Origin of the sequence: Lentzea sp. (genome assembly GCF_035525475.1) — a bacterium.
In the GTDB taxonomy this organism is placed as follows: domain Bacteria; phylum Actinomycetota; class Actinomycetes; order Mycobacteriales; family Pseudonocardiaceae; genus Lentzea.
In genome coordinates this window covers 1-115,343 of the sequence record NZ_DATLEC010000265.1, presented here as the reverse complement: position 1 = coordinate 115,343, position 115,343 = coordinate 1, and the positions used below count along the sequence as shown (strand labels likewise).

Here is a 115,343-nt window from a genome sequence, read left to right as displayed (position 1 = left end):
CAGGCGGCGGTGATCGACTGCCCCAGCGGCCCGAGCACGATCCACAGCGTCGGCACGGTGGACGCGGCCCCAGGGCCGTGCCGCACGAGCCGCTGCCAGATCTGCGGGACGATCACCAGCGTCGCGAAGAGGCTGACGCCGAACAACGCGTAGCACCCCAGCACCATCGCCTGCCGCGCCGATCCGTCCAGGTGCTGGGCGAGCAACGCCCCGGACGCGGCGGAGACCATCGGCGGCACCACGGGCATCAGCCAGCCGCCGAACGCGCGTTCACCGCTGCCGATCATCCGCAGCGGCACCAGAACCGACGTCGCCAGGCCGAGCAGCGTGCCGAGCGTCCACAGTGTCCAGTCGACGGCGAGCGCGGCGTGCGGGCCGATCCAGTCGGAGCCGAGCAGCAACGTCCCGGTGCCGACCGTCATCAACGCCATCGGTGGCGCGCCCCAGAACTGGGCCATCACGGGGTCCGCGACCTGAGCGCGCACCGTCGCCCACGTCCAGCTCCGGAGCGCCGCGACCACGAGGACGACCAGCAGCGCGGCGGCGAACACCCAGACGACTGTCGCGACCGCGTGCAGGCCGGGCATCGAGGCCCCGGCGGTGGCGACGATCCCGGTGCCCATCACGGACGCGAAGAGGTTCGGGCCGAAAGGCGCCGCTCGTCGCACCTCGGGGGCACGGTGTGGGTGAGGTGCGAGAGCGGTCACGACATGACAATCCTCGCTCCCCGCGTGGTCCGGTAGGCGTCGATCACCGATGAACGCATAGGCTGCCCCTATGCCTCTGCCGTCCAGGGTCACCGACCTGACCAGCTTCGACCTGCTGCTGAGCGTGGCGGAGCTGGGCAGCATCGGCCGCGCGGCGAAGGCCCACGGCATGTCCCAGCCCAGCGCCAGCGAACGGCTGCGCACCCTCGAAGCCCGCGTCGGCGTGGCGTTGCTCGACCGCACCCCGCGCGGCGCCCGCCTCACCACGGCGGGTCAGCTGGTGGCCGGGTGGGCGGCCCCGGTGCTCGCGCGGGCCGCCGACCTCGACGCGGGCATCACCAGCCTGCGCGCCGACCGGCAGGGCCAGCTCACGATCGCCGCGAGCCTCACCGTCGCCGAGTACCTGCTGCCGACGTGGCTCATCGCGATGCGCTCGGTCAGCCCGGACACCGCGACCGTGCTGACGGCGGGCAACTCCGTGCACGTCGCCGAGCAGGTCCTCGCCGGGAAGGCCGACCTGGGGTTCATCGAGAACACCGACGTGCCGGTGGGCCTGACCGGTCGGGTCGTGGCGCACGACGAGCTGGTGCTCGTGGTCGCGCCCGGCCACCCCTGGGCACGACGGCGCCGCGTCACCGCCGCCCAGGCCGCCGCCACCCCACTGGTCAGCAGGGAGCCCGGCTCGGGCACCCGACAGGCCTGGGAGCACGCGCTCCGCATCGCGGGGGTGGCGGAGTCCGCCGGCCCGTTGCTGGAGATGTCCTCGACGACGGCCATCAGGGCGGCCGCGACCGGGGGCATCGGCCCGGCCGTGCTCAGCGTGCACGCGGTGGCCGCCGACCTCGCGACCCGAGCGCTCGTGCGGGTCGAGGTGAGCGACCTGGACCTGCACCGGGCGTTGCGCGCGGTGTGGCCCGCCGGCCGGACACCCCGGGGCCCCGCCTCCGACCTGCTGACCATCGCGACGCGTAGTCTCACCACCCGTGCCGACCGGCGGTAGTAAACAGGTTCGCGCCGCGCGCAAGCGCAAGAAGCGCATGGCCGGCGTCGCCCACGACCTCACCGACGCGCAGTGGGAGGCGCTCAAGACGTCGTGGGGCGGTTGCGCCTACTGCGGTGCGGCCGCCGGTTCGCTGCAGAAGGACTGCGTGCAGGCCCTCTCCCGCGGCGGCAGGTACACGCTCGGCAACGTCGTGCCCGCGTGCGGGTCGTGCAACGCCAGCAAGTGCAACGCCGAGGTGACGGGCTGGCTGCGGCGCAAGAAGCTGGACGAACGCTCGTTCCTGGTGCGGCACTACGAGATCTCGGCCGAGCTGACGACCCGGTTCGCGCCCTAAGCGGCGTTGCGGACCGCGTTGTAGCTCTGGAAGAGCCCCTTCCACGCCTTCCCGCACCGGGCGTCGAGCTGCCCATCGCTGCTCACCCCACCCGCCGCGAACCACGGCTCGCACGGCGTGATCTCGGCCAGTTGGCGGCGGACGTCGGCGATGGCGGCCTGACCGGCGGGCGCGAGCTTCGAGGACTGCTTCTCGGCCTCGTCGATCACGCCCGTCACGTCCGGCAGCACGTGGACGCAGTTGTCGGCCGGGGCGACGGGTTCACCGCGCAGACGGGCCATGCAGTCGGTGAGCAGCACACCGATGGCGTCGAGCCTGGGTTGCAGATCCGGCAGACCCGCGGCCGACGGCGAGGGTGCGGCCGGGGTGATGGTGGGCAGCGATGTCGTCGACGTGCCGCATCCGGCCAGCAGCAAAGCCAGCGCGATGGCGGAGTAGCGCATGCCCGGCAGCCTAGCGAGACGCGAAGGCCGCCAGAGCCCAGGTGCTCTGGCGGCCTTGGCTTTCACCCGATCAGGTCAGGCGTTGATGTAGGAGCGCACGCCTTCCGGGAACCCGAGCACGGCCGTGTCGCGGACGTCCTCGTCGACGATCGCGGACTTGCCCTTGCAGCCCGGCTCGGACCAGATCTTCACGGCGCCGTCCGGGGACAGCGACTGGAATCCGCCGCGCAGGTCGGCGCACTGGGCGGAGGGCCTGACACTGGTGGCGAAGTTGTCACCGCTGAAGTCGTCGAAGTTCTTGCCGCTGAAGAAGGTCACGGAGGTCGCGGGCTTCGCACCGGTCGCGGGCGGGGCGGGCCGGGGAGCCGGCGCCTCGGCGGGCGCGACGGCGCGCTTGCCCTCGGGGTTGATCACGAACCACTTGTTGCCGACGTTCTGGCCCTTGATGTCGCCCGCCTTCTCGTCCTTGGAGAAGAGGTAGATCGGGCGGCCGCCGATGGTCACCTGGGTCTGGCCGTCCTGGCGCTTGACGAAGCCGATGTTCTCGCGCTTGATGCCGGGGAAGAACAGCTTGGTGCCCTTGGTGACCGTGATGGCGGGCCACGTCTTGGCGCAGTCACCGTTGCAGTTGGACACACCGCCGTTCACCGGGTCGTCGCTGAACCAGTAGACGCTGCGACCGTTTCCGTTCACCACGGCGGGTTCCAGGCCACCGGCGTTCGCGACGCGGAGCTCAACCCACTTCTGCTTCACCTCGACCGGCGCGGTCGCCGGTGCGCGGTCACCACTGTTCTTGTCGGCCTTGTTGGAGCTGGCCGATCCGCGCAGGAAGTCCACTTCGGACTCGCCAGTGGGAGCCTGCGCCTGCTTTTCCTGGGCCGGACCCGAAACCGGTGAGGCCGAACCGGACTGCGCGGCACCCTGGCCGCAGGCCGTCAATGCGACGACACCGACCGCGAAAAGGGCAGCAACGATCCCGACTTGCTTGCGACGCATGGGGTTTCTCACTCCTGATTGGACTTTCGTCAACCTGTTCACCCCTGTCACGTACGCCCTCTCGAAACGGTTCACCCGAGTTCGATCTGAGAGCGCGATCACATCGCGCCGAGGCGTCGCGCGGTACCGTGGAAGGCGTGAGCATCAGCCTGAGCAGCGACTTCGCCACCGCCGTCCCGGAGATGGCGGTCCCGTGGGAGGCCGTCCCGGTCGCGGAACCGGAACTCCTCGTCCTCAACGAGCCGCTCGCGCACGAGCTCGGCCTCGACCCGGCCTGGCTGAAAGCCGACGGGCTGCCCCTCCTCGTGGGCAACGCCGCACCCGGCGTGGCGCAGGCCTACGCGGGCCACCAGTTCGGCGGCTACTCCCCCAGGCTCGGCGACGGCCGCGCCCTGCTGCTGGGCGAGCTGACCGACGCCGGGGGCCGGCTGCGCGACCTGCACCTCAAGGGGTCGGGCCGCACCCCGTTCGCCCGCGGCGGCGACGGCCTGGCGGCGATCGGCCCGATGCTGCGCGAGTACGTCGTCAGCGAGGCCATGCACGCCCTCGGCGTCCCGACGACCCGGGCGCTGTCCGTCGTGGCCACCGGCGCCGTCGTCCAGCGCGACGAGCCGCTGGCCGGAGCGGTGCTGGCGCGCGTCGCCGCGTCGCACCTGCGAGTCGGCAGCTTCCAGTACGCCCGCAACACCGGCGATCTCGACCTGCTGCGCCGCCTCGCCGACCACGCCATCGCCCGCCACCACCCCGGCAGCACCTACCTGGAGCTGTTCGAGCACGTGGTGGCGGCCCAGGCGTCCCTGGTCGCGCGGTGGATGCTCGTCGGGTTCATCCACGGCGTGATGAACACGGACAACATGACGATCTCCGGCGAGACGATCGACTACGGCCCGTGCGCGTTCATGGAGGCCTACGACCCGACGACGAAGTACAGCTCCATCGACCACCGCGGCCGGTACGCCTACGGCAACCAGCCGATCGTCGCCGAGTGGAACCTCGCCCGCCTCGCCGAGGCCCTGCTGCCGTTGTTCGACGAGGACGAGGACAAGGCGGTCGCGCAGGCCACGGAGACGCTCGGCACGTTCCCCGAGCGGTTCGAACGGGCCTGGATCGGCGGCATGGGCGTCAAGCTGGGCATCTCCGGCGACGTGAAGCCGCTGCTCAAGGACCTGCTCGCGCTCATGCAGGAGAACCACGTCGACTTCACGTCGTTCTTCCACCTCCTCTCCGCCGCGGCCCGCGGCGACGCCGAACCCGCCCGCTCGCTGTTCCTCGACCTCGCCGGCATCGACGCCTGGATCGCACGCTGGCGGGAGCAAGACCCGGACGCCGACGCGATGGACCGCGTCAACCCGGTCTACATCCCCCGCAACCATCTGGTCGAAGAGGCTCTGGCAGCCGGAGCCGACGGCGACCTCGGCCCGCTGCACCTCCTGCTGGAAGCGGTTACCCGGCCGTACGGCGTGCGTCCGGGTCTGGAACACTTCTCGGCTCCTGCGCCGCAGGACTTCAGCGCCACCTACCGGACCTTCTGCGGGACTTGATGAAACTGCAGCCCATCGGGCACGTCGAATCTTCTTTGCTGGACCGCGCCTCCGCCCCCGAGCAGGGCGACGAGGGCGCGCCGGACGCCTGGCTCGTCTTCGCCCCCGAGTACGCGCGGGCGATGCGCGAACTGGCCGCGGGCAACGACGTCCTCGTGCTCACCTGGCTCGACCGCGCGGACCGCTCCGTGCTGGCCGTGCACCCGCGCGGCGACCAGGACAAGGCGGAGACAGGGGTGTTCTCGACCCGCTCACCGGACCGGCCGAACCCCGTCGGGCTGCACCGCGTCACGATCCTCGGCGTGGACGGGCTGAAGGTGCGGGTCGCGCACCTCGAGGCCCTCGACGGGACGCCGATCATCGACGTGAAGCCGGTGCTGGGCACGGAACGCTGACCCTGTCGGCCGAGGCCGCCTCCGACGCCACGCCACCCGCCGACCCCAGGCCGGCGTCGGCCTACCGCGGGTCCCGCGGACACCCGCCGTCCACGTCCAGCCCGGCCACCAGGTCGGCGCGGAACGGCAGCTCCCCGCACAACAGCCGCGGCGTCGAGGTCGTGTCGGTGTTCCCCTGCAGCACCAGCACGGCCTTGTTCGACGGCAGCCGGGTGCTCGCGCTGAACCCGATCGTCCCGGTGGCGCCCTGGATCGCGTTGTCCGGCCGGATGCTGCCGATGCCGGCGAGCAGCCCCTCCCGCACCCGCGCGCCGGGGTCGGTGCGGCGCACCTGCCGCACTCCCTCGGCCAGCACCTGCATCGCGTCGTAGGCGGCGGCCGAGCGGCCGTCGCCCAGCGTCTGGCAGGTCTTGCGGAACACGTCGAGGTACACCTTGTAGAACGGCACCTTCGCGCAGTCGGTCCACGCGGCGGGGCTCGCGAACGACAGGTAGTCCAGGCGCACGTTGGGGAACTGCGCCATCGTGCCCTCGAGGATGAACCGCGTCGACGAGTCGCTCGCGAGCACCGGCGGTGTGTTGCCCTGGCACCTGCTGTTCATGCCGCGCAGGAACTCCGCCAGGTACTGCGCGCGGCCCGCGTAGAACACCGCGTATCCCGGCCTTGACGAAGTAGGGCACGCACCCTGGCCCAGCGAGGCTGGCGCCAGGCCCTCGTCGTCGCTCGCGACACGGTACGACTTGTACTGGCTGACCGTGATCCCGCGCTCGGTGAACGAGAGGCGCGCGTCCTCGGCCAGGTTCTGGCTGTAGCGGTCGGACGGGTCCCCGGAGTGGAAGATCGCCACGTCGGACACGCCGAGCCTGCTCTGCGCGTAGTAGGCGGCCACCCGCGCCTCGCGCAGGTTGTTGGGGCCCACCTGGTAGTAGTACTCGTTGACGCCCGCCATGTCGTCGGCGGACGTCAGCGTGCCGATCACCGGCAAAGCGTTGCTGCCCAGCCGTTTCACCACCGACTTGGCCGTGTCGGTGCTGATCGACAGGCCGGTCACCGCGACCACGCTCCGGTCGCGCGCGGCCAGTTCGATGATCTTCTCGGCGGCGATGTCACCGGACGCCAGCCCGCGTCCACCCGGTCCCTCGCCGCCGTTGGCCAGCAGCATCCTGATGGGCACGTCGGACGTCTTCTGCGCCACCCACACCCCGCGCAGCTCCTCGACCAACGCGTAGAAGCTGTTGGCGGTGCTGGGGGTCAGCACGCTCAGGAACACGATCGTGATCGCGTCCGGGCGCGCCGCGGCCTTGCGGTTCTCCTCCACGATCCGGCCGTAGACGTCCTCCAGCGCCGGACGGATGTCCGACGGCACCGAGTCGGGCACGAAGTGGCGCACCGGATCCGCCGACACACCGATGCACTCCGCACCGACGCGTTCCAGCGGCGAACGCACCGACACCGACCACCACTCGTCGCACCTGGCGTGGTTCAGGAACGGCACGGCCACAAGGGAAGCAGCGGCCAGCGTCAGCACGAGCGGCGCGGCGAGAGCACGGCGCAGGCGCAACGGCGGCAGCTCGGAGAGGCCGCCGATCACGCCACGAGCGGACTCGGACGCGTCGGTGTCCAGTGCGAGCACCCAGTTCTCGGACCGCGACAGCTGCCGGAGCCAGTCGTGGTACCCGGCCAGCGCGTCCGCGACGTGCGTGCTCGGCACCTCGTCCGACTCCTGCGCGGCGATCACGAGCAACGGATCCGGGCGGCTCAACGGGTTCGCGCGCCACGACTGTCCACTCCGGACCCCGCTGCGCGCCCGGCCGATCGCGTCGAGCAGCCACGACCCGTCTTCCAGCAACAGCCACGGGTTTCCGGTCCGCCGACGGCCCGTCCCCCACAGCGTCCAGCGCCGGTGCGAACGACGCAGGTCCTCCAGCAGCGCCCGCACGAGCAGGTCGCCGACCTCGTCCTCGTGCCGCTCGGCGAGGCGTTCCTTCACGACGGCGCGAGCGAGCCGGTAGAGCCCGTGCCGCGACCGTCCGCCCAGCGGCTGCTCGCCCACCCACGTCGCCGGACGCCACAGCAACGCCATCAGCGCGAGGCCGATCCGCGGCATGAGCCCGATGACCAGCCGGATCCACCACGGGAAGTCGTGCGCGAGGTCCTGCGCGCCGTCGGTGGTCATCCGCACGCGCCGGCGCAGGTGCTGCCGGAACTCCCGCGCGATCTCGCGCTCCTCCTCGTCGGCCTCGACACCGGCGGGCAGCGTCAGGTCGAGCAACCACCCGACGAGCGCGTAGTGCGGGAACCGCAGCCGTGCCGCGCCCCGCACGTCCCCCGCGAGCTGGCCGACCACGTCGTCGAGCAACCGCCGCTGCGACTCGTCGCACTGGACGTGGGCGAACGCGACCCGTCGACCTCGCGCGGTCGCAGGCCGGTTCGCCAGCGCCTCGAGCGGGCTTTCCACGCCCGGCGGGCGGCGCAGCACGACGATCGGCAACGGCACGTCGCGAGCGGGCCAGCGAGGACGGGTGGCCAGGCGGTCCAGCAACCGGACGAGCTCCAGCGCGCCGCTGAACTGCAGCCCGCGCGTCTGCTCCGAGCCGAGGAACCACCCGTGTGACGTCATCCTGGACAGCGCCATGTTCCCCGCCCGTTCTGCCGGTCCCAAACAGGATCCCGACGGATTGTCGGGCAGGACGCTCGGCCCGTTGGCGGAAACCGCTGTATTCGACGTGGACGAGAATGCGGTGCGGCGAGCGTGCCGGCGGGGTACCCGGCGGTCATGAGCCAGCCGATACCGCCCCCAGGACCCGGTCCGACCACGCCGGGGCCGGACCAGCCGCGTCCGCCCGGCCCGGACACCGACCCGATGAGCCCGCCGGGACCGGCCCCGGACCCGTTGCGGCCTCCCGGCCCGGACCCCGATCCCGTCCCTCCCTCGCCTGAACCTCTCTGAAGCGACTTGAGGAGCTCGCGCGCCGCGTCCACGACGACTTCCGCGTCGATGTGCGCGGCGTGCGGCGGGCCCTGACGTCCTCGGTGTCCGGCAACGTCCGGCTCGCCGTGACGGACCCGGCGACACACCACACCCCTGTGGTTTGAAACGCTGTCGCGCGGGGTAGGCGTGCAACGGCCGACCGACCTGGGGAGCACGCCATGCTCAGTCAGCAGGAACAGCAGCAGCTCATCGACATCGAGCAGTACTTCCGCGCCACCGACCCCGACCTCGCCCGCGTGCTGAGCGCAGGCCCTCACGCCCAGTGGATTCGCCGCCAGCTCGCCGCGGCCCTCGTCGCGGTGATCGCGAGTGCGGTGCTCATCGGACTGAGCGTGCTGATCCTGAGCTGACCACTCAGATCGACCACGAACACGAGTGCGCCGCCGGAGAACTCCGGCGGCGCACCCACTTCGTCCCGGATCAGGAAGACGCGGCCTTCTCCAGCTCGCGCTTCAGCTGCTCCTTGCTCATGCTCGCCGCTCCGGACAGCCCGAGGTTCTTGGCCTGCGTCAGCAGTTCCTCGCGGGTGGCCTGGCCGGGCATCTCACCGAGGTGCTCCGCGCGGCTGCGCGCGAACGACTCGCCCAGCTCGTAGCGGCGCTCGGCGCTCAGCCGCTGGCGCATGCCGGGGAGGACGGTCTTCTCCTCCTCCTCGACGTGGTGCGTGATGGCGTCGACGACGTCCTGCAACGCCTTCTCGTACTGCGGCGAGTCGAACTCGCAGTCGAGGAGCTTGACGAGCAACTGCTCGGCCTCGGCGTGCTCCTCCTGGCTGTGCTCGACCTCGTCGTCGCCGCCCGCGTCCTTGGCGGCCGGGTAGACCTCGGACTCCTCGGCCCGGCTGTGGGCGACGAGCAGGCCGCAGAGCACCGGCGTGACCAGCGGTCGCTTCTCCGGGTGGTTCTTCAGCTCGCCGAACAGGCGCTCCACCTCGCGGTGGTCCTGCATGATGAGGTCGACGACGTCGTACTGCATGGTGGTGGTTCTCCTTCAGTTCGGGTTGTTCCGCGAGTAGCGCGTGGTGAGGGGTGCGAAACCGCTCCGGCGACGACACCGGCGACGAGTCCGTCGACGAGGTTCACCAGGCCGGGCACGCCCAGCGTGTCGTCGTGCATCCGGCGGACGGTTCGAGGTCGGCGTGGACGTGTCTGATGCGGTTGGTCCCCAGGCCCGATCGGCCGGTCGCGCCGGTGATCGTCGCCGTGCGGATCATCTGCAGCGTGTCGTGCTCCATCGGGAGGATCGTCGGCGCCGATGTCCTGTCCACTTCGGACATGTCGTCCGGCACGTCAGCGTCCCAGCGCGCTCGCCGTCTCGGCCTCACCGGCCTGGGCGCGGTTCTTGTTCACCGTCCGCGCGGCGATCTCCTTCGCCCGCTTCGGCGATGCGCCGCGGTCCTGGGCGGAGTCCTTGACGTGCTCGTACTGGCGTTCACGTTCGGCGTTCGATCCCGCGGGCACCACGACCTCCTCCTGGTTCGAGCTGTCCCGCGAATACCCCCGGTCAGGGTGGTTCACACACGGGTCATCGGGTAGTCATTCCCATGGCGATCTCATCTCGGCTCGACACCGCCCGCGTGCTCTCGACCGTGCTGCTGCCGACCCTGGCCAAGGGCGTCATCGTCCGCAGGCCGGGCGTGATGTCCCTCGCCGGGAAACTCCAGTCCGACGCGAAGGCCGTCGACACGATGCGCACGCTGCGCGACCGCTACGGGCCGGAACCCGTCCGGCTGCGGATCACCGGGCGCAGCGTCGCCGTCCTCGTCGACCCGACGGACGTCGGCCGGTTGCTCGACGGGTCGCCGGAACCGTTCGCGCTGGCCACCAAGGAGAAGAAGGCCGCGCTCAGCCACTTCCAGCCGCACGGCCTGCTCATCTCCGAGGGTGCGGAGCGCGAACGGCTGCGCGAGGTCAACGAACGCGCGCTGCGGCCGGAGAGCGTGCCCGTCGAGGCGATCGTGCGGGACGAGGCCGATCTGCTCACCAGGCACGTGATGAGCACGGGTGAGCTGACCTGGGACTCCTTCGCCCAGGCGTGGTGGCGGATCGTGCGCAGGATCGTCCTCGGTGACGGCGCCCGCGGCGACGACCAGCTGACCGACGACCTGAGGGCGTTGCGCGGAAACGCGAACTGGGCCTTCCTGCACCCGAAGCAGCGCGACCTGCGTGAACGGTTCCAGCGCAGGCTCGACGAGCACCTCGCGCGGGCGGAGAAGGGCAGCCTCGCGGCACAACCGGGTGACCTGTCCGGTCAGATCCCCCACTGGCTGTTCGCCTTCGACGCCGCCGGAATCGTCACGATGCACGCGCTGGCCATCGGCGCCCGCGGCACGCACGGCATCCTCGAATCGGCGCGGTTGTGGCCCACGACGCCGATGATCCTGCGCGAGAGCACGATCGCCACCCGCTGGCACGGCACGTGGCTGCCGGAGGACACCCTGTTCGTGGTCTTCACGCCGTTCTTCCACCGCGACCCGGACCGGCTGCCGTACGCCGACCGCTACGCCCCCGAGATCTGGGACAGGCCGCTCGATCCGGCGATCGTGCCGTTCAGCGGTGGTCCCGGCGTGTGCCCCGGCCGTGACCTGGTGCTGGTGACCGGCAGCGCGATGCTGGACGCGTTGAGCGAGCACCTCTCGTTCCCCACGCTCGACGCCCCGCTGCCCGCCACGCTGAACCACTTCGCGCTCCGCTTGCAAGCGACGCCGATGGGTACACGCGTCTCATGAACGCTCCCCTGAACGCCGTCGTAACCGGGGCCGACTCCGGTATCGGCAAGGCGATCGCCGTCGCGCTGGCGGGCGGCGGTGTCGACGTCGGCATCACCTACCACCAGGACGCCGACGGAGCCGCGAGAACAGCCGACGAGGTGCGCCAGGCCGGTGCCCGGTGCGCCGTGCGCCAGCTGGACCTCACCGACCTGCCCACCGCGGCCGCCGCCGTGGACGAGCTCGCCGGCGAACTGGGCGGCATCGACGTCCTCGTGAACTGCGCGGGCACCGGCAGCAGCCAGAAGGTCATGGACATGCCGTTCGACACCTGGCGCGAGGTGCTCTCGGTCGACCTGGACGGCGCGTTCCTGTGCTGCCAGCGCGCGGCCAAGCACATGATCGCCGCCGGTCGGGGCGGCCGGATCATCAACATCACCTCGGTCCACGAGCACCTGCCGCGGGTGGGCGCCGCGCCGTACTGCGCCGCCAAGGCCGGGCTCGGCGCGCTGACCGAGGTGCTCGCGCTCGAGCTGTCCGAACACGGCGTCACCGTCAACTCCGTGGCACCCGGCGAGATCTCGACGCCGATGACGGGCCAGGAGGACGTGGACCCGCACACCCAGTCCCGTCCCGGTGTGCCGCTCGGCCGTCCTGGTGCCGCGCACGAGGTCGCGGCGGTGGTGGCGTTCCTCGCCACGCCCGCCGCCTCGTACGTCACGGGTGCCTCGCTCGTCGTGGACGGCGGGATGTCCCTGATGGGCCCGCAAGCGAGCGGAATGCTCGCCGACGAGAAGTGGAGGCAGCCCTGATGCGTGCCGTGGTCCTCAACTGCACCCTCAAGAAATCCCCCGACCCGTCCAACACCGACCTGCTGGCCCAGGTCGTGATCGACGGGCTGACCAAGAAGGACGTCGAGGTCACCTCGTTCCGGCTGGCCGACCACGAGATCCCGCCCGGTGTCGTGACCGACCTCGGCGGCGGCGACGAGTGGCCGAACGTCCACCAGCTGCTGCTCGACGCGGAGATCCTGGTGTTCGCGACCCCGACGTGGGTCGGCCGCCCCTCCTCGATCGCGCAGCGGGCGCTGGAGCGCATGGACGCGATGATCTCCGAGACCGACGACCAGGGCCGCCCGGTGGCCTACAACAAGGTCGCGGGCGTCGTGGTGACGGGCAACGAGGACGGCGCGCACCACGTGATCAGCGAGATCGCCGGCGGCCTCGGCGACATCGGCTACACGATCCCCGGCCAGGCCTGGACGTACTGGAACCGCGGTCCGGGGCCTGGTCCCAGCTACTCGGAGACCAGCGAGGGTCACGAGTGGTCGGAGAAGACCGGCCGCACGATGGCGGCCAACCTCCACGCCGTCGCCCTGGCCCTGGCGGAACGTCCGATCCCCGCCTGAGCGAGCGCCACCAGCGCGCCGATCGCCAGGCCGCCCAGCACGTCCGTGGGCCAGTGCACACGGGTCCTGAGGCGGCTGTAGGCGACCAGCAACGCCAGCGGCGTCACGAACACCGCCGCTCCGGGGTCCACCAGCGCGGTGGCTGTGCCGAACGCGGCAGCCGTCACCGCGTGCTTCGACGGGAACGACGACGAGTCGGGGTGCTCGGGCAGCGCCTCGCGCGCCGGCATCGCGGCGGCCTGCGGTCTGCGCCGGTGGACCACCAGACTGATCAGGTGGCCCAGCGGCATCGCGACGACCGCGGCGGTGAGAGCGCGTTTCGCGGTGGTCTTCCTGCCGGCCAGCGCCAGCAGGCCCGCGACGGGCAACCAGAGCAGCCCGCCGCGCGCGGTGAGGCTGGCGGCGATGATCACGGGGTGTGGTCTTCGCGTCGGCAGCAGCTCGCTGTCGTGCATCGAATCGTCGTCAAGCTCTTCGAGCTCTTCCTCGGCACCGGTCATCCCGCTCAACTACCCAGAACGGCCCAACCGGAACCCCTCTACGGCCAGGAGGGCTCCTCGGCGTGGGCCACCACGAGTTCCCGCACCTCGCAGTTCTCCGGCTGGCTGAGCGCGAACACGATCGCCGCAGCCACCCGGTCCGGCGGGTTCAGCTTCTCCAGGTCCTTGGGCCGGTACTGCTCGGTCCTGTCGTCGAAGAAGCTCGTTCGCATCCCGCCGGGAACGACGAGCGTGACCCCGACACGTCCCGCGGTCTCGGCGGCCAGGGCACGCGTGAACCCGACGACACCGAACTTCGAGGCGCAGTAGGCGGTCGCGTCGCTGACAGCGCGCAGGCCGAGGGTGGACGCGACGGTCACCACACGCCCGTTCTCCAGGTGCGGCAGGGCCGCGCGGATCACCGCCGCCGTACCGAACAGGTTGACCTTGACGACCTGCTCCCACTCCTCCGCGGGCACCTCCGCCAGCGTGCCGCACCGGTCGATGCCGGCCGCGGTCACCACGGCGCTGAACTTGCCGTGCCGTTCGGCGAGTGCGCGGACCGCGGCTTCGGCCGCGCGGCCGTCCGCCAGGTCGACCAGCTCGAAGTCGTCCTTGGCGGGCGCGGACTTGTCGAGCACCAGGGGCGTCGCCCCTGCCTCGCGCACCGCGTCGGCCACGGCCGCCCCCAGTCCGCCCGCGCCTCCGGTCACCAGCACGTTCCCCTGCATCAAGCCCTCCTCGACAAGATCTCGGTCGTCGAATGTCCCCGGTGGTACGGCACGACGACGGTCCGTCCGCCCCAGCGCCGCACGACCTCGGTCTCCGGCAGCAGTTCGGCGGTGTAGTCGCCGCCCTTCACCCACACGTCCGGGCGCAACCGGCCCAGGACGTTCGACGGGGTGTCCTCTCCGAACACGATCACGTCGTCCACGGACTCGAGCGCGCGCAGCACCTCGATCCGCTCCTCCTGGCTGTTGACCGGCCGTCCCTCGCCCTTCAGCCGCCGCACCGACTGGTCGGAGTTGAGGCACACCACCAGGCAGTCGCCCAGAGCACGCGCCGCGGCCAGCATCCGGACGTGGCCGGGGTGCAGGACGTCGAAGCACCCGCCGGTCGCCACCACGGTCCCGCCGCGCCGGCGCACGTCGTCCACCGTGGACGGAAGCGGCGCGCGCATCCCCGAGATGCCGCCGCGGTTCAGGAAGTCGGCCGCGGACGCCACCGCGCCGGCGATCGCCTCGTCGTAGGCGGCACCGAGAGCGAGGTGGACGGCCGCGGACACGGCGAACCGGTCCCCCGCCCCGCACGGATCCGCCACCGGCACCGGCGGCGCGGGCACGGCGACAGGCGTCCCTCCGCAGTGCAGCACCGCACCGCCACTGCCCAACGTCACCACGACAGCCCGCGCACGCCACCGTTCCAGCAGCACGGCGGCGGCCTCGTCCGCGTCACCGGTGCCGCTGAAAGCCTTGGCCTCCGGCAGGTTCGGGGTCGCGAGCCGCACCCCCGGCACCGGCGCCGGTCCGCGCGGGTGCGGGTCCCAGACCACCGGGACGCGGGTGAGCACCGACCGCAGCCGTTCGTCGCGCAACAGCCCGCGCCCGTAGTCGGACGCCAGCACGAAGTCCGCGGACAGCACCACGTCCAGCATGTCGTCGGTCACCTGCGGTGAACCGGAACCACCCCGGTCCACGCGCGCCAGCGACGTCCCGCCGCTGCGCAACCGCGTCTTCACCGGAACGGAGTCCACGTGCCCGAACATCCCGGGCACCTCGAGCAGCGACCGCAGCCGCTCCCCCGCCTCGTCGCCGGACAGCGCGCTGACCAGCGTCACGTCCACACCGTCACGCGCGGCCATCGTCGCCGCGAGCGCCGCGCCACCGGGACGCGGGTGCTCGGCGACCACGTCGAGCACGGGAGCCGGGGCGTCCGGGCACAGCCGGTCGACGGTGCCCTCGACGTCGACGTCGAGCAGGGAGTCACCCACCACGACCAGCTTCACGACGCCCTCCTCGAAGCCCGCCGCGAACCGGCCGCGCTCGACGCGAGCACCGCATCACTCCGCCGACATACGGCTGCCGCGGCTTCCCCACCGCGCCACCACGTCCCGGCTCCCGCCGAACCGCTCGCCACCAGCTTCACGACGCCCTCCGGTGAGCCACCGGCAGCGCCGCCTCGAACGCCTCGCACAACGCGTGCACGGCCACCAGCTGCCCCTCCTGCACGTTGCACGGCTCACCGGGCAGCGCGAGGACGTCGTCGGCCAACGCCGCCAACGGGTTCGGCAACGGTCCGGTGAACGCCCACACGGTCGCTTCGGCGAGCCGGGCCGCACGGGCGGCCTCCAGAAGGTTCGGGCTGGAGCCGCTGGTGGACAGCAGGACCACCACGTCACCCGGCCGGGCGTGCGCCGTCACCTGGCGGGCGAAGACCTGGTCGTAGCCGTAGTCGTTCGCGATCGCGGTGACGCTGGACGTCTCGGAGCACAGCGCCAGGGCGGAGAACGGCGCGCGGTCGTGCCGGTAGCGGCCGACGAGCTCGGCGGTCAGGTGCTGGGCCTCGGCGGCGGATCCGCCGTTGCCCGCCGCGAGCAGCTTGCCGCCGTCCAGCAGCAGACGCGCGAGCATCGTTCCCCACCGGTTGACGCGTGAGGCTTGGGCGCGCAGGCCCGACAACGTGTCGGTCAGTCCGTCGAGGTGGCTTTCGACCGTCACCGTGCCACCGCCAGACCGTCGTTCGCGCAGACCTTCTGGTAGACCATCTCCGTGCGCGTCGCCACCTCGTCCCACGTGTACCGCGCCTCGACGCGGTCACGGCCGGCGATGCCGTAGGCCATGCCGCGCGACCGGTCCGCGAGGACCTTGCGCAGCGCACGTCCGAGCGCACGCGGATCACGTGGCGGGGTCAGCACACCCGTGACTCCGTGCGCCACGGTGTCCTTCAGGCCACCGACCGCTGATGCCACCACCGGCACACCGCAGGCCATGGCTTCCAACGGCACGATGCCGAACGGTTCGTACCAGGGCACGCACGCCACGACGTCCGCCGACCGCAGCAGGGCGGGCATGTCCGCGCGGTCCACCTGCCCGACCAGGCTCACGCGGTCCGCGACACCGTGGGTCTCGGCGCGGGAGAGGAGCCGTTGCGCCTCCGGGTCGTTCGTCAGGTCGCGCGAGCCGCCCGCGATGACCAGCTCGGTGCCGGGCACTCCCGGCAGTGCGGCGATCAGGTCGTCGAACCCCTTGCGCGGCACCAGCCTTCCGACCGACACGATCCGGCGGAGGGCCGTGCGCTCCGCCACCGGGCCGGTCGTGGTGAACACCTTCGGGTCCACACCGCACGGCACCACCGAGATCTTCGACCGCCACAGGCCCATGCCGGTCAGCTCCTGGACCTCGTCCTCGCACGTGGCGGCCACGGCGGCGGCCTCGCGCCCCACCAGGCGTTCCACGGAGATCCGTTCGGGCGGGCTGGTGTCCCGCGCGCCCTGGTGACGGCGCTTCACCGTGCCCAGCGCGTGGTAGGTGTGCACGACCGGGATGCCGGAGTCCCGCGCGGCGACGACCGAGGCCAGGCCGGACATCCAGAAGTGGCTGTGCACCACGTCCGGTGACCAGTCCTGCCGCAGGAAGCGGGCGAACTCGGCCATGTGCGGCAGGAGCCCGTCCTTGGGAACCTGCACGGCCGGTCCCGCCGGGACGTGCACGACCTCGTAGCCGTCCTCGGTGGGAACCCGTCGTGGCAACTCTTCGGCGTCGCGCCGCGTGTAGACCACCACCTCGTGACCTCGCCGCACCATCGCCGCAGCCAGAGCGGCGACGTGCACGTTCTGCCCTCCCGCGTCGGCACCTCCCAAAGCCGCGAGAGGGCTGGCGTGCTCCGACACCATCGCGATCCTCATCCGACCACCTCCTTGAGCAGCACGTCCCAGTTGCGCAGGAACGCGTCGAGTCCGTAGTGGGCCAACGCGAACTCGCGCGCCCGTCGTCCCCTCTCCCTGGCCAGCGCCGGGTCGGCGACCAGCTCCCGCGCCGCGCGGACCAGCTCGTCGACGTCGGTCGAGATCGCGCCGGCCTCCGGTGGCACGGCTCTGATCGCCTCCGTGCTCGCCAGCGCGACCACCGGCATGCCGATGTGCATGGCCTCCAGCAACGAAAGCCCTAGCGAGGTCCACCGCGGCGTGTGCACGTACACGCGGCGGCGGGCCAGTTCCCGGTGCAGCGACGGGAGGTCGTGGTCCCCCATGCCGCCGATCTCCTCGGTCCTCATGCCGAACACGTCGATCGGGTCGAACCGCGGCAGCAGGTCCGTGCCGACGATCCGCCCGCGCCGCACCGGGTCGTTGATCACCGCGGCGGCACGCGGGAGCTCGCCGGTGTAGAGCGGTCCCGGGTCGACGACGCCGTGCTCGATCACGACCGTCCTGGTGTTGCCGCAGTCCCACATCAGGTCGTTGAAGTGCGTGACGTGGACCAGGATCCCGTCCCAGTCCGCCAGCGGGTGCTGCTGGGCGGGGGCTCTGGGAGTGTTGTGCTCCAGGTACACCACGGGCGCGCCCTGCGGGACCTGGGACAGTTCTTCCAGCCGCTGCACCACGACCACGTCGGCGTCCACATCGGACGAAGGGACCTCGGTCGCCCTCCAGGGGCGGCCGGCGAGCCCGATGCCGTGCGGCGGACCGGGTACCAGGTACTCGTGCCCGCCCTGGACGAACGAGTGCGTCCACGAGCCGTGCACGTGCCACAACAGGATCTTCACGTCGTCACCTCCGCGACCGCCGCCACGACGTCGGCCGGATCGACCAGGTCGAGGCACGGATGGCCTGGCACAGGACATTCGCGCGCCCTGGTTCCCCGACAGGGCGCGTTCTGGTCTCCCAGCACCACGTGCCGGCCGTGCGGCGCCCACCTCGCAGCCGGCACGACCGGCGCGAACAGCGAGACGACGGGCGTGCCGACGGCGGCGGCGAGGTGAGCGGGACCGGTGTTGCCGACGACCACCGCGTCGGCTTTCGCCAGCACCCCGCTCAGCTCGCGAAAACTGGTGCGCCCGGCCAGGTCGAGTCCGCACGCACCGGCGACGTGCTCGGTCAGCCCGGCCTCGGCCGGACCTCCGGTCACGACGACGCGGTGCCCCGCCGCGGTCAGTGCGACCACGGCTTTCGCCCACCGGTCGGGCGACCAGGTGCGGGCGGGCGCCGACGCACCGGGGTGCACGACCACGTACGGACGGCTCAGCTCTGTCTCGGGAGGCTCGACGACGGCGAGGCGGCCGTCGTCCCCCTCCGGCAGCTCGAACCCCGCGGCGCGCGCGACCTCCAGCGCCCGCAACGCCTCCTGGATGTCCGGGTCGTCCTTCAACCGCACGTCCAGCAGCGATCCCGGGTAGTCGACCGACCGCGCCACGATCCTCGGCACGCCCGCGAGCCGCAGCATCAGCGCCAGCGGCAACGGGCTCTGGTGGAACGAGGTCAGGATCAACGCCACGTCGGCGCGGATGCCGTGCACCAGCGCGATGACGGCCTCGACGTCGACGGGACGGACGTCCGGCGCGGGGTGGACGATCCACGGGCATTCCCACTCGACGATCCGGCTCACGCCCGGCAGCAGTTCCGCCGCGTGGACGCCGTTCGGCCCGCACAGGACGACGACCTCACCGGACGCCGCCGCCGCGCGCACCGCCGGTCCCGCCAGCAGCACGTCACCGTCGCTGTCCAGCCGTGCGACCAGCGTCCTCACCGGATCATCTCGATCAGGCTCAGGAGGTCCCGCGCGGTGCGCGGCGCTCGTTCCACCTCTTCCGCCCTGGTCACCGGCGTGGGCACCAGGACGGGCACGGCGCCTGCCGCCTGCGCCGCTTCGACGTCCGCGCCGATGTCGCCCACGAACATCGTGCGCGCGGGACTGACGTCCAGGGCCTCGCACGCCGCGAGCACCATGCCGGGCGCCGGTTTGCGGTACGGGCAGGCGTCATCGGGGTGGTGCGGGCAGATCTGCCAGGTTCCGAAAGGTCCGAGCAGCTCCTCGACCCGTGCGTTCACCGACGCGACCTGCGCCTCGGTGACGAACCCGCGTCCGATGCCCGACTGGTTGCTCACCACGCCCGTGCGCAGTCCGCGGGCTCGCAGGGTGCGCAGCACCTCCTGCGCGCCGGGCATCGGGGTGACACGGGATGGATCGCCGTTGTACGGCACGTCCTCGATCAGGGTGCCGTCGCGATCGAACAGCACCGCGTCGAAAAGCTCGTCCATAGAGGAGAGTTAGCCTAGAAAAACGGCTTGAAACGCTACTCAGAGAAGCGCTTCTACAGAGCCGGACTGCCCGGCACGTGATCACCTCGCCCAATTCCCCGCACGAGCGCCTGAAGTGCCTGCTCCGCGTCGTAACGGGGCTCCCAGCCGAGCTCCGTCCGGGCGCGCGTCGCGTCCAGCAGCGGCGATTTCAGGGCCAGGTCGACCCATCCCGGGGGTGTCGGCTGCAGCCGCAGCCGCCAGCTGAGGCTCGCCGCCGCGCGCAACAGGGCCCCCGGAACGGCCACGTGCCGTCCTCCCAACGCCCCTGCCAGTGCACGCGGAGTGACGACGGGTTCGGCCACCAGGTTGACCCCGCCGTGCGGTCGTCGCCGCAGGATCCGGACCAGCGCGTCGGCCACGTCGTCGGCGTGGACGAACTGCAGGACCAGGTCCCGCGGCAGGGGCAGGACCGGAATCCTGTGCCGGAACAGGGCTTTCGGGACCAGGTTGCCGAGGAAGTAGTCGTGGATCTCGGACCCGGCGTCGGACTGCAGGATCAGGCCGGGCCGCGGCCGTGAGATGAGCAGGCGCGACTCGAACTGGGTGAGCAGGTGCTCCACAGCGGCCTTGTGCCTGCTGTAGAACGACGACGTCACTCCCCTGGTCGGCCAGGACTCGTCCACGCGGCGGTCCTTCGAGCCCGGCGAGTACGCGCCGATGGAGGACATGTGCACGAGGTGCGGCACACCCGCGTCCGCCGCGGCGCCGAAGACGCGCCCCGATCCGGCCACGTTGACCCGGTAGGTCAGGCGTTCGTCGCGGGCGGGCTGGATGAGCCAGGCCAGGTGGACCACGGCGTCGGCGTTCTCGAACGCGACGGCCAGCGGTTCCTCCGCGCCGGGCTTGCCGATGTCGATCGGCGTCCACGTCACGCCGCGGTACGGCGGCGCGTCGCCCGGTGGTCTGCGGGAGATGCCGTGCACCTCGATGTCGGGTTCCCCGGCGAGCCTGCGCAGGAGTGCGGTGCCGACGTTGCCGGTCGCGCCGGTGATGACGACCTTCACGAGCGCGCCCTCGCGGTCTCGCGGTCGTTCGCCTTCTGGATGGCGTCGACGAGCTCGTCCTTGCTCATCCGCGAGCGGCCCTCGACCTCCAAGCGCTTCGCGACGTCGTAGAGGTGCTCCTTGCTCGCGTTCGCGTCGACGCCGCCGGCCGTCTCGCCCCGTGCCGGTGTGCCACGTTCCGCCCGCGGGTCCGACGGACCCTTCTCCTCCTTGGGTTCCCAGTGGTCGCCGACCTTCTCGAAACCGTGCTTCAGCGCGGAGAAGGCGGTGCGGTGCGCACGTTCGCCCTCCCCGTAGGTCTCGACAGCGGAGTCGTGCGCCTTGATCCACGTCCGCTGCGCCTTCTCCGGTGAGCGCGCCACCGTGCTGGGCAGCTCCTCACGTCCGGGCATGGCTCTCCTCCAGGGTTTCGACCAGCACCGACGGGTACCCGCCAGCCATGACCGCCATGCACGCCATCGACGTCCACAGCCCGCGCGACTCGCAGCTGGTCGGCTGGCTCCCCACCGCCACCCCGTCGGAGGTGACCGCTGCCCTGACCACAGCCCGTTCCGCTCACCCGTCGTGGGCGGCCACGCCCGCCGCCGAGCGCGGTGCCGCACTGCGGGAGGCGGCGGTCGCCTTGCGATCACGGGTGAACGACATGGCGACGGTCGTGGAGACCGAGACGGGAAAGCCGTTCGCGTCGGCTCGCGAGGGCGTGATGGCGGGCGTCTCGACGCTCGAGCAGTACGCCGAGCTCGGTCCGGTCCACCGTGGACGGTCGTTGCTCGGCACGGCGGTCGACTTCATGGTGCCCGAGCCGCGCGGGGTGGTCGTGGCGCTCACGCCGTGGAACGACCCGGTAGCGGTGGCCTGCGGGCTGCTGGGAGCGGCTCTCGTCACCGGCAACGTCGTGGTGCACAAGCCGAGTGAACGCTGCCCGCACACCGGTCTGCTGCTGGCGACGGTCATCGCCGGCTGCTTCCCCGCCGGCGTGCTGCAGACCCTCGTCGGCGACGGGCAGATCGGTGAAGCGCTGGTGCGCTCGCCCGAGGTCGACGTGGTCGCGCACGTCGGCAGCACCGCGACCGGCCGGGCGATCGCGCAGGTCTCGTCCGCGAAGCTGTTGCTGGAGAACGGCGGCAACGACCCGCTGCTCGTCGACGACGACGTGGACCCGGAGTGGGCGGCGGCGCAGGCGGCGCTGGGGGCGTTCGCCAACGCCGGTCAGATCTGCACCTCGGTCGAACGGATCTACCTGCACAAGGCAGTCGCCACCCCGTTCCTGGATGCGTTGTGCGAGCAGGCCCGCTCGTGGAACGAGAACCAGCAGCCGCTGGTCGACACCCGCCACCGCGAGTTCGTGCACGACCAGGTGGCCGGCGCCATCGCGGCAGGAGCCACCGCACTGGTGGGCGGCGCGATCCCGGACGGCCCCGGCGCGTACTACCCGGCCACGGTGCTGTCGGGGTGCTCCAGCGCGATGAGGGTGATGTGCGAGGAGACGTTCGGCCCGGTAGCGCCGGTGCAGCTGGTGTCGTCGTTCGACGAGGCCCTGACCGAGGCGTGCTCCGGTGACTACGGCCTGGCCGCCACCGTCCTGACCGGCTCCATGGAGCACGCGCAACGGGCGTGGCGCGCGCTGCCGGTCGGCACGGTGAAGGTCAACGCCGTGTTCGGGGGCGCACCCGGTGGTGCCGCCCAGCCCCGCGGCGCGTCCGGCACCGGCTTCGGGTACGGCCCCGAGCTGCTCGACGAGATGACCACGACCAAGGTGGTGCACCTCGGCGTGCCCACCATCCGGTCGTGAGTGTCGGCCGATCGTGATCTACCGGCCGGTCGTGCCCAGCGGCCGTTCGTGACCAGCCGCCGTTCGTGCTCAGCGGCCGGTCGTGACCAGCCGGAACCCCGCCTCGGTGACCTTGTCCCGAGGCAGGACGTTCCGGGTGTCGAAGATCAGCGGCGTCCTGGTGCGCCCGGCCAGCTCCGGCCAGTCGAGCTCGGCGAACTCCGGCCACTCGGTAAGCACGAGCAACGCGTCCACGTCGTCCGCCGCCTCCGCCGCGGTGCCCATGACGGTGATGCCGGGCCTGTCCTGCGTGACGCACGGGTCGTAGGCGCGCACGTCCGCCCCGTCCTCCGCCAGGATCCGGGCGACCGCCAGCGCGGGCGAGTCGCGCAGGTCGTTCGTCCCCGCCTTGAAGGTCAGGCCCAGCAACCCGATCCGGGCGCCGGCGAGGTCGCCGACCTCGGCGCGGAGCCGGTCCACGACGCGGTGCGGCTGGCGGTGGTTGGTGCTGATCGCGGCTTCCAGGGTGGCGAAGTCGACGTCCGCCGAGCGTGCCGTCGCGAGCAGCGCGAGGGTGTCCTTGGGCAGGCACGATCCGCCCCAGCCCGGTCCGGGGGCCAGGCACGACGCGCCGATCCTGTCGTCCAGCCGCATGCCCTCGGCGACGCCGTCGATGTCGGCGCCGAGGTTCTCGCACAGCTCGGCGATCGTGTTGACGTAGGAGAGCTTCAACGCCAGGAAGCAGTTGCTGGCGTACTTCACGAGCTCGGCGCTCGTGTTGTCGGTGAGGACGACCGGCGCGCGGGTGTCCGCGTACAGCTCGGCCACCTCGTGGGCCAGGCGTTCGTCCTGGGCGCCGACCACGATCCGTTGCGGGCGCAGGAAGTCCTCGACGGCGTGGCCCTCGCGCAGGAACTCCGGGTTCGAGACGGCGCCGGGATAGCGGGCGGCGGTGCCGACCGGGACCGTCGACTTCAGCACCACCGGTGTCGTGGCCAGGGAAAGCACGTCCTCGACGGCGGACAGGTCGGCCTCGCCGCCGGCACCGGCCGGTGTCGGCACGCAGACGAACGTGTAGTCCACATCGGACAGAGCGCTGCCCGTCACGAACCTCAGCCTGCCGTTGCCGAGTCCCTCGGCGACGAGCTCGGTCAGTCCCGGTTCGTGCAGCGGCACCTCGCCCGCCGTCAAGGCGGCGATCTTAGACTCGTCGACGTCCGCGCAGGTCACGTGGTGTCCGAGGTGGGCGAAGCACGCGGCCGTGGTCAAACCGACGTAGCCCGCGCCGATGACTCCGATCCGCACAGGGCACCTCCTACCGCGTCGAGGACCTCTTCCGGCGTGATCTCCAGCAGGCCGGGATCGGGTTCTTCGGCGAACGTGTCACCGGTGGTGCCGTGCCACAGCACCTGGTGCGGACCTCGCAGCGGCCCCCACAGCCGCGGGGACACCGGGCCGAACAGCAGGACCGACGGCGTCCGGTACGCGGTGGCGACGTGCGCTACGCCGGTGTCACCGCAGATGACGAGACGCGCGGTCGCGACCAGGTCCAGGAGCTCGGAAAGGCTGCCGCTGAACGGGTTCGGCGTGATCTTCCTGGCGAGGCCGAGCTCGCCGGGACCGGCGGTGACCACCACGTCCGGTCCCAGGGCCTCCGCGACGGCCGCGTACCTCTCCGCCGGCCACCTGCGGGCGCCGGTGCTCGCGCCGGGGTGGATCACGATCGGGCCGGTCCTCTCCCCGGCCGGACGCAGGCGGAAGTCGCAGGGGTCGCAGCAGATGCCGTGCCGTTGCAGCAGATCGCACCACCGCGGCACCTCGTGCCGGTCCTCCGGCCACTCGAGCGCCGACACGCGCTCGTCGTGCCCGGCGCCGTCCGCGTAGGTGATCAACCGGCGCGGCCGGGTGGCCAGCAGCCTCTCCACGCTCTGCGGTCCCCTGCCGTGCAGGTTGACCGCCAAGTCCGGCTCCTCGAAACCGATCGGCGCCAACTCCCCGGTCGGCAGCAACCGGTCCACCGCGTCGATCCGGTCCACCACGTCGGTCAGCCACTCCGGTGCCGCGAGCGTGATCTCCGCTTCGGGGAACGCCGACCGCAACCCGCGCAACGCGGGCACCGCGGTCAGCAGGTCGCCCAGCCCGAGCGCCCTGAGCACCAGGATCCTCACGGCCGCACCCGCCGGTGACGCACCTCGCCACGCAACCGGTGCCAGCACGCGGCCGGCGGGATCAGGGCGCTCGTCACGGTCATGCGCACGATCTCGTCCCACGTCCGCGGTCCCGGCGCGATCCGCACCACCGCGAACCACGCGGTGCGCCCCGCCCACACCGCGGCGAGAGCACCCCCGAGGCGCCGTCGACCCATCACTCCACAAAGGACGGCCAGCAAGCCGGCCGCCGTGGTGATCGCGTGTGACTGCAGACGTCCTTGCGCCCCACCGATGCGCGACCGCCACCGCGACCCCTCCAGCCGGCGCATCAGGGCGTCGTCGGCGTTCCCCCGCTGGTCGCGCACGCTGGTCAGGAACGTCGCGGGTTTCACCGGGTGCGTCGTGACCCTGTCGCCGCGCACGATCCGGTACCCGGCGTCCTGCACGCGCAACGCCAGCTCGGCGTCCTCGCGGTAGGCGCGCGGGAACCGTTCGTCGAACCCGCCCGCCCGTGCCAGGGCTTCCCGCCGGTACGCCATGTCCGCGGTGATCCAGTGCGCCGTGGCGAGCCCGGCCGTGCCGCGTTCGGCGTCGGTCGGCTTGCGGTCCTCCGGCAACGGCACGACGATCCGCGCCTGGCTCGCGCCCACGTCCGGCGGCAGGTTCTGGAGGTCGGCGCACAGCCGCGCCTTCCAGTCCGGGGCGAGCACGACGTCGTCGTCGAGGAACGCCACCCACTCGCCCTGGGCCTCCCGCCAGCCGGTGTTGCGCGCCGCCGCGGGGCCGAGCCGCGTCTCGCTGTCGTCCACCACGAGGATCTCGCACGGGTCCGGGCCTGTGCCCTCGGCCAGTGCCTCGAGCAGGACGTCCAGGTTCGGACGGCCCACGGTGGGGATCACGACCGAATACTTCATCGGCGCACCACGTAGGGGCCGATGGCGAGCAGGTCGACCGGGGACGAGCCGAAGCACTCCAGGGCGTCGCGCGGCGTGTCGACCATCGGGCGTCCGGCGGTGTTGAGGCTCGTGTTCACGACGACCGGGACACCGCTGCGGGCCTCGAACTCGCGCAACATGCGTTCCAGCAACGGGTCGCCCTCGACGGTCTGGGCCCGCGCGGTGCCGTCCACGTGCACCACGGCGGGGATCTTGTCCTTCCACTCGGGACGGACGTCGTGCACGAAGAGCATGTACGGGCTGGGGATCGGGCCGCGCGTGAACACGTCGGCGGCCCGGTCGGCGAGCACCATGGGCGCCACCGGGCGGAACTGCTCACGCCCCTTCACGTCGTTCAGCCGCGTCAGGTTCTCGGCGTGGCACGGATTCGCGAGCAACGAGCGCCGGCCGAGGGCGCGCGGGCCGTACTCGCTGCGGCCCTGGAACCACGCGACGATCTTGTTCGCGGCCAGCGCCTGTGCGACCTCCACCGCGACGTCGGCGGGCTTCTCGAACGGCACGGCGGCGACGCGCAGCACCGACTCGATCTCCTCGTCGGAGAAGCCGCGGCCGAGATCGGCTCCCGGCATGGCCGAGACGGTGTCCGAGGTCGTGGCCAGCGCCGCTCCCAGCGCGGTTCCCGCGTCCCCCGCCGCCGGCTGGACCCAGACCTCGTCGAACGGTCCCTCCGCGAAGATCCGGGTGTTCGCCACGCAGTTCAGCGCGACACCCCCGGCCATGGTGAGCCGCTTCTCGCCGGTGCGCTCGTGCAGCCACGTCGCCAGCTCCAGCAGCACCTCCTCGAGCCGCACCTGCACGCTCGCGGCGAGCTCGGCGTGCTCCTGGCCCAGTTCCCCGTCCTTCGTGCGCTGCTTCGCCAGCGTGCTCCAGTCCAGCGGCCGGATCTCGAACCCGCCGTCGCGCACCAGCACGTGCTCGCGCATCAGGTCCAGGTGCACCGGCTTCGCGTGGGAGGCCAGCGCCATCACCTTGTACTCGTCGCTCGACCGCAGGAAGCCCAGGTGCTCGGTCAGATCCTCGTACATCAGGCCGAGCGAGTGCGGCAGCCGTTGCGAGGCGAACGTCGTCAGCTCCTGGTCGACGTACCGGCCGGCGAGGTGCGAGCCGCACTCACCGCGTCCGTCGGCCACCAGCACGGCGCAGTTGCCGCCGAACGGCGCGGCGAGGCCGGTCGACGCGGCGTGGGCGACGTGGTGCGGCACGAACCGCACGATCGCGGGGTCGAGACCGGGCAGCGCGGTCGACAGGAACTCCGGCGCACGCCGTGCGTAGGTCGTGCGCAGCTCTTCCCACGGCGCGTACTCGGCGTCGACCAGGCTCGGGTCGTAGGAGTACGCGACGGCGTCGAGGTCGCCGGGGCTGATACCGGCGTACTCCAGGCACCAGCGTGCGGACAGCTCCGGCAGTTCCCACGTGGAGAACGGCACGGGCCTCTTGCCGTGCTTGCGACGGGAGAACCGTTCCTCCTCGGCCGCCGCGACGACCTCGCCATCGATCACCAGCGCCGCCGCCGGGTCGTGGAACACCGCGTTGATCCCGAGAACTCGCATGACGAGCGGCTACCCTGCGAGTTCCCGGGCAAACGAGCGCAGGCCCTCGTCGAGCGGAACGGTCGGCTGCCAGCCCAGGAACTCCCGCGCCAGGCCGATGTCCGGCCGTCGGCGCCGAGGGTCGTCCTGCATCGGTTCGACGTGGCGGACGACGGATTCGCTGCCGGTGACCTCGATCGTCTTGTGCGCGACGTCGAGCACCGTCACCTCGGCCGGGTTGCCGAGGTCGATGGGGCCGGGTGATCACTGCGCGCCACCGCCAGCAGCCCGTGGATCAGGTCGTCCACGTAGCAGAGAGATCTTGTCTGCAACCCGTCCCCGTGGACGGTCAGCGGTTCGCCCGCCAGCGCCTGCCGCAGGAAAGTCGGGACCATCCGGCCGTCGTGCGCGCGCATCCGCGGGCCATAGGTGTTGAAGATCCGCACGATCCCGGCGTCGACGCCGTGCTCCGCCCGGAACGCCACGGTCATCGCCACTCCGGCGCCGGGCGGCACGGTGTCGCGCGAGCCGGTGCGGAACGAGTCCACGCACACCACCCGCGCGCCCTCGTTCAGCAGCGCCTCGCAGACGTGCGACCCGAGGAAACCCGCACCCCCGGTGACGACGACGCGCTCAGGCGACATCGAGGACCGTCTTCAGCCAGCCGTCCTCACGGAGGTCGAACGACTTGTACGCCTCGATCGCGGACGACGGCTTCTCGTGCCGGGTGATGAACTCCAGCGGGTCGACCGCTCCCGTCAGCACGAGGTCCAGCAGCCGCGGCACGTACCGGCGGTGGTTGCAGTTGCCCATGCGCAGAGTGAGGTTCTTGTTCATGGCGTCGCCGATCGGGAACTGGTCGAACCCCGCCGGGTAGACGCCGATGATCCCGATCGACCCGGCCTTCGCCACGAGCTCGACCGCCCAGTCGAGCGCCTGCCGCGGCGCGTCGCCGGGCTTCCACTGCTCGCCGGTCCGCTCACCGGGCTGCTCGGCGTCCACGCCGACCGCCTCGATCACGCGGTCGGGGCCGATTCCCCCGGTCAGGTCCTTGACGACCTCGACGGGGTCCTCCTCGTTGAAGTTCACGACTTCGGCGTTCTGGGCACGGGCTTTGTCGAGCCTGGACGCGATGCCGTCGACGACGATCACGCGCCCTGCGCCCTGCCGCTTGGCCGAGGCGATCGCGAACTGACCGACCACGCCCGCGCCCAGCACGAGCACGGTGTCGCCGGAGCCGACCTCGGCGAGCCGCGAGCCGAACCACGCGGTCGGGAAGATGTCGGACACCAGGATCGCCTGGTCGTCGGTGATGCCGTCCGGCACGCGCACCAGCGTCGTCATGGCGTACGGGATCCGCGCGCGTTCGGCCTGCAACCCGTTGACGGGACCCGTGGCCTTCGGGCCGCCGAAGAAGCAGGTGCCGGCGGACGGCCCGTTCGGGTTGGCGGTGTCGCACTGGGCGTAGTACCCGGCGCGGCAGTAGGAGCACGTGCCGCAGCCGACTGTCGACGTGACGACCACGCGGTCGCCGGGCGTGAACCCGCGCACCGCCGGTCCGACCTCCTCGACGACGCCGACGGCCTCGTGGCCGAGCACGGTGCCCTCGACCATGTCCGGCATCGTGCCGCGCACCATGTGCAGGTCTGTGCCGCAGATGGCGCTGCGGGTGATCCGGATGACCGCGTCGGTCGGTTCCTGGATCTTCGGGTCCTCGACGTCGTCGAGCCGGATGTCGCCCGTGCCGTGCCACACAACTGCCTTCACGTTCTTCTCCTCCCGTTTCGTTGGCTGTTCCCTGGGAGTTCCGGCGCAAACACGTGCCCCGAATTGACGAATTTTCTGGACGTTCTTCACCAGAACGGACAAAGCGCCGCAGCCGTGGTTTTGTCCTGAAGTCATCGGGTACCGCCGTTCCGTGGATCGCATCGCCGACGTATGGGGACCACGCACTCCGCACGGACGCGGGACGACCTGGCCGGTCCGGGTCGACCGGCAGCTCGCGGACGGCGTCGGGGAGTCCGATGTGGACCGCTGGGTCCAGTCGGCCTGCGTGCTGTGCAGCAACGGGTGCGGCTGCGACATCGCGGTCAAGGACGGCAGGATCGTCGGTGTCCGCGGACGTGCGAGCGACATCGTCAACCGCGGCAGGCTCGGCCCGAAAGGCCTTTACGGCTCGTGGCAGGCGCACGGGAAAGAGCGCCTGACCGAACCGTTGATCCGCAGGAACGGCGAGCTGGTGGAAACCGACTGGGACACGGCGATGAGCGCCGTCGTCCACCGGTCGCAGCAGTCGCTGAACGAGATCGGGCCGCTCTCGCACGGTTTCTACACGAGCGGGCAACTGTTCCTGGAGGAGTACTACACCCTCGGCGTGATCGGCAAAGCCGGTATCGGCACGCCGCACATGGACGGCAACACCAGGCTCTGCACCGCGACGGCCGCCGCCGCGCTGAAGGAGACCTTCGGCTCGGACGGCCAGCCCGCCTGTCACGCCGACATCGACCTGTGCGACGCGCTGTTCCTGTTCGGGCACAACATGGCCTCCACGCAGACCGTGATGTGGACCCGCGTGCTCGACCGGATCGCAGGCCCCGACCGGCCCAGAGTGGTCGTCGTGGACCCCCGCGGCACCCCGACCGCCGAAGCCGCGGACGTGCACCTGGCGCCGTTGCCCGGCACGAACCAGGCGTTGCTGAACGGCCTGCTGCGCGCCGTGATCGAGAACGACTGGGTCGACCACGACTACGTTTCCCAGCACACGCTGGGGTTCGACGAGCTCAAGGCGACCGTCGAGCCGTACACGCCGGAGCGCGTCGCCGAGATCTGCCGCGTCTCCCCCGCCGACCTCCTGCGCGCAGCCGAGATCTTCGGGACGTCGCAGCGCGTGCTCTCGACCGTGCTGCAGGGCTTCTACCAGTCGCACCAGGCGACCGCCGCGTCGTGCCAGGTGAACAACCTGCACCTGCTGCGCGGCCTGCTCGGCGAGCCGGGCAGCGGCGTGCTGCAGATGAACGGCCAGCCGACCGCGCAGAACACCCGCGAGGCCGGCGCGAACGGCGACCTGCCGGGCTTCCGCAACTGGGACAACCCCGAGCACGTCGAGCAGCTCGCGAAGTTGTGGAACGTCGACCCGCTGACCATCCCGCATTGGGCGCCACCGACGCACGCGATGCAGATCTGGCGTTACGCCGAGCAGGGGTCGATCAAGTTCCTGTGGATCTCCGCGACGAACCCGGCCGTGTCGTTGCCGGAGCTGTCGCGCATCAGGAAGATCCTGAGGCGCGAGGACCTGTTCGTGGTCGTGCAGGACGCGTTCCGCACCGAGACGACCGAACTGGCCGACGTGGTGCTGCCGGCCGCGATCTGGGGCGAGAAGCAGGGCACGTTCACGAACCTGTCCCGTGTCGTGCACCTGTCCGAGCAGGCCGTCGCACCGCCGGGCGAGGCGCGCAGCGATCTCGACATCTTCCTGGACTACGCGTCCCGCATGGGTCTCCGCGACCGCGACGGCGATCCGTTGATCAAGTGGAAGGACGCCGAGGGCGCGTTCGACGCGTGGCGCGAGTGCAGCCGCGGCCGTCCCTGCGACTACACGCACCTGTCCTACGAGAAGCTGCGCGGCGGTAGCGGAATCCATTGGGGCACTGAACGTCTCTATGCCGATGGCGTCTTCCCGACCGACGCGGACCACTGCGAGGACTACGGCCACGACCTGCTCACGGGCGCGTCGACCACGCCGACCGACTACAAGGCCCGGCGTCCCGACGGCCGGGCGTTCCTGAAGGCGGCCGAGCACACGCCGCCACCGGAACAGCCGAGCGACGAGTACCCGTTCCTGTGCACGACCGGACGCACGGTTCACCACTTCCACACGCGCACCAAGACCATGCGCGCCCCGGAACTGCAGAAGGCCGCTCCCGAACCGTGGGTGGAGCTCTCCCCCGCTGACGCGGGCCGGCTCGCCGTGGCGAACGGTGACGTGGTCCGGGTCGAGTCCGAACGCGGCGGCGTCGAGGTCCCGGTCCGCATCGGGCGGTGCCGCGACGGCGTGGTGTTCCTGCCGTTCCACTACGGCTTCCAGGCCGCCAACGAGGTGACGCCCACCGAGTGGGACCCGGTGTCCAAGCAACCGCTGTTCAAGATCAGCGCCGTGCGGATCAGGAAGGTGTGACATGCACCTGGCCACCTACCTGGGGCTCCTGCACACGTCGCTGCGGACGCTGGCCGACGCGTTCCGCGAGGTCGCGAAGGGCCACGGCGACGAGCCGGACGTGCAGCACACCTGCACCGTGCTCGCGTCGCGGATCGACGAGCAGGTCTCCGCGCTCGGCCCGATCGTCGAGCGCTACGGCGAGCACAGCGAGCCCGAGCCGGAACGCCTGCACGCGGCCGAGCTGAAGGAGACCCGCAGCGGCGGCGTGGGGCTGCTGCGCGACCTGCAGGACCTGTACGCGCTGGCGTCGTTCACCGACATCACCTGGACCGTCGTCGGCCAGGCCGCGCAGGCGTTGCGCGACGAGGAACTCATCGACGTCGTCAGCACGTGCGAGCAGGACACCGCACGTCAGCTCGCGTGGCTGAAGACGCGGATCAAGCAGAGCGCCCCTCAGGCGCTCATCGCGGCGAGGGGTTGAGACATGGCAGAAGCTGGTGTGCGCACGCTGGTCCCCGCGAGAATCGACAGGCTGCCCTGGTCGCCGTTCCACACGCGGATGGTCGTGGCGCTGGGCGTCGCGTGGATCCTCGACGGCCTGGAGATCACGGTCGCGAGCGCGATCGCCGACACGCTGACCAAACCGGAGACGCTCGGCCTCTCCTCCACCGCGGTCGGCCTGCTGGCCACCGTCTACCTCCTCGGCGAGGTCGTCGGCGCCCTCTACTTCGGCCACCTCTCCGACAAGCTCGGGCGCCGCAAGCTCTTCATGCTGACGCTGGGCGTCTACCTGGTCGGGTCGGGCCTCACGGCGTTCACCCTCGGCAACGGTCCTGGCTGGCTGGTCTTCCTGTACCTGACGAGGTTCGTCGCCGGCATGGGCATCGGCGGCGAGTACGCGGCGATCAACTCCGCGATCGACGAGCTCATCCCCGCCCGCTACCGGGGCCGCGTCGACATCGCCGTGAACGGCACCTACTGGGCGGGCGCGGTGCTCGGCACGCTCGGCTCGTTCATCCTGCTCAACCACGTCGAGCTGTCGCTGGGCTGGCGGCTCGGGTTCCTCATCGGCCCGGTGCTGGGCATCGTGATCCTCTTCGTCCGCCGCCACCTGCCGGAGAGCCCGCGCTGGCAGATCATGCACGGCCGCAACGAGGAGGCCGAGCGGACGCTCGCCGGCATCGAGGAGGAGGTCGAGAAGGAGTCCGGCTCCAAGCTCCCCGCGGTCGACGAGAAGAAGGCCATCGAGGTCAAGCCCGCCGAGGAGATCGGTTACTTCGCACTGGCCCGCGTGCTGTTCCGCGAGTACCCGAGCCGCGCGGTCCTGGGCGCCACGCTGATGATCACCCAGTCGTTCCTCTACAACGCGATCTTCTTCACCTACACGCTGGTGCTGGGCAAGTTCTACGGCGTCCCGTCCGAGGTGACGCCGCTCTACCTGATCGCGTTCGCGGTCGGCAACCTCGTGGGTCCGTTCACCATCGGGCACCTCTTCGACACCGTCGGCCGCCGCCGGATGCTGTTCCTCACCTACTCGGTCTCCGGCGCCCTGCTCGCCGTCACCGCCGTGCTGTTCTACGCCGGAGCGCTGAACGCGATCACGCAGACCGTCGCGTGGTGCGTGATCTTCTTCTTCGCCTCGGCCGGTGCCAGCGCCGCGTACCTGACGGTCAGCGAGATCTTCCCGCTGGAGGTGCGGGCGAAGGCGATCGGCGTGTTCTTCGCGATCGCCCAGTGCTTCGGCGCTCTCGGCCCGGTCATCTACGGCGCGCTGATCGGGTCCGGAGACCAGCCGGTGCGGTTGTTCATCGGCTACCTGGTCGGCGCGGTGATCATGATCGCGGGCGGGCTGGTCGCGCGGTTCCTCGCGGTGGACGCGGAGAACAAGTCGCTGGAGGACATCGCCATGCCGCTGTCCGCGACCGCGCGGCGCAGCCACACCCGTGCCGAGGGGGCCGGCTCACCCTTCAAGACGTGAGACCAGCACCCCTCCGCGCTCGACGAAGGACTCCGGCAACCACGGCTGTCGCACCTCGCGGCCGTTCCACCGCGTCTCCCGCACGTGGACGCCCGGAGTGCCGGTGGCCAGGATTGTGATGTTCTTCTTCGTGATCCTGGCCTTGGGGAACATCGGGCTCGACACGTGCAGCTCGGCACTGCTGGGCGTCCGCGGGTACAGGCCGAGCGCGGCGAAGACGTACCAGGCGGACATCGTGCCGAGGTCGTCGTTGCCGGGCAGGCCGGACGGTCCGGTGCGGTAGACCAGCTTCACCATCGCCCGCACGGTCTCCTGGGTCTTGCGCGGCTGGCCGAGCTCGTTGTAGATCCACGGCGCGTGGATGCCGGGCTCGTTCGTCGGGTCGTACCGGAGTGCGTCACCGCCGGTCGCCCACGAGCCGTCCTGGCGGTGGAAGAACGCGTCGAGCCTGGCCGCCGCCGCTTCCTTGCCGCCCATGACCTCGGCGAGGCCTTGGACGTCGTGCGGCACCATCCACGTGTAGGTGGCGCTGCTGCCCTGCGCGAAGCCCTGGTCGGACGCGGGGTTGAACGGCGTCACCCACGTGCCGTCGGCCTTGCGGGCCTGCTGGTACCCGGTCTCCGGGTTGAACGTGTTGCGCCACCAGCCCGCGCGCTTCTCCAGCTCCTCGCTCGGACGGCCGAGCTCGCGACCGAGATCCGCGAGCGCCTGATCCGCCACGGAGTCCTCCAGCGTCTCGGCGGCGCCGCCCCAGCAGTGGCAGGTGTCGTGCGGCGCGTAGCCGAGGCGCAGGTACTCGGCGAGGTTCGGGCGCTGGCCCTCGCACTGGCCGGGGCAGCCCTTGTCGGACAGGCCGTCCGGGTGCGGCACGGTGGCCTGGCGCAGCAGTGAGTCGTAGGCCGCGTGCACGTCGAAGTCCTTGGCGCCCATGGCGTACATGCCGGCGATGGCCGGTGCCGACGGGTCGCCGGTCATGACGTGCGTCGGGCCGGTGATGTGGACCCACCGGTCCCACACCCCGCCGTTCCTGCGCGAGATCTCCAGCAACGACTGGGCGTAGTCGCTCGCGACGTCCGGTGCCAGCAGGGCCAGCAGCTGGGTGTGGGCGCGGTACTGGTCCCAGCCGGAGAAGTTGCCGTACCGCGTCGGGACGCCGGCGTCGGTGATCACGTTGGGCTGCAGGAAGGCGTGGTAGAGCGCGGTGTAGAAGATCGTGCGCTCGTCCGCGGTCCCGCCGTCGACCTCGACCGCGCGGAGCTGCTTCGCCCAGGCCTTCCTCGCCTCCTTCGCGACGTCGGCGACGGTGGCGCGCTTCGGGATCTCGGTCGCGAGGTTGCGCTTGGCCGCGTCGAGGCTCGTGTAGGAGATGCCGACGCGCATCCGCACCGCACTGTCCGCAAAGGACACGTACCCGCCGGATCCCCTGCCCGCACGGCCGCTTCCGGTCAGGTAACCTTCGCCACCACTCGCCTGAGTCGTGCCCGGCCTGAGCTCACTGTTGACCCACGTGCCGTACGCGGAGATCGGGCGGTCGAACGACGCCGTGAAATGCAGGCGGTAGTAGGTCTTCTGGTTGTTCGTGCCGCCGTTCGCGCGCCGGCCGCAGAACGCGCCGGTCAGCACCGAGCCCGAGACGGAGTTCGTCGCCGGGTCGATGGTGATGTCGGCGTCCTCGCTGCCGTTGAGCGAGTTCGAGGTGCGGAACAGCAGCGATCCGGTGACGGGGAACGTGAACTCGCCGACGCCCGCGCGGGTCGACACGGACAGGTCCGCCGTGGCACCGGACTTGAGGCCCATCCGGTACCGGCCGGGCTCGGCGATCTCGTCGTCGTGCGAGAAGTCGCTCGCGAAGATCTGGTCCTTGGTGTCCGCGGTCGGGGACGAGGTGATCTCGCCGACGTGCGGCATGATCGGCACGTCACCCGCCGCGCCGGGGTGGCAGCCCGCGCCGTTGACGTGCGTCAGGCTGAACCCGCGCACCTTCGTGGCGTCGTGGGCGTACCCGTTGGCGGCTCCCGTGTTCGTCTGGTCGCCCCGCGTCGACGTGGGGCTCCACGAGATCATCCCGAACGGCCGCACCGCGCCGGGGTAGGTGTTGCCACCGCCCGCCGAGCCGATCAGCGGGTCGACGTACCGGGTGTCGTCTCTCACCGCCGCACTCGCGGGCGTCGCCAGCGCGGCGGTGAGGACCAGGACCAGGGTGACCGGGAGCGCTCTCACGTCCCGGGACCCTAACCGGTTTTCAGTGAACGCAGGGTGGCCGATATCCGTCGATCTTCAGACCGCGGAACTCCAGGTCGTTGGGCGTCTTCCCGACGAACACCAGGCCACGGGCGTCGTCCAACGCCTCCGTAAGCGGGTAGTTCGGCGCGCCCAGCTCCGGCGAAGTCGTCCAGTCGTCAGCCCGGAAGCTGAAGAACCTCGTGACGAGCCTGCCGTGCGTGGACGGGATCTTCGTGAGCCACTTGGCGCCACCGCTCCAGTCCGATGCCGGCCGCAGCTGGACGTAGAGGTCGTCGGAGGCGCGGTAGGTCATGAAGAACCCGTGCGAACGGCTCAGGTCCGCCTGGGCCTCGAACTGGTTGCCCAGCCACAGGACCATGACGTGCCAGTCGTTCGAGAGAAACTTGATCTTCGCGGAGTAGTCGTGCCGGCCCCGCGGCACGAGGATGCTGCCGGTCGCGGGCTCGGTGGCGCCTTCACCGCTGGCGAGCCACTGCTGGAACCGGTCGATGGACGGGGTGTCGCACTCGCGGCCGTGCGAGGCGTTCGCCACGGCCGTGGAGCCGACCGTGACCATGAGCGCGCACGCGATCACCGCGACGCGGCCGAGCGTCGATTTCAAGCGCATCTGGCGTACCGTAGCGGAAATTGGTATGGACCATTTCGTTCACAGATGACTGCACTCGCCGACGGCGCACCCACCAGCTCCCACGAGCCGTCTAAAGGGTGATCAACGCCTGGATCGGCAGGTGGTCCGACGGGAACTGGCCGTCCCGCTGGTAGGTGTTGATCGCGGCGGCCTCGACGGACGCACCGCGCGTGAGGATCCAGTCGATGCGCGGGCCGTCCGGGATCAGCGGGCCGAAGCCGTGGAACGTCCCGTAGGCCGGCGTGGTGCGCGGGCCGGTGACCCACGTGTCGGCGAGCACGCTCGTCAGGATCTCGTAGGCGGGCGAGCCGGGCACGTCGTTGAAGTCGCCGGTCAGCACGACGGGCAGCGTGAAGGTGCTGAGCCGGTCGCGCACGAGCTCGGCGCCGCGCACGCGGGCGTTGGCCGACTCGTGGTCGAAGTGCGTGTTGACGGCGACGAACTGCTTGCCCGTGAGCCGGTCCAGGAACCGGACCCAGGTGACCATCCTGACGACGTTGTTGCCCCACGACCGCGAGCCCACGACGTTCGGCGTCGCGGACAGCCAGTGGTGGTCGAACTCGAGCGGTTCCAGCCGGTGCGCGTCGAAGAAGATCGCCATGAACTCGTCGTGGCTGCCGCCCAGCCGACCCTGCCCGACCCACTCGTAGTGGTCGGGCAGGTCGTGGTCGATGTCCTTGATCTGCTGGTAGAGGCCTTCCTGAGTGCCGATCACCGCCGGGCGCTCGCCGAGCAGGAGCTGGGCCACCGCCGGTCGCCTGGCCGCCCACGAGTTGGGCTCGGCGTCCGAGGCGTACCGCAGGTTGAACGACATGACGTTCAAGGTCGACATTGGACCGATCATGGCACAAGCCCGCCCTGTTCTCAGGACGGGCTTGTGGTCTACGCCGCGGCGTAGCCGATCGGACGGCTCGTGAACGTGCCACGGCCCTGCGTCCGGCTGCGCAACCTCGTCACGTACCCGAACATCTCGGCCAGCGGCACGCTCGCCGTCACGACCGTCGTACCGGCTCTCACCTCGGAACCGACGATCCGGCCCCGGCGCGAGGCCAGGTCACCGAGCACACCGCCGACGTACTCCTCCGGCACCGTGACGGTGACCTCGGCGATCGGTTCGAGCAGCGTCATCGTCCCGGCCCTGAGCGCCTCGCGGAGCCCGAGCCGGCCCGCCGTGCGGAACGCCATCTCCGAGGAGTCCTTGACGTGCGTGGACCCGTCGGTGAGCGTCACCCGCAGCCCGGTGACCGGGTGGCCGAGCGGCCCCTCGGCCAGCGCGTCCCGGCAGCCCTGCTCGACCGCGCGGACGAACTCCTGCGGCACCCGCCCGCCGGTGACCGCCGAGCGGAACTCGAAGCCCGTCTCCAGCGGCTCGGTGTCGATGACGACGTGGGCGAACTGTCCTTGACCTCCGTCCTGCTTGACGTGCCGGTACACGAATCCGGTGACGCCGGTGGCGAGCGTCTCGCGGTAGGCGACCTTCGGCCGTCCCATGACGATCTCGACGCGGTGGTCCGTGCTCGCCTTCTTCACCGCGACCTGCAGGTGCAGCTCGCCCAGCCCGGAGAGCACCGTCTGGCCGGTCTCCGGATCCGTCCTGACCCGCAGGGACGGGTCCTCGTCGGCCAGGTGCCCGAGCGCCTCGGCCAGCTTGGCGTGGTCCGCACTCCGCCGTGCCTCGACGGCCACCGACACGACTGGCTCGGCGGACACGGGAGGTTCGAGCGACAGCGGAGCCGCCGGGTCGCACAGGGTCGCCCCGGTGCGAGCCGACTTCAGCCCGATGACCGCCACGATGTCCCCCGCGACCGCCTGGTCGACCGGCGTGTGCCGATCGGCCTGCACCCGCAGGATCCGCCCGACGCGCTCGTTCCTGCCCGCCACCAGGACCGTCTCTCCCTTGTGGACCGTGCCGGAGTAGACGCGGACGTAGATGAGCCTCCCGGTGGCGGTGGCGTTCACCTTGAACACCAATGCCGAGAAAGGCGCGTCCGGGTCGGCCTCCCGTTCCTGGCCGTCGACGCCCCGCACCGCCGGAACGTCCACAGGGGACGGAAGGTAGACGATCACGGCGTCCAGCAACGGTTCGATGCCCCGGTTCCGGTACGCGGAGCCGCACAGCACCACGGTTCCCCGTCCATTCCTGGTCAACTCCCTCAACGCGTTCGTGAGCGTCCGCTCGGACAAGCCGGTCTCGAAGAACTCCTCCACCACTTCCGGGAGCAGCTCCGCCACCGCCTCCTCCAGGAGCCGCCGACGCCGTTGCGCCTCGGGGAGAAGCGCTTGTGGCACAGGGCCTTCCAGCCGTTCGTCGTTCCAGGTCGACGCACGCATGCGCACCAGGTCGACAACGCCTTCGAAGGCTTCCTCGGCCCCGATCGGCAGCTGCACGACGAGCGGAACGGTGTGCAGGCGCGTGCGAATCGACTCGACGGCCCTGTCGAGGTCCGCGCCCGGCCGGTCGAGCTTGTTGACGAACGCGATCCGCGGCACCCCGTGCCGATCGGCCTGCCGCCAGACGGACTCGCTCTGCGGCTCGACACCGGCGACCCCGTCGAACACCGCGACAGCCCCGTCCAGCACCCGGAGCGACCGTTCGACCTCGTCGGAGAAGTCGACGTGCCCAGGCGTGTCGATGAGGTTGACGCGATGCCCGTCCCACGTGCAGCTGACGGCCGCGGCGAAGATCGTGATGCCGCGGGCGCGCTCCTGCGGGTCGAAGTCCGTGACGGTCGTCCCGTCGTGCACCTCGCCCCGCTTGTAGGTGGCGCCGGTGGCGAACAGGACGCGTTCGGTGAGCGTGGTCTTGCCGGCGTCGACGTGGGCGAGGATGCCCAGGTTGCGGACGGCGTCCAACGTGGTCGTGCGCATGGCTCAGTGCCTTTTCGGTGTGAAAGGACTACAGGTCAGCGCGATGAGCCGACGACCGTCTCGGGGTCGTCAGACACTCCGGTGCCCGGCGCGCAGCGGGCAGCCGGGGTGCGAGGACACGAGGATCACGTCGAAACGGGACGAGAAGATGACGGCGGCGGTACGCACGGCCGGTCCCCTCTCGTCGCTCGGTGATGATGTTCGTGGAGCGTAACCACGAGGGCCGCTCGCACGACAGCGGATTTACCGGCTCAGGAGCGTCCGGATCTTCTCGGCGAGAGTTCCCGCGGCCGGCCACAGCTCGTTGTCCCGCCGACCGGCGGCCTCGATGGTGCCGAGGAGCTCGCGCAGCTCGCGGACCGCGTCCACCTCCTCCTGGTCGCGGAACAGGTCACCGAACTCGAACGAGAGCCTCGGGTTCACGACGTCCCGCACGGCCCATTGCTGGAGGACGTGCCCCGGCAGCACCTGGGCGAGCCGGTGGTAGAAGTCGACCCGCTCCAGCGGCCGGCGCACTCCCGAATGGACGGCCGCCTCCCCTGCCCACCACTCGACGACCCTCTCCGCTTCCTCCCGCGACTCCCACTGCCTGGGCACGGTCCGCTGGCGCTGCTTGATGAGCTCGCGGCGCACGGACGGCTCGTAGATCCCGCGTACCTGGAAGTTCGTCAGGTGCACCCGTGGCACGACCATCTGGGACAACGGCCCCGGGCTGCGGCGGTGCCGGCCGGCCACCACGACGTCCTGCCCGTCGTCGCCCCGCTGCGGCGGCAGCACCCACAGCTCCGTGCCGGGCGAGAGGTTCTCCAGGTCGGTCGCGGCCACGTTGGCGACCACGCACCACCCGAGCAGTCCGTCCATCGTCACAGTCTGCCGAGGAACACCGCCTCGACGCCCACCGTTTTACGGGACATGCGTTTGTGTTTGCTCGGCGACTCCATCGCCGCCGGCGTCGGCAGCACGCGTCGCGAGGACACCCTCGGCCCCCTGCTCGCCGACCGCCTCCGCAAGGCAGGACACCAGGTCGACCTGAAGGTGCACGCCGTCTCGGGCGCCCGTTCCGCCGACCTGCGCGCCCAGGTGCGGTCGGCGGTCGCGAGCGGCGTGGACATCGCCGTGGTCGTGATCGGCGCCAACGACCTGACCAGGTTCGTTCCCGCGCACATCGGCGCGCAGCAGCTGCACGACGCCGTGGCGGACCTCAGGCGGGCGGGCGCCGAGGTCGTCGTCGCCACCGCCCCCGACCTGAGCATCGTCACACACGTGCCGCCCGCGTTGCGCGAGGTCGTGTCGGCGGTGAGCCGGGAGTACGCACAGGTGCAGCAGCAGGCCGTGATCAAGGCGGGCGGCGTGGTCGCCCACGTCGAGCGCGCCGTCACGCCGCGGTTCGCCGCCGATCCCTCGCTCTTCGCCGCCGACCGCTTCCACCCGTCCGCCGCCGGCTACCGCGAGATCGCCGCCGCGCTCGGCCCGGCGGTCGAGGCGGCCGCGGTGCGCTGAGAGAGTGCGATCCGAGAGATTGCGGTCTGTGAGATTGCGATCAAGGCCGTGGCGTCGTACTGTCCGCACTAAGTTCAAGCATTGAACGAATGAGGTGGATGATGGCAACGCCCACTCCGGCGGACAAGTTCTCCTTCGGCCTGTGGACCGTGGGCTGGCAGGGTCGCGACCCCTTCGGCGACGCCACGCGGCCCGAGCTCGACGTGGTCGAGGCGGTGCACCGGCTCGCCGAGCTGGGCGCGTGGGGACTGACGTTCCACGACGACGACCTGTTCGGCTTCGCGGCGACGCACCGCGACGAGCAGATCAGCAGGCTGCAGGGCGCGCTGAAGGACACCGGGATGGTCATCCCGATGGTCACGACGAACCTGTTCGCCCACCCCGTCTTCAAGGACGGCGGCTTCACCAGCAACGACCGCTCGGTGCGCCGGTTCGCGCTGAAGAAGGTGCTGCGCAACATCGAGCTGGCGGCCGAGCTCGGCGCCGAGACGTTCGTGCTGTGGGGCGGTCGTGAGGGCTCCGAGTACGACGTCGCCAAGGACGTGCGTGCGGCGCTCGACCGGTACCGCGAGTCGATGAACCTGCTCACGCAGTTCGTCACGGACCGCGGCTACAACCTGCGGTTCGCGCTCGAGCCCAAGCCCAACGAGCCGCGCGGCGACATCCTGCTGCCCACCCTCGGGCACGCGCTGGCGTTCATCTCGTCGCTCGACAAGCCCGAGATGGTCGGCCTCAACCCCGAGGTCGGTCACGAGCAGATGGCCGGGCTGAACTTCGTGCACGGCATCGCGCAGGCGCTGTGGCACGACAAGCTCTTCCACATCGACCTCAACGGTCAGCGCAGCATCAAGTACGACCAGGACCTGGTCTTCGGCCACGGCGACCTGATGAACGCGTTCGCGCTGGTCGACCTGCTGGAGAGCGCCGGCTACGAGGGGCCGCGGCACTTCGACTACAAGCCGTCGCGCACCGAGGACATCAAGGGCGTCTGGGACTCGGCCAAGGCGAACATGGCTACCTACCTGCTGCTCAAGGAGCGCGCTCTCGCCTTCCGGGCCGACCCGGAGGTGCAGGAGGCTCTCGAGACGGCCGGTGTCGCCGAGCTGGGCAAGCCGACGCTGAACGACGGCGAGTCGTACGACGACCTGCTCAAGGCCGACGACGGGTTCGACCCCGACCAGGCGGCCGAGCGCGGCTTCGGCTTCGTGCGCCTCAACCAGCTCGCCCTCGAGCACCTCACGGGAGCGCGCTGACATGACGCTCGTCGCGGGCGTCGACTCCTCGACGCAGTCGTGCAAGGTCGTCGTCCGCGATGCGGAGAGCGGCGAGCTCGTCCGGGAGGGCCGCGCCACCCACCCGGACGGCACCGAGGTGCACCCGTCGCACTGGTGGGACGCGCTGCAGACCGCGCTGGCCGACGCCGGCGGGCTCGACGGCGTCGAGGCGCTGAGCGTCGCGGGCCAGCAGCACGGCATGGTGTGCCTCGACGAGAACGGCGAGGTCGTGCGCGAGGCGCTGCTGTGGAACGACACCCGTTCCGCGGCGGCGGCCTCCGCCCTGACGGAAGAGCTGGGCGCGGAGCAGTGGGCGTCGCGAATGGGCGTGGTGCCGGTCGCGTCGTTCACGATCACCAAGCTGCGCTGGCTCGCCCAGCACGAGCCGGACAACGCCAAGCGCACCGCCGCCGTCTGCCTCCCGCACGACTGGCTGACGTGGCGGCTGCGCGGCACCGGCGACCTCGCCGACCTGGTCACGGACAGGTCGGACGCCTCGGGCACCGGCTACTTCGACTCGGTCGCGAACGCCTACGTGCCCGACCTGCTGTCACTGGCACTCGGCCGTTCCGACGTGCTGCTCCCCCGCGTGCTCGGCCCGTCCGAGTCCGTGGAGGGCCCGGTGCGCCTGGGCCCGGGCGCCGGCGACAACGCGGCAGCGATGCTCGGCGTAGGCGGCGGCGTGGTCATCTCGCTGGGCACGTCCGGCGTCGTCACCGCGACCGCCGACGTGCGCGCACAGGACGCCTCGGGCATCGTGGCGGGCTTCGCCGACGCGACGGGCCGCTACCTGCCGCTGGCGTGCACGCTGAACGCGGCCCGAGTGCTGGACTCGACCGCCCGCATGCTGGGCGTAGACCTCACCAGGCTGAGCGAACTGGCCCTCTCCGCACCCGCCGGCGCGGAGGGCGTGGTGATGGTGCCGTACCTGGAAGGCGAACGGACCCCGAACCTGCCCGACGCGACAGGCGCACTGCACGGCCTGACGCTGACCAACGCCACACCGGCGAACATCGCCCGTGCCGCCATCGAAGGCATGCTGTGCGGTCAGGCCGTAGGCCTGGACGCACTGACCGCCCAAGGCGCAGACGTGAGCGGCATCCGCCTCGTGGGCGGCGCAGCCGTGTCTCCAGCCGTACGCGAGATCGCGCCGACGGTGTTCGGTGTCCCCGTGACGGTGCCCGCACCGGGCGAGTACGTGGCCGACGGCGCGGCACGCCAGGCGGCATGGACGCTCACGGGCGGCGCGACGCCTCCGGAGTGGAGCAGTGCCGACAGCAAGCGGTACGAGGCGGACGCGGTGCCGGAGATCCGGGCGCGGTACGCCGAGGCGGCGCAGAAGTACCTGAACCGATGACCAGGCCGAGGGGTGGCGGAGCGCTCGCCTGCGGTCGTCCGGCTTTCAGCCGGTTTGCCCGCGGGCGGGCGCACCGCCCACCTCTCGCCGAGGTCCGGCTCTCGGTCCGCGCGCCGCTCGCTGTCACACCACGCGCGCTCACCCCGGACGACGCCACACAGCAGGACTTCGCACCGCACGGCGCTCGCGGTGGGCAGGTCGCAGCCGCACCACACGCCGTCACGCCGAGCGCACCCCTCCCCGCATGGCTGGCCATGACGCCGAGCGCACCCCTCACCACACGGCCGACCATCACATCCCTCCAAGCGCAGCACCTCACCACGCCACGCACGCCACACCGCGCGCCGCTCGCCGTGGCACCACACGCCACCACGTCGAGCGCACCCCTCGCCACACGGCTGGCCATTGCGCCCAGCGCACCCCTCGCTACACGGCCAACCCCAACAGCGAGCGCGCCCCTCCGCGCACCGCTCACCGCCACACCGAGCGCGCCCCCTCGCACGCAACTCCCCATCACATCGCCCGCCCCACGCCGTGCACCGCTCGCCATCTTCCCGAGCGCACCCCTCGCCACGCGGCCGACCGCCACTCCGAGCGCGCCCCTCCCCACGCTGCGCGCCGCCGCACCACCCGCCCCACGCACCATCCCTGCGAGCGCACCCCTCACCACCCGAAGCACGCCACACCGCGCGCAACCCCCCGCGGCCCCGAAGCGATACTGGGCGCGATGACCACCGTCGACCACCTGCGCCAGGTTCGCCTGAACAACCTGCGAACGGTCTTGCTCGCCCTGGTCGACCGCCCCGGCTCGCGAGCGGACCTGGCGTCGAGGACCGGCCTGACGAAAGCCACCCTCTCCAACCTCACCGAACCGCTGCTGGCCAACGGGATCCTCGTCGAGGACCCCGCCACCCTCGCAGGCATGGGCAGGCCGTCCAAGCCACTGCGCTTCAACCCGGACGGACCCGTCGCGGTCGGCGCGGAGATCAACGTCAGCCACCTCGCCGTCGAGACCCTGGGCCTCGACGGCGAGACCCTCAGCCGGCATCTGGTGCCGGCCGACATGCGCCGGTCGTCTGCGGACGAGGTGCTCGACCGGGTCGCCGAACTGATCCGCGAGCACACCGCCGGGCGCACGCTGCTCGGGGCTGGGCTCGCGGTGCCCGGTGTCGTGCACGACGGCGTGGTGGTCAGGGCTCCCAACCTGCCGAAGCTCGTCGGTGTTCCCCTCGCCGAAGGTCTCGGCCGGCGGCTGGGGCTCGAGGTCGAGCTCGACAACGAGGCCAACCTCGCCGCGCTCGCCCACCTCTGGCCCCGGCACCTCGCCGGGGAGGACTTCGTGCACGTGTCGGCCGACGTCGGCATCGGCGCGGGCGTCGTGCTCCACGGCGAGGTGTACCGGGGGGCCAGCGGGTTCGCCGGTGAGCTCGGGCACGTCGTGATCGAACGTGACGGCGTGCGGTGCACGTGTGGCAGCCGTGGGTGTGTGGAGCAGTATGCGGGTTTGGACGTCATCCTGCGTGAGGCGGGGCGGCGGAGGCTCGACTCGTTACACAAGGCGCTCGAGGCCGGAGATGCCCGAGCCGTCAGGGCGGTGACGCAGGCCGGGCAGGCGCTCGGTGTCGGGCTGGCCACGTTGATGAACCTCTTCGACGTGCCCACTGTCGTGCTCGGCGGCAGCTACGCCGTGCTGCACGAGCACCTCAGCGTCGCCATCCAGTCCGAAATGGACACCAGGGTGCTCGCGGGCGGTGAACGGCACACGCGGCTCGTCGCCTCACCGCTCGGCGAGTTCGCCGTGGTGCGGGGTGCGGCCGGGCTCGTCACCCGGCGCGCCGTGCAGCAGCCCGAGCGCCTCTTCGCATAGCCGCGACGCCCACGCCTGCCGCGGCCACGCCGAGCACCAGCGAGAAGTACCCGCCGACGATGCCGTAGCCGGTGCCGGGACCACCCTTCGCCATCAGCACGACCATCCCGCCGAGCACGATCCCGATCACGCCGGAGGCCGGCGCCACCACGCCGCTCCGGCCCCGCCGCAAAGCCAGCACGCCCCAGACCAGACCGAACAGGCCGAACGCCATTCCGGCCAGCGACCACATGCGTCCGGCGGTCATCTCATAAGCAGCAGCAAGTGTCATGGCGCAAAGCCTCGTCGGCGAACGCGCAAGAGTCGTCGTGCGAGCGCAGACACCGGCTACTGCGGGCGCAGTACTGCGAAAGTCGTCCCAGCGCAGGATCTACCAGCGCGAACAGCGGTTTACAGTGCACGGGTGAACGCGCGCCGGCTGGACTGGGCGATCGCCGCCGGGGTGGCGGCGAGCCTCGTCGTGGCCGGACACCCCGCCACGCCACCGGGCTACGTCTTCCTCGCCGCGAGCGGGCTCGTGCTCGCGAGGCGCAGAACAGCGCCGATCGCGACGCTGGTCGCCACCGGTCTGCTCGCGCTGGCCTACCAGGCCACCGGATCCGACGTGCCGGTGATCGCGTTCCTGTTCGCCGTGTACTCGACGATGAGGGCGGGCCACCGCGTCGTCACCCTCGCCGGATCCGTCCTGATGCTGTCCACGCTCCCCCTCGCCGCGCTCGTCTCGCCGCGCGACCTCACGACGTACGAGGCGTTCGCGCAGACCCGTGACGTGCTGCAGATCGCCTGGCTCGTCGCCGCGGCGGCCGCCGGGGAAGCGCTCCGGCAGGCCGAGGAACGAGCCGACGAAGCCGAGCGCACCAAGGAGGAGGCGGCACGGCGACGTGCCGACGAGGAACGCCTGCACATCGCGCGCGAGCTGCACGACTCGCTCACCCACCAGATCTCCGTGATCAAGCTGCAGGCCGAGGTCGCGGTCCACCTGGCCCGCAAACGCGGTGAGGAGGTGCCGGAGGCCCTCCTGGCCATCCGCGACGCCGGGCGTGAGGCCTCCAAGGAGCTGCGCGCGACGCTGGAAGCCCTGCGGGACGACGACAAGAACCCGCCGCACGGCATCGACGACGTCGAACAGCTCGTCCAACGCGCCAGGGCCACCGGCCTCGACGCGCGGCTCACCATCGAAGGCCGCAACGACGACGTCCCGGCCGCCGTCGAACGCACGGCGTACCGGATCGTCCAGGAGTCGTTGACCAACATCGCCCGCCACGCCGCCGCCGCGACCGCGCGGATCCACATCGACTACCGGCCCGACGCCCTGCTCGTCCGGGTCGACGACGACGGCACGGCCTCGCCCGAGGCCGGGACCTCCGGCGTCGGGTTGCTCGGCATGCGCGAACGGGTCACCGCGCTCGGCGGCAGCCTCCAGGCCGCGCCGCGCAGCGAGGGCGGGTTCACCGTGCGGGCCGAGCTTCCGGTGGTGCAGCCGTGATCCGCGTCCTGCTGGTCGACGACCAGCCGTTGATCCGCAGCGGTTTCCGGGCCCTGCTCGACGCCGAGGACGACATCGAGGTCGTGGCCGAGGCGACGAACGGCGAGGAAGCCCTGACACAGGCCCGAAAACATCTCCCGGACATCGTCCTGCTGGACATCCAGATGCCTGGAGTCGACGGCATCGAGGCCACGCGACGCATCGCCGCCGACCCCGCGCTCGCGAGCACGCACGTCGTGATCCTCACCAACTACGGCCTCGACGAGTACGTCTTCCACGCCCTCAAAGCCGGTGCCGCCGGGTTCCTGGTCAAGGACGTCCAGCCGGAGGACTTCCTGCACGCCGTGCGGGTGGCGGCACGCGGCGACGCCCTGCTCGCGCCGTCGATCACGCGGAAGCTCATCGACCGGTACGTGAGCCAGCCGCAGCGGCGCACCGTCAGCCTCACGCACCTCACCAACCGCGAACAGGAAGCCGTCGTCCTGGTCGCGCGCGGCCTGTCGAACGACGAGATCGCCGCGAGCATGGTGATCAGCCCGCTCACCGCGAAGACGCACGTCAACCGGGCGATGACCAAGCTGCACGCCCGCGACCGCGCCCAGCTCGTGGTGATCGCCTACGAGTCGGGCCTGGTCGTGCCGCAGTCGTCGGAACGCGGGTAGGCCTCCGCGCAGACCCGCGCCTCGGCGTCCGTTGTGGACAGCGACCAGCGGATGATCCGCGCGTCGTCGGCGCCCGACACCAGCTCGTCGTCCCGCGTGAACGCCACGGCCTGCACCGGACCGGTGTGGCCCGTCAGGGTCGTGCCCGCGCGGGTCGCGAGGTTCCACACGACGACGGCGTGGTCCTCTCCCCCGGACGCCAGCGCGTCGCCGGACGGGCTGAACGCGAGCGACACGACCGGCGCGGAATGGCCGGTCAACGTCATCAGCTCCGCACCCGTCGCCACGTCCCAGATCTTGACCGTGCGGTTCGCGCCCGCCGTGGCGAACCGCGTGCCGTCCGGGCTGACCGCCACGGTGCGCACGTCGCCCTGACCGGTGCTCACCCGCCGTTCGAGCTTGTCGGCGGCCACGTCCCACAACAGCGCGCCACCAGCCGGGTCCGTGGAGATCAGCAGGCGGCCGTCGGGCGTGAACTCGACGGCGCTCGCGATGTACTGGTCGCCGGAGAACGCTTCCCGCTCCAGGCCCGGAAGACTCCAGCGGAACCGGCCGAGCGAGGCCGTGACGATCGCGCGCCCGTCGGGCTGGAACGCGATGTCGGTCGACGCGCCCGAACCGGTGTAGGAGAACGAGGTCAGCCGCTCGCGCCGCGCGACGTCCCAGATCGTGACGGTGTGGTCGCGGGTCAGGGCGGCGAGCCTGGTGCCGTCCGGGCTGAACGACACCGACTCCACCCGGTCCGCGTGACCGTCCAAAGTGGCCAGATCAGCGCCGTCGAGGTTCCACAACCGCACGGTTCCGTCGTCGGCGGCGGACGCCACCACGTTCTGGTGTACGGCGATGTCGTTGACACCGCTGGCATGTCCGGTGAACGCGGGCACGGCCTCCTCGTGCACCGCGACCGTCCTGCCGAAGCCTCCGGACACCAGCAGCGTGCCGCTACGGCCCAACGCAAGCGCTTTCGACTCGGTGCGGCTGCGGTAGGACGTGATCGGGCGGCCTGTGCCGACGTCCCAGATCGTGATGAGGCCGTCCTCGTCCGCCACCGCCACCCTGCCGCCGGCCTGGGCGGAGGCCTCCCACGCGTGCGGGCCCTGTCTCGGCAGCTCGGACAGCAGCTTCCCGCTGACATCCCAGAACTGGACGCCGTCATCCCGCATCGCGGTGACGACCCCGCCCGGACCGTCGAAGTGGACCGCGGTGACGCCGGGCGACGGGATCTCGCGGGCCTTCGCGCCGGACGCGACGTCCCAGATCAGCGGGTGGCCCTGGCCGTCGGCGGTGACGAGCGCCGAACCGTCGTCGTTGAACGCGAGCGAGCTCACCTCGTGCGTGTGGCCGGTGAACACCCGTTTCGTCTTCGTGGCGACGTTCCACACCTCGACGCCGCCACCGGCGACACCGACCGCGACCGCGGTTCCGGCGGGGTGGAAGGCAAGTCCGGTCGTGAGGACGTCGAAGCGTCGCGAGAAGACGGGTTCGCCGGTCCGCAGGTCCCAGACCACGACGTCGCCGCGGCCACCCGCAGGCGCGGTGGCGCTGGAGGCGAGGAACCTGTCGTCCGCGCTGAACTCCACCTGCCTGGCGTGGCCGCCCCCGGTGAGCGCGTTGTGCTCGGACAGCAGGAGCTTGCGGGCGCGGGTGCGCAGGTCCCACAGCGTCACGTTGCCGTCCCGGTCGGCCGTGGCGATCACGTCGCCCTGGTGCGACACGGTCACGTCCAGCACGGGCGGTCCGTCGATGTTGAGCTCGACGCGCCGCCCGGGCGCGGAGGCGGTGCTCAGCAGCGCGCCGCGGGTGTCGTCGTCCGCGTGCATCCGGAACGCGGTGAGCGCCAATAGTCCGGCCTGGTCGGGAGCGGTGTCGACGAGGTTGCGCGCGGACAGCGCGAGCTGGTGCGCCTGCTCGACCCGTTGGCCCAGCTGGGCCGCGCGCCACTGCCACCACGCGACACCGCCACCACCGCCCGCCAGCAGGAGCAGCACGCCCATGATGCTCACCAACCGGCTCAGCAACCGGTTGCGGCGGCGCACGCTCACCTGCTCGGCCTCGTCGTGCTCGCGGCTCGCGGTGAGGAACGCCTCCTCGGCCGCGTTCAGCTCGCCGGGGTGGTCCTGGGCCCAGGCGGACGCGGTGACGAGCTGCGCGCCGCGGTAGAGCGCGCCGTCGTCGCAACCCAGCTCGGCCCACGTGTGCGCCGCCGCGGTGAGCCTGCGGTGCACCAGCAACGTCGAGCGGTCGTCGGACAGCCAGCGCTGCAACCGCGGCCAGGCCCGGATCAGGGCTTCGTGGGCGATCTCGGCCGTGTCCTGGTCGAGCACGACCAGCCGCTCGGTGACCAGGCGCGCGAGCACGCCGTCGATCACCCGCGTCCCGGCGATGCCGTCGAGCTCGGCGCGGTGAATCGGCCTGCGCGTGTCCTCGGTGCCGTCGCCGAACGCGGTGAGCCGCACGAGGATCCGGCGCATCGCCTGCCGTTCGGCGTCTTCCAGCTCCTCGTAGGCGCGTTCGGCGGTCTGGGCTATCGCGCCGCGCACGCCTCCGCCCGCCCTGTACGCGGCCAGGGTCAGCTCGGTACCCGACCGCCGCCACGTCTCGACCAGCGCGTGCGACAGCAACGGCAGCGCGCCCGGTTCTGTGTCCACGTCGGCGAGGACCGTGGCGAGGAGGTCCGCGGCGACGGACAGCCCGCTCGTCGCGGCGGGCCGCAGCACGATGTCGCGGAGGTCCGCGGCGGACGGCGGGCCGACGAGCACGGTCGCCTCGTCGGCCAGTGCCTCGACCAGGCCGGGGTGCTGGGTGACGTGGGCGAGGAAGTCGGCACGAACGCCGAGCACGATCCGCGTGCGCCTCTGTGGTCCTTGGGCCGCGTCAAGCAGCACGGCGAGGAATTGTGAGCGTTCACCATCGTTGTCGCACAAGGTGAACAGCTCTTCGAGCTGATCGACCACGAGCAGCACGCGGACGTCGTCTGGGCCGGTCGCCAGCTCGTTGCGCGCTTCGACGTCGAACGCCTCGGGGCTCGCGCCGAGATCGGGTCGCTTGCCGGTGAGCGACGCCAGGGCGTTGGTCAGCGCTTCGAGAGGACGCTCGGTCGGCGTGATGACGACAGGGCGCCAGGTCTCGTCGAGCCCGCCGACGACCCCGGCCCTGAGCAGCGACGACTTGCCGCTGCCCGACGCGCCGAACACCCCGACGACCGGGTGGCGGTCGATCCTGCGCGTGACCAGCTCGACGAGGTGGTCACGGCCGAAGTACCACGGGTGGTGCTCCGGCTGGTACGCCATCAGGCCGCGGTACGGGCAGTCGGCTTTCGCGGACCTGACGGGCGTGGGGGCGTCCGGCACCTGACCGCGCAGCATCGTCTCGTGCAGTCCGCGCAGCTCCGGGCCGGGTTCGATGCCGAGGTCGCCGACGAGCCGTTGCCTGGCGGTGCGGAACACCTCCAGCGCCTCGGCCTGGCGGTGCGCGCCGTAGAGCGCGGTCATCAGCTTGGCGTGCAGCGGTTCCCGGTACGGGTGCGCTTTCGCCAGCTCGGCCAGCTCCCCGACCACCTCGGCGTGCCGGCCCAGTGCGAGGTCGGCGGTGACCCGTACCTCGACGGCCCGCAGCCGTGCCTCGTCGAGCCGCGCACCGAAATGGCCGGGCAGGTCCGGGTAGGCCGGTCCGCGCCACAGTCCGAGCGCTTCGGTGAGCAGTCCGGCCGCCTTGGCGGCATCGCCGTCCGCGAGGGCGCGTTCACCCTCATCCGCCATTCGGGTGAACCTGTCCGCGTCGAGTTCGCCGTCGTCGACCTTGATCCGGTAACCACTCGGTTCGCGACCTATGCGCGCGCCCAGGTCGAGCGTGCGCTTGAGCTGGTAGACGTGGAGCCTGACGTTGTCCTGGGCGGAGGCCGGCGGAACCTCCCACAGGACCTCGATCAACCGCTGCGGCGAGACGGGGGTGTTCGCGTGACGCAGCAGCATCGCCAGCACGATCCGCTGCTTGACCGACCGCGACGGCAGCTCCTCGCCGCCTGCCACCACGGCGAGCGGGCCGAGCACCCGGAACTCCACGCATCCTCCCCAGGATCGGCGGAACGGTAACAACGACCAGGCGTTATACGCAGCCGATACGGGGAAATACGGTCCGTTCGCCAGCGTTGGCCCGTGCGCCAAATCCACGTCGTGCTGTCCCTGCGGAGCACGTTGCTGACCGAGAAGGTCGCGACGCGCCTGACCGCTGTCCCGTGGGCGCGTCCCGGTGCTCCGGCTGACGTGTCCGTCGTCGACGAGACCGGAGCGGCCGGCCCTCGGACCGTCGCCGTGCTGTCGTCGCCCGACGCGGTGGAAGGCCTGGTGCGGATCGGCGTGACCGGGCTCGTGCTCGCCGACGACCCCGTGGAGGACGTCGTGCGCGCGATCCACGACGTGCACCGGTTCGGCGGCTGGATCTCGCCGCGGCTGGTGCCGTCGCTGCTGCCCGGTCCCCCACCGGCGTCGCTCACCTCGCGCGAGCGCGAGACGTTGCGGATGCTGGCCGAGGGCTGGGAGAACGCCGAGATCGCCGCGGCCATGTTCATCACCGTGAGCGCCGTCAAGTACCACGTGTCGAACCTGCTGCGGAAGTTCGGCTGCCGCGACCGCACACAACTGGTCTCGCGACTAGGGCGGCCGCTGCTGGTGCGTTCCTAGCGTGCAGGGCATGAGAATCCTCGTTGCCGCCGTGATCTCGTTCTTCGTCCTGATAGGACTGGTCAGTCCCGCGCAGGCGGCCCTGCCCTCGTGGCCGAACGTCAAGTCCGGCGCCACCGGTGACACCGTCCGCAGCGCCCAGCACCTGCTGCGCCACCGCGGCTACGACATCAGCGCCGACGGCGAGTTCGGCCCGGCCACCGAGACCGCGGTCAAGCAGTTCCAGAGCGCCAACGGCCTGTCGTCCGACGGTCAGATCGGGCCGAACACCTGGCCGAAGCTGATCGTCAGCGTCAAGCAGGGCAACAACAGCGAGGCCGTCAAGGCCGCTCAGGTCCAGCTCAACCGCTACGGCCACAACCTGTCGGTCGACGGCGACTTCGGCGGCGGCACCCACAGCGCCGCCGTCGCGTTCCAGAAGTCGAAGGGCCTGTCCGCCGACGGCGTCGTGGGCCCGGACACCTGGCAGAGCCTGGTCGGCGGCTCGGGTTCCGGCGGCGGAGGAGGCACCTACACCCTCCCGCTCGCCAAGAGCGCCCTGCCGCGCAGCGAGTACGACGACCCGCACCACGACTACCCGGCCATCGACCTGCCGGTGAACAACGTCCCGGCCTACGCCATGGTCACCGGCACCGCCTACCGCATCAACGAGCCCAGCGGCTGCGGCAACGGCCTGCGGATCGTGAAGAGCGGCGTCGACTACATCTACTGCCACTTCTCCAGCTGGTCGGTCGCCAACGGCACCGCAGTCAAGGCGGGCGACCGCGTCGGCACCACGGGCAACACCGGCAACTCGACCGGCCCGCACCTGCACATCGCCATCAAGATCAGCGGCACGTCGTACTGCCCGCAGAACTTCCTGCTGGCGATCTACGACGGCCGGACGCCGCCCGCGCCGTCGTCGCTGCCGAGGACCGGCTGCTTCTACTGATAGCCGGACCGGTGGGCGTGGTGAGCGACCACACAGATCATCTGCGAAACACTCGAGGACCGGATCCCGTTGTAGAGAGAGGTCGGTGCGGTCCGTGTCCCCCGGGCCTCACCTCAAAGCCTTCGCGGAACACCGTCCGGCTGGTACCGCGTCGAGCCACTCGCCGAGAGGCGACCGCCGCACCGACCTCTCCACACTCGCCCTCAGACCGCCACTTCCCCCCGACGGGCGGTCTGAGGGCGTCCTGAGGAACATCGTCGAGCCGCGATCCCCCGGTTGACTCGACGATGTTCGCCGGATGCCCCCAGGCTGCCGTTCCCCCAGGCGGCGTGGGGGCATCCACCCCGGATCCATTGGCAGACAAAGGGTTTGCGCTGGTTCCGGTGACCGACCACACAGGTTTTGTGGAAACACAACGGATCCCCGCGCCGTTGTACAGGATGGTCGGTGCGGCTCGTGTCCCCCGGGCCTCACCTCAAAGCCTTCACGGAACACCGTTCGGCTGGTACCGCGTCGAGCCACTCGCCGAGAGGCGACCGCCGCACCGACCACCCCAAGCCAAGCCCTCGAACCGTTCACCCCAGACAGCTTGAGGGCCTTCCCACCGCCTGCGGAAACGCGAACCGTTACGCCGAAAGGGTTTTTGCTTCCACAGCGGTGACCGACCACACAGGCTTCGCGGAACACAACAGGTTCCCGCGCCGTTGTACAGGATGGTCGGTGCGGTCCGTGTCCCCCGGGCCTCACCTCAAAGCCTTCGCGGAAGACCGTTCGGCTGGTACCGCGTCGAGCCACTCGCCGAGAGGCGACCGCCGCACCGACCATCCCCAAGCCAAGCCCTCGAACCGTTCACCCCCAGGCGGTTCGAGGGCCTTCCCGCCACCGGCAAACGCACAACCTGTTATGCCAAAAGGGTTTCCGCCCCGGCGGCGGTGACGGACCACACAGATCAGCAGGAAACACAACGGATCCCCGCGCCGTTGTACGGGGTGGTCGGTGCGGAACGAGTCCCCGGGCCTCACCAGAACCGCCTTCGCGGAAGACCGTTCGGCTGGTACCGCGTCGTGCCCACCGCCGAGAGGCGACCGCCGCACCGACCACCCCTCAAGCCCGCCCCCAGGCTGCCGCTCTCCCCCGTGCAGCGTGGGGGCTTCCTGCTTTTCTCAGGCGACTCCGGCGGCGATCAGCTTCGTCCAGATCTCGCCCTGGTCGACCACCTCGACGCCGAGCTTCTCCGCCTTCGTCAGCTTGCTCGCGCCGACGCCCTCGCCCGTGATCAGCAGGTCCGTCGTCGCCGACACCGAGGACGCGGCCGTGGCTCCCGCTCGTTCACACATCTTCTGGAACGTCGGGCGTGTCACCTTCTCGCCCGAACGCGGGTCGCTGATCGAGCCCGTGATCACGACCGACTTGCCTTCCAGGGGCGCGCCGGCCACGACCACCGGCGGCAGATCCTCCTGGCGGACCTCCAGCGACACGCCTCGCTCGCGCAGGCGTTCGATCTCCGGGCGCAGGCGGGCCAGGTGGGCGTTCAGCGACTCGGCGACCTTCTGGCCGATGTCCTCGACGGCGACGAGCTTCTCGACGCCCGCGTCGGCCACCTCCTCCAGGGAACCGAAACCCGCGCGGCACAGGCGGGCGGCCGTGCCTTCGGACGCCATCGGGATCGACAGGCCGATCAACGCCCTGCGCAGGCCCACGGAGCGGCTGCGGTCGATCGACTCGATCATTCGGGTCGCGGAGACCTCGCCCACGCGGTCGAACTCCAGCAGGCGTTCCTTGGTGAGCGTGTAGAAGTCGGACGGGTTCACCAGGTCGCCGGTCTCGGCGAGGCGTTCGATCCACACCTGGCCGATGGCGTCGATGTCGGCGGCCGCGCGCGAGGACCAGTGGATCAGGCGGCGCACGGTCTGGGCGGGGCAGACGGAGTTCGTGCAGAACAGCTCGCGGCTGTTGCCCTGTTCGGTCAACGGTTGCGCGCACGACGGGCACTCGGACGGCGGAACGATCTCGCGTTCGTCGCCCGTGCGCTTCGACTCGTCCAGCACGCCCGCCACGAACGGGATCACGTCGCCCGCGCGGCGCACGAGCACGGTGTCGCCGATCTTGATGCCGCGCGAGCGGATGACCTCCTGGTTGGCCAGGGTCGCTCGGGTGACGGTGGTGCCGCCGACGAACACCGGTTCCAGCCAGGCGACCGGGGCGATCTTGCCGGTCTTGCCCACGTCCCACCGGACGTCCAGCAGGACCGTCGTCTTCTCCTCGGCGGCGAACTTGTAGGCGATGGCGCCGCGCGGCGACGACGAACGGGTGCCTGCTGCGGCGAACGCGTCGCGGTTCGCCAGGCGCAGCACGGCTCCGTCGAGGTCGTAGTCCAGCGCGTTGCGGGCCGTCTCGATCGCGCCGATCAGCTCCTGGGCCTCGGCGGCGGTGGAGCAGTGCTTCATCTCGGCCACGCTGAAGCCGAGCTTGCGCAGGCCCGCGTCCAGGTCGGAGTCGGCGCTCTCCGGCTCGGTCGTCAGGTCGAACGCGAAGAACTGCATGCGCCGGCCCTCGACGGCCTTCGGGTCCTTGGCGCGCAACGTGCCCGCGGCGGCGTTGCGCGGGTTGATCAACGGCTTGTCCGGGTGGGCCTTGTTGTACGTGTCGAACGTCGAGCGCAGCATCACGCACTCGCCGCGCACCTCGACGCGGCCCGGCGCCTCCACCCTGTCCGGCACGCCGTCGCACAACGCGCGCGTCAGGAACGTGACGTCGTCGCCCGTCGTGCCGTCGCCACGGGTCACGGCGCGCGCCAGGCGGCCGTTCTCGTACACCAGCGCCAGCGACAGGCCGTCCAGCTTCGGCATGACGACCACGGGCTGACCGGGGAACCGGGAGAAGAACGACTCGACCTGCTCGGGCTTGTTCGCCTTCTCCAGCGACAGCATCGGGCGTGAGTGCCGCACCGGCGCGTGCAGCACCGACGGCGCACCCACGTGGTCCAGAGGGTTGTCCTCCGGCGCCAGCTCCGGGTGTTCCGCCACCAACGTGCGGAACTCGTCCTCGATCGCGTCGTACTCGGCGTCCGCCACGAGCGGCTCGCCCTGGTAGTACGCGTCGCGCAGCTCCACGATCCGCGCGGCGAGCTCCTGAATCCGGTCCCCAGCAGCACTCATGGAGGGGACGTTACCTGCCACCCCTGACAATTTTCGTGCAACCGCGATCGAGCGCCGCTCAAGCCGTCGTGTGCCGCCTCGGACGCCGAGTGGTCTCCACATCGGACGGACGGCGCGCTAGTCGCGCGGCCCCCGCAGCGTCAGGACCACCCGCAGGACGTGCTCGACGGCGGCCGGGAAGATCGCTCCCCGCAGCTCGTCGCGGTGCGCGAGCGTGAGCCCCGCGAACTCCGCCATCCGCTCCGGCCCGACCCGGCGGACCACGAGCGCGGCGACCTCCTCCAGGTCGAGTCCCGGGTTGTCGAGGCGGGTCAGCGCGAACTCGACGATCAGCTCCTCTTCGGTCACCGGCCACCTCCGCGATCCGTCGAATTCTCCCACCGGTACAGGTCGGGAACGTGCGCTGGACCGATGATCCACGCCACCCGCACGCTGTCGGCATGAAGTTCTCGCAGCCAGACGCCCGCGGCTGGACGTGCCCGCCCGCGCCCACCGGGGTGCGCGAGTTCCACGCACGGCTGCCCGGCTACGCTCCGACACCGCTGACGGAGCTGCCCGCCCTCGCCGCCGAGCTCGGGGCCGGCCGCTTGTTCGTCAAGGACGAATCCTCCCGTCTCGGCCTGCCCGCTTTCAAGGCTCTCGGCGCCTCTTGGGCCGTTCACCGCGTTCTCTCCGGTCGAACCGGGCAGATCACGCTCACCACGGCGACCGACGGCAACCACGGACGCGCTGTCGCCCGCATGGCGCGAATGCACGGCCAACGCGCGCACGTCTTCGTGCCGAACACCGTGCCGTCACCCGCGATCGAGGCCATCAGGAACGAGAACGCGCAGGTCACGGTCGTCGACGGCACCTACGACGACGCCGTCGCACGCGCCGCCGAAGCCGACGGCGTCCTCGTCCAGGACATGGGCCGGCCCGGCTACGAGGAGATCCCGGCCTGGATCGTCGAGGGCTACGGCACGCTCTGCCACGAGGTCGACGACCAGCTCGACGACGAACCGGACCTGGTCGTCATCCCGGTCGGCGTCGGCTCGTTCGCGCAGGCCGTGGTCACCCACTACCGCAGCCGCGCCTCCCGCACGAGACTGCTCGCCGTCGAGCCCGACACCGCCGCCTGCGTCCTGGAAAGCCTGAGGGCGGGCGAACCGACGACCGTCCCCACCGGGAACACGATCATGGCCGGGCTCAACTGCGGGACGCCGTCCACGACCTCCTGGCCGTTCCTGCGCGACGGCCTGGACGCCGCCGTGGCCATCTCCGACGCCGAGTGCGCCCGAGCCATGGCCGACCTCCACGCCCTCAACGTCCACTCCGGACCGTGCGGTGCGGCACCACTTGCCGGGCTTCGCGCCTTCCGGGACGAGCTCGGCAGCCTCGGCACCGTCGTGCTCATCAGCACCGAAGGACGCCCGTGAACCCACGTGACCTGCTGGCCCGGCTCATCTCCATCGACTCGGTGAACCCCGGGCTCGTCCCCGGCGGCAACGGCGAACGCGAGATCGCCGGCTTCTGCGCCGGCTGGTTCGCCGACCACGGCTTCGAGGTCCACCGCCTCGAACGGGTGCAGGGCAGACCGTCGATCGTCGCCGTCAAGAAGGGCAGCGGCGGTGGGAAGTCGTTGATGCTCAACGGCCACATCGACACCGTCGGCATCGCGGGCTACGACGGCGATCCGCTCGAGCCGGAGATCAGGGACGGCAAGATGTTCGGGCGCGGCACGTTCGACATGAAAGGCGGCGTGGCGGCGATGATGGTCGCCGCGGCGAAAGCCGAGAACCTGCGTGGTGACGTCATCGTCGCGTGCGTCGCCGACGAGGAACACGGCAGCTTCGGCACGGCGGAGGTGCTCGAACGCTTCACCGCCGACGCCGCCATCGTCACCGAACCGAGCCACCTCGAAGTCACGTTGGCGCACAAGGGTTTCGTGTGGTTCGACGTCGAGATCGAGGGCAGGGCCGCGCACGGCTCACGGCCGGAGCTGGGCGTGGACGCGATCGCGAAGGCCGGACACTTCCTCGTCGCCCTCGAACGGCTCGGCCACGACCTCGCCACCGGCCCCGCGCACCCCCTGCTCGGCACCGGGACGGTCCACGCGTCGCTGATCAGCGGCGGCGAGGAGGCCTCCACCTACCCGTCGGCCTGCCGGATCACCCTCGAACGCCGCACCGTTCCCGGCGAGTCCCCGCAGCACGCCGAGGACGAGCTGCGGACCATCCTCGACCACCTCGGGGCCACCGTCCCGGACTTCCGCGCGACGCTCACCCGCGGCCTCGCGAGGGACCCGTTCGAGGCCGACCCGGACGCGGAGATCGTCCGCACGCTGATCGCGAACCTCGGCGCACCGCCCGTGATCAGGGCCGAGCCGTTCTGGACCGACTGCGCGCTGCTCGACAGGGCCGGCATCCCGTGCCTGCTGTTCGGGGTCGACGGCGCGGGAGCCCACGCGGCCACCGAGTACGTCGACCTCGCCTCGCTCGACCGGCTCACCGCCGTGCTGGCCGGCACGATCGCCGACTTCTGCGGATGACAGGGGCTAAGGAGCGAGCCTGCGCTTGAAGTCCGGACACTCGACCAACGGTTCGTGGGTGCAGGTCGCCGCGTGGTCGAGGCTGTCGCGCATCCGTTGCAAGCGGGCGATGTCCTCGTCGAGCAGGCGGGCCTTCTCGGCCATCTTGGCGCGGGTCGCCGCGTCTCCGGGCACGGCGACCAGGAAGCGGCTGATCTCCGCGATGGTGAACCCGGCCCGGCGCGCGCAGGTGATCATCGTCAGCCGGTGCAGCACCTCGGGGTCGTAGGTGCGGCGCAGCCCGTTGCGGCCGCTCGACGCGAGCAGGCCCTTCTTCTCGTAGAACCGCAGGGCAGACGGTGCCAGCCCCGTCTTCTCCGCGACCTCGGCGATGTCCAGCACACCGCCGAGGTTAGCGAGTGCTTGACTTGAACCGCGCTTCAAGTCGCACGATCACCGCCATGCGGATCCACCACCTGAACTGCGGTTCCATGCGCCCGATCGCGCCCACGTACGAAGGCCTGCCGACCACACCGGCCGTGAACCACTGCCTGCTGGCCGAAACGGACGACGGCCTCGTCCTCGTGGAGACCGGCCTGGGACTCGCCGACGTGCGCGACGCCGCCGGAACCCTCGACACGAACTGGACGGCGATGGTCGAACCGGCGCTCAAAGAAGAAGAGACCGCGATCCGCCAGGTCGAGCGCCTGGGCTTCGACCCCGCCGACGTCCGGCACGTCATCGTCACGCACCTGGACGTCGACCACTGCGGCGGCCTCCCCGACTTCCCGCACGCCGCGGTCCACGTCCTGGCAGCGGAACTGGAAGCGGCCCTGCGAGAAGCTCCGAGCGTCCGCTACCGCCCTGCCCACTGGGCGCACGGTCCGCAGTGGCGCACCTATGAGTCCACGAACGACCGGTGGTTCGGCCTGGACGCCATCCGGCCGGCCGACCTGCCGGGGTTCGTGCTGGTCCCGTTGAGCGGCCACAGCGCGGGCCACACAGGCGTGGCGGTGCACAACGGCGACAAGTGGCTCCTGCACTGCGGCGACGCCTACTACTACCACCGCGAACTGGACGAAGCTCCCGAACCGCACCCCGTGATGGACATCGTCCAGACGAGATCCGAGGTCGACCACGACGAGCGAGTGGGGACGCAGTCCGCTCTCCGGACCCTCGCCCGCGACCACGCCGCCGAGGTCACGCTCTTCAGCGCACACGACCCGTGGGAATTCGGCAGACTGACGGGGTGACCCGACTGAGGACGATCTGACGTGCACGCCGCCGGCCTGGTGCTGCACCCGCAACGAGACTCCGCCGCCGCCGTGGAGGCCGTGCTCGGCTGGGCGACCAGCCGCGGTGTGGAGATCCTCGGCATCGCCGACGAGATCCAGAGGCTCCGCTGCGAGGCCACCCCGGTCTCCGCGGAGGAACTGGGCCGCCGGGCCGACCTGGTCGTGAGCCTCGGCGGCGACGGCACGATGCTGCGGGCCATGCGCCTCGCCGACGGCATGCAGGCCCCGGTCCTGGGCGTCAACCTGGGCAAGCTCGGCTTCCTGGCCGAGGTGGACGTCCCCGACCTGCCCGCCGCCCTGTCCGCCATCGACGCCCACGACTTCACCGTCGAGCCCCGCCTGGCGGTCGACGCGACCTTCGGCGACCAGAAGGTCACCGCCTTCAACGACATCGCCGTGGCCCGCACCCCTGGTCAGGGCAGCGCGCGCGTGGCCGTCCGGGTGGCGGGCCAGCCGTTCGTGAGCTACGCCGCGGACGCCGTCATCGTCGCCACCCCGACCGGCTCGACGGCGTACAGCTTCTCGGCGGGCGGCCCGATCACCAGCCCGTCCGTCGAAGCCCTGCTGGTCACCCCCGCCGCACCGCACTCCGCCTACAGCCGCGGCGTGGTCCTGTCGGTCGACGACGAGGTGGACCTGGACCTGCTCCCGTCGAGCGGACGCCTGGCCGTGGAGGTGGACGGCATGGTCGCGGGCTACGTCGAACCGGGCCAGCGCGTGTCGCTGCGGGGCCGCGCCGGTGCCGCCCGCGTGGTGCGGCTGGGGATGACGACGTTCTACCAGCGGGCGCGGCGCAAGCTGCGGCTCACCGACTCGGCCGAACTGGGCTGACGCACCTCGTCCCCGACCTCCAGTCGTGCTCGAGCGGCGCTTGTTCGGATGTCCGCGCCGAGCTACGGAGGGGGAAGGGTCATGGAGTTGAACAGGCGCAGGGTGTTCGCGCTGGGTGCCGGCGCCGCACTCGCCGCGGGCGCCGGAACGGCCGCCGCGGACACCTCGAAGCACACCGAGCCAGAGCTCGCGGGTTTCCGCCACAACTACGCCGAGGTCAACGGGGTGCGCCTGCACTACGTCACCGGCGGCAGAGGCGAGCCGCTGGTGCTGTTACCGGGGTGGCCGCAGACGTGGTGGCTGTACAACAAGATCCTGCCCGCGCTGGCGACGAAGTTCCGGGTCATCGCGGTCGACCTGCGCGGCATGGGCGGGTCGGACAAGCCGGCCGGCGGGTTCGACAAGAAGACGATGGCCACCGACATCCACGAGCTCGTCAAGGTGCTCGGGTACGACAAGGTCAACGTCGTCGGGCACGACCTGGGGAGCATGGTCGCGTTCTCGTTCGCCGCCAACTTCCCCGAGGCGACCAGGAAGGTCGCCTTCATGGACGTGCTGCACCCCGACGAGAGCTTCTACCAGATCCCGCTGCTGCCCCGGCCCGGCGGGTTCAGCGTGTGGTGGTTCGCGTTCAACCAGGTCCTGGCGCTGCCCGAACAGCTGCTGACCGGGCGGTTCCGGTACATGGTCGACTGGCTCTTCGCGAACACCGCCTTCACCCCCGCCGCGATCGACGAGCGGTCTCGGTCGATCTACGCGCGGGCCTACAACACCTCGGAGGCGATCCGGGCGAGCAACGGCTGGTACCAGGCGTTCCACCAGGACATCGCCGACGGCAAGACCTACGCCAAGCTCGTGCCGCCGGTGCTCGGGCTCGCCTCGGTCTCGTCCTACGACCAGTTCCTCGGGACGTTGCCGGCCGTGGCGAACCAGTTCGAGGTCGTGCGGGTCGACGGGTCCGGCCACTGGCTCGCCGAGGAGCAGCCGGACGTCGTCGCCCGCGAGATCACGCGGTTCTTCGGCTGAGCGAGGGGATGAACGCCGCGACCACGACTGCCGCCAGCGCGGTCGCGGCGCCCAGGCCCATGATCAGCTTGAAGCTCGCCGGGGCGGCCACCTGCGTGAGCACGACGCCCGCCACCGCGCTGGAGATCGACGTGCCGATCGCGCGCATCAGCGTGTTGAGGCTGTTGGCGGCGGCCGTCTCCGACGTCGGCACGGCACCCATGATCAGGGCGGGCATCGCGCCGTAGCCCAGGCCGATGCCGGCGCCGATCACGGCGGACACGACCACGAGCTGCCACACCGCGGTCAGCATGAAGACACCCGCGCCATAACCGAAGGCGACCACGAGCGTGCCGAGGATCAGCGTGGCGCGGGGACCGCGCGCGTTGGAGATCTTGGCGGACACCGGCGCCATCGCCATCATCACGAGCCCGCCCGGCACGAGCACGAGACCCGTCACGAGCAACGACTGGCCGAGCCCGTGGCCCGTCGCGGCCGGCAGCTGCAGGATCTGCGGCAGCACCAGCGACTGCGCGAACATGGCGAACGCGAACACCGCCGACGCGATGTTCGTCAGCAGCACCTGACGACGGGCCGTGGTCCGCAGGTCCACCAACGGCCGCGGCGACCGCAACTCCCACCAGCCCCACAGGCCCAGCACCACCGCCGACGCCACGAACAGGCCGGTGGTGGCGCCGCCGCTCCACGTCGAGGCCTTCGACACCCCGAGCAGCAGGCAGATCAGCGCGACCGAAAGCCCTGCCGCGCCGACGAAGTCGAACCGGCCACCGCTGCGCACCGCGGACTCCGGCACGCACACCAGCACCGCGACGAGCACGATCACACCGGCCGCCGCCGACGTCCAGAACAGCATGTGCCAGTCGCTCTGCTCGACCAGGAACGCCGCCGCGGGCAGCCCCAGCGCGCCGCCGACGCCCAGCGAGGCGCTCATCAGCGCCGTCGCCGACGCCAGCCGTTCCACCGGGAGCTCGTCGCGCATGATGCTGATGCCGAGCGGGATGACGCCGACCGCGAGCCCCTGCACCACCCTGCCGATGATCAGCGGCAGCAGCGAGTAGCTCAGCGCGGCGATGACCGAGCCCGCGACCAGCAAGGCAAGGCTGACCAGCAGCATGCGGCGCTTGCCGTACATGTCGCCGAGCCGGCCGACGACGGGTGTGGCGACGGCGCTGGCCAGCAGCGTCGACGTGATCACCCACGCGGTGTCGCCGGGTGAGGACCGGAGCAGCGAGGGGAACATCGGCAGCAGCGGGATGACGAGCGTCTGCATCAGCGAGACGACGATGCCGCCCATCGCGAGCACGGCCACGACAACGTTCGGGCGCGTCACGGGACGCGTCTCTTCGAGGAGCACGTCCGCAGTCTAAGTCAGTCACTTGACTTAATACTTGAGGGGCGATCTACCGTGGACAGCCCGCGCGAGGGATGTCCGTGATGTCCGGAGCAGCTCCAAGTGGAAGATGGTGACGTGATGAGCAAGGTCGACAGCCCCTCCAGGGCCGAACGCGCCCACGCCACCCGCGAGCTGATCCTGACCGCGGCCGAGCGCCTCTTCGCCGAGCACGGCGTGCTGGCCGTGTCGAACAGGCAGGTCAGCGAAGCCGCGGGGCAGGGCAACAACACGGCAGTCGGCTACCACTTCGGCACCAAGGCCGACCTCGTGCGGGCCATCGCGCGCAAGCACCTGGCGCAGGTCGAGGAGATCAGGCAGCGCATGGTCTCCGAGCTCGGCGACGACCCGGACCTGCGCGACTGGCTCACCTGCCTGGTCCACCCGGTCACCGAGCACCTGGACGCCGTCGGCAGCCCCACCTGGTTCGCGCGGTTCGGCGCGCAGGTCATGACCGACCCGACGCTGCGGCCGATCATCGTGGACGAGACGCGGTCGTCACCGTCGCAGGTGCGGATCTCGGCCGGTCTGAACGCCTGCCTGGCGGACCTGCCGGAGGAGGTGCGGGCCGAACGCCACGACATGGCCCGGCAGCTGGTCGTGCACATGATCGCGGAACGGGAACGCGCTCTGGCCGAGAACACTCCTACCCCGCGGGCCAGCTGGCACGATGCGGCTGCCGGGCTGGTCGACGCGCTTGTCGGGTTGTGGCGCGCGCCGGTCAGCGATTAGCCGTCTTGGTGTGAGAGGTGTGCCGCGAGGGTTGGAGCGGGCGACTGCCGACCACGGAGCTTGTTGCACGCTGATCAGCGAAGACGCTGCTGGCGTCGAGGTGTTGCGGACGCGAGAGGCAGGGCTGAACGCCTACCGCTGACGGAACCAGCCGCACCGCGACCACCTGCCCCGGTTGTCGCAATGTCAACATTCCGACAAGGGGTTGTCCCGCAGGCGGCGCACCATCAAGGCCAGGTGCAGCCGGAACCGCCCGGAAGCGTCGTCCACCCCGAACCCGAGCACCGCCTCGGCGCGCGCGAGCCGGGTGGTCATCGTGCTGTGGTGCCGGTGCAGCACCGCCGCGGCCTTGCGCACCGAACCAGAAGAACACAACGCGTCCAGCGCCGTGATCATGTCCGGCTCCACGGCCAGCCGGTCGAGCGCGCGCACGTCCGGCAACGCCGCGATCTCCGCGGGGCCGGTCCCGGCAAGGAGGGCGAGACCGCCGAGCTTCTCCCACCACACCACCGGTTCGCTGTCCGATGTGTACCGCAGCGCCGTCCGCGCGGCGCGCCACGACTCGGCCGCGTCCATCGCGGGCAGCAGTGGCCCGACGCCGAGCCTGCCGCTCGTCCGCGGGACCTCCGTGCCCAGCACCGCCCGCACCGTGCCCAGCACCACCGAACGGCCCGACACCTCCCCGGTCGCCGCGAACACGCGCAACGGGCCGCTGATGCCGAGCAGGTGCAGGGCTCGCGAACGTTCCGCTGTGCCAACGCCTTCGGACAGCACCAGCTCGACCAGCGCGGGATCGCCCAGCTCCGGCAACGGCACGCTGGAGTGCTCCAACAACACGGCGGCGGCGATCGCGAACCGTTCCAGCAGCATGTCGTCCAGGGGCGCGGGCGCACCGGAGCGGGCGACCCAGACCTCCACGCCGCCTTCCAGCGCGCGGACCGAAGCCTTCACAGGAATCGGACCTGCCGTCACGGCGCCGCCGGTGTCCGCGCGCAGGGACAGACCCTGGCCGGGTGCGCGCAGGCCCACCGGGCAGCCGGCCAGTTCGGACGTGCTGCGCACCAAGGTGTCGAGGCCCGCGCGTTCGGTGATCAGGCGGTCGAAGAAGCCGATCACCCGCACCGCGCTCTCGGCGTCGGCGTCCAGCCCGGACAACCTCAGCAGCAAGCCCTTCATCCCGCCACGATAGCCCCGACAGGTGGTGGGCGGAGCGCCCTGATCGCCCGCCACGTGTCGGATGCCCGCACCACCGTTCCGAGCCGAGAATTGTTCCATGAGCTACGACGTCGACCCCGAACTCCTGCCCTGGCTCGACATGCTGCCGCAGGTGGCATTACCGGACTACGAGGCGCTGCTGGCCACGCGCGCCCAGCAGTCCGAACTGACCGGAGTCATGCCCACCCACGAACCGGTCAACCCAGTCGACGTCCGGGACACCACGGTGCCCGGTCCGTCCGACGCACCCGACGTGCCCGTGCGCGTCTACAGCCCTGCCGACCGGCAGGGTCCGGTGCCCGGTCTGGTCTACATCCACGGCGGCGGGTTCGTCCTCGGTGACCTGGACATGTTCCACGCGCAGGTGCTGCGCTTGGCCGACGAGCTCGGCATCGTCATCGTGTCGGTGGACTACCGGCTCGCGCCCGAGCACCCCTTCCCCGCTCCCCTCGAGGACTGCTACGCCGCGCTCGAGTGGGTCGCGGAGAAGGCCGCCGAACTGGGCATCGACCCGGACCGTCTCGGCATCGCCGGGGAGAGCGCCGGTGGCGGGCTGGCGGCGGCGACCGCCCTGCTCGCGCGCGACCGCGGTGGTCCCGGGCTGTGCTTCCAGCTGCTCGGCATCCCCGAGCTGGACGACCGCCTCGCCACCGAGTCGATGCGGGACTACGTCGACACCCCGCTGTGGAACCGACCCAACGCGATCTACAGCTGGACCGCCTACCTGGGTGCCGAACCGGGCGGCGAGGACGTGTCGCCCTACGCCGCCCCTGCCCGTGCCACCGACCTGTCCGGGCTGCCGCCCGCGTTCGTGACGACCTCCCAGTACGACCCGCTGCGCGACGAGGGCATCGAGTACGCCCGCCGGCTCGCCCACGCCGGGGTGCCGACCGAGCTGCGCCTCTACCCCGGCACGTTCCACGGTTCGTCGCTGGTGGCGAGCGCGGCGATCTCGCGCCGGATGTCCGAGGACGAGATCGACGCGCTGCGCCGGGGCTTGAAGATCACAAGCTCCCGGTGACCGAAGTGCCCGACCTGGTGACGTAGTAGGTCGCGGTGGCGCCGCTCCAGTAGTGGAACGTGAGCGTCACCCGCGCGTTGTCGTTGACCTCGGCGAAGAACTCCGGGGTCAACGTCGTCGCGCCGGTGGTGTAGTCCGGCGTGAACGCGCGGTCGAACTCCTTGAAGGAGGTCCAGTTGTGCGGCCCGGCGTTCGACCCGTCGGCGTACTTCGCCTCCATCGTGGCCAGCAGGTCGCCGCGGAAGTTCGTCGGGATCGCGAACGAGCTGGTCGTGCCGGTCGCGGCGGACAGCACCGGCGGGTCGTAGGTGATGATGTTGATCCGCCACGGCACGCCGGCGGAGAAGTGGGCTGTCAGCACGGCGTTCGTCCCGTAGGCCCTCGACCCGCTCAGCCGGGTCAGCGCGGACGCGGTCAGGGTGAGCTGGTCGCCCGAGACCGTGTAGTCGGTGCCGCGCACCAGGTCCGTGGTGCCCTGGCGCAGAGCCGTGAACGTGGTCCCGTTGGGGTTCAACGTGATCGTCCTGGCCGTGATGGCGCTCGACTTGGCGTTGAACACCTGGTCGCTCGACGCCGTGCCGGACCGGGTCGTCCAGCTCGACTTGATCTGGGCGATCAGCTCCGGGTCGCTCCACTGGAACGACGTGCGGCCGAGGTGCTGGCCGTTGTCCCACAGCATCGTCGTGATCTTCTTGGCCCGCGCGTAGTAGCCGAACAGCTCGAAGAACTTCAGCTTCTCGCCCTGCTCGATCGTGCCGGTGTGCCGGTCGAAGCCGAGCAACCCGTACTCGCCCAGGATCACCGGGATGCCGCGTGACACGAAGGTCGTGGAGACGCGGTCGAACGAGTCCGTGAGGTCCTTCTGCGCGGTCGCGTCGAAGCGGAAACCGCCGGCGACGTTCACGCTGAACGGCCAGTAGCCGTAGTAGTGCACGGTCGCGGCCAGGTTCCTGTCGTTGAACCCGCTGATCGACGTCGCCAGCTCGTCGAGACGAGCCTGGTCGGACGACGTGTGCAGGGTGGGCAGCACGAGCAGGCGGCTCGCGTTGTTGCCGCCGGACCGCCGCACGATGTCGCGGAACGACGCGTTCAGCTCGTGCAGCAGCTGCGCGTTCTGGGCGTCACCCGAGCTGCCGGTGAACTGCGGTTCGTTGACGCTCTCGAACACGAGCTTCGCCGGGGAGTCCTTGAACGCGGTCGCGAGCTGCGTCCAGATCGCGTTGTAGCGGGCGAGGACGCCGGTCCGGTCGGACGGCATGGCCGAGATCCACTGCCACGAGTCGTGGTGGATGTTGATCATCACCTGGAAGCCGTCCGCCAGCGCCCAGCCGACGACCTCCTTGACGCGGTCGAGGTAGGCCGTCTCGATCGCGTAGCTCGGCGCCGCGCCCTGGTGCTGTCCCCACGTCACGGGGATGCGGATGCTCTTGAAGCCCTGCGCCTTCACGTTGTCCAGCAACGCTTCCGTGACCCGCGGGTTGCCCCAGGAGGTCTCGTCGCTCCCGGTCGAGTCCAGCGTGTTGCCGAGGTTCCAGCCCGGCTGCATCGCGGCGACCTGCGCCATCGCGTCGCCCGGCACGGGGTTCCCCGTCGTCGTGGTGGTCGTGGTGGTCGTCGTCGGGTCCGTGCCGGGGCTGCCCGTGCACGTGACGCCGTTGAGGGCGAACGACCGCGGTGCCGTGTTCGCGCCCGACCAGCTGCCGTTGAAGCCGAACGACACCGTGCCGTTCGTCTCGATCACCGCGTTGTACCCGGCGTTGGCGGCCGTGGCCTGGTTGCCCGACGACGTGACCGTCGCGTTCCACGCCTGGGTGACCTGCTGGCCGGACGGCCACGTCCAGGTCAGCCGCCAGCCGTCGACCCGGTCGCCGACGTTGGTCACGGTCACGGCCGCCGTGAAACCGCCCTGCCACTGGCTCGGGACCGCGTAGTCCACCTTGCACCCCGGCGCTGCCGCCGCCGGAGCCGCGACCGCGAACCCTATGCTCGCCGCCACCGACACAAAAGCCGCCACCAGCGCCGCGCCGCGCCGTCCGGTCATGATCCACCTCCACGTTCTGGGAACGCTCCCAGATCGCCCGCACTGTAACCACGTCGTTGTGCCGCAGGAAGAAGCCGTCGAATCGGCCGACGCCGTCGTCGAACCGTGGTCGATCGCGCATCGAAGATGTCGTTGCGCCCCTTGCAATTCTGTCGAACTGTCGAACAGGTGCGGAATTTCGCTTTCGTGACCGTTACAGTCCCTTTTCTGGGAGCGCTCCCAGTCGAGTCGAAGCCCTGTCATCGGAGGCTCACGTGCGCATGTCGAGAGCTGTGCCGGCCGTCCTCGTCGCGGTGCTCGCGGCGCTGTCCGGTCCGCTGGTGTCACCGTCGGCGGCCGCGCCCGCGTACAACTACGCGGAGGCGTTGCAGAAGTCGATCTGGTTCTACGACGCCCAGCGGTCGGGAGACCTGCCGGCCGGCAACCGCGTGAGCTGGCGGGCGGACTCCGCGCTGCGCGACGGCTCCGACGCCGGGCTCGACCTGTCCGGCGGGTTCTACGACGCGGGCGACCACGTCAAGTTCGGGCTGCCCTTCGCGTTCAGCATGTCGATGCTCGCCTGGGGAGCCGTGGAGAACCGCTCCGCGTACTCGAGCTCCGGCCAGCTGCCGCACCTGCTGGCGAACCTGCGGCACGGCACCGACTGGATCATCAAGGCACACCCGTCGCCCAACGTCGTCTACGGGCAGGTCGGCGCGGGCAACCCCGACCACGCGTGGTGGGGGTCGGCCGAGGTCATGCCGATGGCCCGTCCTTCGTACAAAGTGGACGCTTCCTGCCCCGGCTCCGACCTCGCGGGCGAGTACGCGGCGGCGATGGCGTCGGCGTCGATGGTCTTCAAGGAGACCGACCCGACCTATGCGGCCACCCTGCTCACGCACGCCAAGCAGCTCTACACGTTCGCGGACACCTACCGCGGCAAGTACAGCTCGTGCATCACGGACGCCGCGAACTACTACAACTCGTGGAGCGGCTACCAGGACGAACTGGTGTGGGGTGCGATCTGGCTGCACCGCGCCACCGGTGACGCGAGCTACCTGACCAAGGCGAAGACGGAGTACCAGAAGCTCGGTACCGAACCGCAGAGCACCGAGCGCTCCTACAAGTGGACCATCGCGTGGGACGACAAGTCCTACGGCGCCTACGTCCTGATGGCCAAGCTGACCGGCGAGCAGACCTACATCACGGACGCCAACCGCTGGCTGGACTTCTGGACGACCGGCTACAACGGCAACCGGGTGCGCTACTCCCCCGGCGGCCAGGCGGTGCTCGACAGCTGGGGTTCGCTGCGGTACGCGGCCAACACGGCGTTCGCCGCCCTGACGTACTCGGACTGGCTGTCCACACGCGACACCACGAGGGCCAAGACCTACCACGACTTCGGTGTTCGGCAGGTCAACTACGCGCTCGGCGACAACCCGCGCAACGCGAGCTACGTCGTCGGCTTCGGCGCCAACCCGCCGCGCAACCCCCACCACCGCACGGCGCACGGCTCGTGGGCCGACAGCATCCAGGAACCCGCCGTCAGCCGGCACGTGCTCTACGGCGCGCTGGTCGGCGGTCCCAGCACCAACAACGACGCCTACACCGACAGCCGCAGCGACTACGTGATGAACGAGGTCGCGCTCGACTACAACGCGGGCTTCACCGGTGCCCTCGCCCGCCTCTACGGCGAGTACGGCGGCACCGCGCTGACGAACTTCCCCGTGACCGAGACGCCCGACGGTCCCGAGCTCACCGTGCAGGCGTCGGTGAACCAGAGCGCCGCCCAGTTCACCGAGGTGAAGGCGTTCGTGCTCAACAAGAGCGCGTGGCCGGCGCGGACGTTCAACGGCAGCCTGCGCTACTACTTCACGCTCGACGGCACCACCACCCCCAGCCAGATCAGCGTCACCACGAACTACAACCAGTGCGGCGCCGCGAGTCCGCCCGCGCAGTACCGCGGTTCGGTGTACTACGTGGAGATCCCGTGCACGGGCGTGGCGCCGGCCGGGCAGTCCGCGTACCGCAAGGAGGTCCAGTTCCGCATCACCAGCGCGGGCAGCTGGGACCCCGCGAACGACTGGTCGTACAGCGGGCTCGGCAGCGGCAACACCGTCGCCCTGACCGACCGGATCGTGCTGCGCCAGGACGGGAGGACCGTCTGGGGCACCGAGCCGGGTGGCGGTGTCGAGGACGACCAGCCGCCGACCGTCCCCAGTGGACTGACTGCCGCCGGCGCCACCAGCACGAGTGTCGCGCTCAGCTGGACGGCCTCGACCGACAACGTCGGCGTGACCGGGTACGAGGTCGTCAACGGAACCGCGGTCGTCGGCTCGTCGGCCACGACCAGCCTGCTGCTCACCGGCCTGACGCCGGACACGCCGTACTCGTTCTCCGTGCGCGCGAGAGACGCGGCGGGCAACGTCTCCGCAGCCGGCACGCCGGTCACCACGCGCACCCTCCCCGGAGCGATCGGCACGCTGTCGGTGCAGCACAGGGGCTCCGGCGCGGCGACGTCGAACCAGGTCGGCGCGACGCTCCAGCTGACGAACCGGGGCACCGCGCCGGTCAGCCTCGGCACCACGACGGCCAGGTACTGGTTCACCGGCGACTCGCCGTCGGCGACGTACCAGGTGTGGTGCGACTGGGCGCAGATCGGCTGCGCCTCGATCCAGGTGCGGGTGGTGAAGCTGCCCACCGCGCGCACGGGAGCCGACGCGTACCTGGAGGTGTCCTTCACCTCCGGCAGCCTCGCCGCGGGCGCGAGCACCGGCGAGATCCAGGTGAGGGCAGCGAAGTCCGATTGGTCCACTTTCGACCAGTCTGACGACTACAGCTACCGGACCAGCAGTGCTCTCACCGACTTCGACAGGGTCACCGCTCACACCGGAGGTGCCCTCGTCTGGGGCGTCGAGCCCTGACGGACCTCGGGGCGGGACGTTCTGCGCGCTCAGGCGTCCCGCACCGACCCCAACCGCGTTCCCGGCACAGCGGCGTGCCGGGAACGCGCTCTCACGGCTCTACGATGAACGTCATGACGGAGATCGACCGGCACCGACGGCCAGGCCCGCGCATCGAGGAGGTCGCGCGACTGGCGGGCGTCTCGAAGTCGACGGTCTCGAGGGTGATCAACGGTGAGCAGTACGTGAGCGCCAAGGCGCGCGACGCCGTGCACACGGCCATCACCCACCTCCGCTACAGCCCGAACCAGGCGGCCCGCTCGCTCGCGGGCAGCAAGGCCAACGCCATCGCGCTGATCGTCTCCGAGCAGAGCGGCCGGGTCCTCGGCGACCCGTTCTTCGCCGGCGTGATGCGCGGCGTGCACGCCGAACTGGCCGGGCGCCACATCCAGCTGCTGCTGATGCTCAGCCTGCCGAAGGACCACGACGACCTCCTGGGCTACCTCGCGGGTGGTCACGTCGACGGCGCGCTGCTCGTGAGCCTGCACGGCGACGATCCGCTGCCGCGCCGGTTGCAGGAGCTCGGCCTGCCGGTGGTCGTCGGCGGCCGCCCGCTCGCCACGACGTCCGTGCCGTTCGTCGACTCGGACAACTTCACCGGCGGTCTGGACGCCGTGCGGCACCTGGTGTCGCTGGGACGCGACAGGATCGCGACGGTCGCGGGCCCGCGCGACATGGCGGCGGGCATGGACCGGCTCAGCGGCTGGCGCCGGGGACTCGGTGAGGCGAGGCTGTCCGCGGACCTCGTGGCCGAGGCCGACTTCACGCCCGAGAGCGGCGCCCGCGCGATGGCAGAACTGCTGGACAGGGCCCCTGACATCGATGCCGTGTTCGTCGCCGCCGACATCATCGCGCTGGGCGTGCTGCAGGTCCTGCACGCCCGTGGCAGGCGCGTGCCGCAGGACGTGGCGGTGGTCGGGTTCGACGACTCGCTGCTGGCGTCGACCGCGACGCCGCCGCTCACCACCGTCAGGCAGGACGTCGAGCAGCTCGGCCGGACGATGACGTGGCGGCTGCTGGGCGAGCTGGCGGGCGAGGACGGCCTCCCGCCGTCGCTGCTGCTGCCCACCTCCTTGGTGCGCCGCGAAAGCGCCTGAATCCGGACGACCGCGGCTCCCCGCCGCTCGGTGTTCCACAGCTCGTCCGTGGCGCTCTGCGTGCAGATTCCAGCACGCAGTGTTAACCCAAAGGTCATGTTTCCGGGAGCGCTCCCAGGTTTCCCAACTGTGACCTGAGCCATGAATTACGAGGTCATCCGCGTCCCGCCGCCCGCAAATGCCTGGTGTACCCCGGAGTGTGTCTTGACACACGTTCGAAGCCAGTACGACACTCCTCCACGTCTGGGAGCGCTCCCAGAACCGCCGCCGAGACCAGAGGAGTTCTCCCGTGCGACACCGTTGGGTCAGCGTGCTGATCTGTGCCGCCGTGACCGCCGCCACCACCACAGCGTGCGGATCAGGCGGGGCCAGTCAGTCGGCAGATGGCAAGACCGAGCTGACGATCGCCACGTTCAACGAGTTCGGCTACGAAGACCTGTTCAAGGAGTACGAAGCCGCTCACCCGGACGTCAAGATCACGCAGCGCAAGACCGGCCAGGGCCAGCCGCACCACCAGAACCTGTTCACCAAGCTCGGCGCCGGCTCCGGTCTCGCCGACATCGAGGGCGTCGAAGAGGGCTACCTCAGCCAGGTGATGTCGAAGTCCGGGCAGTTCAACGATCTCAAGGAGATCGGCCCGAAGATCGAGGACAACCGCTGGCTGCAGTGGAAGACCGACGCGATCACCACCAAGGACGGCAAGCTCATCGGCTACGGCACCGACATCGGTCCGCTGGCCATGTGCTACCGCAAGGACCTCTTCGCGCAGGCCGGTCTGCCGTCCGACCCGGAGGGCGTGAAGGCGCTCTTCGCCACGTGGGACAGCTACTTCGCCGCGGGTGACCAGTTCATCGCGAAGGTTCCCGGCGTCGCGTGGTTCGACAGCGCGGCTCAGGTCTACAACGCCATGCACAACCAGCTCGAGACGGGCTACTACGACAAGTCCGACAAGCTGGTCGTGGACACCAACGCCGCCATCAAGGCGAACTGGACCACGGTGACCACGGCGGTCGGCAAGGGACAGTCGGCTCGGCTCGCGGCGTTCAGCAACGAGTGGAACACCGGCTTCAAGCTCGGCAAGTTCGCCACCAAGACCTGCCCGTCGTGGATGCTCGGCGTGGTCGAGTCGCAGGCCGGTGCCGAGAACAAGGGCAAGTGGGCGGTCACCGACGCGTTCCCGAACGGTGGCGGCAACTGGGGCGGCTCGTACCTGACCGTGCCGAAGCAGAGCAAGAACGCGCAGAAGGCCGCCGAGCTCGCCGCCTGGCTGACCGCTCCCGAGCAGCAGATCAAGGCGTTCAAGGCGAAGGGCACCTTCCCCAGCCAGGTCAAGGCGCTCGACGCGCCGGAGCTGCTGGAGCAGACCAACGCCTACTTCGGTGACGTGAAGGCCGGCACGCTGTTCGCCACGCAGGCCAAGAAGATCAAGGCAGCCCAGTACAAGGGCCCGGCCGACGGTCAGATCCAGGAAACGGTCTTCAGCCCGGCTCTGCAGTCCGTCGAGCAGGGCAAGAGCTCCGAGGAGGCCTGGAAGGCCGCCGTCGAAGGCGCTCAGAAGGCGGCCAAGTAGTGACCGCCACTCTCTCCAAGGTAGACCGCGGGCGAGCGCAGGAGGCTCGCCCGCGGCCTCCGCGGCGGTACCGGCTGTCCAACCTGGACACGAAGGTCTCGCCGTACCTGTTCGTCGCGCCGTTCTTCGTGCTGTTCGGCGCGATCGGGCTGTTCCCGTTGCTGTACACGGCCTACGTCTCCCTGTTCGACTGGGAGGTCGGGGCCGACGAGCCGGCGTTCATCGGCCTGGAGAACTACCGGACGCTGTTCGAGGACGACCAGTTCTGGAACGCGCTGTTCAACACCTTCAGCATCTTCGTGCTCTCCAGCGTCCCGCAGGTCGTCGTCGCGCTGGTGCTCGCGGCACTGCTGAACGCCAACCTGCGGGCCCGGACCGGCTGGCGGATGGGCGTGCTGCTGCCCTACGTCGCCAGCCTCGTCGCGTTGACGATCATCTTCGGCAACCTGTTCGGCCCGCAGTACGGCCTGGTTAACGACGTGCTCACCGCGGTCGGCATCGGCCCGATCGACTGGCAGGCCAGCACCTTCGGCAGCCACGTCGCCATCGCGTCGATGGTCAACTGGCGGTGGACGGGCTACAACGCGCTGATCATCCTCGCCGCGATGCAGGCGATCCCCCGGGACATCTACGAGGCGGCGGTCGTGGACGGCGCGAGCGCGGTGCGGCAGTTCTTCAGCATCACGCTGCCGTTGCTGAAGCCCACGCTGATCTTCGTGATCATCACGTCGACCATCGGCGGTCTGCAGATCTTCACCGAGCCGAAGCTGTTCGAGCCCGCGGGCGGCAGCGGCGGCGGCACGGAGCACCAGTACCAGACCGTCGTGCTCTACCTGTACCAGTCGGCGTTCCAGGGTCTCGACCTCGGCTACGCCTCCGCGATCGCATGGGTGCTGTTCCTCATCATCATCGGCGTCGCGGCTCTCAACTTCTTCATCACCAGGAGGGCCGTTCGATGACCCGCAGGCCTTCCTTCCTGATCTACGGCCTCCTCGCCGCGTTCGTGCTCGGCTCGGCGTTCCCGTTCTACTGGTCGTACCTGGTCGCGAGCCGCGACAACTCGGTGCTGACCGGTGACTTCACGCTGGTGCCCGGCGGGAACTTCTTCAGCAACGCCATGCGGGTGTTCGACACCATCCCGTTCTGGAAGGCGCTGGGCAACAGCTTCATCGTGTCCGGCACGGTGACGCTGTCGGTGGTGCTGCTCTCGACGCTGGCCGGGTTCGCCTTCGCCAAGCTGCGGTTCCGCGGCCGCGGCGTGCTGTTCCTGTTCGTGGTGGCGACGTTGGCGGTGCCCACCCAGCTCGGCATCATCCCGCTGTACATGGCGATGGCCGAGTTCGGCTGGGCCGGTGAGCTCGAGGCCGTGATCGTGCCGAACCTCGTCACCGCGTTCGGCGTGTTCTGGATGCGGCAGTACCTCCTCGACGCCATCCCCGACGAACTCGTCGAGGCGGCGCGCATGGACGGCTGCAGCCTGTGGCGGACCTTCTGGCACGTCGCGCTCCCCGCCGCCCGGCCCGCCGCCGCGATGCTCGGCGTGTTCACGTTCATGCAGTCCTGGAACGACTTCCTGTGGCCGCTGGTCGTCCTCAACGCCGACAACCCGACGCTCCAGGTCGCCCTGGAGAAGCTGCAGAGCGGCTACTACGTCGACTACTCGCTCGTCCTCGCCGGAACCACACTCGCGACCATTCCGGTTCTCATCGTGTTCCTCGTGCTCGGGCGGCAGATCGTCGCCGGTGTCATGCAGGGCGCCGTCAAGGGGTGAAAATGGAGAACATCGTATTCCCGCAGGGTTTTCTGTGGGGAGCCGCGACCGCGGCGTTCCAGGTGGAAGGTGCGACCGAAGTGGACGGACGCACCGACTCCATCTGGGACGAGTTCTGCCGGCAGCCCGGCAAAGTGGTCGGCGGGGACTGCGGAGAACCCGCCGCCGACCACTACCGGCGCTTCGAGCAGGACGTCGCCATGATGGCCGACCTCGGGCTCAAGGCCTACCGCTTCTCGATCGCCTGGCCGCGCGTGCGGCCGGACGGCGGGAAGGTCAACCAGGCAGGGCTCGACTTCTACAAGCGGCTCATCGACACGTTGCGGGAACACGACATCGTGCCGTGGCCGACGCTGTACCACTGGGACCTGCCGCAGGCCCTGGAGGAGACGGGCGGCTGGGCGAACCGCGACACCGCGTTCCGCTTCGCCGACTACGCGGCGTCGACCGTCGAGGCGCTCGGTGACAGCGTCGACACCTGGACGACGCTGAACGAGCCGTGGTGCTCGGCGTTCCTCGGCTACGCGGCGGGCGTGCACGCTCCCGGCCGCACGGAGCCGGCCGCCGCCGTCGCGGCTGTGCACCACCTGCTGCTCGGGCACGGGCTCGCGGCCGACACCATCCGCGCCGCCTCGCCGGACGCCAAGGTGGGCATCACGCTCAACATGTACCCGATCATCCCGGTCGACCCGCGCGACCCGGCGGACCTCGACGTGGCGCGCAGGCTCGACGGCCTGCAGCAGCGGATCTTCCTGGACCCGTTGCTGCGCGGCGAGTACCCCGCCGACGTCCTGGCGGACCTGGAGCCGTTCGGGTTCAGCGAGCACGTGCGCGACGGCGACCTCGGCGTGATCTCCGGCCCGATGGACATGCTCGGCGTCAACTACTACACCGAGCACTACGTCAGCTCGTCGGCCAACGGCAGCGAGCCCGGCCCGTCACCGTGGGTCGGCGTGCAGCAGGCCTCGTTCCCGCCCAGGGACGCGCCGACGACCGACATGGGCTGGGAGGTCAGGCCGGACGGGCTCACGTCGGTGTTGCTGCGGCTGCACCACGACTACCCGCGGCTCCCGCTCTACATCACCGAGAACGGCGCCGCGTTCCGCGACGACTTCTCCGGCAACGGTGCGATCGACGACGTGGACCGCACCGGTTTCATCGCCTCCCACCTGCGCGCCGCACACACGGCGATCATGGCGGGGGTCGACCTGCGCGGCTACTTCTGCTGGTCGCTGCTGGACAACTTCGAGTGGGCCGAGGGGTACGCGAAGCGGTTCGGCATCGTCCACGTCGACTACGACACCCAGATCCGCACTCCGAAGATGAGTGCGAGGTGGTACAGCCGGGTGGCGCGTGACAACGCGCTGGTTGCCGTGTCATGACCGAAGGCAGGACTCGACGCCCCGGCCCGCGCATCGAGGAGGTGGCGCGCGTGGCCGGGGTGTCGAAGTCCACCGTCTCCAGGGTGATCAACGGCGAGAAGTACGTGAGCGAGCGGTCCCGCCAGGCGGTGCACCGCGCGATCGCGTTGCTCGGGTACAGCCCGAACCACGCCGCCCGCACCCTGGCGGGCAGCAAGGCGAACGCGATCGCGCTGGTGATCTCCGAGCAGGGCAGCCGGGTCCTCGCGGACCCGTTCTTCGCCGGGATCCTGCGCGGGGTGCACGCCGAGCTCGCCGGACGGCACGTGCAGCTCCTGCTGATGATGAACCAGCCGCTCGACGGCGAGAACCAGGTCGCCTACCTCACCGGCGGACACGTCGACGGCGCCCTGGTCGTGAGCCTGCACGGCGAGGACCCGCTGCCCCGCACACTGCACGACGCGGGGCTCCCCGTCGTCTCGGGCGGCCGTCCGCTCGCGGGCGGCGGGGCCCCGTTCGTCGACTCGGACAACTTCAACGGCTCCCTCGGAGCCGTGCGCTTCCTCATCTCGCTGGGCCGCGAGAAGATCGCCACGATCGCCGGCCCGCGTGACATGGCCGTGGGCATGGACCGGCTCAGCGGCTGGCGGTGCGGCCTCGCCGAACACGGCATGGGCGTGGAGCTGGTGGTGCACAGCGACTTCACGCCCGACAGCGGCGCGCTCGCCATGGAGGAGCTGCTGCGCAGGGCTCCTGACCTCGACGCGGTCTTCGTGGCCGCGGACATCATGGCCGTGGGCGCGCTGCGCGTGTTGCAGGCGCGGGGCTACCGGATCCCCGACGACGTGGCGGTGGTGGGGTTCGACGACTCCGTGCTCGCGTCGACCGCCACACCGCCGCTCACCACCGTGCGGCAGGACGTCGAACAGCTCGGCCGCACCATGACGTGGCGCCTGCTCGCGGAGCTGGGCGGCGAGGACAAGCTGCCGCAGTCGATGCTGCTGCCCACCTCGCTGGTGCGCCGCGCCAGTGCATGATCTGCCGTGTGAACGGGCGAACAGGCTGCGCACGCTCCGGCAGGTCGTTCGGCGGGGGCCGGTCTCCCGCCGGCGCGCGGTTCGCATGATCCGCGACGACGACCTGGCTTCCGCGCTGACATCCCGACGGATGCGAGCGGAAGCCTGATCACGGCGTGTGAGTCGTCACCGACACCGCCACCGACGACGTCCCGGCGCCTCCGCCGCCTGTGTTGCCGACGGCCGACGAACGTCCTGTGCCCGAAGAACCCGAGCTGACGGCGCTGCTGGCGAGCGGGGAACGCGCCGGAGCCGCTGACCCGTACCGGCGCGTCCCCACCCTGACACACGTGATCGCCCACCCTGCCGGGCAGGCGATCAACGGTGCCGGTTCGTCAGACGGTCGCGGTGACGCGGGAGGCCAGGCCCTCGACGACGGCGGCCAGCTTCTCGGTGACCTCGGGGTCGTCGACCGGGTGCAGCTCGGCGAAGCGCACGACGGAGCTCGGGATCGAGAGCGTCAGGTCCTCGGCGACCGCGGCACCGGCGATCTTGACGGCCTTGCGGGCCTCGTCCTGCGCCCACACGCCGCCGTACTGGCCGAACGCGGTGCCCACGACGGCGACGGGCTTGCCGTTCAGGGCTCCGGCGCCGTAGGGGCGCGACAGCCAGTCGATGGCGTTCTTCAGCACGGCGGGGATGGTGCCGTTGTACTCGGGCGAGACCAGCAGCAGGGCGTCGGCCTCGCCGGCGGCCTCGCGCAGCCGGGCCGCGGCGGCGGGGACGGAGCCCTCGACGTCGATGTCCTCGTTGTAGAACGGCACGGTGTCCAGGCCCTCGAACAGGCCGACCTCGACGTGCTCCGGCGCGATCTGGACCGCGGCCTCGGCGAGCCTGCGGTTGTGCGACCCGGACCGGAGGCTTCCGACGAGCGTGAGGATGCGGACGGCCATGGTGACTCCCAGCGGTGAAGGCTTCGGTGAACTACAGCGGTAAACGGGACGCGGCCCGTTTATCTTCCGGCTAGGCTGGCAGAGTGATCGAGAGCACACCGCTTCCCCTCGCCGGCCCGGAGAGGCAGCTGCGGGCGGACGCCGTGCGCAACCGGGCGCTGCTGCTCGACGCTGCCGCCAGGCTGGCGGAGGAACGCGGTGCGGCGGCGATCACGATGGAGACGGTCGCCGCGGCGGCGGGGGTCGGCAAGGGCACGGTGTCGCGGCGGTTCGGCGACCGGAACGGCCTGCTCCAGTCGTTGCTGGACCGGTCGGAGATCCGGTTCCAGGAGGCGTTCCTCAGCGGCCCTCCCCCGCTCGGGCCCGGCGCGGACCCGGCGACGCGGCTCAGGGCGTTCGGTCCCGCCCTGCTGCGCCACGAACAGCACCACCTCGACCTCTACCTGGCGGCTGAGCCGTCACCAGAACGCCGGTTCTCGGTTCCCGCGCGACGACTGCGCCACAGGCACCTGGTCGTGCTGCTGCGCGCGGCCCTTCCCGACGCCGACGCCGAACTGCTCGCCCACACCCTGCTGTCGTCGTTGGACGTCGTGCTGGTCGACCACCTCGTCCGCGGCCACGGCATGCCGCTGGCACGCGTGGAGGCCGGGTGGCACGACGTGGTCGACCGGATCCTGGGCTGACCCGCGGCCCCGGCTTCGAGTCGAATCGACGGTCGAACCGCTGTCGAATGACATCGGTGACCGACCGGCTCTTGTAGCCGCCACCGGACTCCGCCTACGGTCGCCTGGGAGCGCTCCCAGAACGCCCGTCGACGAGGACGGAGAACCTCAAGACCATGAGATCGCAACCCCCACGCCTGCTCGCCGCGACCCTGCTCGTGGCGCTCACCGCGTTCCCGCTCGCGGCCCCGGCCGCCGCGGCGGACTACGAGCGCGTGCTCAACGGAGGGTTCGACTCCGGCGCCGCCGACCCCTGGTGGAGCGGCGCCGGAGTGACGAACCGCGTGACCGGCGGCGAGCTGTGCGCGTCGGTGACCGGCGGCACGACGAACCCCTGGGACGCGCTGATCGGCCAGAACGGCGTCCCGTTCGAGAGCGGCCAGTCCTACACGTTCTCGTTCGACGCGCACGCCACGACGGCGCAGCCCGTCACGGCCGCGGCGGGCGAGAGCGTCAGCCCGTACCGAGGGATCGCGAGCCAGCAGTTCACGCTCTCCCCTGCCAAGCAGCACTTCACGTTCACCTTCACGTCCACTTTGGACTTCCCGGACGCGGGCAACGGCCAGGTGGCGTTCCAGCTGGGCGGCCAGACGTTCGACAACACGATCTGTGTGGACAACGTCTCGCTGATCGGCGGCGTGAACCCTCCGGGTGGGGTGAACCCCAACCCCACCAAGAAGGTCCAGGTCGACCTGGTGGCGTACGCGCCGGGCCTGCCCAAGCGCGCGACGCTCGTCTCCACCGCCACGACGCCGCAGGCTTGGACCCTCAAGAACTCCGCGGGCGCGACGGTCGCGAGTGGCCAGAGCACCCCGAAGGGCGCGGACGCCACGTCCGGCGACTCGGTGCACCAGATCGACTTCTCGTCGTTCGACACGCCCGGCACCGGCTACACGCTGACCGTCGGCGAGGACAGCAGCTTCCCGTTCGACATCTCCGCGGACCCGTTCAAGCGGCTGCGCTACGACTCGCTCGCGTTCTTCTACCACCAGCGCAGCGGAACGCCGATCGAGGCGCAGTACGTCGGTGACGAGTACGCGCGGCCCGCCGGTCACGTCAACGTCGCGCCCAACCAGGGCGACAACAACGTGCCGTGCCGCGCCGACCTCGCGTGCGGCTACACGCTGGACGTGCGCGGCGGCTGGTACGACGCGGGCGACCACGGCAAGTACGTCGTCAACGGCGGCATCGCGACCTGGCAGCTCCTCAACGCCTACGAGCGCGCCACCCGGGTCGGCGACGCCACGGCGTTCCGCGACGGCACCCTCGCCATCCCGGAGAAGGCCAACGGCGTGCCCGACCTCCTCGACGAGGCGCGCTGGGAGGTCGACTTCCTGCTGAAGATGCAGGCGCCCGACGGCATGGCGCACCACAAGATCCACGACGCCAACTGGACCGCGCTGCCCACCCGTCCGGAACTGGACGACCAGGTGCGAAGGCTGTCCGCGACCAGCACGGCGGCGACGCTGAACCTGGCCGCGGTGGCCGCGCAGGCGTCCCGGCTGTGGAAGAGCATCGACGCGACGTACTCCACGACGCTGCTCACGGCGGCGCGCAAGGCGTACGCGGCGGCCAAGGCCAACCCGGCCAAGCTCGCCGACCCGAACGACGGCACGGGCGGCGGCGCGTACAGCGACGACACCGTGAGCGACGAGTTCTACTGGGCCGCCTCGGAGCTCTACGCGACCACCGGCGACAGCGCCTACCGCACCGACGTGACGGCGTCCCCGCACTACAGGGCGGCCAGCCTCAACCGGGGCGGCTTCCACTGGGGCGGAACGGCTCCGCTGGGCGACATCACGCTGGCCCTCGTCCCGAACGGCCTGCCCGCCGCGGACGTCACGGCGATCAAGTCCGCGTTCGCCACCGTCGCGGACGAGCACCTGGCCGCCATGGCCGGCATGGGGTATGCCACGCCGTACGACAACAGCACGGCCGGCTACGTCTGGGGCTCGAACTCCACGGTCCTCAACAACGCCCAGGTGCTCGCGCTGGCCCACGACTTCACCGGCGCGGCGAAGTACCGCGACGGCGTCTTCGAGGCACTGCACTACATCCTCGGCCGCAACCCGCTGAGCACCTCGTACGTGGCGGGCTACGGAGACCAGGCCGTGCGGAACGTGCACCACAGGTTCTGGGCGAACCAGAACGACCCGACGCTGCCCATCGCGCCGCCCGGCTCGCTCTCCGGCGGCCCGAACAGCGCGCTGCAGGACCCGGTGGCCCAGCGCCTGCTGGCCGGCTGCCCGCAGCAGAGGTGCTGGGTGGACGACATCGGCGCCTACTCGGTGAACGAGGTGGCCGTCAACTGGAACTCCGCGCTCGCCTGGGTGTCGGGCTGGGCGGCGGAGAAGTCGGGAACGTCCACGCCCAAGTCCGACTGCGAGGTCGGCTTCAGCGCCAACCGGTGGCCGGACGGCATGTCGGCGCAGGTGAAGCTCACCAACACCGGCACGGTGGCGTGGAAGGACTGGAAGCTCGGGTTCGCGTTCCCCGGCACGCAGCGCGTCACCGCCGGGTGGTCGGCGACCTGGGGCCAGACCGGGCAGGACGTGACGGCGACCAGCATGCCGTGGAACGGCAAGGTCGAGCCGGGCAAGTCCGTCTACATCGGGTTCAACGGGGCCGGGAGCGGTGCTGATCCGGCCGCCTTCTCGGTGAACGGCAAGGCCTGCAAGACCGCCTGACGCACCACCCTCCCGCGAGCGCCCGTTGCCACCTCGGTGGCGGCGGGCGCTTCGCTTTCCGGGCGGGCCGGGTGGTAGCTCGGCGGTCGACGAACCAGGCGGCAACCCCGCCAGCCCAGCGGTCCACCGCGGTCATCGGACCCCCACCAGACCAATCCCCGAAGCCGCCGCACCACCTCCCCGACCGGCGTCGCAGACGGGAATCCGCCACCGGCGACACGACCGAAATTTCTCCGGCGAACCCGGAACCGCCAGGCCTGGCGTTTCCCCTGAAAGCCGCCTGTGAGCGCTAACAGGCGTCACCTGGCGTTATCGTCTCGACACTTGACGGCGAAGTTGTTAGCGATAACACTCGCCGCCTACAGCACTGTTGCCTGTCGGTGACATCGAGGAGAACCAATGAGGCTTGTCCGGATCGCGGTCACCACCGCACTCGCCGTCTCCCTCGCGGCCTGCGGTTCAGCGGAGAAGACAGTCGACCAGAAGACCGGTGCGGGGGAAGGCTCCCTGGTGGGCGTCACGATGCCCACGCGGTCGTCCGAGCGGTGGGTCCGCGACGGCGACAGCCTCAAGAAGTCGCTGGAGGCCAAGGGGTACAAGGTCGACCTGCAGTACGCGGAGGACAGCATCCCCACGCAGGCCAACCAGATCGAGAACCAGATCACCAAGGGCGTCAAGCTGCTGATCGTCGCCTCGATCGACGGCAAGTCGCTCAGCTCGCAGCTGCAGCAGGCCGCCGACGCGAAGATCCCGGTGATCTCCTACGACCGCCTGCTCCTCAACACGCCGAACGTCGACTACTACGCGACTTTCGACAACTTCAAGGTCGGCGTGCAGCAGGCGAACTCGCTGCTGGCCGGGCTGAAGACGAAGGGCGAGGGCCCGTTCAACATCGAGTTGTTCGCCGGGTCGTCCGACGACAACAACGCGACGTTCTTCTTCAACGGCGCGATGTCCGTCCTCCAGCCGTTGATCGACCAGGGCAAGCTCGTCGTGAAGTCGGGCCAGAAGGACTTCAACACCGTCGCGATCCTGCGCTGGGACCCGGCCACCGCGCAGAAGCGCATGGAGGACCTGCTCACCTCGACCTACGGCGGCGCCAAGGTCGACGGGGTCCTGTCCCCCTTCGACGGCCTCTCGATCGGCATCATCTCCGCGCTCAGGAGCAACGGCTACGGCACGAACGGCCAGGCGCTCCCGATCGTGACCGGGCAGGACGCCCAGGTCGCCTCGGTGAAGTCGATCATCGCCGGTGAGCAGTACTCCACGATCTTCAAGGACCTCCGCCAGCTCACCGACGTCGCGGCGAAGATGGCCGACGCGGTGCTCAAGGGCGGCAAGCCCGAGGTCAACAACACCACGGACTACAACAACGGCGTCAAGGTCGTGCCGTCGTTCCTGCTCCAGCCGGTTCCCGTGGACAAGGCGAACTACCAGAAGGAACTGGTCGAGTCCGGCTACTACACCGCCGACCAGATCAGGTAGGACCCGTGTCCGACGACATCCTGGTGATGCGTGGCATCACCAAGAGGTTCGCGGGTGTCACCGCGCTGCACGAGGTCTCGCTGACCGTGCGGCGCGGTGAGATCCACGCGATCTGCGGGGAGAACGGCGCGGGCAAGTCCACGCTGATGAAGGTGCTGTCCGGGGTGCACCCGCACGGCACGTACGACGGCGAGATCCTGTTCGAGGGTGAGCCGTGCGAGTTCCACGGCGTGCGCGACAGCGAGCGCCGCGGCATCGTGATCATCCACCAGGAGCTGGCGCTGTGCGGCCAGCTCTCCGTAGCGGAGAACCTGTTCCTGGGCAACGAGAGGGCGCGGCGCGGGCTCATCGACTGGAACCGCACCAACCACGACGCCCAGGCGCTGCTCGACCGCGTGGGACTGCGGGAGAACCCGACCACGAGGATCGACGACCTCGGTGTCGGCAAGCAGCAGCTCGTGGAGATCGCCAAAGCGCTGTCCAAGGAGGTCAGCCTCCTCATCCTGGACGAGCCGACGGCGGCGTTGAACGACGACGACTCCCAGCACCTGCTCGACCTGCTCGACGGCCTGCGGGACGAGGGCATCACCTCGGTGATCATCTCCCACAAGCTGGGCGAGGTCACCAGGATCGCCGACACGGTCACCGTCCTGCGCGACGGGAGGACGATCGAGACGCTTCCCGCGGTTGGACTCAGCGAGGACCGCATCATCGCCGGGATGGTCGGCCGCGACCTCGAGGACCGGTTCCCGCCGCGCACGCCCGACATCGGCGAGGAGGTGCTGCGGATCGAGGACTGGACCGTGCACAGCCCTGCCCAGCCCGACCGCAAGGTCGTCGACGGAGCCACGCTGTCGTTGCGGCGCGGGGAGATCGTCGGTCTCGCCGGGCTGATGGGCGCGGGCCGCACCGAGCTCGCGATGAGCGTGTTCGGCCGGTCCTACGGCGTCGGCGTCTCGGGCCGGGTGGTCAAGGACGGCCGGGAGATCGACACGCGTTCGGTGCGGGCCGCGATCCGCCACGGCATCGCCTACGTGAGCGAGGACCGCAAGCGCTACGGGCTCAACCTGATCGAGGGAGTGCAGCGCAACGTCTCCGCCGCCGCCCTGGACAAGCTCGCGAACCGCGGCTGGGTGAACGAGAACGAGGAGAACGCGGTCGCCGAGCGGTACCGGCGGTCGATGGGCATCAGGACGTCGACCGTGGCGACCCCGACCGGCACGTTGTCCGGCGGCAACCAGCAGAAGGTCGTCCTGGCGAAGTGGATGTTCACCGACCCGGACGTGCTGATCCTCGACGAGCCGACGCGCGGCATCGACGTCGGCGCCAAGTACGAGATCTACTCGATCATCAACGACCTGGCCGCCCAGGGCCGCGCGGTGCTGGTGATCTCCTCGGAGCTGCCGGAGCTCCTCGGCCTGTGTGATCGCGTGTACGCGCTGTCGGAGGGCCGCATCACCGGTGAGGTGAGCCGCGAAGAGGCCACGCAGGAACGCCTGATGCAGTACATGACGCGAGGACAGAGCTCATGACCACGAAGACCGCGCCCGCCCCCGCCGCCGCACCGCCCGCCCGGTCGCGCCGGTTCTCGATCAACCTGCGGCAGTCGGGCATCTACGTCGCGTTCGCGTTGATCGTCGTGCTGTTCACGGTGCTGACCGGTGGCGACCTGCTGCAGCCGCAGAACATCTCGAACATCATCGTGCAGAACTCCTACGTGCTGATCCTCGCGATCGGCATGATCCTGGTGATCATCGGCGGGCACATCGACCTCTCGGTCGGCTCGACGGTCGCGCTCACCGGAGCCATCTGCGCGGTGCTGACCGTCCAATGGGGACTGCCGTGGCCGGTGGCCGTGCTGCTGACGCTGCTGGCCGGCGCGCTCATCGGGGCGGCACAGGGCTACTGGATCGCGTACTTCGGCATCCCCGCGTTCATCGTCACGCTGGCGGGCATGCTCGTGTTCCGCGCCCTCACCATGACCACGCTGGGCAACCAGGGCATCGGCCCGTTCCCCAGCGAGATCCGGTCGCTCGCCAACGGGTTCAGCGGCGGCTACCTCGGCAACGTCGCACTCGGTCCGCTCGGTGGCGCCGACCTGGTGAGCCTGCTCGCCGGGCTCGCCTGCGTGGCGGGGTTCGCGTTCTCGCAGTGGCGCAAGCGCTCCGCCCGGCTCAGCTACGGCCAGACCGTCGACCCGATGCCGCTGTTCGTGCTCAAGATCGTGGGCGTGGGCGTCGTCGTGATGGCGGTCGTGGTGCAGCTCGCCCGGTTCCGCAACCTGCCGTGGGTGCTGGTGCTGCTCGCGGCGCTCGCGCTCGGCTACTCGCTGATGGCGAACAACTCGGTGTTCGGACGGCACATCTACTCGATCGGCGGCAACCTGCAGGCCGCCACGCTGTCCGGCGTGAAGGTCAAGGCCGTCACGTTCTGGCTGTTCGTCAACATGGGCGCGCTGGCCGCGCTCGCCGGCGTGATCTTCGCCGGCCGCCTCAACCAGGCCGGTCCGACGGCGGGCGCGTCGTTCGAGCTGGACGCCATCGCGGCCGCGTTCATCGGCGGCGCGGCGGTGCAGGGCGGCGTCGGCAAGGTCGTCGGCGCCATCACCGGCGGCCTGATCATGGGCGTGATCAACAACGGCATGTCGCTGATCGGCTCGCCCAGCGAACGCGTGATGCTCGTGAAGGGCCTAGTCCTGCTCGCGGCGGTCGCCTACGACGTCTGGACCAAGCGACGCGCCTGAGCACCCAACCAGGAAGGCGATAATGGCATCCCTGCGCCACTTCAGCCTCGTCGTGGTCGTGACGGCCGCGCTGGAAGTGCCGAACATCGGCGACGTCCGCGGACACCTCACCCTGCCCACCACCGGCGCCGACGGCACGACCGTCACGTGGAGGTCGTCCAACAGCGAGGTCATCACCCCGACCGGTGAGGTGACCAGGCCTCCCGCGAGCAGCAGGCCGGTCAAGGTCGTGCTGACCGCGAAGGTGAGCCGCGGGCAGCAGAGCACCACGCGCGCGCTCACCGCCACCGTCACGCCGTTGCCCGTCAAGGAACCCCTCGCGGGCTACGGCTTCTTCTACTTCACCGGCGAGAGCAGCCCGATCGGCGAGCAGATCTACGCCGCCGCCAGCAACGGCAACAACCCGCTCGACTTCTCCGAGGTCAACGGCGGCCGGCCGATCCTCAAGTCCAGCCTCGGCGAACTGGGCGTGCGCGACCCGTTCATCCTGCGCTCCCCCGACGGCGACAGGTTCTACCTGCTGGCCACGGACCTCAAGATCAACGGCGGGCGCGGCTGGGACGCGGCGCAGCGCACCGGCAGCCGGTCGATCATGGTGTGGGAGTCGGCCGACCTGCGGAACTGGTCGCGCCAGCGCAGCGTCCAGGTGTCACCGCCGACAGCGGGCAACACGTGGGCGCCCGAGGCGTTCTGGGACGCGCAGCGCGGCAACTACGTCGTCTACTGGGCGTCGAAGCTGTACGCGGAGAACGATCCAGGCCACACCGGCAGCAGCTACAACCGGATGATGTACGCGACCACGCGCGACTTCGTCACGTTCAGCCCGGCGAAGGTGTGGATCGACCCCGGTTACTCGGTCATCGACTCGACGGTCATCGAGCACAACGGCACCTACTACCGCTACACCAAGGACGAGCGGAACAACTCGTCGTCCTCGCCGTGCAGCAAGTACATCACCGCGGAGAAGTCGACCGACCTGCTCGACCCCGGCTACGACTTCGTCGCCGAGTGCATCGGCAAGGCCACCTCGACGAGCCCGGGACTCTCCGCCGGTGAGGGCCCGACCGGGTTCAAGTCCAACACCGAGAACAGGTGGTACCTCTTCATCGACGAGTACGGCGGCCGCGGCTACGTGCCGTTCGAGACCACCGACCTCGCCTCCGGGAAGTGGACCATGTCCACCGGCGCCCGCCTGCCCGCCTCTCCGCGCCACGGCACGGTGCTGCCGGTGACGCAGGCCGAGCTCACCCGGCTCACCGCGGCGCCGGCGCCGGTGAAGGCCGATTCGAACGGCCTGGTCGCGCACTGGCCGCTCACCGGTTCCGCCACCGACGCCACCGGTCACGGCTACGACGGCGCGCTCGCCGGCAACGTCACGTGGTCCGAGGGCTCGCTGTCGTTCCGTGGTGGGCACGTCCAGCTGCCGGACAACCTGCTGACAGGTGCGCAGGCCGCGACGATCTCCGCGGACGTGCTGGTCGACCCCGGCCAGCAGACGCCGTACTTCCTCCACGGGTTCGGCAACACCGCACCGGACGGCGTCGGCAGCGGCTACCTGTTCAGCACCGGCGACACCTACCGCGGCGCGATCGCGACCGGCAACTGGTCGACCGAGCAGGGCGCGAACTCCGGCCGTGCGCTGCCGCGCGGCGTCTGGAAGAACGTGGCGCTGACCGTCGGCGGTGGTGTGGAGGTGCTCTACCTGGACGGCGTCGAGGTGGCCCGCAGGACCGGCGTCACCATCAAGCCGTCGGACATCGGCGGCGGCATCACCACGGCCAACTACCTGGGCAGGTCGGTCTACTCGGGCGACAAGCCGTTCCTCGGCAGGATGAAGGACGTCCGCCTGTACAACCGGGCGCTGTCCGCGAACGAGGTGGGAGCGCTCCCCTTCAACGCGACGCTGATCCGGTCAGCCGGGCACGACTCGCTCGCAGCGCCCGCGGTCATCGAGCCCGGCAGCGTGGTGCTCCCCGTGCGGCCCGGCACCGACCTGCGCCGCGTTCAACCGGACTTCGGCCTGGCCCCCGGCGCCTCCATCACGCCGAGTGGTCCGGTCGACCTGCGCAAACCTCGCAAATTCACCGTGCGGTCGGGGCGCGAGAGTCGCGAGTGGACGGTCGAGGCGCACGAGATGCGCAGTCCCGTGCTGCCCGGCCTCAACGCCGACCCGAACATCGTGGCGTTCGGCGACACCTACTACATCTACGCGACCACGGACGGCTTCGACGGGTGGAGCGGCACGAGGTTCTCCGCCTGGTCCTCGAAGAACCTCGTCGACTGGACGGACGAGGGCGTGGTCCTCGACCTCGGACCCGGCGTGAGCTGGGCCGACCGCAACGCCTGGGCGCCTGCCATCGTCGAGCGGGACGGCAGGTACTACTTCTACTTCTGCGCCGAGGCCAAGATCGGCGTCGCCGTGAGCGACTCCCCCACCGGCCCGTTCACCGACTCCGGTCACCCCCTGGTCGCCGCCAATCCGAACGGCGGCCAGGCGATCGACCCGGCGGTCTTCGTCGACGGCTCCGGCCGGCCGTACCTCTATTGGGGCAACGGTGAGGCGTACGTCGTTCCGCTGAACAATGACATGATCTCCTACGATGCGGGGAAGGTCACCCGGATCACCGGACTGACGGACTTCCGCGAGGGCCTCTTCATGGTGGAGCGCAAGGGCACGTACTACCTGAGCTGGTCGGTCGACGACACCCGCAGCGAGGACTACCGCGTCGCCTACGCCACCGCCCCGAGCCCCACCGGCCCCTTCACCAACCGCGGCCTGGTCCTGAGCAAGGACACGAGGCTCGGGATCAGGGGAACCGGCCACAGCTCGATGCTGCGGGTGCCGGGAACCGACGACTGGTACCTCGTGTACCACCGGTTCGCCATCCCGGGCGGAGACGGCACGCACCGTGAGACCACAATCGACCGGATGAGGTTCGACCGCGACGGAAACATCGTCCCGGTCGTGCCGACCCTGGAAAGCGTCGCACCACAACGGATCCGGCCTCGGCACTGCCGGGCCCAGGTCAACTGATTCGAGGAGTTCCATGTCGCAGCGGGAACCCGAGCTCAGCCGCGAGCTCTTCGGCAGGCTCGGTGACACCGACGTCCACCGGTACGTCCTCTCGTGGCCGGGTGGGATCACCGTGCGCGTGCTGGACTACGGCGGCGTGATCCAGTCGCTGGAGGCGCCGGACCGCGATGGCGTGCCCGCCAACGTGGTGCTCGGGTTCCCCTCGCTCGACGACTACGCCGAGAACAGCCGGCCGGGCGCGAACAGGGTGTTCTTCGGCGCCCTGGTCGGCCGGTACGCCAACCGGATCGCCCGCGGCACGTTCACCCTCGACGGCGTCGTGCACCACGTGCCGGTCAACGACGGCCCGAACAGCCTGCACGGCGGACCGGCCGGTTTCGACACCGAGGTGTGGACCTCGACCGAACTGCGCGAAACGGACAGCGTGGGCGTGCGGCTGGAACTGGTGAGCCCGGACGGCGACAGCGGCTTCCCCGCCACCGTGTCCGCACAGGTGACGTACCGCCTGTACAGCGACAACAGGCTCAGCATCACCTACCGCGCGACCGCGGACGCGCCGACGGTGCTCAACATGACCAACCACACCTACTGGAACCTCGCCGGCGAGGGCAGCGGCGACGTGTGCGGTCAGTCGCTGATGCTCAACGCGAGCCGGTTCTGCGCGGTCGACCAGACCCTGATCCCGCTCGGCGACCCGGTGCCGGTCGAGGCAGGCCCGTTCGACTTCCGGCTGCCGACCGCGATCGGCGCCCGCATCGGCCGGTCGCACCCCCAGCTGGAGATCGCGGGCGGCTACGACCACAACTGGGTGCTGGACGACGGCGGCCCGTTCGCCGCGCAGGCCTGCGACCCGGAGTCGGGGCGCCTGCTCACGATGTGGACGACGGAACCCGGCGTGCAGTTCTACTCCGGGAACTTCCTGACCGACGAGCTGGTCGGCACCGGCGGCCGTCCGTACGGCCGCCACGCGGGGTTCGCCCTGGAGGCGCAGCACTTCCCGGACTCACCGAACCGCCCGGACTTCCCCAGCACGGTGCTGCGGCCCGGTGAGGTCTACCACCAGGAGACCGTCTTCCAGCTGTCCACTGCGGACTGAGTTTCGAAAAGTCACCGCTGCGCAACAGACATCGAATCGACAGGTGAATCGAAAGGGCGCGAAACATCGAGCGGGCACCCTCGTGGTGTGTTCCAGGAATCCGCTCTGCACGACCTGAGTCCTGACGACCGAGCCTTGTTCGAGGCGTTCGGTTCGGGACCGATTCGCACGCCTCCGTTCGACCACGTGCACCACGCTGTCGAGACGCACGCGGCCCGGCGTCCGCACGTGACGGCGGTGGAGCACCTCGGCGAGTCGCTGACGTACGCGGAGCTCGACATCAGGGCTTCCCTGCTGGCCGAGCTCCTCGTCCGCCGGGGTGTGCGGCCCGGCGACCACGTGGGGCTGTTCCTGTCGCGGTCGATCTCCATGGTGGTCGGGATCCTCGCGGTGCTGAAGGCGGGCGCGGCCTACGTGCCGCAGGACGCGCGCACGGCGTCGCAGGACGAACTGCGGCGCGTGGTGCGCCACACGCGCATCGACGTCGTGCTCACCACGAGCGAGGACGCGGCCGTGTTGCCCGACCACCTCGCCGCGGTCGTCACCATCGACACGCTGCCGGACGTCCGGGCGTTCCACCGCACGATCACCGCGGACTCGGAGATCGCCGCCGTCGTCCTCACCTCGGGGACCGGCGTGCGGATCTCGCACGCCACCCTGTGCAACGTCCTGCTGACCGCGCCGGGGTCGTTGCGCATCACCCCGGGAACCAGGGTGTCGCAGCTGCTGCACATCGCCTCCCGCACGGCGATGTGGGAGATCCTCGGCGCCCTGGTGAACGGCGGCACGCTGGTGCTCCGGGGCGACGACGCCGAACGGACCGCGAGCACCGCGGACGTCGTGATCGCCACGCCCGGCGTCCTCCAGTCGATCGACCCGGACAGGTGCCGCCGCGCGCACACCGTCGCGGTCACCGGGGAACGCTGTCCGCGCGCGCTGGCGGACCGGTGGTCGCGCCGCGCGGCGTTCTTCAACGCGTGCGGCCGGACCGAGCTCGGCATCGTCAACACCGTGCAGCAGCACGAACCGGGATCCGGGCCGCTCGCCATCGGAAGGCCCGTGCCGAACACGACCGTCTACGTCCTCGACGAGGACCGGCGACCGTGCCCGATCGGCGCGATCGGTGAGATGTGGGCCGGCGGAGCGTGCGTGACGGAGGGGTACGCCGGCCTCGCCGACCTGACGGCGCGGTGGTACCGCCCCGACCCGTTCCTCGGCGGGGATCACGTGATGTTCCGGACGCACGACCTCGTCCGGTGGACGTCCGACGGCAGGCTGGAACACCACGGACAGGTCGGCGACCTGGTGGAGGTGCGCGGGTTCCGGGTCTCGCCGTACGCGGTCACCACGGCGCTGGAGAGCGCGGAGGACTGCGACCACGCCACGACCCTGGTGCACGACGGGAGGCTGACCAGCTTCATCAGCCCCGCTACCGCGTCACCGGACGCCGCCCGCCGCGCGGTCGCGCAGCGGCTGCCGTACTACTGCGTGCCCGGTCTCATCGTCCCGGTCGGCTCTTTGCCCGCCACGGATCGCGGCAAGCTCGACCAGCCCGCCCTGCTGTCGCGGCTGGACGGGGAGCGGCAGGCGCCGGTGGCGTGACGTGACGCGGCGCGGGCCCCGCACTGGCGCTGTGCGGGACCCGCACCACGTCACGGGGTGGACAGCTCGAACCGCTGCACCCCGACCGTGCCCCCGAGGGACTGCGTGGCGTGGTTGAAGATGCCGAACCGGTAGCCCATGAAGAACTGCCACTCGTTCTTCAAGGTGAACCCGGACCCGAGCGAGGTGAAGTTCACCCCGTCGGTGCTGTACGAGAACCGGGCTTGCCGCCCGCTCCCGGGACGGATGTCGGCGTTGGCGCGCAACCAGATCCTGGTGCCGCTGAGGTTCGCACCGGCGACCTCGGTGCCGGTGCCGGTGGTGTTCCAGTTGCTGTCCATGGTGAGGCCGTTGACCATGACGACGCGGTTGCGGCCGTTGTCCCGCTTCACCCCGATCCACGCCGAGGAGTCCCGCAGCATCGCGAGGCCGCTGCGGTCACCGTCCCGCATCGCGCTCACGTCGAGGGTGACGGTGGCGGTGGACGTCGGGCCCTGGACGCGGTGGGTGAGGGTGTTGCGGGCGTTGTACAGGTCGCCGGTGACGGTCGCCGTCGACAGGCTCAGGCCGTTGTTGACGCTGAACTTCGTGGTGTCGGGGTTGTGATTCCACTCCCACTGCGGCCCGAGTCTCGTGCCCTCGAACGTGTCCACGCCGGTCATGGGTTTGACCTGACGTGGTGGCGCGGGCAGGTTCGGCATCGGGTAGTTCGCACCCCAGCCGCCGTTGACGGTGGTGATGCGCGGCCAGCCGTCGGAGGTCCACGTGATCGGCGCGAGCACCGGCACGCGGCCGCCGGGGTAGGCGTCGACGAACGCCATGTAGTACCAGTCGCCGTTCTGCGTCTGCACCAGCCCGCCCTGGTGCGGCACTCCCCCGCCCTGGATCGGCGTGGGCATGTTCAGCAGCACCTGCTGGACGGTGTAGGGGCCCCACGGGCTCGACGACTTGAGGACGTACTGGCCGTTGGCCGGCCTGGTCAGCCAGATGTAGTAGCTGCCGTTGCGCTTGTAGAACCGCGCGCCTTCCAGCGTGCCGATGTTCGACGGCGTCTGGAACACCTGCTGCGACCGCACTTCCGACTTCCCGTCGGCCGACAGCTGCGCGACGCTGATCGTGGTGTTGCCGTAGGCAACGTACATCGTGTCGTTGTCGTCGACCAGCATTCCTGCGTCGTAGTAGCACTTGTTGATGGTGGACAGCTTGGACCACTGCCCGTCCACCGCGGTGGCGGTGTAGATGTGGGTCTGGGCGAAGTCGACGCAGCCGCCCCAGTAGAAGGTGTTGTTGCTCTTGCGGTGGTTGAGGAACGACGCCCAGATGCCGCGGACGTACCCCCTGGCGCCGTTGAGGTCGTACTTGGAGCCGAAGTCCAGCCGTGGCACCGAATGTCCGGCGAACTCCCAGTTGACCAGGTCGTAGGACCGCAGGACCGGCGCACCCGGCGAGTAGTGCATGGTCGAGGCCGAGTAGTAGTACGCGTCGCCGACGCGGATGATGTCGATGTCCGCGAAGTCCTGCCACAGCACCGGGTTCGTGAAGGATGCCGGACGTGGTGTGGTCGTCGTGGTGGTAGTGGTCGTCGTCGTGGTGGTGCTCGTGGTCGGCTGCGTGCCGCTGTTGCACGTGGTTCCGTTGAGGCGGAACGACACCGGGTCGGCGTTGGCGGAGCCGGACGTGGCGTTGAACCCGAACTCGACCTTGCCGCCGGACGGCACGGAGCCGTTGTAGGAGGCGTTGCGAGCGCTCACATCGCCGCCGGTCTGCGTGATCACGGCGTTCCAGTGCTGCCCGACCTGCTGGCCGGAGGCGTAGGTCCACTCGAGCGTCCAGCCGGTGAGCGCGTCGCCGGTGTTCGTGACGGAGACGGACGCGCCGAATCCGCCCTGCCACTCGGAGGTCCTGGTGTAGGTGACCGAACAGCCCGGTGCCGCCTGCGCGGTCGTGCTCGCCGCGAGTCCCGCGGCCACCAGGGTGAGGGCGGACAGCGCCGCCGCGGCCGGAGCCCATCTCATGATCGTGACCACCTCTGGTTGTTCTGACCGTTGCAGGTCCACAGCACGAGCCGGGAGCCGTTGCCGGTCGCGGCGCCCTCGACGTCGAGGCACAGCCCGGCGTTGGTGTTGCGGACCGTTCCGTCGGAGCCGATCGTCCAGCGCTGGTTCGCCTGGCCGTTGCACTGCCAGACGATGACGCGCGTGCCGTTGGCGGTGCCCTGGTCGTACGCGTCGAGGCACTTGTCGCCGAACACGCGGATCTCACCGTTGGCCCACGACGTCCACCGCTGGGACGCGGGCGTCAGGCAGTCCTGGACCACGACGTTGGCACCGGCGGCCGTGGAGCCGTTCTCGACGTCGAGGCACCGGTTCGACCCCGCGCCGCGGAACCGCGAGGTGGTGTTGTCCAGAGGACTTCCACCGCTCACCCGGAACGCGGTGACACCGTGCGCGGGCACGGAGGCGGAGATCGCGCCGGACGTGCTCGACGTGCCACCGGTCCACAGGTCGGTCAGCGAGAAGCTGGTGCCGGACAGGCCGATCTGGGCGGCCGTCGTGGCGATCGTCGCGGTCGCGGAACCCCGGTTGAACAGGCCCACGGCGACCGTGCCGTCCGCGAGGGGTTTGGCGAAGACCTCCGTGGCACCGTCGTCGCGCACCCGGCGCCCGCCCGCGCCGAGGCGGTCCTGGTTCACCGCGAGCAGGCGCTGGTTGCGCAGGATCGCGCTCACGTCCGACGACATCGTGCGGATGTCGTTGCCCGCCATGAGAGGCGCCGCCATCAGCGCCCAGAGCGTGAAGTGCGAGCGGGACTCGGTGAGCGTGAGCCCCGGACGCCCGACGACCAGCATGTCCGGGTCGTTCCAGTGGCCGGGACCGGCCTGCACGGCGAGCGGCGCGGTCACGTCGAGGACGTTGCCCACGCCCATCGGGTAGCTGTTGGTGTTGCCGTTCTGCCAGATGTCCAGCAGGTCCTCGGTGGTGCGCCACAGGTCGGCGACCTCGCTCCAGTCGTACCTGTCGCCGGTGGGAGCGTGGAAGCTGTTGGGGTTGATGCTGTAGACGATCGGCCTGCCGGTGGCGCGCAGGGCGTCCCGCATGATCGAGAACCGGGCGACCTGCTCGTCGCGGGTGCCGGCGCCGGAGCACCAGTCGTACTTCAGGTAGTCGACGCCCCACGACGCGAAGGACCGCGCGTCCTGGACCTCGTGGCCCTTGCTGCCGGTCGAACCGGGGAAGGCGCCGGTTCCCTGTGCGCAGGTCTTCTCGTTGGGAACCTGGTAGATGCCGAACTTGAGGCCTCGCGCGTGGATGTAGTCCCCCAGCGCCTTCATGCCGCTCGGGAACTTCGACGGGTGCGCCCGCAGCGCGCCCGACGAGTCGCGCTGCGGGTCGAACCAGCAGTCGTCGACGACCACGTACTGGTAGCCCGCGTCCCGCATGCCCGACGACACCATCGCGTCGGCGGCCTGGCGGACCTGGGCCTCGGTGATGCCGCACCCGAAGCTGTTCCAGCTGTTCCAGCCGAGCGGCGGGGTGAGGGCGGGACTGCCGGGCGCCGCGGGAGCGGCGGGGGTGGTGCCGAAGGTCGCCGCCAGCAGGACGGCGGCGAGGAGGAGCTTCCTGGACCGGGTGGGCATCGTTGCCCCTTTCTGGCAGGGGGACGCCGCCGGCGGGCGTGTCCGGCGGCGTCGGTCCTCGGGGTCAGCAGGTCGAGTTGGTCTGCGTCAGCAGGCCGAGCCGCCACGGCAGCTTGTTGTACTCACCGCCCGCGTTGGGATCCATGCCCTGGTACAGGTAGCTGAGCTTGCAGGGGCTGATCTCCATCGTCTGGTCGACGTTGGTGCGCACCATCTCGCCGTGGCTGATGTCGCGCGTCCACTGTCCACCTGGGAACGTCACGTTGTTCGCGCGGGCGAACGGGTTCGCCTCGGTGTCGGCCAGCGGCGTCCACGACCCGGTGATCGAGTTGGCGGTCCAGGAGCGGAAGTAGCGGCGGCCGTCGGTGCCGATCGCCTCGTGCACCAGCAGCCACTGGTTCTTGCCGGCGATCTTGTAGACGTTGGAGGCCTCGAAGAGCCGGTTGCGGTTGCTGTCCTGCATGGCGATCACCGTGTTGGTGAAGCCGTTGGGGAACTGCGAGAGGGTGGTCTCCGAGCGGTAGAGGTGGCCGTTGTCGTCGGAGGAGAACAGGTAGCACTTCGCGGTGTCGCACACCATCCAGAAGTCGACCCAGTAGCCGTTGCCGATGTTGTCGCGGATGATCTGCGGCATGCCGTTGGCGTAGAAGTTCTTCGGCGTGGACCACGACGACGGGTTCGAGATGTCGGTGGTCGTGGAGTACGAGGCGTTCGACCCGGTCTGGTAGATGAGGTACCAGAGGCGTTGTGGCGCGAAGTAGAACACCTGTGGCGCAGCCCGGTACCCGGTGCCGACGCCGGAGCGGTCGAGGTAGTAGTGCGGTGCGGCCGACGCCTGCGACCAGTCGCTGAAGCTGGTGTACATCAGGTTGTAGCCGTCGGTGTAGGTCGACGCGAACACGTGGTACTTGCCGTTGTAGTAGATGACGCTCGGGTCCTTCACCGCGACGTTCGGGTGCGTGGAGTCCGGCTTCGGGCTGATCAGCTGGCCGCTCGAGGACCAGCGGAAGCTCGACGGCAAGTTGCCCACGGGCGGGTTGCCCGTCGTGGTCGTCGTGGTCGTGGTCGTCGTGGTGGTCGTGGTGGGGCCGACGTCACCCGTGCACAGGGTGCCGTTGAGGGTGAACGCCGACGGGCTCGGGTTGGAGCCGCTGCTGGAGCCGTTGAACCCGAACTCGACGCGGCCGCCGGTGGGGATCGCCGCGTTGTAGGAGACGTTGCGCGCGGTCACCTGCGAGCCGGACTGGGTCACCTGGGCGTTCCAGGCCTGCTGCACCTGCTGCCCGGCGCCGAAGCTCCAGGTGAGCGTCCAGCCGTCGACCGCGTCGCCGAGGTTGGTGACGGCGACGCTCGCGGTGAACCCGCCGTCCCACTGCGACGGTGCCGAGTAGGTCACCGAACAACCGGGTGCGGCCGAGGCCGGCTGCTGGGCCACCGCGGTCAGCGCGGTCACCGCGAGGAGCGGGACCGCGGCCAGAGCGGTGAGCCCGGCGCGCCGGGAGTGGAACAACCGTGCGAGGAACATGATCACCCTTCGTCGTTGAGGGGCCGGAGAGCAGGGGTCACGCGGCGGCGCAGGAGGCGGGGCCGACCGCCGCCGCACCGGGACCGGACGCGAGGAAGCCGAACACGACCGAGGCGCCGGGGCCGATCGCGCCGTTGTAGGAGGCGTTGGTGACGGTGCCCGAACCGCTCGCGGTCCCGCCCCAGACCTGCGTCACGGCGTGCCCGCCGGGCAGGGTGAACCGCACGGTCCAGCCGGCGATGGCCGACGCCGCGGGGTTGGTGACGGTGACCTCCGCCTGGAAGCCGCCGTTCCACGTGCCGGTCACGCGGGGCGTCGCGGTGCAGGCGACGCCGGGTTCGGACGGGTCGCCGATGCTGCCGGGCACCGCCGAGAGGGCGTTGAACCAGACCGTCGCCATCTTGCTGTAGCCGGCGGCGTTCGGGTGGATGCCGTCGGGCAGGTCGGAGATGGGCACCGCCGGGTACATGTCCACGACGTGCACCCGCTTGCCCGCCGCCGCTTTCGCCCGCAGCAACGGGACGATGGCGGCGTTGTAGTTGCGGACGGTGGCGTCGGCGAACCGGATCGGGATGATCGTCGAGACGAACACCTCCGCGCCCGGCGCCTGCGCGGTGATCTTGTCCACCAGCGCGGAGAGCCGTCGCGGCGCGCCACCGGGATCGCTGCCGTACATGTCGTTCGTGCCGATGTGCAACAGGATCGTGCGCGGGGTGTAGGTCCTGAGCCAGTTCACGACGTTCGCGTCGACCTGGGCGATGGTCCAGCCGGGGTGGCCCTCGTGGTTCCGGTCGGGCATGGAACCGGGACCGTCCGCGAGCGACCCCACGAAGTCGACGTTCCTGCCGGCCGCGCGCAGCTTGGCGCCGAGGTCGAGGCGGTAGCCGCCGATCGACCCTCCCTGGGTGATCGAGTCACCCAGCGGCATCACCCGCACGGGATCGGCGGAGGCGGCCGGGTCGTCCACAGCGGACTGGTCGGCCATGGCCGGTGACGCGGCCAGCACGATGGCGACCAGCGCACCGCACAACGCTTTCAACGGGCTCTGCATGGTGAGCCTTTCGTCGACGAGGGGTCAACGGCAGGGGCGGCTCCCAGCAATGTAACGACGCGTTCACGCCGCGGTCAAAGCTAAATGTGAGCGCTAACTTTTAGCACTTCCAGCTACAGGCACGTTGAACTTGACACGAGAGACGGCCATGCTGTTAACGCAAACAAGTCGGCGTCACCGGCGCGCCCGCGCCACCGAACCGCCCTCGCGCACCGGCATCGGCACCCGGTGGATCAGCGGGGGCCGAGCACCGCGTCCCTCCACGACGTCCACCAGCACCTCCACCGCGCGTTCGCCGAGCTCGTGGTGGGGCAGGGCGATCGTGGTCAGCCGGGGACGCATCCAGGAGGCGACGAGGTGGTCGTCGAACCCGAGCACGGACACGTCGCCCGGCACCGAGAGCCCGGCCTCGGCGAGCGCCTGGTAGGCCCCGAACGCGAGGCGGTCGTCGAAGCACACCAGGACCTCGGGCCGGTGGTGGCGCAGCAGCTCGCTGGTCGCGTCGTAGCCGTCCTCCGGTGTCCACTTCGGACACCGCTGCGCGCTGACCACCTCGATGCCGGCCGCGTCGAACACCTCGCGCAGGCCGATGAGCCGTTCCACGGCCGCGATGCCGTGGGGCGGCACGTCGTACGGGCCGGGTCCCGCGCCGATCAGGTGGACACCACGGCGGTGCCCCGCCTCGACGAGCAGGCGCGCCGCCGACCGGCCGCCCTGCACCTCGTCGGCCACCACCGAGGGAAGGCCCCCGCGGAACGGGCAGGTGGCGTTGAGCAGCACGGTGGGCACGTGCCGCAGACCGTCCGGCACGACGACCGCTCTCGTGCTCATGGCGGCGAAGACGATGCCGTCCGCGCGCCGGTCGCGCATCGCCTCGACCAGCGCCCGCTCCACCACCGGGTCGCCGCCGGACTCGCCCACGAACAGCATGAACCCGCGCCGGTACGCGGCTTCCACCGCGCCCTTGACCACCTCACCGGCCAGGCCGGACGACGCGCCCGTGTCGAGCACGAACCCGATCGTGCGCGACAGGCCGGGGCTCCTCGGGAGGGTGCCGCGCCGGTACCCCAGCTCCTGCGCGGTGGAGCGCACCCGCCGTTCGGCCGCCTCGGAGATGCGCAGCTCCCGCGCTCGGCCGGTCAGGACGAGCGAGGCGGTCGTGACCGACACCCCACTCGCCGCCGCCACGTCGGCCAGGGTCACGCGCGATCGTCCCACCGCAGATCCGCCTCCTGCTGCATCGAGGGCCCGGCTGCGTTCCAGCCGGAGGTTCCACGGAACGTCCGTGGTCACACGCTGTCGCCGGACGGTCCTGGCGGAGGGGGCCGTCCGGTGCCGGGGGTCCTACCGCTCCAGGCGGCCGGGATCCCCCGCCTCGCCGCGACGCACGAGCCACGCCTCGGTGATGTGCGTGAACATGGCCTTCGCGGCGCCGGTCTCGTCCCCCGCGGCGATGCGCTCGCAGATGCGGCGGTGGCCCCGGTTGGACGCCTTGCACATGTCTCGGCCGCTCCTGCCCATGTAGCTGGCCGTGTTGATGACCTGGCTCTCCAGCGAGCGCACCACACCGCGGGCGATGCGGTTGCCGGAGGCCCTCATGATCGTGTCGTGGAACGCGCGGTCGTGTTCCTGGTAGGTCGCGGGGTCGTCCACGAGCTCGTCCATCCGGTCGACCAGCTCGCGCAGGCGTGCCAGCGTCTGCTCGTCCGCGGTGCGGGCGGCGACCTGGGCCATGTCGGACTCCAGCAACCGCCGCGTGACCACGAGGTCGTCGAGGATCGCGAGGCTCTCGTCCTCGGCGATCGTGGCGGCGAGCACCAGCTCGTCGAGCATGTTCCAGTGCGCGGCCGGGGTGACCGCGGTGCCCGCGCCCTGGCGGACCCGGACGAGTCCCTTCTCCTGCAGGACCTTCACCGCCTCGCGGATCACCGTCCTGCTCACCGAGAAGGTCTCGCACAGCACCGGTTCCGGCGGCAGCGCGGTGCCGGAGGGATAGACCTGCCGGACGATCCGCTGCACGAGCTCGGCGGTGACCGCGGCGGTCAGGTTGGCCGGTCTGCGCGTCCACTCCGGGCCCAGGGGAACGCCTGCCGCGGGTTGCGGAGTAGTCGCCGTCATGTCGCCTCCGTTGCGCCACCGGCCCCGCAGAGGGGCTCCGGCGAGTATACGTAACACCATTGACGTCATACGTCATACGAGTTACGTTCGCCGCGTCCCTGATCTGGCCGCAAGGCCTCCTCGTCTGGGAAGTGAGCCGCAATGAGGCAGCGTTCACTCAGGTCCGCCGTCCTGCTCGCGGTCGTGGCGTTCGTCGCCGGCTGCGGCAGCGCCACCGCGCCGACCACCACCGGTACCGCGAAGGACAAGCTCGTGGTCTGGGACTGGAAGTCGGGCGACGCCAAGACGGCGGCCTACTTCGAGAAGGCCAAGGCCGACTTCGCGACCAAGCACCCCGGCGTCGCCGTCGAGTTCGTGGCGCAGCCGTTCGACCAGTACTACACACTTCTCGGCGCGGCGATCCAGGCCGGCAAGGGCCCGGACGTCGTCCTGTTCAACGGCGGCGGGCAGATCCGCGACCGCGCCGACGCGCTGCTCCCCCTCGACGACCTCGTCGCGCAGGACCGGGAGCGGCTCGCCGGGTGGGACGCCTTCGGCAAGGACGGCAAGGTCTACGCCGCGCCCGTCACCCTGCAGGGCCACCCGATCTACTACAACAAGGCGCTCTACCAGAAGGCCGGCCTGAGCGCGCCCGCGAAGACGTGGCAGGAGTTCGTCGCGAACTGCGCGACGATCACCGCCAAGACCGGCGCGAAGTGCTTCGCCGTGGGCAACAAGGAGGGCATCGGCATCCAGTTCTTCCTGTCCGCCATGGGATCGGCGGTCCTGACGCCCCAGGAGTACGACGACTGGGTCGCGGGGAAGCGGAACTGGGCCTCGCCGGATGTGAAGCGCGTCTTCGAGCTCTGGCGCCAGACCGGGACCGACGGCCTGAACAACGACGGCGTCAACTCCACCGCGATGTTCAACGACGGGTTCGCGGTCTTCCAGTCCGGCAAGGCCGCGCACGTCATCGGGCTGATGTCCGACGTGGGGCACTGGAAGGACCTCGGCGAGTTCGTCGGCCAGGACTCCCTGGGGGTGATGGACGCGCCGGCGGTGAACTCCGCGGCGCGGCCGAGCCTCCCGTACGACGGAGGCATCGGGTACGCGGTCGCGAAGTGGACCCGTGACCCGAAGATCGCCGCGGACCTGGTGCGGTCGCTGACGTCCGCGGACGCGCTGAAGGCGTTCTACCAGGGCGCCGGCGCGATCGCCTCCGATCCCGCGGTCGACGTCTCCGAGGCGGGACCTGCGGCGAGCGCGATCGTCTCGAAGATCTCCGACGGCGCACCGGCGCTGCACGTCGCGCTGTCGTCGAAGACCCTCGACCTGATGGGGCGGCTGTCCCAGCAGCTGCTCAGCGGATCGGCCACTGTGGACGACGTCGTGACGCAGCTCGCCGCGTCCGACAAGACGGGCTGAGCAGGGGTGCGGGCCGAGCGTCTGGCGCCGTTCGTGCTGGTGGCGCCCGCGGTGCTCGTCATCGTGGCGCTGCGGGTGTGGCCGTTGCTGCTCGGGGTCGACTTCTCCTTCACCGGTGACGGCGACCGCAACGGCAGCGTGGTCGGGTTCGACAACTACCGGGAGCTGCTGGGCGACCCGCTGTTCCAGACCGCGCTGCGCAACGTCGGGCTGCTGGTGCTGCTGCTCCCGGTCGCGGTGGCGATTCCCGGACTGCTGGCGACGTTCATCTACCTCAGGGTGCCGGGACATCGCGTCTACCGCGGGGTGTACTTCTTCCCCGCGGTGCTCTCCCCCGTCATCGTCGGCGCGATCTTCACCCTGCTGCTCGCGGTCGACGGGCCTGTCAACACCGTGCTGTCGGGGCTCGGCCTGGGCACGACAGACTGGCTCGGCGAGCCCGGTGTGGCGTTCTTCTCCGTGGTGGGAGTGCACATCTGGGCGACGTTCGGCATGGCGCTCGTCGTCTTCCTCGCCGGGTTCGCCACCCTCGACGCGTCGCTGCTCGACGCCGCCAAGGTGGACGGGGCGTCGTTGCCGCAGACGATCCGGCACGTGATCGTGCCCGGCCTGACCCGCACCATCCAGTTCGTCTTCGTCACCACGATGATCGGCATGCTCACGTCGATGTTCGGCCTGCTGTACGTGATGACGAGCGGTGGTCCGGAGGGGTCGACCTACCTGCCCGAGTACTACGTCTGGATCCAGCAGGGGCAGATGAGCAGGCCCGCGCTCGCCTCGGCGGCGTCGACCGTGCTGTTCCTGGTGATGCTGGTCGTGGGACTCGCCCAGGTCGCGATCCTGCGCCGCACCGGGAGGGTGGACTGATGCGCGTCGGCAGGTGGGTCGCCGCCGTCCCGATGGCCGCGCTCGCGGTCGCCACCCTCTACCCGCTCCTGTTCACCGCGAACGTCGCCGCCAAGTCGCGCCGCGAGTACGTGCTCGACCGCTTCTCCCCCGCCGGGTCGCCGCGGTTCGACAACCTGGCCACCGCGTGGGACGGGGTGTCGCGGTACTTCGTCAACTCCGTCACGGCGGTGGGCGGCGCGGTCGTGGTGCTGCTGCTGTTCGGGTCGATGGCCGGGTTCGCGTTGGCGCGGCTGCGCTTCCGCGGTTCGACAGTGCTGTACCTGGGGTGTCTCGCGGCCCTGTTCGTGCCGTTCCAGGTGATCATGGTGCCGCTGGCGCGGGTGATGGCCGACGCCGGGCTCGTCGACACCTTCCCCGGACTGATCCTCGCCTACGTCGCGCAGTTCCTGCCGTTCACGGTCTTCCTGATGACGAGCTACTACGCGACGGTGCCCGCGGAGATCGTGGACGCGGCGCGGATCGACGGGAACTCGCTCTACGGCGTCTACTGGCGGATCGCGCTGCCGATGGGCAAGCCCGCCCTGCTCTCCGTCGGGGTGCTCGACGCCTTGTTCTGCTGGAACGACGTGCTCATCTCGTTGCTGCTGATGCCGTCCCAGGACAACCGGACGCTCATGGTCGGGGTGACCTCCTTGCGGGGCCAGTACTCCGACGACATCCCGGTGTTCGCGTCCGGGGTCCTGATCGCCGCCGTCCCCGTGCTGGTGGTCTACCTGTTCCTCCAGCGCCAGATCGCCGACGGCGTGACCGCCGGGTCCACGAAGGGCTGAACCCCATGCGCATCACCGGTTATCGCGTCCTCACGACCGTGCAGGACTGGCACAGGCCCGTCGGTGACGCCAACGGCGTGTTCGCCGACGGGGTCGTCCGGGTGCCGCTCGTCGTCGTCGAGACGGACGCGGGCCTCACCGGGATCGGCATGGGCCCGCACGTGGAGGCCGAGACGGTCTTCGCGGCGATCAGGGACGAGGACCCGCGTGCCGTCACGGCGCTGTACGACCGCATGCTGCGGCAGACGTTCAAGGCGGGTCACGCGGGCGCGGTCTTCGGCACCATCGGCGCGTTCGACACCGCGTTGTGGGACCTCAAGGCGAAAGCCGCGGGCGAACCGCTCTGGCGGCTGCTCGGCGGGCGCGACCGCAGGGTCCCCGCCTACGCGTCCGGCCTGGACATCGGCCTGGACGACGGCGAGCTCGTGGCGGCGTACCAGCGCTACGCCGGGTACGGCCTGCGGATCGCGAAGCTCAAGGGCGGCCTCGACGTCGAACGGGACGTGCGCCGCCTGACCCTGGTGCGCGACGTCCTCACCGAGGCGGGCGCCGGGCGCCGGCCCGGCCTGATGCTGGACGTGAACGAGGCGCTGTCCCGCAAGCAGGCGGTCCGCCACGTCGCGGAGATCGAGCGGACGATCGACCTCACGTGGGTCGAGGAACCCGTCCGGCGCTGGGACGCCGAGGGGCACGCCGCGGTCGGCAGGGGCATCCGCGCGTCGGTGGCGACCGGCGAGAACCTCACCGGGCTGGAGCAGTACCGCCCGCTGATCGCGGCGGGCGCGGTCGACGTCGTCCAGGCCGCCGCGGTGTGGGGCGTCACGCACTTCCTGCGGGTCTCCGCGTTCGCGCACGCCCACGACCTGCCCGTCAGCCCCATCGGCGCGACGCCCGTCGGGCTGCTGCACGCCGCCACGTCGATCCCCAACCACCTGGTGAGCGAACTGCAGGACCTCGATCCCCCGGCGGGCCTTCACCTCGACCTGCGCGTCAACGGCGGCGCCTTCGTCCTCGGCGACACCCCCGGACTCGGGATCCGGCTCGACGAGGACGCGATCGGGGCCACCCGCTCGCGTGCGGCCGCGCCCGTGCGCACCGGTCCCCACATCCGGCCGGAACGCGCCGGACGGCGCCTGCTCGCCCCCTCGCACGCCACCGCGTCCTCCGGAAACGACGGCGTCCGCCAGCCGTCACCCTGACCCGCTCCGCGAGCCCACGAAGGACGGAACACCGCTCGTCCGCCGCAACGGGAGGGTGTCCGGCCGCATCGCACCAGGAGGTCCCTTGTCCACGTCCTCGTTCCCCGCGGCACGCGGAAGGATCGCGCTCGCCGCGGTCGTGGTGACCACGGCCGCCGCGGTGGCCACGGCTTCCCCGGCCACCGCCGCCACCACGACCCTCCACGCCTCCCCTTCCGGCACCGGCACCACCTGCTCCGCCACGGCACCGTGCTCGCTGACCGCGGCGCAGGCCGCGGTGCGGTCGCGCACCTCCTCGATGTCGGGTGACATCGTGGTGGAGCTCGCCGACGGGACCTACCGGCTCGCGGAGGCGTTGCGGTTCACCGCATCCGACTCCGGCACCAACGGCTACCGCGTGCTGTGGCAGGCCGCCGCCTCGGCCCGGCCCGTCATCAGCGGGGCCAGGCCGGTCACCGGGTGGTCGGTCGCCGACTCCGGCAGGAACATCTGGCGGGCCAACGTCACCGCCGGCGCCGACAGCCGTCAGCTGTACGTCGACGGCGCCATCGCCACCCGTGCGCGCACTCAGGTCAACCGCTCCGACTTCACGTTCACCGAGTCGGGCATGCGGTTCTCGAACGGCGCCCTGAGCTACCTCAACACCCTGGCGAACCAGAACCGCGTCGAGGTCGAGAGCGTCAACTCGTTCACCGACCGCTACTCGCCGGTGCAGAGCATCAGCGGGAACTTCCTGACGATGCGACAACCCGCCTGGAACAACAACACCTTCGGCTACGACACGCTCAACAACCCGTTCCGCGCCGGACCGCTCTACCTGGCGAACGCCCGCGAGTTCCTCGACAGTCCCGGCGAGTGGTACCTCGACCCGGCGGCGGGCGCGCTGTACTACATCCCGCTCTCCGGCCAGAACATGAGCAACGTCAGCGTCGAACTGCCGGCGCTGCAGTCACTGGTGGGAGTGGGCGGCACCTACGACGCACCGGCGCACGACATCTCGTTCACCGGCATCACCTTCACCGGCACGTCGTGGCTCGGCCCCAGCGGCGACCAGGGTTTCGCCGACCAGCAGACCGGCGCCTACCTGGCCGGGAACTGGAACTGGCCCTCCGACAGGCTGAACACCTGCAAGAGCGGCTGCGCGCAGTTCGAGGCGGTGCGCCCGCACTGGTCCCAGATGCCCGCGGCCGTGCAGGTCTCGGCGGCGAGCCGCATCACGTTCGCCGACTCGCGGTTCCTCAACCTCGGCCAGACCGCGATCGGCATCGGCAACGACGCCAACGCGCACGCCAGCGGTGTCGGACTCGGCGCGTCCGGCATCACGGTCACGCGTTCGGAGATCGCCCGCGGCTCGGCCGGCGGCATCATCGTCGGAGGAGTGCGCGCCGACGCCCACCACCCGAGCGACCAGCGGATGGTCAACCGGGACATCACCATCAGCTACAACCGCATCCACGACCTCGGCATCGAGTACCGGGGCAACGTCTCCGTGCTCAACACCTACGTCAGCACCGCGACCGTGGCGCACAACGAGGTCTACAACCTGCCGTACTCCGGCATGTCACTCGGCTACGGATGGGGAGCCAACGACGCGGGCGGCAGCACGCACTACGCCAACCGCGGCCTGTACGACTACCAGCCCCGCTACTCGACGCCCACCACGGCGTCGAACAACCGGCTCGTCGACAACTACATCCACGACGTCATGCAGCAGATGACGGACGGTGGCTGCATCTACACGCTGGCGTGGAACCCCAACGCCGAGATCAGCGGCAACTACTGCTTGCGCACCAACGGTTTCTACGGCCTCTACTTCGACGAGGGCTCCAAGTACTACCGCGCCACCGGCAACGTCTTCTCCGCCACCGGCACCTGGGCCACCGCGAACTACTGGGGTGGCGAGAACATGGGCAACTGGACCCTCACCGGCAACTGGTCGACCAACAACAGCACCAACGTCACGAACGGCGACCGCGGCAACGTGGTGAACAACAACGTCGTCGTCACGAACGGCAACTGGCCCGCGGGGGCCCAGGCGGTGATGGCGAACGCCGGACCGGGCGGCAGCAGCGGCGGCCGGGAGAACGTGACCGTCGTCGGAGGACAGTCCGGCCGCTGCCTCGACGTCGCGGCCACGAGCAACAACACCCAGGCGCGGCTGTGGGACTGCACCGGCTCCGCGAACCAGCGCTGGACGCACACGTCCGGCAGGCAGCTCGTGGTGCAGGGCAAGTGCCTCGACGCGTCGAACCAGGGCACCGCGAACGGCACGGCGGCGATCCTCTGGGACTGCCACGGCGGCGTGAACCAGCAGTGGAACGTCAACGGCGACGGCACCATCACCGGCGCGCAGTCCGGGCTGTGCCTCGACGCGAGCGGCAACGGCACCGCGAACGGGACGCCGGTCCACCTGTGGGCCTGCCACGGCGGGACGAACCAGCAGTGGAACCTGAGGAGCTGACCACGAAGAGGGTCCCCGGCCTGTGCGAGGCCGGGGACCCGTTCCGCTGTCGTGCCGCGTCAGGAGCAGGCGACGCCGTTCAGCACCGCGGAGGAGAACGGAGGCGTGCCGTTGTAGTTCGCGTTGTACCCGATGCTCAGCTGGCCACCGGCGGCGATCGGGGCGTTCCAGGCGGCGTTCGCCACCCTGACCTCGTCGCCCGCGTCGGTCCACGTGCCGTTCCAGCCCTGGGTCACCGAGACTCCCGGAGCGGAGAACGAGAACGTCCACCCGTTGATCGCCGAGCCGCGGTTCACGATCACGATCTCCGCGGAGTAGCCGCCCTGCCACTGGCTCGTGACGCGGTGGGTCGCAGTGCAGCCGCCACCGGGGTTGCCGCCCGTCGTGGTCGTGGTGGTGGTGGTGGTGGTCGTGGTGGTCGTCGTCGTGATCGGGCCCGCCGCCATCGCGAGCTCGTAGGCGCGCTGCGGCACGAACTGGCCGGCGGGCCCGATGCAGCCGTCCGACTCGCCCGGCAGCTTGACCCACAGGAACGCGTCGATCTTCGAGTCACCCGTGTTCGTCGTGCTGGGCGTGCCGATCGCGCGGCCGGAGGGGTCGCACCACTCGCTGCCCGCGGGACCGTTGCCGTTGCGGCTGGTGTCGATCACGGCCTTGAGGCGGCCGTCACCGACGGCGTTGAGCACGTTCTTGGCGAAGTTCACCTCGTCGGAGGTGGCGCGGTAGTTCGACACGTTGGTCGAGATGCCGTCGGCGCTGTTGGAGATGTCCGCGCCGCGCAACCGGTTCGCCGCCTCCGACGGGCTCAGCCACGCCGAGTGGCCGATGTCGAAGTACACCTTGGCCTGGCTGGAGCCGGACTTGAGCTTCTTGCCCGCGTAGGCGATCGACGCCTTGGTCTGGTTCTGCTGGTCCGCGCTCTGGCAGGTGGTCATCAAGGGCAGCACGTCCGGTTCGAGCACGATCGTCGCCGGGCGGCCGGCGAGACCCGCCGCCACCTCGTCGACCCAGGCCCGGTAGGCCTCGTGGGAGGGCGCGCCGCCGCCGCTCGCGCCACCGCAGTCGCGGTTGGGGATGTTGTAGACCACCAGGATCGGGATCTTCCCCGCCGAGGCCGCCGCCCCCACGAAGGAGCTGATCTCCGACCGCACCGTCGAGGTGTTGGTCGTGGTGTACCACCGCGCCTGCGGAACCGACGCGATGCGGTCGCGGATGACCGCGGCCCGCGAGTCGCCGGGGTTCGAGGCCACCCACCGCGCGCTCGAGCTCGACGGGTCGACGTAGAACGCCGACTCGGCGGCGCTGACGGTCGTGCCGCCACTGATCACCAGTGCCGCGACCCCGGTCACCACCGCGCCCGCGAGCAGACACGCGCCCGTGCCCCGCCTCCACCGTGTCATCGTGTCTCCACTTCGCTCTGTTGCTCTGATTCGGGTTCTCGCAGCGTCGTTGCTGTCCGGACAGGAGAATCGGCGACGCGGGAGCGCTCTCACAACGTCGGAGAAGCGAATGCGAGTTCGGGTCAACGTAACCACGGAACACTGAATCGTCAACGGCGGAAGCGGCGCGCGCCAAAGTCGGCGAGAAAGTTTCGAAACTTTTCTCGGAGAATGCGATCAACGCTGTGACGTGGTAGTTGGGAGCGCTCCCTCACGTGGCCTACGCCGATCAGGGCAACCTGTCGTCGAATTCGACAACGACTTCTTGTGAGCGCCGACGCGCGGCTGAGACACTCCGGAACGGCAACGGCGGGCGACGGTGGAACAACACCGCCAATTCTCACCGCCCACCGAGATCCGGCAATGGCGCACCGGGTCCGGCCATCCGTCCTGCCCATCCCCACCCTGCATTCGGGTTGACCTCGGAAAGTGTGGAAGATGAAACTGACATCGAAGTCAGTGGCCCTGGTCCCGATCATCGTCACGGTCGCGACAGCGGCGATCGGCGCCACCCTGATCGCGCCTCCCGCCGCGAACGCGGCGTCCACCCTCGGCGCCGCCGCGGCGCAGTCCGGCCGTTACTACGGCACGGCCGTCGCGGCGAGCAAGCTCGGCGACTCGACCTACTCGAACATCCTCAGGACCGAGTTCAACATGGTCACCGCCGAGAACGAGATGAAGTGGGACGCGACGGAACCCAACCGCGGCCAGTTCAACTACTCGAACGGTGACCGCATCCTCAACACCGCTGTCGGCAACGGCAGCCGGGTGCGCGGGCACGCGCTGCTGTGGTACCAGCAGGAACCGGGCTGGGCGCAGCGCATGGAGGGTTCCGACCTCCGCCAGGCCATGATGAACCACGTCACCCAGGTCGCCACCCACTACAAGGGCAAGATCTACGCCTGGGACGTGGTGAACGAGGCGTTCGCCGACGGCAACAGCGGCGGCCGGCGCGACTCCAACCTCCAGCGCACCGGCAACGACTGGATCGAGGCCGCGTTCCGCGCGGCCAGGGCCGCCGACCCCGCCGCGAAGCTCTGCTACAACGACTACAACACCGACGGCATCAACGCGAAGTCCACCGGCGTCTACAACATGGTGCGCGACTTCAAGTCCCGCGGGGTGCCGATCGACTGCGTCGGGTTCCAGGCCCACCTGACCAACAACGCCCCCTCGGACATGCGGCAGAACCTGCAGCGCTTCGCCGACCTCGGCGTCGACGTGCAGATCACCGAGCTCGACATCGCCGGTTCCAACCAGGCCAACGCCTACGCCGACGTCACCAGGGCCTGTCTGGCCGTGACCCGCTGCACCGGCATCACGGTGTGGGGCATCCGCGACAACGACTCGTGGCGCACCGGTGAGAACCCGTTGCTGTTCACGAACTCCGGTGCGAAGAAGGCCGCGTACAACTCCGTGCTGGCCGCGCTCAACTCGGCTGATCCCGGTACGACGACGACCACCACGACGACGACAACGACCACGACGACGAGCAACGACCCCGGCACGGGAGGCTGCACCGCCACGGTGTCGCTGAACCAGTGGAACGAGGGGTTCGTGGCCACCATCAAGGTCACCGCGGGCTCCAGCGCGCTGAGCGGCTGGACCGTCACGACCACGTTGTCGAGCGCCACGGTCACCGGTTCGTGGAGCGCGAACCGCAGCGGCAACAGCGGAACCGTCAACTGGACCAACGTGGACTACAACGCCTCCGTGCCCGCGGGCGGGTCCACCGAGTTCGGTTTCCAGGGCAGTGGCAGCGGATCGGGTCTGAACCCGACCTGCGCGGCGCGCTGACATCCCGCACCACACCTCAGGCGAGCTCCCGCGGAACGGACGTGACGTCCTCCGCGGGCGCTTGCCTGCCCCTGGAGGCGATGATGGCCTTGCCCCGGAGACTCTGCGCGCTCGTGAGCATCGTGTTCGTGGTGAGTGCCCCCGCGCGGGCGGACAACCCGATCGCGGCCGCCAGACCTGGACCACCACCTCCTGCCCGGTAGCCGGACTGACCGGCACCCGCGACCTCCACCTGAGGTTCAGCAGCAGCTACCTGCTCGACGTGAACCGGTGGCAGTTCAGCGCCTGATCCCCCGAACTCCCCTTTCCCGCAAGAGAACGAGGTCGTCGTGACCATCTCCAACCCCACCCGGCAGAACGTGACCAGGTACCGCCTCATCGCCGTCGTCGCAGCAGCGCTGTCCCTGATCGCCGCCGTCGGCTTCTCCTTCGTACCGCAGCAGGCACTCGCCGCGTCCCTGACCAGGGTGACGAACTTCGGCACCAACCCGACCGGCCTGAACATGTACGTCTACGCACCGGACCGGCTCGCGGCCCGCCCCGCGCTGCTCGTGATGGTGCACTACTGCACCGGATCGGCGAGCGCGGTGCACAACGGCGGCGGGCGCGACTACGTCAGCGCCGCGGACCGCTACGGGTACGTGATCGTCTACCCGGAGGCGACCAGGGAGGGCCACTGCTTCGACGTCTCCACCCAGAACGCCCTGCGCCGCAACGGCGGCAGCGACTCCACCGGCATCATGTCGATGGTGTCGTACGCGCGTCAGCGCTACAACGTCGACCCGTCGCGCATCGTCGTCTCCGGCATCTCGTCCGGCGCGATGATGACCAACGTGCTGGCCGCCGAGTACCCGGACGTGTTCAGCGCGGCCTCGGCCTTCGCCGGTGTCCCCGCCGGCTGCTTCGCGACGACCGACGGGTCGATGTGGAACAGCCAGTGCTCGGGCGGCAACCTGCAGAAGACCCCGCAGCAGTGGGGTGACCAGGCCAGGGCGATGTACCCCGGCTACACCGGCGGCTACCCGCGGATGCAGCTGTGGCACGGCACGAACGACACGACGCTGGCGTACCCGAACTTCGCTGAAGAGCTCGACCAGTGGACGAACCTGCACGGGGTGAGCAGGACGCCGACGTCCACCGACCAGCCCCAGTCCGGCTGGACCCGCACGCGCTACGGCGCCACGGGTGTCGTCGAGGGCATCAGCGCCCAGGGCGTCGGCCACGACGTGCCGACCGCCGGAATGGTGGGCCGCGCCATCACGTTCCTCGGCCTGGACCGCCCGTCCACCGATCCGACCACCACGACCACCACCACGACGACGACCACGACCACCACGACCCCGCCGCCGTCCCAGGGCTGCTCGGTCAAGGCGGCGGTCACCGCCTGGAACACCGGCCTCACCGAGACGATCACCATCACCAACACGTCGTCGACGGCCGTGAACGGCTGGAGCCTGCAGTTCGCGCTGCCGGGCGGACAGACGATCACGGGCGGCTGGAGTGCGACCTACTCCCCCGCCAGTGGCCAGGTGACCGCGTCGAACGTCTCCTACAACGCGCAGATCCAGCCCTCCGCCCAGGTGTCGATCGGTCTCCAGGCCACGCACACGGGCAACAGCGGAACCGCCAGCGGGTTCACGCTCAACGGCGTGCAGTGCGCCGTCGCCTGACCACGCACAGGAGAGGACGGGCATGTCCGACCTGAACCGCCGGCAGCTCATGAAGCTCGGTGCGGGTGTCGTGCTGACGCAGGCGGGGTGGACCGCGCACCCCGCCTCCGCGGAGGCGATCGCCCCTGACGACCTGTCGCTCTGGTACGGCGGGCCGGCCGGGACCGACTGGCTGCGCGCCCTGCCGGTCGGCAACGGCCGGCTCGGCGCGATGGTGTTCGGCAACACCGACACCGAACGACTCCAGCTCAACGAGGACACCGTGTGGGCGGGCGGGCCGCACGACTACAGCAACCCGCGCGGCGCCGGGTCGCTCGCCGAGATCCGGCGGCTCGTGTTCGCCGGGCAGTGGACGCAGGCGCAGTCGCTGATCGACCAGACCATGCTCGGCAGCCCTGCCGGGCAGATGGCCTACCAGCCGGTCGGCGACCTGCGCCTGACGTTCCCCTCCGCCACCACGTCCGGCTACCAGCGCCGGCTCGACCTCACGACCGCGACGACGACAGTCACCTACACGGCGAACAACGTGCGCTACCGGCGCGAGGTGTTCGCCAGCGCGCCGGACCAGGTGATCGCGGTGCGCCTGACGGCGGAGACGGCCGGCTCGATCTCGTTCACCGCGTCGTTCAGCTCACCACAACGCACCACGGCGTCCACTGTGGACTCCGCGACGATCGGGCTGGACGGTGTCTCCGGCACCTACCGCGGCCTCACCGGCACGGTCCGCTTTCTCGCCCTCGCGAGAGCGGTCGCCGAGGGCGGCAGCGTCACCAGCTCCGGCGGGACGTTGCGCGTCACGGGCGCGAACGCGGTGACCGTGCTGATCTCCATCGGCACCAGCTACGTGGACTTCCGCACGGTCGACGGCGACTACCAGGGCACCGCCCGCAACCGGCTGGCCGCAGCACAGACCCACGGCTACGACACCCTGCGAGCCCGGCACGTCGCGGACTACCAGGCGTTGTTCGGCCGAGTGTCCCTCGACCTCGGGCGCACCGCGGCGGCCGACCAGCCGACGGACGTCCGGATCGCCCGGCACGCGAGCACGACCGACCCGCAGTTCGCCGCGCTGCTCTTCCAGTACGGCCGCTACCTGCTGATCTCGTCGTCACGGCCCGGCACGCAACCGGCGAACCTCCAGGGCATCTGGAACGACCAGATGAGCCCGTCGTGGGACTCGAAGTACACCGTCAACGCCAACCTGCCGATGAACTACTGGCCGGCGGACACCACCAACCTCGGCGAGTGCTACCAGCCGGTGTTCCGCATGATCGACGACCTGACGGTCACCGGTGCCCGCACTGCCAGGGCGCAGTACAACGCCCGCGGCTGGGTCACGCACCACAACACCGACGCCTGGCGCGGGTCGTCAGTCGTCGACTTCGCCGCGGCGGGCATGTGGCAGACGGGCGGCGCGTGGCTGTCGACGCTCATCTGGGACCACTATTTGTTCACCGGCGACGTGGGCTTCCTGCGCGCGTACTACCCGGCGCTCAAGGGCTGCGCGCAGTTCTTCCTCGACACGCTCGTCGAGGAACCGGCACTGGGCCACCTCGTCACGAACCCGTCCAACTCACCGGAGCTCAACCACCACGCGAACGCGAGCGTGTGCGCCGGGCCGACGATGGACATGCAGATCCTGCGCGACCTGTTCGACGGGTGCGCGAGCGCGTCCGAGGTGCTGGGCGTCGACGCCGACTTCCGCACGCAGGTGCGGACGGCCCGGCAGCGGCTGGCCCCGACGAGGGTCGGCTCGCGCGGCAACGTGATGGAGTGGCTGTACGACTGGACCGAGACCGAGCCGAACCACCGGCACGTGTCGCACCTCTACGGCCTGCACCCGAGCAACCAGATCACCCGGCGGGGCACTCCCCAGCTGCACACCGCGGCCCGCCGCACCCTCGAGCTGCGCGGCGACGCGGGCACCGGGTGGTCGCTCGCGTGGAAGATCAATTTCTGGGCGCGCCTGGAGGAGGGCGCGCGGGCGCACGACCTGCTCCGGTCGCTGGTCACCACGGACAGGCTGGCGCCCAACATGTTCGACCTGCACCCGCCGTTCCAGATCGACGGCAACTTCGGCGCGACGTCCGGCATCGCGGAGATGTTGCTGCACAGCCACAACGGCGAGCTGCACGTGCTGCCCGCCCTGCCACCGGCCTGGCCGGCGGGCAGCGTCACGGGTTTGCGCGGACGTGGCGGGTACGCGGTCGGCGCGTCCTGGGCCGCCGACGGCTCCGTCAGCCTGACCGTGACGGCGGACCGGGACGGCACCGTCCGGATCCGCAACCGGGTCTTCACGGGCACGTTCGAGCTGACGGACACGACGACCGGTTCCACCGTCCAGCCCTCCAAACCCGAATCCGACGTGGTCTCCTTCTCCGTCCAGGGTGGACACACCTACCGCGCCACCGGGCAGGCGTCGGGCGCGCCGGTGCAGCCGGGGGTCCAGTACCGGCTGGTGGCCCGGCACAGCGGGAAGTGCCTGGACGTCAGCGGTGCGTCCACCGCACCAGGTGCGGTGCTGCACCAGTGGTCGCAGACGAACGGGCCCAACCAGCAGTTCGACTTCCTCGACTCCGGCGGCGGCCACTACCGCGTCCGCGCGCGGCACAGCGGCCTCGTGCTGCAGGTCGCGAGCTCGTCCAGCGGCGCCGCCATCACCCAGCAGACCGACACCGGCTCCACCGCCCAGCAGTGGCGCGTGACCGACCACGGCGGCGGGCTCATCAGCCTGGTCAACCGCCAGAGCGGCTTCGCGGCGGACGTCTGGGAGGCCTCGACCGCCGACGGCGCCCGGCTGTCGCAGTGGACCGTGACGGGCGCCGACAACCAGCGGTTCCAACTCCAGCCAGTGTGACGACCGAAGGGACGCCGATGTTCCACCAGCACAGGGGGACGAGCCATGTCCCGGCATAGGTTCGTGATCGTGGCAGCCGCCACGAGCGCCATGGTGTTCCTGGGAGCGGCGGGCATCGCCCTCGGCGGTCCGGCGGGCGAGGTCGGTACGGCGGCGGCGACGGCGGGCTGCGGCAAGGCGCCGACGCTGACGAACGGCCAGCACACCATCACCACTGGCGGTCAGAGCCGTTCCTACATCCTGCGGCTGCCACCGAACTACGACAGCAACCGCCAGTACCGGCTGTTCGTGGGCTTCCACTGGCTCAACGGCACCGCGAACGACGTCGACTCCGGCGGGTCGGACGGCTACAACTGGTCCTACTACGGGCTGCGCAAGCTCTCCGACGCCGCGAACAACGGCACGATCTTCGTGGCGCCACAGGGCAACAACAACGGCTGGGCCAACCCCGGCGGCCAGGACCTGAAGTTCGTCGACGACCTGGTGGCACTGCTCGACTCCGGGCTGTGCATCGACACCACCCAGCGCTTCGCCGGTGGCTTCAGCTACGGCGGCGGCATGTCCTACGCCGTGGCGTGCGCGCGTGCCACCGTCTTCCGCGCCGTGATCGCCTACTCCGGTGCGCAGCTCAGCGGCTGCGACGGCGGCACCCAGCCCATCGGGTACATGGGCATCCACGGCGTCAGCGACAACGTGCTCGGCATCGGCCTGGGCCGCGGCCTGCGCGACACGTTCGTGCGCAACAACGGCTGCACCGCGCAGAACGCCCCCGAACCGGCGGCGGGAAGCCGCAGGCACATCATCACGAACTACAGCGGCTGCCGCGCGGGCTACCCCGTGGTCTGGGCGGCGTTCGACGGCGGGCACAC

Annotated in this window: 96 protein-coding genes and 1 pseudogene (1 of these 97 running past the window's edge); 51 read left to right on the top strand and 46 right to left on the bottom strand. The window is 70.5% G+C overall.

The genetic code is table 11. From position 1 onward, the window contains the following. Positions 1–668 carry the 5' portion of a C4-dicarboxylate ABC transporter gene (locus tag VM306_RS40840; RefSeq protein WP_325525068.1) on the bottom strand. It extends 328 nt beyond the left edge of the window, so only the first 668 of its 996 coding nucleotides appear in the window; its start codon is at positions 666–668; its stop codon lies beyond the left edge, outside the window. 109 nt (positions 669–777) lie between these two features. On the opposite strand from VM306_RS40840, the gene VM306_RS40835 reads away from it, so the two are divergent. Both VM306_RS40835 and VM306_RS40830 read left to right on the top strand, forming a co-directional pair. Further along, positions 778–1,707, top strand: a complete 930-nt coding sequence (locus VM306_RS40835) for a LysR family transcriptional regulator (RefSeq protein ID WP_325525066.1) — start codon at positions 778–780, stop codon at positions 1,705–1,707. Then, positions 1,691–2,044: an HNH endonuclease gene (locus VM306_RS40830; RefSeq protein ID WP_325525063.1), complete on the top strand. Its 354-nt coding sequence runs from the start codon at positions 1,691–1,693 to the stop codon at positions 2,042–2,044. The genes VM306_RS40835 and VM306_RS40830 overlap by 17 nt, the downstream gene beginning before the upstream one ends. Here VM306_RS40830 and VM306_RS40825 read toward each other — a convergent pair. Together VM306_RS40825 and VM306_RS40820 are read right to left on the bottom strand one after the other, a co-directional pair. Next, positions 2,041–2,487 carry a hypothetical protein gene (locus tag VM306_RS40825; protein WP_325525061.1) on the bottom strand — a complete coding sequence of 149 codons (447 nt, stop codon included), beginning with the start codon at positions 2,485–2,487 and terminating at the stop codon, positions 2,041–2,043. The two genes, VM306_RS40830 and VM306_RS40825, sit on opposite strands and share 4 nt — an antisense overlap. A 75-nt stretch (positions 2,488–2,562) precedes the next feature. Next, on the bottom strand, positions 2,563–3,483 hold the full coding sequence (locus VM306_RS40820; protein ID WP_325525059.1) for a hypothetical protein: 921 nt from the start codon (positions 3,481–3,483) through the stop codon (positions 2,563–2,565). A 137-nt stretch (positions 3,484–3,620) separates the two neighbouring features. Here VM306_RS40820 and VM306_RS40815 point away from each other — a divergent pair, with 137 nt between their 5' ends. Beyond that, positions 3,621–5,024 (top strand): protein adenylyltransferase SelO, encoded by a 1,404-nt coding sequence (locus tag VM306_RS40815; RefSeq protein WP_325525055.1) that lies wholly within the window; start codon positions 3,621–3,623, stop codon positions 5,022–5,024. Continuing rightward, positions 5,024–5,419 (top strand): tRNA (N6-threonylcarbamoyladenosine(37)-N6)-methyltransferase TrmO, encoded by a 396-nt coding sequence (gene tsaA, locus VM306_RS40810; RefSeq protein ID WP_325525052.1) that lies wholly within the window; start codon positions 5,024–5,026, stop codon positions 5,417–5,419. Before VM306_RS40815 ends, tsaA begins: the two co-directional genes overlap by 1 nt. A 61-nt stretch (positions 5,420–5,480) precedes the next feature. Here the strand turns inward: tsaA and VM306_RS40805 are convergent, their stop codons facing one another. Next, positions 5,481–8,039: an ABC transporter substrate-binding protein gene (locus VM306_RS40805; RefSeq protein ID WP_325525049.1), complete on the bottom strand. Its 2,559-nt coding sequence runs from the start codon at positions 8,037–8,039 to the stop codon at positions 5,481–5,483. A gap of 530 nt (positions 8,040–8,569) precedes the next feature. Between VM306_RS40805 and VM306_RS40800 the strand changes: the two genes are divergently transcribed. Further along, on the top strand, positions 8,570–8,761 hold the full coding sequence (locus VM306_RS40800; RefSeq protein ID WP_325525047.1) for a DUF3040 domain-containing protein: 192 nt from the start codon (positions 8,570–8,572) through the stop codon (positions 8,759–8,761). A 70-nt stretch (positions 8,762–8,831) separates the two neighbouring features. Here VM306_RS40800 and VM306_RS40795 read toward each other — a convergent pair whose 3' ends face one another. The 3 genes and pseudogenes from VM306_RS40795 to VM306_RS40785 all read right to left on the bottom strand — a co-directional run. Next, on the bottom strand, positions 8,832–9,386 hold the full coding sequence (locus tag VM306_RS40795; protein WP_325525045.1) for a hemerythrin domain-containing protein: 555 nt from the start codon (positions 9,384–9,386) through the stop codon (positions 8,832–8,834). 103 nt (positions 9,387–9,489) lie between these two features. Beyond that, positions 9,490–9,699, bottom strand: a complete 210-nt coding sequence (locus tag VM306_RS40790) for a hypothetical protein (RefSeq protein ID WP_325525043.1) — start codon at positions 9,697–9,699, stop codon at positions 9,490–9,492. A gap of 16 nt (positions 9,700–9,715) precedes the next feature. Beyond that, positions 9,716–9,871 (bottom strand): annotated as a pseudogene (locus VM306_RS40785) (plasmid stabilization protein); the annotation flags it as partial. A gap of 83 nt (positions 9,872–9,954) precedes the next feature. On the opposite strand from VM306_RS40785, the gene VM306_RS40780 reads away from it, so the two are divergent. From VM306_RS40780 to VM306_RS40770, 3 genes are read left to right on the top strand one after another with little or no spacing between them, the layout of a single operon-like run. Then, on the top strand, positions 9,955–11,139 hold the full coding sequence (locus VM306_RS40780; protein WP_325525041.1) for a cytochrome P450: 1,185 nt from the start codon (positions 9,955–9,957) through the stop codon (positions 11,137–11,139). Beyond that, the gene (locus tag VM306_RS40775; protein ID WP_325525038.1) at positions 11,136–11,930 is read left to right on the top strand and encodes an SDR family oxidoreductase; all 795 of its coding nucleotides are present in this window, start codon (positions 11,136–11,138) and stop codon (positions 11,928–11,930) included. Before VM306_RS40780 ends, VM306_RS40775 begins: the two co-directional genes overlap by 4 nt. Continuing rightward, positions 11,930–12,526, top strand: a complete 597-nt coding sequence (locus tag VM306_RS40770) for a flavodoxin family protein (protein WP_325525036.1) — start codon at positions 11,930–11,932, stop codon at positions 12,524–12,526. The genes VM306_RS40775 and VM306_RS40770 overlap by 1 nt, the downstream gene beginning before the upstream one ends. On the opposite strand, the gene VM306_RS40765 is transcribed toward VM306_RS40770, so the two are convergent. From VM306_RS40765 to VM306_RS40720, 10 genes are all read right to left on the bottom strand, one after another. Beyond that, positions 12,436–13,026: a phosphatase PAP2 family protein gene (locus VM306_RS40765; RefSeq protein ID WP_325525034.1), complete on the bottom strand. Its 591-nt coding sequence runs from the start codon at positions 13,024–13,026 to the stop codon at positions 12,436–12,438. The genes VM306_RS40770 and VM306_RS40765 overlap by 91 nt on opposite strands. Before the next feature lie 38 nt (positions 13,027–13,064). Continuing rightward, the gene (locus VM306_RS40760) at positions 13,065–13,736 is read right to left on the bottom strand and encodes an SDR family oxidoreductase (protein WP_325525032.1); all 672 of its coding nucleotides are present in this window, start codon (positions 13,734–13,736) and stop codon (positions 13,065–13,067) included. Next, positions 13,736–15,010, bottom strand: coding sequence for a D-glycero-beta-D-manno-heptose 1-phosphate adenylyltransferase (gene rfaE2, locus VM306_RS40755; protein WP_325525027.1), 1,275 nt, complete (start codon positions 15,008–15,010; stop codon positions 13,736–13,738). Before rfaE2 ends, VM306_RS40760 begins: the two co-directional genes overlap by 1 nt. A 136-nt stretch (positions 15,011–15,146) precedes the next feature. After that, entirely contained in the window at positions 15,147–15,722 is a 576-nt protein-coding gene (locus VM306_RS40750) for an SIS domain-containing protein (protein ID WP_325525025.1), read from the bottom strand. Further along, positions 15,719–16,909, bottom strand: a complete 1,191-nt coding sequence (locus VM306_RS40745; RefSeq protein WP_325525023.1) for a glycosyltransferase — start codon at positions 16,907–16,909, stop codon at positions 15,719–15,721. The genes VM306_RS40750 and VM306_RS40745 overlap by 4 nt, the downstream gene beginning before the upstream one ends. Further along, positions 16,906–17,766, bottom strand: a complete 861-nt coding sequence (locus tag VM306_RS40740; protein WP_325525019.1) for a glycosyltransferase — start codon at positions 17,764–17,766, stop codon at positions 16,906–16,908. Before VM306_RS40740 ends, VM306_RS40745 begins: the two co-directional genes overlap by 4 nt. Then, a complete protein-coding gene (locus VM306_RS40735) occupies positions 17,763–18,746 on the bottom strand; it encodes a glycosyltransferase family 9 protein (RefSeq protein ID WP_325525016.1) in 984 nt (327 codons plus the stop codon). Before VM306_RS40735 ends, VM306_RS40740 begins: the two co-directional genes overlap by 4 nt. After that, positions 18,743–19,258, bottom strand: coding sequence for an HAD family hydrolase (locus tag VM306_RS40730; RefSeq protein ID WP_325525014.1), 516 nt, complete (start codon positions 19,256–19,258; stop codon positions 18,743–18,745). Before VM306_RS40730 ends, VM306_RS40735 begins: the two co-directional genes overlap by 4 nt. 53 nt (positions 19,259–19,311) lie before the next feature. After that, entirely contained in the window at positions 19,312–20,304 is a 993-nt protein-coding gene (locus VM306_RS40725; protein WP_325525012.1) for an NAD-dependent epimerase/dehydratase family protein, read from the bottom strand. Further along, positions 20,301–20,696: a ChaB family protein gene (locus tag VM306_RS40720; RefSeq protein ID WP_325525010.1), complete on the bottom strand. Its 396-nt coding sequence runs from the start codon at positions 20,694–20,696 to the stop codon at positions 20,301–20,303. Before VM306_RS40720 ends, VM306_RS40725 begins: the two co-directional genes overlap by 4 nt. Before the next feature lie 47 nt (positions 20,697–20,743). Here VM306_RS40720 and VM306_RS40715 point away from each other — a divergent pair, with 47 nt between their 5' ends. Next, the gene (locus tag VM306_RS40715) at positions 20,744–22,096 is read left to right on the top strand and encodes an aldehyde dehydrogenase family protein (protein WP_325525008.1); all 1,353 of its coding nucleotides are present in this window, start codon (positions 20,744–20,746) and stop codon (positions 22,094–22,096) included. Between the two features lie 69 nt (positions 22,097–22,165). Here the strand turns inward: VM306_RS40715 and VM306_RS40710 are convergent, their stop codons facing one another. Genes VM306_RS40710 through VM306_RS40680 form a run of 7 tightly spaced genes read right to left on the bottom strand, consistent with a single transcriptional unit; the run spans position 22,166 to position 28,477 of the window. Then, entirely contained in the window at positions 22,166–23,380 is a 1,215-nt protein-coding gene (locus VM306_RS40710) for a UDP-glucose/GDP-mannose dehydrogenase family protein (protein WP_325525005.1), read from the bottom strand. Then, positions 23,341–24,243, bottom strand: a complete 903-nt coding sequence (locus tag VM306_RS40705; protein WP_325525003.1) for a glycosyltransferase family 9 protein — start codon at positions 24,241–24,243, stop codon at positions 23,341–23,343. The genes VM306_RS40710 and VM306_RS40705 overlap by 40 nt, the downstream gene beginning before the upstream one ends. Next, on the bottom strand, positions 24,240–25,139 hold the full coding sequence (locus VM306_RS40700) for a glycosyltransferase (RefSeq protein WP_325525001.1): 900 nt from the start codon (positions 25,137–25,139) through the stop codon (positions 24,240–24,242). Before VM306_RS40700 ends, VM306_RS40705 begins: the two co-directional genes overlap by 4 nt. Beyond that, complete coding sequence (locus VM306_RS40695) at positions 25,136–26,731, bottom strand: carbamoyltransferase family protein (protein WP_325524997.1); 1,596 nt, start codon at positions 26,729–26,731, stop codon at positions 25,136–25,138. Before VM306_RS40695 ends, VM306_RS40700 begins: the two co-directional genes overlap by 4 nt. A 9-nt stretch (positions 26,732–26,740) precedes the next feature. Beyond that, positions 26,741–26,938 (bottom strand): hypothetical protein, encoded by a 198-nt coding sequence (locus VM306_RS40690; RefSeq protein WP_325524995.1) that lies wholly within the window; start codon positions 26,936–26,938, stop codon positions 26,741–26,743. Next, positions 26,935–27,354 carry an NAD-dependent epimerase/dehydratase family protein gene (locus tag VM306_RS40685; protein WP_325524993.1) on the bottom strand — a complete coding sequence of 140 codons (420 nt, stop codon included), beginning with the start codon at positions 27,352–27,354 and terminating at the stop codon, positions 26,935–26,937. Before VM306_RS40685 ends, VM306_RS40690 begins: the two co-directional genes overlap by 4 nt. Then, positions 27,344–28,477 (bottom strand): zinc-dependent alcohol dehydrogenase, encoded by a 1,134-nt coding sequence (locus VM306_RS40680; protein WP_325524991.1) that lies wholly within the window; start codon positions 28,475–28,477, stop codon positions 27,344–27,346. Before VM306_RS40680 ends, VM306_RS40685 begins: the two co-directional genes overlap by 11 nt. Positions 28,478–28,628: 151 nt before the next feature. Here VM306_RS40680 and VM306_RS40675 point away from each other — a divergent pair, with 151 nt between their 5' ends. Genes VM306_RS40675 through VM306_RS40665 form a run of 3 tightly spaced genes read left to right on the top strand, consistent with a single transcriptional unit; the run spans position 28,629 to position 32,844 of the window. Further along, positions 28,629–30,884 carry a nitrate reductase gene (locus VM306_RS40675; protein ID WP_325524989.1) on the top strand — a complete coding sequence of 752 codons (2,256 nt, stop codon included), beginning with the start codon at positions 28,629–28,631 and terminating at the stop codon, positions 30,882–30,884. A 1-nt stretch (position 30,885) separates the two neighbouring features. Beyond that, a complete protein-coding gene (locus VM306_RS40670) occupies positions 30,886–31,347 on the top strand; it encodes a hypothetical protein (RefSeq protein ID WP_325524988.1) in 462 nt (153 codons plus the stop codon). A gap of 3 nt (positions 31,348–31,350) precedes the next feature. Beyond that, a complete protein-coding gene (locus VM306_RS40665; protein ID WP_325524986.1) occupies positions 31,351–32,844 on the top strand; it encodes an MFS transporter in 1,494 nt (497 codons plus the stop codon). Here VM306_RS40665 and VM306_RS40660 read toward each other — a convergent pair. The 5 genes from VM306_RS40660 to VM306_RS40640 form a co-directional block, all read right to left on the bottom strand. Beyond that, positions 32,827–35,064 (bottom strand): GH92 family glycosyl hydrolase, encoded by a 2,238-nt coding sequence (locus tag VM306_RS40660; RefSeq protein ID WP_325524984.1) that lies wholly within the window; start codon positions 35,062–35,064, stop codon positions 32,827–32,829. The genes VM306_RS40665 and VM306_RS40660 overlap by 18 nt on opposite strands. Positions 35,065–35,086: 22 nt before the next feature. Further along, a complete protein-coding gene (locus VM306_RS40655) occupies positions 35,087–35,695 on the bottom strand; it encodes a hypothetical protein (RefSeq protein WP_325524982.1) in 609 nt (202 codons plus the stop codon). A gap of 91 nt (positions 35,696–35,786) precedes the next feature. Next, entirely contained in the window at positions 35,787–36,548 is a 762-nt protein-coding gene (locus VM306_RS40650; protein WP_325524980.1) for an endonuclease/exonuclease/phosphatase family protein, read from the bottom strand. 50 nt (positions 36,549–36,598) lie between these two features. Further along, positions 36,599–38,584 carry an elongation factor G gene (fusA, locus tag VM306_RS40645; protein WP_325524978.1) on the bottom strand — a complete coding sequence of 662 codons (1,986 nt, stop codon included), beginning with the start codon at positions 38,582–38,584 and terminating at the stop codon, positions 36,599–36,601. Between the two features lie 243 nt (positions 38,585–38,827). Then, positions 38,828–39,445: a hypothetical protein gene (locus VM306_RS40640; RefSeq protein ID WP_325524976.1), complete on the bottom strand. Its 618-nt coding sequence runs from the start codon at positions 39,443–39,445 to the stop codon at positions 38,828–38,830. A 51-nt stretch (positions 39,446–39,496) separates the two neighbouring features. Here VM306_RS40640 and VM306_RS40635 point away from each other — a divergent pair, with 51 nt between their 5' ends. The 4 genes from VM306_RS40635 (at position 39,497) to VM306_RS40620 (ending at position 44,582) form a co-directional block, all read left to right on the top strand. Beyond that, on the top strand, positions 39,497–40,084 hold the full coding sequence (locus VM306_RS40635) for an SGNH/GDSL hydrolase family protein (RefSeq protein ID WP_325524974.1): 588 nt from the start codon (positions 39,497–39,499) through the stop codon (positions 40,082–40,084). Positions 40,085–40,182: 98 nt separating this feature from the next. After that, positions 40,183–41,337: a xylose isomerase gene (gene xylA / locus VM306_RS40630; protein WP_325525163.1), complete on the top strand. Its 1,155-nt coding sequence runs from the start codon at positions 40,183–40,185 to the stop codon at positions 41,335–41,337. Position 41,338: 1 nt separating this feature from the next. Beyond that, positions 41,339–42,715: a xylulokinase gene (gene xylB / locus VM306_RS40625; protein WP_325524972.1), complete on the top strand. Its 1,377-nt coding sequence runs from the start codon at positions 41,339–41,341 to the stop codon at positions 42,713–42,715. A 727-nt stretch (positions 42,716–43,442) separates the two neighbouring features. Next, the gene (locus VM306_RS40620; protein ID WP_325524970.1) at positions 43,443–44,582 is read left to right on the top strand and encodes an ROK family protein; all 1,140 of its coding nucleotides are present in this window, start codon (positions 43,443–43,445) and stop codon (positions 44,580–44,582) included. Here VM306_RS40620 and VM306_RS40615 read toward each other — a convergent pair. Next, positions 44,539–44,853, bottom strand: coding sequence for a DUF6223 family protein (locus tag VM306_RS40615; RefSeq protein ID WP_325524967.1), 315 nt, complete (start codon positions 44,851–44,853; stop codon positions 44,539–44,541). The genes VM306_RS40620 and VM306_RS40615 overlap by 44 nt on opposite strands. Positions 44,854–44,985: 132 nt before the next feature. Here VM306_RS40615 and VM306_RS40610 point away from each other — a divergent pair, with 132 nt between their 5' ends. Both VM306_RS40610 and VM306_RS40605 read left to right on the top strand, forming a co-directional pair. After that, positions 44,986–46,068 carry a sensor histidine kinase gene (locus VM306_RS40610; protein ID WP_325524965.1) on the top strand — a complete coding sequence of 361 codons (1,083 nt, stop codon included), beginning with the start codon at positions 44,986–44,988 and terminating at the stop codon, positions 46,066–46,068. Beyond that, positions 46,065–46,730 (top strand): response regulator transcription factor, encoded by a 666-nt coding sequence (locus VM306_RS40605; RefSeq protein ID WP_325524962.1) that lies wholly within the window; start codon positions 46,065–46,067, stop codon positions 46,728–46,730. Before VM306_RS40610 ends, VM306_RS40605 begins: the two co-directional genes overlap by 4 nt. Here the strand turns inward: VM306_RS40605 and VM306_RS40600 are convergent. Next, entirely contained in the window at positions 46,685–50,791 is a 4,107-nt protein-coding gene (locus tag VM306_RS40600; RefSeq protein WP_325524960.1) for a BTAD domain-containing putative transcriptional regulator, read from the bottom strand. The two genes, VM306_RS40605 and VM306_RS40600, sit on opposite strands and share 46 nt — an antisense overlap. Before the next feature lie 93 nt (positions 50,792–50,884). On the opposite strand from VM306_RS40600, the gene VM306_RS40595 reads away from it, so the two are divergent. Beyond that, the gene (locus VM306_RS40595; protein WP_325524958.1) at positions 50,885–51,409 is read left to right on the top strand and encodes a response regulator transcription factor; all 525 of its coding nucleotides are present in this window, start codon (positions 50,885–50,887) and stop codon (positions 51,407–51,409) included. A 10-nt stretch (positions 51,410–51,419) separates the two neighbouring features. Beyond that, a complete protein-coding gene (locus VM306_RS40590; RefSeq protein ID WP_325524956.1) occupies positions 51,420–52,340 on the top strand; it encodes a peptidoglycan-binding protein in 921 nt (306 codons plus the stop codon). Between the two features lie 1,163 nt (positions 52,341–53,503). Here VM306_RS40590 and ligA read toward each other — a convergent pair. Then, positions 53,504–55,498 (bottom strand): NAD-dependent DNA ligase LigA, encoded by a 1,995-nt coding sequence (gene ligA / locus VM306_RS40585; protein WP_325524954.1) that lies wholly within the window; start codon positions 55,496–55,498, stop codon positions 53,504–53,506. Positions 55,499–55,615: 117 nt separating this feature from the next. Next, positions 55,616–55,846, bottom strand: coding sequence for a hypothetical protein (locus VM306_RS40580; RefSeq protein ID WP_325524951.1), 231 nt, complete (start codon positions 55,844–55,846; stop codon positions 55,616–55,618). 92 nt (positions 55,847–55,938) lie between these two features. Here VM306_RS40580 and VM306_RS40575 point away from each other — a divergent pair, with 92 nt between their 5' ends. Next, complete coding sequence (locus VM306_RS40575; RefSeq protein ID WP_325524949.1) at positions 55,939–56,916, top strand: pyridoxal-phosphate dependent enzyme; 978 nt, start codon at positions 55,939–55,941, stop codon at positions 56,914–56,916. Beyond that, positions 56,913–58,028 (top strand): ArgE/DapE family deacylase, encoded by a 1,116-nt coding sequence (locus tag VM306_RS40570; RefSeq protein ID WP_325524947.1) that lies wholly within the window; start codon positions 56,913–56,915, stop codon positions 58,026–58,028. Before VM306_RS40575 ends, VM306_RS40570 begins: the two co-directional genes overlap by 4 nt. Positions 58,029–58,034: 6 nt before the next feature. Here the strand turns inward: VM306_RS40570 and VM306_RS40565 are convergent, their stop codons facing one another. Then, positions 58,035–58,409, bottom strand: a complete 375-nt coding sequence (locus VM306_RS40565; protein WP_325524945.1) for a MerR family transcriptional regulator — start codon at positions 58,407–58,409, stop codon at positions 58,035–58,037. Between the two features lie 59 nt (positions 58,410–58,468). Here VM306_RS40565 and VM306_RS40560 point away from each other — a divergent pair, with 59 nt between their 5' ends. The 3 genes from VM306_RS40560 (at position 58,469) to VM306_RS40550 (ending at position 61,159) form a co-directional block, all read left to right on the top strand. Further along, positions 58,469–59,260: an MBL fold metallo-hydrolase gene (locus tag VM306_RS40560; protein WP_325524943.1), complete on the top strand. Its 792-nt coding sequence runs from the start codon at positions 58,469–58,471 to the stop codon at positions 59,258–59,260. A 21-nt stretch (positions 59,261–59,281) separates the two neighbouring features. Then, positions 59,282–60,133, top strand: a complete 852-nt coding sequence (locus VM306_RS40555; RefSeq protein WP_325524941.1) for an NAD(+)/NADH kinase — start codon at positions 59,282–59,284, stop codon at positions 60,131–60,133. Between the two features lie 81 nt (positions 60,134–60,214). After that, complete coding sequence (locus VM306_RS40550) at positions 60,215–61,159, top strand: alpha/beta hydrolase (RefSeq protein WP_325524938.1); 945 nt, start codon at positions 60,215–60,217, stop codon at positions 61,157–61,159. Here VM306_RS40550 and VM306_RS40545 read toward each other — a convergent pair. Continuing rightward, on the bottom strand, positions 61,140–62,453 hold the full coding sequence (locus VM306_RS40545) for an MFS transporter (protein WP_325525160.1): 1,314 nt from the start codon (positions 62,451–62,453) through the stop codon (positions 61,140–61,142). The genes VM306_RS40550 and VM306_RS40545 overlap by 20 nt on opposite strands. Positions 62,454–62,630: 177 nt before the next feature. Here VM306_RS40545 and VM306_RS40540 point away from each other — a divergent pair, with 177 nt between their 5' ends. Next, positions 62,631–63,281 carry a TetR/AcrR family transcriptional regulator gene (locus tag VM306_RS40540; protein ID WP_325524936.1) on the top strand — a complete coding sequence of 217 codons (651 nt, stop codon included), beginning with the start codon at positions 62,631–62,633 and terminating at the stop codon, positions 63,279–63,281. A gap of 186 nt (positions 63,282–63,467) precedes the next feature. Here the strand turns inward: VM306_RS40540 and VM306_RS40535 are convergent, their stop codons facing one another. Next, positions 63,468–64,457: a helix-turn-helix domain-containing protein gene (locus tag VM306_RS40535; protein WP_325524934.1), complete on the bottom strand. Its 990-nt coding sequence runs from the start codon at positions 64,455–64,457 to the stop codon at positions 63,468–63,470. Between the two features lie 97 nt (positions 64,458–64,554). On the opposite strand from VM306_RS40535, the gene VM306_RS40530 reads away from it, so the two are divergent. Then, complete coding sequence (locus VM306_RS40530; protein WP_325524931.1) at positions 64,555–65,517, top strand: alpha/beta hydrolase; 963 nt, start codon at positions 64,555–64,557, stop codon at positions 65,515–65,517. Here VM306_RS40530 and VM306_RS40525 read toward each other — a convergent pair. Beyond that, positions 65,501–67,558 carry a cellulase family glycosylhydrolase gene (locus VM306_RS40525; RefSeq protein WP_325524929.1) on the bottom strand — a complete coding sequence of 686 codons (2,058 nt, stop codon included), beginning with the start codon at positions 67,556–67,558 and terminating at the stop codon, positions 65,501–65,503. The genes VM306_RS40530 and VM306_RS40525 overlap by 17 nt on opposite strands. Before the next feature lie 260 nt (positions 67,559–67,818). Here VM306_RS40525 and VM306_RS40520 point away from each other — a divergent pair, with 260 nt between their 5' ends. The 7 genes from VM306_RS40520 to VM306_RS40490 all read left to right on the top strand — a co-directional run bounded on the left by VM306_RS40520 (position 67,819) and on the right by VM306_RS40490 (position 77,336). Beyond that, positions 67,819–70,461, top strand: a complete 2,643-nt coding sequence (locus VM306_RS40520; RefSeq protein ID WP_325524926.1) for a glycoside hydrolase family 9 protein — start codon at positions 67,819–67,821, stop codon at positions 70,459–70,461. 113 nt (positions 70,462–70,574) lie between these two features. Next, positions 70,575–71,597 (top strand): LacI family DNA-binding transcriptional regulator, encoded by a 1,023-nt coding sequence (locus VM306_RS40515; protein ID WP_325524923.1) that lies wholly within the window; start codon positions 70,575–70,577, stop codon positions 71,595–71,597. A gap of 289 nt (positions 71,598–71,886) precedes the next feature. After that, positions 71,887–73,167: an ABC transporter substrate-binding protein gene (locus VM306_RS40510; protein WP_414672512.1), complete on the top strand. Its 1,281-nt coding sequence runs from the start codon at positions 71,887–71,889 to the stop codon at positions 73,165–73,167. Next, on the top strand, positions 73,167–74,126 hold the full coding sequence (locus VM306_RS40505; protein ID WP_325524921.1) for a sugar ABC transporter permease: 960 nt from the start codon (positions 73,167–73,169) through the stop codon (positions 74,124–74,126). The genes VM306_RS40510 and VM306_RS40505 overlap by 1 nt, the downstream gene beginning before the upstream one ends. Continuing rightward, positions 74,123–74,938, top strand: a complete 816-nt coding sequence (locus VM306_RS40500) for a carbohydrate ABC transporter permease (RefSeq protein WP_325524918.1) — start codon at positions 74,123–74,125, stop codon at positions 74,936–74,938. The genes VM306_RS40505 and VM306_RS40500 overlap by 4 nt, the downstream gene beginning before the upstream one ends. Before the next feature lie 2 nt (positions 74,939–74,940). Next, complete coding sequence (locus VM306_RS40495; protein WP_325524916.1) at positions 74,941–76,320, top strand: GH1 family beta-glucosidase; 1,380 nt, start codon at positions 74,941–74,943, stop codon at positions 76,318–76,320. Beyond that, complete coding sequence (locus VM306_RS40490) at positions 76,317–77,336, top strand: LacI family DNA-binding transcriptional regulator (RefSeq protein ID WP_325524914.1); 1,020 nt, start codon at positions 76,317–76,319, stop codon at positions 77,334–77,336. Before VM306_RS40495 ends, VM306_RS40490 begins: the two co-directional genes overlap by 4 nt. 374 nt (positions 77,337–77,710) lie before the next feature. On the opposite strand, the gene VM306_RS40485 is transcribed toward VM306_RS40490, so the two are convergent. After that, positions 77,711–78,268: an NAD(P)H-dependent oxidoreductase gene (locus tag VM306_RS40485; RefSeq protein WP_325524912.1), complete on the bottom strand. Its 558-nt coding sequence runs from the start codon at positions 78,266–78,268 to the stop codon at positions 77,711–77,713. 83 nt (positions 78,269–78,351) lie between these two features. On the opposite strand from VM306_RS40485, the gene VM306_RS40480 reads away from it, so the two are divergent. The 8 genes from VM306_RS40480 to VM306_RS40445 all read left to right on the top strand — a co-directional run bounded on the left by VM306_RS40480 (position 78,352) and on the right by VM306_RS40445 (position 91,637). Beyond that, positions 78,352–78,951: a TetR/AcrR family transcriptional regulator gene (locus VM306_RS40480; RefSeq protein WP_325524910.1), complete on the top strand. Its 600-nt coding sequence runs from the start codon at positions 78,352–78,354 to the stop codon at positions 78,949–78,951. 155 nt (positions 78,952–79,106) lie between these two features. After that, entirely contained in the window at positions 79,107–81,677 is a 2,571-nt protein-coding gene (locus tag VM306_RS40475; protein ID WP_325524908.1) for a glycoside hydrolase family 9 protein, read from the top strand. Positions 81,678–82,076: 399 nt separating this feature from the next. After that, entirely contained in the window at positions 82,077–83,162 is a 1,086-nt protein-coding gene (gene chvE / locus VM306_RS40470) for a multiple monosaccharide ABC transporter substrate-binding protein (protein ID WP_325524906.1), read from the top strand. Positions 83,163–83,188: 26 nt separating this feature from the next. Next, positions 83,189–84,694, top strand: a complete 1,506-nt coding sequence (gene mmsA / locus VM306_RS40465) for a multiple monosaccharide ABC transporter ATP-binding protein (RefSeq protein ID WP_325525156.1) — start codon at positions 83,189–83,191, stop codon at positions 84,692–84,694. Beyond that, positions 84,691–85,905: a multiple monosaccharide ABC transporter permease gene (gene mmsB / locus VM306_RS40460; protein WP_325524904.1), complete on the top strand. Its 1,215-nt coding sequence runs from the start codon at positions 84,691–84,693 to the stop codon at positions 85,903–85,905. Before mmsA ends, mmsB begins: the two co-directional genes overlap by 4 nt. Before the next feature lie 22 nt (positions 85,906–85,927). After that, positions 85,928–88,939: a family 43 glycosylhydrolase gene (locus VM306_RS40455; RefSeq protein ID WP_325524902.1), complete on the top strand. Its 3,012-nt coding sequence runs from the start codon at positions 85,928–85,930 to the stop codon at positions 88,937–88,939. Between the two features lie 13 nt (positions 88,940–88,952). Next, positions 88,953–90,035, top strand: coding sequence for an aldose epimerase family protein (locus VM306_RS40450; protein ID WP_325524900.1), 1,083 nt, complete (start codon positions 88,953–88,955; stop codon positions 90,033–90,035). Between the two features lie 87 nt (positions 90,036–90,122). Beyond that, a complete protein-coding gene (locus VM306_RS40445) occupies positions 90,123–91,637 on the top strand; it encodes an AMP-binding protein (RefSeq protein ID WP_325524897.1) in 1,515 nt (504 codons plus the stop codon). A gap of 50 nt (positions 91,638–91,687) precedes the next feature. On the opposite strand, the gene VM306_RS40440 is transcribed toward VM306_RS40445, so the two are convergent. The 6 genes from VM306_RS40440 to VM306_RS40415 form a co-directional block, all read right to left on the bottom strand. Beyond that, complete coding sequence (locus VM306_RS40440; RefSeq protein WP_325524894.1) at positions 91,688–93,652, bottom strand: family 43 glycosylhydrolase; 1,965 nt, start codon at positions 93,650–93,652, stop codon at positions 91,688–91,690. Next, a complete protein-coding gene (locus VM306_RS40435; RefSeq protein WP_325524892.1) occupies positions 93,649–95,274 on the bottom strand; it encodes a glycoside hydrolase family 27 protein in 1,626 nt (541 codons plus the stop codon). The genes VM306_RS40440 and VM306_RS40435 overlap by 4 nt, the downstream gene beginning before the upstream one ends. Before the next feature lie 64 nt (positions 95,275–95,338). Further along, positions 95,339–96,799, bottom strand: coding sequence for a non-reducing end alpha-L-arabinofuranosidase family hydrolase (locus tag VM306_RS40430; protein WP_325524889.1), 1,461 nt, complete (start codon positions 96,797–96,799; stop codon positions 95,339–95,341). 37 nt (positions 96,800–96,836) lie between these two features. Then, positions 96,837–97,850 (bottom strand): cellulose binding domain-containing protein, encoded by a 1,014-nt coding sequence (locus VM306_RS40425; RefSeq protein WP_325524887.1) that lies wholly within the window; start codon positions 97,848–97,850, stop codon positions 96,837–96,839. 174 nt (positions 97,851–98,024) lie between these two features. Beyond that, a complete protein-coding gene (locus VM306_RS40420) occupies positions 98,025–99,053 on the bottom strand; it encodes a LacI family DNA-binding transcriptional regulator (protein WP_325524884.1) in 1,029 nt (342 codons plus the stop codon). Positions 99,054–99,194: 141 nt separating this feature from the next. Beyond that, entirely contained in the window at positions 99,195–99,968 is a 774-nt protein-coding gene (locus VM306_RS40415) for a FadR/GntR family transcriptional regulator (RefSeq protein WP_325524882.1), read from the bottom strand. A 141-nt stretch (positions 99,969–100,109) separates the two neighbouring features. On the opposite strand from VM306_RS40415, the gene VM306_RS40410 reads away from it, so the two are divergent. The 5 genes from VM306_RS40410 (at position 100,110) to VM306_RS40390 (ending at position 106,711) form a co-directional block, all read left to right on the top strand. Beyond that, positions 100,110–101,372, top strand: coding sequence for an ABC transporter substrate-binding protein (locus VM306_RS40410; RefSeq protein WP_325524880.1), 1,263 nt, complete (start codon positions 100,110–100,112; stop codon positions 101,370–101,372). 6 nt (positions 101,373–101,378) lie between these two features. Next, on the top strand, positions 101,379–102,239 hold the full coding sequence (locus VM306_RS40405; RefSeq protein ID WP_325524877.1) for a sugar ABC transporter permease: 861 nt from the start codon (positions 101,379–101,381) through the stop codon (positions 102,237–102,239). Next, positions 102,239–103,051 carry a carbohydrate ABC transporter permease gene (locus VM306_RS40400; RefSeq protein ID WP_325524874.1) on the top strand — a complete coding sequence of 271 codons (813 nt, stop codon included), beginning with the start codon at positions 102,239–102,241 and terminating at the stop codon, positions 103,049–103,051. The genes VM306_RS40405 and VM306_RS40400 overlap by 1 nt, the downstream gene beginning before the upstream one ends. A gap of 5 nt (positions 103,052–103,056) precedes the next feature. Next, a complete protein-coding gene (locus VM306_RS40395; protein WP_325524872.1) occupies positions 103,057–104,250 on the top strand; it encodes a mandelate racemase/muconate lactonizing enzyme family protein in 1,194 nt (397 codons plus the stop codon). An 85-nt stretch (positions 104,251–104,335) separates the two neighbouring features. Then, the gene (locus tag VM306_RS40390) at positions 104,336–106,711 is read left to right on the top strand and encodes an RICIN domain-containing protein (RefSeq protein WP_325524869.1); all 2,376 of its coding nucleotides are present in this window, start codon (positions 104,336–104,338) and stop codon (positions 106,709–106,711) included. 59 nt (positions 106,712–106,770) lie between these two features. On the opposite strand, the gene VM306_RS40385 is transcribed toward VM306_RS40390, so the two are convergent. Continuing rightward, on the bottom strand, positions 106,771–108,111 hold the full coding sequence (locus tag VM306_RS40385) for a glycoside hydrolase family 6 protein (protein WP_325524867.1): 1,341 nt from the start codon (positions 108,109–108,111) through the stop codon (positions 106,771–106,773). A 477-nt stretch (positions 108,112–108,588) separates the two neighbouring features. On the opposite strand from VM306_RS40385, the gene VM306_RS40380 reads away from it, so the two are divergent. Further along, entirely contained in the window at positions 108,589–109,947 is a 1,359-nt protein-coding gene (locus VM306_RS40380) for an endo-1,4-beta-xylanase (protein WP_325524865.1), read from the top strand. Positions 109,948–109,963: 16 nt separating this feature from the next. Here VM306_RS40380 and VM306_RS40375 read toward each other — a convergent pair whose 3' ends face one another. Further along, positions 109,964–110,179: a hypothetical protein gene (locus VM306_RS40375; protein WP_325524862.1), complete on the bottom strand. Its 216-nt coding sequence runs from the start codon at positions 110,177–110,179 to the stop codon at positions 109,964–109,966. Positions 110,180–110,276: 97 nt separating this feature from the next. On the opposite strand from VM306_RS40375, the gene VM306_RS40370 reads away from it, so the two are divergent. From VM306_RS40370 to VM306_RS40360, 3 genes are all read left to right on the top strand, one after another. Then, entirely contained in the window at positions 110,277–111,617 is a 1,341-nt protein-coding gene (locus VM306_RS40370; RefSeq protein WP_325524860.1) for a PHB depolymerase family esterase, read from the top strand. 22 nt (positions 111,618–111,639) lie between these two features. After that, positions 111,640–114,474, top strand: a complete 2,835-nt coding sequence (locus VM306_RS40365; RefSeq protein WP_325524858.1) for a glycosyl hydrolase family 95 catalytic domain-containing protein — start codon at positions 111,640–111,642, stop codon at positions 114,472–114,474. A 45-nt stretch (positions 114,475–114,519) separates the two neighbouring features. Beyond that, the coding region (locus VM306_RS40360; protein ID WP_414672511.1) for an alpha/beta hydrolase family esterase at positions 114,520–115,343 on the top strand (824 nt) is incomplete at its 3' end.

What these genes read in the sequence shown, in the direction of transcription:
- VM306_RS40835 (WP_325525066.1), top strand. Translation starts at nt 778, where the DNA reads ATGCCTCTGCCGTCCAGGGTCACCGACCTGACCAGCTTCGACCTGCTG.
- VM306_RS40825 (WP_325525061.1), bottom strand. Translation starts at nt 2,487, where the DNA reads ATGCGCTACTCCGCCATCGCGCTGGCTTTGCTGCTGGCCGGATGCGGC.
- VM306_RS40820 (WP_325525059.1), bottom strand. Translation starts at nt 3,483, where the DNA reads ATGCGTCGCAAGCAAGTCGGGATCGTTGCTGCCCTTTTCGCGGTCGGT.
- tsaA (WP_325525052.1), top strand. Translation starts at nt 5,024, where the DNA reads ATGAAACTGCAGCCCATCGGGCACGTCGAATCTTCTTTGCTGGACCGC.
- VM306_RS40805 (WP_325525049.1), bottom strand. Translation starts at nt 8,039, where the DNA reads ATGACGTCACACGGGTGGTTCCTCGGCTCGGAGCAGACGCGCGGGCTG.
- VM306_RS40800 (WP_325525047.1), top strand. Translation starts at nt 8,570, where the DNA reads ATGCTCAGTCAGCAGGAACAGCAGCAGCTCATCGACATCGAGCAGTAC.
- VM306_RS40795 (WP_325525045.1), bottom strand. Translation starts at nt 9,386, where the DNA reads ATGCAGTACGACGTCGTCGACCTCATCATGCAGGACCACCGCGAGGTG.
- VM306_RS40780 (WP_325525041.1), top strand. Translation starts at nt 9,955, where the DNA reads ATGGCGATCTCATCTCGGCTCGACACCGCCCGCGTGCTCTCGACCGTG.
- VM306_RS40775 (WP_325525038.1), top strand. Translation starts at nt 11,136, where the DNA reads ATGAACGCTCCCCTGAACGCCGTCGTAACCGGGGCCGACTCCGGTATC.
- VM306_RS40770 (WP_325525036.1), top strand. Translation starts at nt 11,930, where the DNA reads ATGCGTGCCGTGGTCCTCAACTGCACCCTCAAGAAATCCCCCGACCCG.
- VM306_RS40765 (WP_325525034.1), bottom strand. Translation starts at nt 13,026, where the DNA reads ATGACCGGTGCCGAGGAAGAGCTCGAAGAGCTTGACGACGATTCGATG.
- VM306_RS40760 (WP_325525032.1), bottom strand. Translation starts at nt 13,736, where the DNA reads ATGCAGGGGAACGTGCTGGTGACCGGAGGCGCGGGCGGACTGGGGGCG.
- VM306_RS40745 (WP_325525023.1), bottom strand. Translation starts at nt 16,909, where the DNA reads ATGAGGATCGCGATGGTGTCGGAGCACGCCAGCCCTCTCGCGGCTTTG.
- VM306_RS40730 (WP_325525014.1), bottom strand. Translation starts at nt 19,258, where the DNA reads ATGGACGAGCTTTTCGACGCGGTGCTGTTCGATCGCGACGGCACCCTG.
- VM306_RS40720 (WP_325525010.1), bottom strand. Translation starts at nt 20,696, where the DNA reads ATGCCCGGACGTGAGGAGCTGCCCAGCACGGTGGCGCGCTCACCGGAG.
- VM306_RS40715 (WP_325525008.1), top strand. Translation starts at nt 20,744, where the DNA reads ATGACCGCCATGCACGCCATCGACGTCCACAGCCCGCGCGACTCGCAG.
- VM306_RS40700 (WP_325525001.1), bottom strand. Translation starts at nt 25,139, where the DNA reads ATGAAGTATTCGGTCGTGATCCCCACCGTGGGCCGTCCGAACCTGGAC.
- VM306_RS40695 (WP_325524997.1), bottom strand. Translation starts at nt 26,731, where the DNA reads ATGCGAGTTCTCGGGATCAACGCGGTGTTCCACGACCCGGCGGCGGCG.
- VM306_RS40685 (WP_325524993.1), bottom strand. Translation starts at nt 27,354, where the DNA reads ATGTCGCCTGAGCGCGTCGTCGTCACCGGGGGTGCGGGTTTCCTCGGG.
- VM306_RS40670 (WP_325524988.1), top strand. Translation starts at nt 30,886, where the DNA reads ATGCACCTGGCCACCTACCTGGGGCTCCTGCACACGTCGCTGCGGACG.
- VM306_RS40665 (WP_325524986.1), top strand. Translation starts at nt 31,351, where the DNA reads ATGGCAGAAGCTGGTGTGCGCACGCTGGTCCCCGCGAGAATCGACAGG.
- VM306_RS40655 (WP_325524982.1), bottom strand. Translation starts at nt 35,695, where the DNA reads ATGCGCTTGAAATCGACGCTCGGCCGCGTCGCGGTGATCGCGTGCGCG.
- VM306_RS40650 (WP_325524980.1), bottom strand. Translation starts at nt 36,548, where the DNA reads ATGTCGACCTTGAACGTCATGTCGTTCAACCTGCGGTACGCCTCGGAC.
- fusA (WP_325524978.1), bottom strand. Translation starts at nt 38,584, where the DNA reads ATGCGCACGACCACGTTGGACGCCGTCCGCAACCTGGGCATCCTCGCC.
- VM306_RS40640 (WP_325524976.1), bottom strand. Translation starts at nt 39,445, where the DNA reads ATGGACGGACTGCTCGGGTGGTGCGTGGTCGCCAACGTGGCCGCGACC.
- VM306_RS40635 (WP_325524974.1), top strand. Translation starts at nt 39,497, where the DNA reads ATGCGTTTGTGTTTGCTCGGCGACTCCATCGCCGCCGGCGTCGGCAGC.
- xylA (WP_325525163.1), top strand. Translation starts at nt 40,183, where the DNA reads ATGATGGCAACGCCCACTCCGGCGGACAAGTTCTCCTTCGGCCTGTGG.
- xylB (WP_325524972.1), top strand. Translation starts at nt 41,339, where the DNA reads ATGACGCTCGTCGCGGGCGTCGACTCCTCGACGCAGTCGTGCAAGGTC.
- VM306_RS40620 (WP_325524970.1), top strand. Translation starts at nt 43,443, where the DNA reads ATGACCACCGTCGACCACCTGCGCCAGGTTCGCCTGAACAACCTGCGA.
- VM306_RS40615 (WP_325524967.1), bottom strand. Translation starts at nt 44,853, where the DNA reads ATGACACTTGCTGCTGCTTATGAGATGACCGCCGGACGCATGTGGTCG.
- VM306_RS40590 (WP_325524956.1), top strand. Translation starts at nt 51,420, where the DNA reads ATGAGAATCCTCGTTGCCGCCGTGATCTCGTTCTTCGTCCTGATAGGA.
- ligA (WP_325524954.1), bottom strand. Translation starts at nt 55,498, where the DNA reads ATGAGTGCTGCTGGGGACCGGATTCAGGAGCTCGCCGCGCGGATCGTG.
- VM306_RS40575 (WP_325524949.1), top strand. Translation starts at nt 55,939, where the DNA reads ATGAAGTTCTCGCAGCCAGACGCCCGCGGCTGGACGTGCCCGCCCGCG.
- VM306_RS40560 (WP_325524943.1), top strand. Translation starts at nt 58,469, where the DNA reads ATGCGGATCCACCACCTGAACTGCGGTTCCATGCGCCCGATCGCGCCC.
- VM306_RS40550 (WP_325524938.1), top strand. Translation starts at nt 60,215, where the DNA reads ATGGAGTTGAACAGGCGCAGGGTGTTCGCGCTGGGTGCCGGCGCCGCA.
- VM306_RS40545 (WP_325525160.1), bottom strand. Translation starts at nt 62,453, where the DNA reads ATGGGCGGCATCGTCGTCTCGCTGATGCAGACGCTCGTCATCCCGCTG.
- VM306_RS40540 (WP_325524936.1), top strand. Translation starts at nt 62,631, where the DNA reads ATGAGCAAGGTCGACAGCCCCTCCAGGGCCGAACGCGCCCACGCCACC.
- VM306_RS40535 (WP_325524934.1), bottom strand. Translation starts at nt 64,457, where the DNA reads ATGAAGGGCTTGCTGCTGAGGTTGTCCGGGCTGGACGCCGACGCCGAG.
- VM306_RS40530 (WP_325524931.1), top strand. Translation starts at nt 64,555, where the DNA reads ATGAGCTACGACGTCGACCCCGAACTCCTGCCCTGGCTCGACATGCTG.
- VM306_RS40525 (WP_325524929.1), bottom strand. Translation starts at nt 67,558, where the DNA reads ATGACCGGACGGCGCGGCGCGGCGCTGGTGGCGGCTTTTGTGTCGGTG.
- VM306_RS40520 (WP_325524926.1), top strand. Translation starts at nt 67,819, where the DNA reads ATGTCGAGAGCTGTGCCGGCCGTCCTCGTCGCGGTGCTCGCGGCGCTG.
- VM306_RS40515 (WP_325524923.1), top strand. Translation starts at nt 70,575, where the DNA reads ATGACGGAGATCGACCGGCACCGACGGCCAGGCCCGCGCATCGAGGAG.
- VM306_RS40500 (WP_325524918.1), top strand. Translation starts at nt 74,123, where the DNA reads ATGACCCGCAGGCCTTCCTTCCTGATCTACGGCCTCCTCGCCGCGTTC.
- VM306_RS40495 (WP_325524916.1), top strand. Translation starts at nt 74,941, where the DNA reads ATGGAGAACATCGTATTCCCGCAGGGTTTTCTGTGGGGAGCCGCGACC.
- VM306_RS40490 (WP_325524914.1), top strand. Translation starts at nt 76,317, where the DNA reads ATGACCGAAGGCAGGACTCGACGCCCCGGCCCGCGCATCGAGGAGGTG.
- VM306_RS40485 (WP_325524912.1), bottom strand. Translation starts at nt 78,268, where the DNA reads ATGGCCGTCCGCATCCTCACGCTCGTCGGAAGCCTCCGGTCCGGGTCG.
- VM306_RS40475 (WP_325524908.1), top strand. Translation starts at nt 79,107, where the DNA reads ATGAGATCGCAACCCCCACGCCTGCTCGCCGCGACCCTGCTCGTGGCG.
- chvE (WP_325524906.1), top strand. Translation starts at nt 82,077, where the DNA reads ATGAGGCTTGTCCGGATCGCGGTCACCACCGCACTCGCCGTCTCCCTC.
- mmsA (WP_325525156.1), top strand. Translation starts at nt 83,189, where the DNA reads ATGCGTGGCATCACCAAGAGGTTCGCGGGTGTCACCGCGCTGCACGAG.
- mmsB (WP_325524904.1), top strand. Translation starts at nt 84,691, where the DNA reads ATGACCACGAAGACCGCGCCCGCCCCCGCCGCCGCACCGCCCGCCCGG.
- VM306_RS40455 (WP_325524902.1), top strand. Translation starts at nt 85,928, where the DNA reads ATGGCATCCCTGCGCCACTTCAGCCTCGTCGTGGTCGTGACGGCCGCG.
- VM306_RS40450 (WP_325524900.1), top strand. Translation starts at nt 88,953, where the DNA reads ATGTCGCAGCGGGAACCCGAGCTCAGCCGCGAGCTCTTCGGCAGGCTC.
- VM306_RS40440 (WP_325524894.1), bottom strand. Translation starts at nt 93,652, where the DNA reads ATGAGATGGGCTCCGGCCGCGGCGGCGCTGTCCGCCCTCACCCTGGTG.
- VM306_RS40435 (WP_325524892.1), bottom strand. Translation starts at nt 95,274, where the DNA reads ATGCCCACCCGGTCCAGGAAGCTCCTCCTCGCCGCCGTCCTGCTGGCG.
- VM306_RS40430 (WP_325524889.1), bottom strand. Translation starts at nt 96,799, where the DNA reads ATGTTCCTCGCACGGTTGTTCCACTCCCGGCGCGCCGGGCTCACCGCT.
- VM306_RS40425 (WP_325524887.1), bottom strand. Translation starts at nt 97,850, where the DNA reads ATGCAGAGCCCGTTGAAAGCGTTGTGCGGTGCGCTGGTCGCCATCGTG.
- VM306_RS40415 (WP_325524882.1), bottom strand. Translation starts at nt 99,968, where the DNA reads ATGACGGCGACTACTCCGCAACCCGCGGCAGGCGTTCCCCTGGGCCCG.
- VM306_RS40410 (WP_325524880.1), top strand. Translation starts at nt 100,110, where the DNA reads ATGAGGCAGCGTTCACTCAGGTCCGCCGTCCTGCTCGCGGTCGTGGCG.
- VM306_RS40400 (WP_325524874.1), top strand. Translation starts at nt 102,239, where the DNA reads ATGCGCGTCGGCAGGTGGGTCGCCGCCGTCCCGATGGCCGCGCTCGCG.
- VM306_RS40395 (WP_325524872.1), top strand. Translation starts at nt 103,057, where the DNA reads ATGCGCATCACCGGTTATCGCGTCCTCACGACCGTGCAGGACTGGCAC.
- VM306_RS40385 (WP_325524867.1), bottom strand. Translation starts at nt 108,111, where the DNA reads ATGACACGGTGGAGGCGGGGCACGGGCGCGTGTCTGCTCGCGGGCGCG.
- VM306_RS40380 (WP_325524865.1), top strand. Translation starts at nt 108,589, where the DNA reads ATGAAACTGACATCGAAGTCAGTGGCCCTGGTCCCGATCATCGTCACG.
- VM306_RS40365 (WP_325524858.1), top strand. Translation starts at nt 111,640, where the DNA reads ATGTCCGACCTGAACCGCCGGCAGCTCATGAAGCTCGGTGCGGGTGTC.